Annotated in this window: 104 protein-coding genes, 1 tRNA gene, 2 pseudogenes and 3 riboswitches (2 of these 110 only partly in view); of the genes and pseudogenes, 55 read left to right on the top strand and 52 right to left on the bottom strand. The window is 67.0% G+C overall.

All coding sequences use genetic code 11. The annotated features are described in order from the left end of the window. The 4 genes from RCH21_RS05010 to pabB (RCH21_RS04995) all read left to right on the top strand — a co-directional run. A protein-coding gene (locus tag RCH21_RS05010) for a GcvT family protein (protein ID WP_326963450.1) crosses the window boundary here: on the top strand, positions 1-117 show its final stretch. The gene continues 2,376 nt to the left of window position 1, outside the view; only the last 117 of its 2,493 coding nucleotides appear in the window; the start codon falls outside the window, past its left edge; the stop codon is at positions 115-117. A gap of 139 nt (positions 118-256) precedes the next feature. Continuing rightward, entirely contained in the window at positions 257-883 is a 627-nt protein-coding gene (locus tag RCH21_RS05005) for a cyclodeaminase/cyclohydrolase family protein (RefSeq protein ID WP_326963449.1), read from the top strand. Further along, positions 880-1,755, top strand: coding sequence for a bifunctional 5,10-methylenetetrahydrofolate dehydrogenase/5,10-methenyltetrahydrofolate cyclohydrolase (locus tag RCH21_RS05000; protein WP_326963448.1), 876 nt, complete (start codon positions 880-882; stop codon positions 1,753-1,755). The genes RCH21_RS05005 and RCH21_RS05000 overlap by 4 nt, the downstream gene beginning before the upstream one ends. A gap of 89 nt (positions 1,756-1,844) precedes the next feature. Then, positions 1,845-3,617, top strand: a complete 1,773-nt coding sequence (pabB, locus tag RCH21_RS04995; protein WP_326963447.1) for an aminodeoxychorismate synthase component I — start codon at positions 1,845-1,847, stop codon at positions 3,615-3,617. Here the strand turns inward: pabB (RCH21_RS04995) and RCH21_RS04990 are convergent. Further along, a complete protein-coding gene (locus RCH21_RS04990; protein ID WP_326963446.1) occupies positions 3,601-4,296 on the bottom strand; it encodes a GntR family transcriptional regulator in 696 nt (231 codons plus the stop codon). The genes pabB (RCH21_RS04995) and RCH21_RS04990 overlap by 17 nt on opposite strands. Before the next feature lie 404 nt (positions 4,297-4,700). On the opposite strand from RCH21_RS04990, the gene RCH21_RS04985 reads away from it, so the two are divergent. After that, the gene (locus tag RCH21_RS04985) at positions 4,701-6,722 is read left to right on the top strand and encodes a BCCT family transporter (RefSeq protein ID WP_326963445.1); all 2,022 of its coding nucleotides are present in this window, start codon (positions 4,701-4,703) and stop codon (positions 6,720-6,722) included. 144 nt (positions 6,723-6,866) lie between these two features. On the opposite strand, the gene RCH21_RS04980 is transcribed toward RCH21_RS04985, so the two are convergent. Continuing rightward, positions 6,867-7,799, bottom strand: coding sequence for a LysR family transcriptional regulator (locus RCH21_RS04980; RefSeq protein ID WP_326963782.1), 933 nt, complete (start codon positions 7,797-7,799; stop codon positions 6,867-6,869). Between the two features lie 159 nt (positions 7,800-7,958). Between RCH21_RS04980 and RCH21_RS04975 the strand changes: the two genes are divergently transcribed. Continuing rightward, positions 7,959-9,263, top strand: coding sequence for an aromatic ring-hydroxylating oxygenase subunit alpha (locus RCH21_RS04975; protein ID WP_326963444.1), 1,305 nt, complete (start codon positions 7,959-7,961; stop codon positions 9,261-9,263). Continuing rightward, on the top strand, positions 9,260-10,678 hold the full coding sequence (locus tag RCH21_RS04970; protein ID WP_326963443.1) for a ferredoxin reductase: 1,419 nt from the start codon (positions 9,260-9,262) through the stop codon (positions 10,676-10,678). The genes RCH21_RS04975 and RCH21_RS04970 overlap by 4 nt, the downstream gene beginning before the upstream one ends. Positions 10,679-11,422: 744 nt before the next feature. On the opposite strand, the gene RCH21_RS04965 is transcribed toward RCH21_RS04970, so the two are convergent. Then, complete coding sequence (locus RCH21_RS04965; RefSeq protein ID WP_326963442.1) at positions 11,423-13,603, bottom strand: acyltransferase family protein; 2,181 nt, start codon at positions 13,601-13,603, stop codon at positions 11,423-11,425. A gap of 334 nt (positions 13,604-13,937) precedes the next feature. Between RCH21_RS04965 and RCH21_RS04960 the strand changes: the two are divergent. From RCH21_RS04960 to RCH21_RS04950, 3 genes and pseudogenes are all read left to right on the top strand, one after another. Next, positions 13,938-15,584 (top strand): annotated as a pseudogene (locus tag RCH21_RS04960) (FAD-dependent oxidoreductase); the annotation flags it as partial. A gap of 169 nt (positions 15,585-15,753) precedes the next feature. Beyond that, complete coding sequence (locus tag RCH21_RS04955) at positions 15,754-17,727, top strand: penicillin-binding transpeptidase domain-containing protein (protein WP_326963441.1); 1,974 nt, start codon at positions 15,754-15,756, stop codon at positions 17,725-17,727. A gap of 134 nt (positions 17,728-17,861) precedes the next feature. Next, positions 17,862-19,352, top strand: coding sequence for a flotillin family protein (locus RCH21_RS04950; RefSeq protein ID WP_326963440.1), 1,491 nt, complete (start codon positions 17,862-17,864; stop codon positions 19,350-19,352). Positions 19,353-19,422: 70 nt separating this feature from the next. Here the strand turns inward: RCH21_RS04950 and RCH21_RS04945 are convergent, their stop codons facing one another. From RCH21_RS04945 to RCH21_RS04935, 3 genes are all read right to left on the bottom strand, one after another. Continuing rightward, entirely contained in the window at positions 19,423-19,824 is a 402-nt protein-coding gene (locus tag RCH21_RS04945) for a YccF domain-containing protein (RefSeq protein ID WP_120147372.1), read from the bottom strand. Between the two features lie 105 nt (positions 19,825-19,929). Further along, complete coding sequence (locus RCH21_RS04940; RefSeq protein ID WP_326963439.1) at positions 19,930-21,606, bottom strand: DEAD/DEAH box helicase; 1,677 nt, start codon at positions 21,604-21,606, stop codon at positions 19,930-19,932. 229 nt (positions 21,607-21,835) lie between these two features. Beyond that, positions 21,836-22,858, bottom strand: a complete 1,023-nt coding sequence (locus tag RCH21_RS04935; RefSeq protein ID WP_326963438.1) for a LacI family DNA-binding transcriptional regulator — start codon at positions 22,856-22,858, stop codon at positions 21,836-21,838. A 226-nt stretch (positions 22,859-23,084) separates the two neighbouring features. Between RCH21_RS04935 and RCH21_RS04930 the strand changes: the two genes are divergently transcribed. From RCH21_RS04930 to RCH21_RS04895, 8 genes are all read left to right on the top strand, one after another. After that, positions 23,085-24,062 carry an ABC transporter substrate-binding protein gene (locus RCH21_RS04930; RefSeq protein WP_326963437.1) on the top strand — a complete coding sequence of 326 codons (978 nt, stop codon included), beginning with the start codon at positions 23,085-23,087 and terminating at the stop codon, positions 24,060-24,062. Between the two features lie 104 nt (positions 24,063-24,166). Continuing rightward, entirely contained in the window at positions 24,167-25,690 is a 1,524-nt protein-coding gene (locus RCH21_RS04925) for a sugar ABC transporter ATP-binding protein (protein ID WP_326963436.1), read from the top strand. Next, positions 25,687-26,718 (top strand): ABC transporter permease, encoded by a 1,032-nt coding sequence (locus tag RCH21_RS04920; RefSeq protein ID WP_326963435.1) that lies wholly within the window; start codon positions 25,687-25,689, stop codon positions 26,716-26,718. Before RCH21_RS04925 ends, RCH21_RS04920 begins: the two co-directional genes overlap by 4 nt. After that, positions 26,718-27,731, top strand: coding sequence for a galactofuranose ABC transporter, permease protein YjfF (gene yjfF, locus RCH21_RS04915; protein ID WP_120147378.1), 1,014 nt, complete (start codon positions 26,718-26,720; stop codon positions 27,729-27,731). The genes RCH21_RS04920 and yjfF overlap by 1 nt, the downstream gene beginning before the upstream one ends. Positions 27,732-27,822: 91 nt before the next feature. Then, on the top strand, positions 27,823-29,073 hold the full coding sequence (locus RCH21_RS04910) for a M20 metallopeptidase family protein (protein WP_442784666.1): 1,251 nt from the start codon (positions 27,823-27,825) through the stop codon (positions 29,071-29,073). Positions 29,074-29,099: 26 nt separating this feature from the next. Further along, the gene (gene trmB / locus RCH21_RS04905; RefSeq protein ID WP_326963780.1) at positions 29,100-29,978 is read left to right on the top strand and encodes a tRNA (guanosine(46)-N7)-methyltransferase TrmB; all 879 of its coding nucleotides are present in this window, start codon (positions 29,100-29,102) and stop codon (positions 29,976-29,978) included. A 48-nt stretch (positions 29,979-30,026) separates the two neighbouring features. Then, positions 30,027-31,247 (top strand): MFS transporter, encoded by a 1,221-nt coding sequence (locus tag RCH21_RS04900; RefSeq protein ID WP_326963434.1) that lies wholly within the window; start codon positions 30,027-30,029, stop codon positions 31,245-31,247. Positions 31,248-31,359: 112 nt separating this feature from the next. Further along, complete coding sequence (locus RCH21_RS04895) at positions 31,360-32,427, top strand: DUF695 domain-containing protein (protein WP_326963433.1); 1,068 nt, start codon at positions 31,360-31,362, stop codon at positions 32,425-32,427. Positions 32,428-32,487: 60 nt separating this feature from the next. Here RCH21_RS04895 and RCH21_RS04890 read toward each other — a convergent pair whose 3' ends face one another. After that, complete coding sequence (locus RCH21_RS04890; RefSeq protein ID WP_326963432.1) at positions 32,488-33,084, bottom strand: TetR/AcrR family transcriptional regulator; 597 nt, start codon at positions 33,082-33,084, stop codon at positions 32,488-32,490. A gap of 26 nt (positions 33,085-33,110) precedes the next feature. Between RCH21_RS04890 and RCH21_RS04885 the strand changes: the two genes are divergently transcribed. Beyond that, positions 33,111-34,274, top strand: a complete 1,164-nt coding sequence (locus RCH21_RS04885; protein WP_326963431.1) for an MFS transporter — start codon at positions 33,111-33,113, stop codon at positions 34,272-34,274. Here the strand turns inward: RCH21_RS04885 and RCH21_RS04880 are convergent. Then, a complete protein-coding gene (locus RCH21_RS04880) occupies positions 34,271-34,954 on the bottom strand; it encodes an SDR family NAD(P)-dependent oxidoreductase (RefSeq protein ID WP_326963430.1) in 684 nt (227 codons plus the stop codon). The two genes, RCH21_RS04885 and RCH21_RS04880, sit on opposite strands and share 4 nt — an antisense overlap. A 92-nt stretch (positions 34,955-35,046) precedes the next feature. On the opposite strand from RCH21_RS04880, the gene RCH21_RS04875 reads away from it, so the two are divergent. After that, positions 35,047-35,628: a DUF5655 domain-containing protein gene (locus RCH21_RS04875; RefSeq protein WP_326963429.1), complete on the top strand. Its 582-nt coding sequence runs from the start codon at positions 35,047-35,049 to the stop codon at positions 35,626-35,628. Here RCH21_RS04875 and RCH21_RS04870 read toward each other — a convergent pair. Further along, positions 35,585-36,286 carry a PspA/IM30 family protein gene (locus RCH21_RS04870; RefSeq protein WP_326963428.1) on the bottom strand — a complete coding sequence of 234 codons (702 nt, stop codon included), beginning with the start codon at positions 36,284-36,286 and terminating at the stop codon, positions 35,585-35,587. The genes RCH21_RS04875 and RCH21_RS04870 overlap by 44 nt on opposite strands. 56 nt (positions 36,287-36,342) lie before the next feature. Further along, complete coding sequence (locus tag RCH21_RS04865) at positions 36,343-36,900, bottom strand: hypothetical protein (protein WP_326963427.1); 558 nt, start codon at positions 36,898-36,900, stop codon at positions 36,343-36,345. Between the two features lie 227 nt (positions 36,901-37,127). On the opposite strand from RCH21_RS04865, the gene RCH21_RS04860 reads away from it, so the two are divergent. Beyond that, positions 37,128-38,867 carry a glycoside hydrolase family 13 protein gene (locus tag RCH21_RS04860; RefSeq protein WP_326963426.1) on the top strand — a complete coding sequence of 580 codons (1,740 nt, stop codon included), beginning with the start codon at positions 37,128-37,130 and terminating at the stop codon, positions 38,865-38,867. A 118-nt stretch (positions 38,868-38,985) separates the two neighbouring features. Here the strand turns inward: RCH21_RS04860 and RCH21_RS04855 are convergent, their stop codons facing one another. The 8 genes from RCH21_RS04855 to RCH21_RS04820 all read right to left on the bottom strand — a co-directional run bounded on the left by RCH21_RS04855 (position 38,986) and on the right by RCH21_RS04820 (position 46,500). Continuing rightward, positions 38,986-39,417, bottom strand: coding sequence for a heat shock protein transcriptional repressor HspR (locus RCH21_RS04855; RefSeq protein WP_326963425.1), 432 nt, complete (start codon positions 39,415-39,417; stop codon positions 38,986-38,988). A gap of 51 nt (positions 39,418-39,468) precedes the next feature. Then, positions 39,469-40,482, bottom strand: coding sequence for a DnaJ C-terminal domain-containing protein (locus tag RCH21_RS04850; protein ID WP_120147391.1), 1,014 nt, complete (start codon positions 40,480-40,482; stop codon positions 39,469-39,471). A 95-nt stretch (positions 40,483-40,577) separates the two neighbouring features. Beyond that, positions 40,578-41,237: a nucleotide exchange factor GrpE gene (locus RCH21_RS04845; RefSeq protein WP_326963424.1), complete on the bottom strand. Its 660-nt coding sequence runs from the start codon at positions 41,235-41,237 to the stop codon at positions 40,578-40,580. Between the two features lie 2 nt (positions 41,238-41,239). Further along, positions 41,240-43,111, bottom strand: coding sequence for a molecular chaperone DnaK (gene dnaK, locus RCH21_RS04840; protein ID WP_120147393.1), 1,872 nt, complete (start codon positions 43,109-43,111; stop codon positions 41,240-41,242). Positions 43,112-43,250: 139 nt separating this feature from the next. Further along, the gene (locus RCH21_RS04835) at positions 43,251-44,564 is read right to left on the bottom strand and encodes a DUF2252 domain-containing protein (protein ID WP_326963423.1); all 1,314 of its coding nucleotides are present in this window, start codon (positions 44,562-44,564) and stop codon (positions 43,251-43,253) included. Between the two features lie 73 nt (positions 44,565-44,637). Further along, a complete protein-coding gene (locus RCH21_RS04830; protein WP_326963422.1) occupies positions 44,638-45,510 on the bottom strand; it encodes an esterase/lipase family protein in 873 nt (290 codons plus the stop codon). Positions 45,511-45,680: 170 nt separating this feature from the next. Then, positions 45,681-46,019 (bottom strand): DUF7793 family protein, encoded by a 339-nt coding sequence (locus tag RCH21_RS04825; protein WP_326963421.1) that lies wholly within the window; start codon positions 46,017-46,019, stop codon positions 45,681-45,683. Positions 46,020-46,125: 106 nt separating this feature from the next. Beyond that, positions 46,126-46,500, bottom strand: a complete 375-nt coding sequence (locus tag RCH21_RS04820) for a DUF7793 family protein (RefSeq protein ID WP_326963420.1) — start codon at positions 46,498-46,500, stop codon at positions 46,126-46,128. Positions 46,501-46,775: 275 nt separating this feature from the next. Between RCH21_RS04820 and RCH21_RS04815 the strand changes: the two genes are divergently transcribed. Continuing rightward, entirely contained in the window at positions 46,776-47,882 is a 1,107-nt protein-coding gene (locus tag RCH21_RS04815; protein WP_326963419.1) for an SDR family oxidoreductase, read from the top strand. Here the strand turns inward: RCH21_RS04815 and arsB are convergent. Next, complete coding sequence (gene arsB, locus RCH21_RS04810) at positions 47,863-48,963, bottom strand: ACR3 family arsenite efflux transporter (RefSeq protein WP_326963779.1); 1,101 nt, start codon at positions 48,961-48,963, stop codon at positions 47,863-47,865. The genes RCH21_RS04815 and arsB overlap by 20 nt on opposite strands. A 127-nt stretch (positions 48,964-49,090) precedes the next feature. Between arsB and RCH21_RS04805 the strand changes: the two genes are divergently transcribed. The 3 genes from RCH21_RS04805 to RCH21_RS04795 all read left to right on the top strand — a co-directional run bounded on the left by RCH21_RS04805 (position 49,091) and on the right by RCH21_RS04795 (position 51,373). Beyond that, the gene (locus RCH21_RS04805; RefSeq protein WP_442784665.1) at positions 49,091-49,480 is read left to right on the top strand and encodes an ArsR/SmtB family transcription factor; all 390 of its coding nucleotides are present in this window, start codon (positions 49,091-49,093) and stop codon (positions 49,478-49,480) included. Then, complete coding sequence (locus RCH21_RS04800) at positions 49,477-50,151, top strand: arsenate-mycothiol transferase ArsC (protein ID WP_326963418.1); 675 nt, start codon at positions 49,477-49,479, stop codon at positions 50,149-50,151. The genes RCH21_RS04805 and RCH21_RS04800 overlap by 4 nt, the downstream gene beginning before the upstream one ends. Before the next feature lie 203 nt (positions 50,152-50,354). Then, a riboswitch (cyclic di-GMP riboswitch) is annotated at positions 50,355-50,429 on the top strand. 122 nt (positions 50,430-50,551) lie between these two features. Further along, entirely contained in the window at positions 50,552-51,373 is an 822-nt protein-coding gene (locus RCH21_RS04795) for a response regulator transcription factor (RefSeq protein WP_326963417.1), read from the top strand. Here RCH21_RS04795 and RCH21_RS04790 read toward each other — a convergent pair. The 5 genes from RCH21_RS04790 to RCH21_RS04770 all read right to left on the bottom strand — a co-directional run bounded on the left by RCH21_RS04790 (position 51,356) and on the right by RCH21_RS04770 (position 54,927). Next, positions 51,356-51,826, bottom strand: coding sequence for an Hpt domain-containing protein (locus tag RCH21_RS04790; RefSeq protein ID WP_326963416.1), 471 nt, complete (start codon positions 51,824-51,826; stop codon positions 51,356-51,358). The genes RCH21_RS04795 and RCH21_RS04790 overlap by 18 nt on opposite strands. A gap of 109 nt (positions 51,827-51,935) precedes the next feature. After that, positions 51,936-52,196: a DUF6221 family protein gene (locus RCH21_RS04785; RefSeq protein WP_326963415.1), complete on the bottom strand. Its 261-nt coding sequence runs from the start codon at positions 52,194-52,196 to the stop codon at positions 51,936-51,938. A gap of 63 nt (positions 52,197-52,259) precedes the next feature. Beyond that, a complete protein-coding gene (locus RCH21_RS04780; protein WP_326963414.1) occupies positions 52,260-53,798 on the bottom strand; it encodes a sensor histidine kinase in 1,539 nt (512 codons plus the stop codon). Further along, entirely contained in the window at positions 53,795-54,544 is a 750-nt protein-coding gene (locus RCH21_RS04775) for a response regulator transcription factor (protein WP_326963777.1), read from the bottom strand. Before RCH21_RS04775 ends, RCH21_RS04780 begins: the two co-directional genes overlap by 4 nt. 122 nt (positions 54,545-54,666) lie before the next feature. After that, complete coding sequence (locus RCH21_RS04770) at positions 54,667-54,927, bottom strand: hypothetical protein (RefSeq protein WP_326963413.1); 261 nt, start codon at positions 54,925-54,927, stop codon at positions 54,667-54,669. 375 nt (positions 54,928-55,302) lie between these two features. On the opposite strand from RCH21_RS04770, the gene RCH21_RS04765 reads away from it, so the two are divergent. After that, on the top strand, positions 55,303-56,085 hold the full coding sequence (locus RCH21_RS04765) for a hypothetical protein (protein ID WP_326963412.1): 783 nt from the start codon (positions 55,303-55,305) through the stop codon (positions 56,083-56,085). A 95-nt stretch (positions 56,086-56,180) separates the two neighbouring features. Here the strand turns inward: RCH21_RS04765 and RCH21_RS04760 are convergent, their stop codons facing one another. Continuing rightward, positions 56,181-58,331: an MMPL family transporter gene (locus tag RCH21_RS04760; RefSeq protein ID WP_326963411.1), complete on the bottom strand. Its 2,151-nt coding sequence runs from the start codon at positions 58,329-58,331 to the stop codon at positions 56,181-56,183. Between the two features lie 99 nt (positions 58,332-58,430). Here RCH21_RS04760 and RCH21_RS04755 point away from each other — a divergent pair, with 99 nt between their 5' ends. The 6 genes from RCH21_RS04755 (at position 58,431) to RCH21_RS04730 (ending at position 63,368) form a co-directional block, all read left to right on the top strand. Next, complete coding sequence (locus RCH21_RS04755; RefSeq protein ID WP_326963410.1) at positions 58,431-58,919, top strand: MarR family winged helix-turn-helix transcriptional regulator; 489 nt, start codon at positions 58,431-58,433, stop codon at positions 58,917-58,919. Positions 58,920-58,928: 9 nt separating this feature from the next. Further along, entirely contained in the window at positions 58,929-59,726 is a 798-nt protein-coding gene (locus RCH21_RS04750) for a methyltransferase domain-containing protein (RefSeq protein WP_326963409.1), read from the top strand. A 26-nt stretch (positions 59,727-59,752) separates the two neighbouring features. Then, positions 59,753-60,262 (top strand): low molecular weight protein-tyrosine-phosphatase, encoded by a 510-nt coding sequence (locus tag RCH21_RS04745; RefSeq protein ID WP_326963408.1) that lies wholly within the window; start codon positions 59,753-59,755, stop codon positions 60,260-60,262. A gap of 3 nt (positions 60,263-60,265) precedes the next feature. Continuing rightward, a complete protein-coding gene (gene pabB, locus RCH21_RS04740; RefSeq protein WP_326963407.1) occupies positions 60,266-62,332 on the top strand; it encodes an aminodeoxychorismate synthase component I in 2,067 nt (688 codons plus the stop codon). A 124-nt stretch (positions 62,333-62,456) separates the two neighbouring features. After that, positions 62,457-62,681: a hypothetical protein gene (locus tag RCH21_RS04735; protein WP_326963406.1), complete on the top strand. Its 225-nt coding sequence runs from the start codon at positions 62,457-62,459 to the stop codon at positions 62,679-62,681. A 78-nt stretch (positions 62,682-62,759) separates the two neighbouring features. Then, entirely contained in the window at positions 62,760-63,368 is a 609-nt protein-coding gene (locus RCH21_RS04730) for a GNAT family N-acetyltransferase (RefSeq protein ID WP_326963405.1), read from the top strand. 67 nt (positions 63,369-63,435) lie between these two features. Here RCH21_RS04730 and RCH21_RS04725 read toward each other — a convergent pair whose 3' ends face one another. Together RCH21_RS04725 and RCH21_RS04720 are read right to left on the bottom strand one after the other, a co-directional pair. After that, positions 63,436-64,473, bottom strand: a complete 1,038-nt coding sequence (locus tag RCH21_RS04725; RefSeq protein ID WP_326963404.1) for a nitronate monooxygenase — start codon at positions 64,471-64,473, stop codon at positions 63,436-63,438. 200 nt (positions 64,474-64,673) lie between these two features. Continuing rightward, positions 64,674-64,946 (bottom strand): annotated as a pseudogene (locus tag RCH21_RS04720) (tetratricopeptide repeat protein); the annotation flags it as partial. A 253-nt stretch (positions 64,947-65,199) separates the two neighbouring features. On the opposite strand from RCH21_RS04720, the gene RCH21_RS04715 reads away from it, so the two are divergent. The 4 genes from RCH21_RS04715 to RCH21_RS04700 all read left to right on the top strand — a co-directional run bounded on the left by RCH21_RS04715 (position 65,200) and on the right by RCH21_RS04700 (position 68,902). Next, complete coding sequence (locus tag RCH21_RS04715) at positions 65,200-66,078, top strand: aminodeoxychorismate lyase (protein ID WP_326963403.1); 879 nt, start codon at positions 65,200-65,202, stop codon at positions 66,076-66,078. A gap of 107 nt (positions 66,079-66,185) precedes the next feature. After that, positions 66,186-66,303, top strand: a riboswitch (SAM riboswitch). Positions 66,304-66,475: 172 nt separating this feature from the next. Continuing rightward, on the top strand, positions 66,476-67,393 hold the full coding sequence (locus RCH21_RS04710) for an ABC transporter substrate-binding protein (RefSeq protein WP_120147414.1): 918 nt from the start codon (positions 66,476-66,478) through the stop codon (positions 67,391-67,393). Between the two features lie 10 nt (positions 67,394-67,403). Continuing rightward, positions 67,404-68,168, top strand: a complete 765-nt coding sequence (locus RCH21_RS04705; protein WP_120147415.1) for an amino acid ABC transporter permease — start codon at positions 67,404-67,406, stop codon at positions 68,166-68,168. Further along, positions 68,165-68,902: an amino acid ABC transporter ATP-binding protein gene (locus tag RCH21_RS04700; RefSeq protein WP_120147416.1), complete on the top strand. Its 738-nt coding sequence runs from the start codon at positions 68,165-68,167 to the stop codon at positions 68,900-68,902. The genes RCH21_RS04705 and RCH21_RS04700 overlap by 4 nt, the downstream gene beginning before the upstream one ends. Before the next feature lie 131 nt (positions 68,903-69,033). Here RCH21_RS04700 and RCH21_RS04695 read toward each other — a convergent pair whose 3' ends face one another. From RCH21_RS04695 to RCH21_RS04685, 3 genes are read right to left on the bottom strand one after another with little or no spacing between them, the layout of a single operon-like run. Next, positions 69,034-69,831 (bottom strand): energy-coupling factor transporter transmembrane component T family protein, encoded by a 798-nt coding sequence (locus tag RCH21_RS04695; RefSeq protein WP_326963402.1) that lies wholly within the window; start codon positions 69,829-69,831, stop codon positions 69,034-69,036. Beyond that, the gene (locus tag RCH21_RS04690) at positions 69,828-71,318 is read right to left on the bottom strand and encodes an ABC transporter ATP-binding protein (protein WP_326963401.1); all 1,491 of its coding nucleotides are present in this window, start codon (positions 71,316-71,318) and stop codon (positions 69,828-69,830) included. Before RCH21_RS04690 ends, RCH21_RS04695 begins: the two co-directional genes overlap by 4 nt. Next, complete coding sequence (locus RCH21_RS04685; protein ID WP_120147419.1) at positions 71,315-71,923, bottom strand: ECF transporter S component; 609 nt, start codon at positions 71,921-71,923, stop codon at positions 71,315-71,317. The genes RCH21_RS04690 and RCH21_RS04685 overlap by 4 nt, the downstream gene beginning before the upstream one ends. Positions 71,924-71,984: 61 nt before the next feature. Further along, positions 71,985-72,109, bottom strand: a riboswitch (TPP riboswitch). Between the two features lie 117 nt (positions 72,110-72,226). Here RCH21_RS04685 and RCH21_RS04680 point away from each other — a divergent pair. Beyond that, positions 72,227-72,487 carry a DUF4235 domain-containing protein gene (locus RCH21_RS04680; protein ID WP_120147420.1) on the top strand — a complete coding sequence of 87 codons (261 nt, stop codon included), beginning with the start codon at positions 72,227-72,229 and terminating at the stop codon, positions 72,485-72,487. Positions 72,488-72,615: 128 nt separating this feature from the next. Here the strand turns inward: RCH21_RS04680 and cycA are convergent, their stop codons facing one another. Next, positions 72,616-74,100: a D-serine/D-alanine/glycine transporter gene (cycA, locus tag RCH21_RS04675; protein ID WP_326963400.1), complete on the bottom strand. Its 1,485-nt coding sequence runs from the start codon at positions 74,098-74,100 to the stop codon at positions 72,616-72,618. Between the two features lie 188 nt (positions 74,101-74,288). Here cycA and RCH21_RS04670 point away from each other — a divergent pair, with 188 nt between their 5' ends. The 7 genes from RCH21_RS04670 (at position 74,289) to RCH21_RS04640 (ending at position 82,869) form a co-directional block, all read left to right on the top strand. Next, positions 74,289-74,936 (top strand): 4a-hydroxytetrahydrobiopterin dehydratase, encoded by a 648-nt coding sequence (locus RCH21_RS04670; protein ID WP_326963399.1) that lies wholly within the window; start codon positions 74,289-74,291, stop codon positions 74,934-74,936. Positions 74,937-74,938: 2 nt separating this feature from the next. Beyond that, on the top strand, positions 74,939-76,534 hold the full coding sequence (locus tag RCH21_RS04665) for an FAD-dependent monooxygenase (RefSeq protein ID WP_326963398.1): 1,596 nt from the start codon (positions 74,939-74,941) through the stop codon (positions 76,532-76,534). Between the two features lie 229 nt (positions 76,535-76,763). Further along, complete coding sequence (locus RCH21_RS04660; protein ID WP_326963397.1) at positions 76,764-77,936, top strand: carboxylate-amine ligase; 1,173 nt, start codon at positions 76,764-76,766, stop codon at positions 77,934-77,936. 122 nt (positions 77,937-78,058) lie between these two features. Continuing rightward, a complete protein-coding gene (locus RCH21_RS04655) occupies positions 78,059-79,843 on the top strand; it encodes an N-acetylglutaminylglutamine amidotransferase (RefSeq protein ID WP_326963776.1) in 1,785 nt (594 codons plus the stop codon). A 154-nt stretch (positions 79,844-79,997) separates the two neighbouring features. Then, positions 79,998-80,738 carry a GAF and ANTAR domain-containing protein gene (locus tag RCH21_RS04650; RefSeq protein ID WP_326963396.1) on the top strand — a complete coding sequence of 247 codons (741 nt, stop codon included), beginning with the start codon at positions 79,998-80,000 and terminating at the stop codon, positions 80,736-80,738. Between the two features lie 212 nt (positions 80,739-80,950). Then, entirely contained in the window at positions 80,951-82,648 is a 1,698-nt protein-coding gene (ctaD, locus tag RCH21_RS04645; RefSeq protein WP_442784681.1) for an aa3-type cytochrome oxidase subunit I, read from the top strand. After that, entirely contained in the window at positions 82,645-82,869 is a 225-nt protein-coding gene (locus tag RCH21_RS04640) for a hypothetical protein (protein ID WP_326963394.1), read from the top strand. Before ctaD ends, RCH21_RS04640 begins: the two co-directional genes overlap by 4 nt. 69 nt (positions 82,870-82,938) lie before the next feature. Here the strand turns inward: RCH21_RS04640 and RCH21_RS04635 are convergent, their stop codons facing one another. The 9 genes from RCH21_RS04635 to RCH21_RS04595 form a co-directional block, all read right to left on the bottom strand. Beyond that, positions 82,939-83,316 (bottom strand): response regulator transcription factor, encoded by a 378-nt coding sequence (locus RCH21_RS04635; protein WP_326963393.1) that lies wholly within the window; start codon positions 83,314-83,316, stop codon positions 82,939-82,941. 82 nt (positions 83,317-83,398) lie between these two features. Next, positions 83,399-84,292, bottom strand: coding sequence for a polysaccharide deacetylase family protein (locus tag RCH21_RS04630; RefSeq protein WP_326963392.1), 894 nt, complete (start codon positions 84,290-84,292; stop codon positions 83,399-83,401). Between the two features lie 33 nt (positions 84,293-84,325). Further along, positions 84,326-85,885: a YcaO-like family protein gene (locus tag RCH21_RS04625; protein WP_326963391.1), complete on the bottom strand. Its 1,560-nt coding sequence runs from the start codon at positions 85,883-85,885 to the stop codon at positions 84,326-84,328. A gap of 88 nt (positions 85,886-85,973) precedes the next feature. Beyond that, positions 85,974-86,405 carry a monovalent cation/H(+) antiporter subunit G gene (mnhG, locus tag RCH21_RS04620; RefSeq protein WP_326963390.1) on the bottom strand — a complete coding sequence of 144 codons (432 nt, stop codon included), beginning with the start codon at positions 86,403-86,405 and terminating at the stop codon, positions 85,974-85,976. A 4-nt stretch (positions 86,406-86,409) separates the two neighbouring features. Further along, positions 86,410-86,661, bottom strand: coding sequence for a monovalent cation/H+ antiporter complex subunit F (locus tag RCH21_RS04615; RefSeq protein WP_442784680.1), 252 nt, complete (start codon positions 86,659-86,661; stop codon positions 86,410-86,412). Positions 86,662-86,663: 2 nt separating this feature from the next. Then, positions 86,664-87,212: a Na+/H+ antiporter subunit E gene (locus tag RCH21_RS04610; protein ID WP_326963388.1), complete on the bottom strand. Its 549-nt coding sequence runs from the start codon at positions 87,210-87,212 to the stop codon at positions 86,664-86,666. Continuing rightward, positions 87,209-88,819 (bottom strand): Na+/H+ antiporter subunit D, encoded by a 1,611-nt coding sequence (locus RCH21_RS04605; RefSeq protein ID WP_326963387.1) that lies wholly within the window; start codon positions 88,817-88,819, stop codon positions 87,209-87,211. Before RCH21_RS04605 ends, RCH21_RS04610 begins: the two co-directional genes overlap by 4 nt. Beyond that, the gene (locus RCH21_RS04600; RefSeq protein ID WP_120147434.1) at positions 88,816-89,247 is read right to left on the bottom strand and encodes a Na(+)/H(+) antiporter subunit C; all 432 of its coding nucleotides are present in this window, start codon (positions 89,245-89,247) and stop codon (positions 88,816-88,818) included. Before RCH21_RS04600 ends, RCH21_RS04605 begins: the two co-directional genes overlap by 4 nt. After that, entirely contained in the window at positions 89,244-92,240 is a 2,997-nt protein-coding gene (locus RCH21_RS04595; protein ID WP_326963386.1) for a Na+/H+ antiporter subunit A, read from the bottom strand. Before RCH21_RS04595 ends, RCH21_RS04600 begins: the two co-directional genes overlap by 4 nt. 152 nt (positions 92,241-92,392) lie before the next feature. Between RCH21_RS04595 and RCH21_RS04590 the strand changes: the two genes are divergently transcribed. After that, the gene (locus tag RCH21_RS04590) at positions 92,393-93,781 is read left to right on the top strand and encodes an MFS transporter (protein WP_120147436.1); all 1,389 of its coding nucleotides are present in this window, start codon (positions 92,393-92,395) and stop codon (positions 93,779-93,781) included. Positions 93,782-93,800: 19 nt separating this feature from the next. Here the strand turns inward: RCH21_RS04590 and dcd are convergent, their stop codons facing one another. Both dcd and kynA read right to left on the bottom strand, forming a co-directional pair. After that, positions 93,801-94,376 (bottom strand): dCTP deaminase, encoded by a 576-nt coding sequence (dcd, locus tag RCH21_RS04585; protein ID WP_120147437.1) that lies wholly within the window; start codon positions 94,374-94,376, stop codon positions 93,801-93,803. Between the two features lie 32 nt (positions 94,377-94,408). Further along, entirely contained in the window at positions 94,409-95,263 is an 855-nt protein-coding gene (gene kynA / locus RCH21_RS04580) for a tryptophan 2,3-dioxygenase (RefSeq protein WP_326963385.1), read from the bottom strand. 80 nt (positions 95,264-95,343) lie between these two features. On the opposite strand from kynA, the gene RCH21_RS04575 reads away from it, so the two are divergent. The 10 genes from RCH21_RS04575 (at position 95,344) to RCH21_RS04530 (ending at position 103,888) form a co-directional block, all read left to right on the top strand. Further along, a complete protein-coding gene (locus tag RCH21_RS04575) occupies positions 95,344-96,393 on the top strand; it encodes a M4 family metallopeptidase (protein ID WP_326963775.1) in 1,050 nt (349 codons plus the stop codon). Then, positions 96,390-96,824: a protealysin inhibitor emfourin gene (locus tag RCH21_RS04570; RefSeq protein WP_326963384.1), complete on the top strand. Its 435-nt coding sequence runs from the start codon at positions 96,390-96,392 to the stop codon at positions 96,822-96,824. Before RCH21_RS04575 ends, RCH21_RS04570 begins: the two co-directional genes overlap by 4 nt. Positions 96,825-96,850: 26 nt before the next feature. Next, positions 96,851-96,921 (top strand) — tRNA-Gly (locus tag RCH21_RS04565). Positions 96,922-97,021: 100 nt separating this feature from the next. Continuing rightward, positions 97,022-97,453, top strand: coding sequence for an aspartate 1-decarboxylase (gene panD / locus RCH21_RS04560; protein ID WP_326963383.1), 432 nt, complete (start codon positions 97,022-97,024; stop codon positions 97,451-97,453). Positions 97,454-97,687: 234 nt separating this feature from the next. Continuing rightward, on the top strand, positions 97,688-98,977 hold the full coding sequence (locus RCH21_RS04555; RefSeq protein ID WP_326963382.1) for a sugar ABC transporter substrate-binding protein: 1,290 nt from the start codon (positions 97,688-97,690) through the stop codon (positions 98,975-98,977). Next, positions 98,974-99,987, top strand: a complete 1,014-nt coding sequence (locus RCH21_RS04550; RefSeq protein ID WP_235830502.1) for a carbohydrate ABC transporter permease — start codon at positions 98,974-98,976, stop codon at positions 99,985-99,987. Before RCH21_RS04555 ends, RCH21_RS04550 begins: the two co-directional genes overlap by 4 nt. Continuing rightward, the gene (locus RCH21_RS04545) at positions 99,987-100,835 is read left to right on the top strand and encodes a carbohydrate ABC transporter permease (protein ID WP_326963381.1); all 849 of its coding nucleotides are present in this window, start codon (positions 99,987-99,989) and stop codon (positions 100,833-100,835) included. Before RCH21_RS04550 ends, RCH21_RS04545 begins: the two co-directional genes overlap by 1 nt. A 30-nt stretch (positions 100,836-100,865) precedes the next feature. Continuing rightward, positions 100,866-102,227 (top strand): ABC transporter ATP-binding protein, encoded by a 1,362-nt coding sequence (locus tag RCH21_RS04540; protein ID WP_326963380.1) that lies wholly within the window; start codon positions 100,866-100,868, stop codon positions 102,225-102,227. A 234-nt stretch (positions 102,228-102,461) separates the two neighbouring features. Continuing rightward, positions 102,462-102,875 carry a hypothetical protein gene (locus RCH21_RS04535; RefSeq protein WP_326963379.1) on the top strand — a complete coding sequence of 138 codons (414 nt, stop codon included), beginning with the start codon at positions 102,462-102,464 and terminating at the stop codon, positions 102,873-102,875. A gap of 26 nt (positions 102,876-102,901) precedes the next feature. Next, on the top strand, positions 102,902-103,888 hold the full coding sequence (locus RCH21_RS04530; protein WP_326963378.1) for a hypothetical protein: 987 nt from the start codon (positions 102,902-102,904) through the stop codon (positions 103,886-103,888). Positions 103,889-103,974: 86 nt separating this feature from the next. Here RCH21_RS04530 and RCH21_RS04525 read toward each other — a convergent pair whose 3' ends face one another. From RCH21_RS04525 to RCH21_RS04480, 10 genes are all read right to left on the bottom strand, one after another. After that, the gene (locus tag RCH21_RS04525) at positions 103,975-105,072 is read right to left on the bottom strand and encodes an SDR family oxidoreductase (protein ID WP_326963377.1); all 1,098 of its coding nucleotides are present in this window, start codon (positions 105,070-105,072) and stop codon (positions 103,975-103,977) included. A gap of 115 nt (positions 105,073-105,187) precedes the next feature. Continuing rightward, the gene (locus tag RCH21_RS04520) at positions 105,188-107,170 is read right to left on the bottom strand and encodes an NHL domain-containing thioredoxin family protein (protein WP_326963376.1); all 1,983 of its coding nucleotides are present in this window, start codon (positions 107,168-107,170) and stop codon (positions 105,188-105,190) included. Then, positions 107,167-109,302 carry a cytochrome c oxidase assembly protein gene (locus RCH21_RS04515; RefSeq protein WP_442784664.1) on the bottom strand — a complete coding sequence of 712 codons (2,136 nt, stop codon included), beginning with the start codon at positions 109,300-109,302 and terminating at the stop codon, positions 107,167-107,169. The genes RCH21_RS04520 and RCH21_RS04515 overlap by 4 nt, the downstream gene beginning before the upstream one ends. Positions 109,303-109,454: 152 nt before the next feature. Next, on the bottom strand, positions 109,455-109,733 hold the full coding sequence (locus RCH21_RS04510; protein WP_104181350.1) for an HU family DNA-binding protein: 279 nt from the start codon (positions 109,731-109,733) through the stop codon (positions 109,455-109,457). A gap of 271 nt (positions 109,734-110,004) precedes the next feature. Next, the gene (gene rpsN / locus RCH21_RS04505) at positions 110,005-110,310 is read right to left on the bottom strand and encodes a 30S ribosomal protein S14 (RefSeq protein WP_104116235.1); all 306 of its coding nucleotides are present in this window, start codon (positions 110,308-110,310) and stop codon (positions 110,005-110,007) included. A gap of 2 nt (positions 110,311-110,312) precedes the next feature. Beyond that, the gene (gene rpmG, locus RCH21_RS04500; RefSeq protein WP_019481734.1) at positions 110,313-110,480 is read right to left on the bottom strand and encodes a 50S ribosomal protein L33; all 168 of its coding nucleotides are present in this window, start codon (positions 110,478-110,480) and stop codon (positions 110,313-110,315) included. Further along, positions 110,480-110,716 carry a 50S ribosomal protein L28 gene (rpmB, locus tag RCH21_RS04495; RefSeq protein ID WP_120147448.1) on the bottom strand — a complete coding sequence of 79 codons (237 nt, stop codon included), beginning with the start codon at positions 110,714-110,716 and terminating at the stop codon, positions 110,480-110,482. Before rpmB ends, rpmG begins: the two co-directional genes overlap by 1 nt. A gap of 307 nt (positions 110,717-111,023) precedes the next feature. Continuing rightward, positions 111,024-112,166, bottom strand: coding sequence for a glucose-1-phosphate adenylyltransferase family protein (locus RCH21_RS04490; protein ID WP_326963375.1), 1,143 nt, complete (start codon positions 112,164-112,166; stop codon positions 111,024-111,026). A gap of 40 nt (positions 112,167-112,206) precedes the next feature. Continuing rightward, a complete protein-coding gene (locus RCH21_RS04485) occupies positions 112,207-112,827 on the bottom strand; it encodes a MarR family winged helix-turn-helix transcriptional regulator (RefSeq protein ID WP_326963374.1) in 621 nt (206 codons plus the stop codon). Positions 112,828-112,924: 97 nt separating this feature from the next. Then, positions 112,925-113,699: the 3' portion of an SGNH/GDSL hydrolase family protein gene (locus RCH21_RS04480; RefSeq protein WP_120147596.1), read on the bottom strand. 8 nt of this gene lie beyond the right edge of the window; only the last 775 of its 783 coding nucleotides appear in the window; its start codon lies beyond the right edge, outside the window — the gene reads right to left on this strand; the stop codon is at positions 112,925-112,927.

The following is a 113,699-nucleotide window of genomic DNA, read 5'->3' as shown; positions in this document are numbered from 1 at the left end:
CCTGCCGCTGTGAGCATCGGGGATTCGGTGGAGATCGAGTACTTCGGACGGCGCATCCAGGCCACCGTCACCGCTGATCCGCTCTACGACCCCACGATGACCAGGCTCCGCGGCTGACCCACCCGCCGAACCATCCAGGAGCACGGCCCGGACCCGTCGCCCCGCAAGCGACGTCCGGGTCGCTGCTCTTCCACGGCGTCTCGACCCCTGCCCAGTCGGCCCAAGCTCCAGCCCAAGCTCCAGCCCAGGAGAATCCATGATCAGTTCAGAAACGATCGACGCCTACCTCGCAAGGCTTGCCTCACGCGAACCAACCCCGGGCGGCGGCGCAGCCGCGGCGCTCCACGCCGCCCAGGGGGCAGCGCTCGTCGCCATGGTGGCCAGATACACCACCGGCGTGAAATACGAGCAGCACGACGAGCTCGTCAGGAGGATTATCAGCGCCGCCGACGGGCTGGTAGCCGAAGCCCTGCGCCTAGCGGATGCCGACGAACAAGCGTTCCAGGGCGTCATGAAGTCGTACAAGCTTCCGTCCGGAACGGAAGAGCTCAAAGCCGCACGGACGGCATCGCTCCAGGAAGCGCTCATCCTGGCGGCGCAAACGCCTGCACAGCTCATCGGGCTCGCCAGCACCGTCGTGGAACTGGCGACGGAGCTCTTCGAGGTTGCGAATACCACTGTGATCAGCGACATCGCTGCTGCTGCCGACGCAGCCCGCGCAGCCGCGACCACCGCCCGGGTGAACATCGACATCAACGTGGTGGCCATTAAGGACGCCGCGGCCCGTTCGCGCTTGGCTGACCAGACCGACGGCCTCGAAGAGAAGGTTGTCCTGGCGGCGGACGCCCTCGTGGGGCGCGTGCGGAACAGGATTCTCGGTTGAGTGCAGTACTGCTCTCGGGGAAGGAACTGGCAAGGACCATCAAGCAGAAGGCCCACCAGGAGGCGCGGGACCTCGAAGCCGACGGGTTCCACCCCATACTCGCAGTGGTCGTTGCCACCGATGACGGCTCCACGCACTGGTATGTCAGGTCCATCGAACGTGCTGCCGAGAGTACCGGCATCAGTTGCCGGATCGTGGACCTCGGCCCCGATGCCACCGAGCAGGTCCTGGTCTCCGTCCTGAAGGATCTCAGCGAGGATCCGTCCGTTCACGGCATCATCCTCCAGACGCCTCTGCCTCCCGGCGTCGCGGCGGATAAGCTGGTCGGGCACATCACCCCCGAGAAGGACGTCGATGGGGCGAACCCGTCGAGTCTTGGCCGCCTTGCTGTGGGCCTGCCCTCGTTCGCACCTGCCACCGCCCGCGCCGTGATCGAGATCCTCGACCACTTCGACATCACGCTGGCGGGCCGGAACGTGGTCGTCATCGGTCGTTCCGCCGTGGTGGGAAAACCGCTATCCCTGCTGCTGCTCGAGCGCGACGCCGCGGTGACTGTCTGCCACTCCAGATCAGGCCCCCTGGAGAGATACACCAGGAGCGCCGACGTCGTAGTCGTCGCAGCCGGGCGTACGGGACTGTTGAACGGCAGCCATCTTTCGTCCGGGGCCGTAGTGATAGATGTCGGCACCAACGTCCTCCCTGACGGCTCCCTCGTCGGCGACGTCGACGAGGACAGCGTGCGGGGCGTCGCCGCGGCCCTGACTCCTGTTCCGGGCGGCGTCGGCTCCGTCACCACGTCCCTGCTTCTTCTGCACACGACCGAAGCCGCGCGGGAACGATCACGTGCCCTGGTCCGGGGATCGGCCGGATGATCCACCCCGGGCACACCTGTAATCCCGTGGAACCCGTTGTCGTATCCGTCGAACATATGGAAACACGTGAAGGGCAAGCCTTTGTGTCCATGCTCGTGCAGGTACTGAATTCGGTGTGTACGGCGCGGACCCACACCGATTGGGATGCCGACAGGGATTTGCCGCACGCGCCCGGCGAATGCCCCGACGTCGTTCTCATCACCGGCCGAGGCACCTCCGGGCATTGCATGCTCCGGGTTCTCCCCGGGCCACAGGACTCCCGGTTCGGGGCTCCGACGGAGATCTCAGTCCTGGACCTTTCGCACCCGGAGGCGCCGCTACACGCCGCCGATGCTCTGGCCCAGCTTCCGGCCCTCGCCGCAGTTCGCGGGTTCGGGCAACTGTCCGCTCCCCCGTCCCTTTCCCGTGTCTCGCTTGAGGCCTATCCGGATCCGGAAGCGGTTTTCCACGAATTCTATGGACTGTCCAGCCACCGCGTCTGGCTGGACAGCTCCAACTCGGCCACGGATCCCGTGGCGGGACGCAATCGCTACAGCATCATGGCTGACGATTCGGGCACCCGCGGAATGAGGGCACAGCATGCGAACGGCGTGACCACCGTGGAATCGAAGCTGGTGGTCACCCGAATTTCCGGTCCCTTCTTCAGCTGGCTGGAAAGGAACTGGTACAGCAACCCGGCACCGGATCCGGATCTTCCCTCCGGGCTGGGGTTCGCCCTCGGCTGGCTGGGCTACCTAGGTTACGAGCTCAAGCGGGAGTGTGGCGGGAACGCAGTGGAATCACCGCTGCCAGATGCCTCGTTGATCCACTGCAGCCGGGCCGTGGTTTTCGATCATGAGGCGCGGTGCGTGTTTCTTCTGGCCGAGGCCGGTGCGGAAGGCAGGCGATGGTGCAGTGACGCTGCACTGCGAATCGGGCGCCTGCCCTCCGCGGCCCGCCGACTCAGCAGCGGGTTGCCGGTCGTACAGTTCAGCGGAGCGGACTCCGGCCAGTCCTACCTGCGCAAGATCGCTGCCTGCCAGGACGAGATCGTGCAGGGGAATTCCTACGAGGTGTGCCTCACCACTCAGATCTCCGACGACCTCCACGAGAGCCTGGATCCGTGGGACTTCTATCGCAGACTCCGCCGGGCCAGCCCGGCGCCGTTCGCGAGCTTCGTCCAGCTGGGCACCGTGGCGATCGCGAGCTCCTCGCCGGAGCGGTTCCTCAGTATCACTGCGGACGGTCAGGTCCGTGCCGAACCCATCAAGGGAACCCGCCGGCGGGACGCGTCACCAGAGGCGGACAGGCAGCTGAAGCATGAGCTCAGGACCTCGACGAAGGACAGGGCGGAGAACATCATGATCGTGGACCTGATGCGGAACGACCTCTCCCGCCATGCCCAGCCGGGAACAGTCTCGGTCACACGGCTCTGCGACGTCGAGACGTACACGACGGCGCACCAACTGGTGAGCACGATCGAAGCCGAGATTGCCCGGGACCGGTCAAGGGCGGCTGTTGTCGCGGCTGCCTATCCCCCGGGTTCGATGACAGGGGCTCCCAAAATCAGCAGCATGGACATCCTCGACCGATTGGAATCCCGACCACGCGGGCCTTATTCAGGTGTGGTCGGCTACTTCTCGCCCACCGGCGCCGCCGACCTGGCGGTCACTATTCGTAGCGCCGTATTCTCCACTCATCCCACGGACGGCCAGCGGCTGTCCGTGGGTATCGGCGGGGCCATCACGGCCGACTCCGACCCTGACGATGAACTGGCAGAGATCCACACCAAGGCCACTGCCATCCTCAGGGTATTCGGGGCACCGTTTCCTATATCCGCTCATGCGGGGCAGGTACGGGCTCGCGCTACAGTACCGCCCTGATGAGGTTCTCGAAGTCGGTGACGTGCTGGGTGGTCAACCGCGCAGCAGCTTCGGAGTCCCCCGCCGCGATGCACTCGAGTAGCTCGATATGCTGGGCGATGTGCTCGGATACCGGCGGGAGCTTTTCGAGCACCAGGCTCCAGATCCGCGTCGCAAGGTTGTCGTATCGGACCAGAATGTCTTCAAGGTGCCGACTGCCAGTGGCCCGGTAAATCGTCCGATGAACCCGCATGTCCAGGCGCATGAGATCTTGCTGTGAGTGCATCCCTGGTAACAGCTGCCCGACCTCCGACGCGAACTCCCGGAGCTCCTGCCGGAGTTGTGGCGAAGCGATCCGCGCGGCCCGTGCGGCTGCCGCAGGCTCCAGGAGCTGTCGGATCTCGGAGATCTCAGCCAGGTCCTTAATATCCACGCCAGCGGCGAATGTTCCGCGCCGAGGGTAGGCCACCACCAGATGGTCACTCTCAAGCCGCTTCATGGCTTCGCGGATCGGCGTCCTGCCGACGCCGAGTCGCCGGGAGATCGCCTCATCATTGAGAGGTTCACCCGGCTTGATGTCCAGAACGATCAATTCGTCACACAACATCCTGTAGGCGAAGTCGGCGAAGGATTCGTCGTCCTGCCTAAGCGGCGCCAACGAACTGCCTGCTTCCACCGGTAATCCGCCAGCGTGCGCCATGTCCGAGCCTCCTCCTGAGGTACGTCCGAGCCTTGACGCCCCGACTCCTACTACTCAGTATTCTGATATATCAATATTCAACCATGAGAATGACAGGCCCGGCATTTGCAGGGATCTCCGCCTACCAATAGCCCCGACGGATGCACTCCGCCTGCTATGTAGTCCTCGAGAACTATAGACATGTCCCCCGACCTGCCCTACAGTAGCCCTGATATATCTGAATGCTAATCAGAACATATCAGTGATTCGGGGTTTGACCCTGAGAAGTGCCCCACGAGATCCATATCGTCGACGGCAACAACATGATTATCGAATCGGACGAAGCCCAAGCCTTCCGCCCGGTCTGACTCCAGAGGGCCCTGCGCAATCGCAGGCCCATGCCGCACCGAGCAAAGGACCCGCTCATGGCTTTCAATAGTGACTTGAAGTCCCAATCACCCGAGGAGCCGCCCGCTGACAGCGGGGTGGCAGAGGGTTCACGCCGCGAAGAACTCGGAAGCAGGGAGAGAAGCTCAGCAGTCAGCAGTGCCTCCGGCGGAGGAGACAGGAATGCTGCTGCCCTCGAAACCGAGGAAGGAGGCGAGCCTTCTCTGCCGGACGCCGAGTACGACGAGATCCTCGAAGAGCTGCGTCATGCCAAGACCGAGCAGGCGGTCGCGGATAGGCGGAGCCACAAGCTCGTACTCGACAAGACTATTTTCGGGATCACAGGCGCCATCGCCATCGCCTTCGTCATCTGGGGCTTCACGGGGCGCGACAGTCTGTCCAGCACGTCCACGGGTGCCCTCAACTGGGTCATGGAGTACACCGGATGGTTCTTCATGTTCACGGCATCGCTCTTCGTGATCTTCGTCCTGTGGCTGGCCCTGGGCAAGTTCGGTGACATCCCGCTGGGCAAGGACGGTGAAAAGCCCGAATTCCGTACTGTCTCCTGGGTCTCGATGATGTTCGCCGCCGGCATGGGTATCGGGCTGATGTTCTACGGCGTGGCCGAGCCGCTCTACCACTACGTCTCCCCACCGCCTGGAACAGTGGATGGAAGGACACCTGCAGCGATCCAGACGGCGATGGCTACCTCGATCTTCCACTGGACCCTGCACCCGTGGGCCATGTACGCCGTTGTGGGTATCGCCATGGCCTACGGGACCTACCGCCTGGGTCGCCGGCAACTGATCTCCGTCGCCTTCACGTCGCTCTTCGGCGTCAGGACGGTCGAGGGTCCGATCGGGAAATTCATCAACATCCTGGCCATCTTCGCCACCCTGTTCGGCACCGCTGCATCATTGGGCCTGGGCGCCCTGCAGATCGGCAGCGGCATGACCTCCAACGGTTGGTTCGGCGAGATCGGCACCCCCGTACTCGTGGTGATCGTCGCCGTCCTAACCGCCTGTTTCGTCGCTTCAGCCGTCTCCGGCATCAGCCGCGGCATCCAGTGGCTCTCCAACATCAACATGGTCCTGGCCGTCGTTCTCGCGCTGATCGTCTTCGTCGTCGGCCCCACCCTTTTCATCCTCAACCTGATCCCCTCCGCGGTCGGCGACTACGCCCGCGATCTGGCCGAGATGTCGTCTCGGACCGAAGCGGTCGGAGATGAGTCACTGCGTAGCTGGATGTCCGGCTGGACCATCTTCTACTGGGCCTGGTGGGTGTCCTGGACGCCTTTCGTAGGCCTCTTCATCGCCCGCATCAGCCGCGGCCGCACCATCCGCCAGTTCGTCACCGGTGTGTTGCTGGTGCCCAGCATCGTCAGCGTGATCTGGTTCGCGATCTTCGGAGGCGCCGCCTTCCAGGTCCAGCAGGAAGCCGATGCGGCCAACCTACCCGGCCTGGTCACCATGGTGGACGGGACACCGTCCGTCAACTTCGACGGAGCACTCTTCGACCTGATCAAGAACCTGAGCATGCCTGGCTGGGCTACCACTGCCGTCATCGTGCTGGCCATGGTTCTGGTAGCCATCTTCTTCATCACCGGCGCCGATGCTGCCTCCATCGTGATGGGATCGCTCAGCTCCAACGGTGCCGAGCACCCCCGTCGTGGAGTGGTCATCTTCTGGGGCTGCCTCACCGGCGCCGTAGCGGCGGTCATGCTGCTGGCCGGCGGCGATGAACCATCGGAAGCCCTGGATGGCCTGCGGCGAATCACCATCGTGGCAGCGCTACCGTTCGTGCTCGTCATGATGTTGCTCTGCTTCGCCCTCACAAAGGACCTGCGTCGCGATCCCCTCTCCCTGCGGCGTCGCCTGGCCACATCCGTGGTGGAACGGGCCATACGCACTGGCGTGGAACAACACGGCGGCGTGCAGTTCGACCTCGTGACGAAACACGAATGCGCGGAGAAGTGCGTCAATTCGGATTGCCCGGCAGAAACTCCTACGGCGAGGATCCCGACCCTGGAGCCCCGGCATCCAGGCCCGGAAAGTAAATAACCGAGCACCTTGAGTAGCAACGGTCTCGGCGGCACAGGCTTATTCCAGCCCGTGCTGCCGAGGCCCACCCACCTCCGAGGCATCGTGAAAGTCCCGGATGGGCGGGACGTCTCCGGTGCCTACCGCGTCCGCGGTTGGGCGATGTTAAAGATCGTCTTCGGGTCGGGCAGTAAGGATCCGATGAGCGCTTACCTGCAGGATGCCGAGCGACTCCTGGATTAGGGGCGATGTGATGCTGCCCCTGCGCACCGCAGCGACAATGCGGCGCGCGGGTTTCCCCTTGCCGGTGATGCGCAGTCGAACCACGTTCTCGCCACTATGCAGGGGCGCCAGTCGCGGGAGCAGACCCACGCCCAGCCCCGCACCGACGAAGGCGATCTGGGTTTCCCATTCAACGGCCTCATGGGCAATCCGCGGTGTCACCCCGACTGCCGTGAACGCCGCGGTGAACAGGGAATGGTAGGCGGAACCGGCGGTCTCGGTGATCCAGGGTTCCGACGCCAGCTCTTCGAGCGTCACCGTTTCCCGCGATGCCAACGGGTGGTCGGAGGGAATGATCACGTCCAGGGGGTCGTCGAGTAAAACGGTCTGCTCGAAGCGCGGATCGTCCTCGACAAAGGCGTAGGACTGCATGGCGACGATCACCGCGAGGTCGATTCGCTCGGCAACCAACAAGTCGAAGCAGCGGGCCGGATTGGCCTCGAGTACCTGCACCTCCAGCAGGGGGCGTGTCGAGCGCAGGGTGGCGGCCAGCGGAGCGAGTAACTGGGCGGCCGCCGTGGAGAATCCGCCGAGGCCAAAATGGGACTGCACCTGGTCGCCGGCCTTCAATGCCGCGGCGCGAAGGCTCTCCCATTCCGCGATGAGGGTGTCCGAGCCTGCCACGAGAAAGCGGCCCGTGGCTGTCAACCGCACACCCCGGCCGTCCTTCGTCAGCAGCTGCATTCCAAGCACGCGCTGGAGCTCGCGCAACTGCGCGGAGACGGCGGAGGGGGAGTAACCCGTGAGCTCCGCGGTTGCGCCAACGGTGCCGCATCCCGCGAACACCCGAAGGGTGATAAGCCGTGGATCGATCATGCACCTATTGTGCACGGCTATCTCCCAAATCTTGCGCTTTTCGTGCAGATCCATTGTGACTAATCTCATGACTACACGCTTTAGACAACGCCGGTTGCACCTACGAGCCCGGGGTCTTTACGAATCGCATCCTGACCCACCCCTCCCGGGAGGAAACACATGTCTGCTCCAGTGAACGTACCCCTCAACTCACGCGGAAAACTTGCTTCATCCTTGCCTGCCGAGCAGCTGGCGGAGATCTCCGAGTTGTTCGCTTTCCGGCGCGTGGGATATTGCCTCGATGCCCCCTTCTACACCGATCCGACGATCTTCACCATCGACATGCAGGCCATTTTCGGTCAGCACTGGATTTTTGCCGCGAGCATGGCCGAGCTCCCGGAGCCGGGCGACTACGTCACCGTCGACTACGGGCCCTACTCCCTGATCGTGCTGCACAACGACGACGGCGGCGTGAACGTCCTGCACAACGTGTGCCGCCACCGCGGCGCCCGCGTCATGACCGAACCCGCGGGGACAACGGGAAACCTGGTATGCGGCTATCACTCCTGGACCTACTCCCCGAACGGCAATCTGATCCATGCCTCGGCACCGGGGGAAACGAAGTTCGACAAGGGCTGCTTCGGCCTCAAGCGCGCCCACAGCCGCGTGGTCGCCGGACTCATCTTCGTCTGCGTTGCGGACGAACCACCGACGGATTTCGACGAAACCGCAAAGATCTTCGAACCTTACGTCGCACCTCACGAGCTGTCGAAGACGAAAATCGCCTACCAGCAGAACATCGTCGAGGAGGGCAACTGGAAGCTCGTCATGGAAAACAACCGTGAGTGCTACCACTGCGACGGCCACCCGGAACTCGCCTGTTCCCTCTTTCCCACTTGGGGACTGACGGAGGGACTGATCCCGCCCCATCTCGAGGAGGCGTGGGACCGCCACAAAGATGCACAGTCCTCGCTCGAGGACCGTTGCCGCCGTTATGGTCTTCCCTATGAGATCGTCGAGGAGCTCGACACCCGCGTAGCGGGTATCCGCATCTTACGGGAGTCGCTCGACGGGGTCGGCGAATCGTTCTCGCCCGATGGCCGCAGGCTGTCCAAGAAGCTGCTCGGCGACCTGCGGGACTTCCGCCTCGGCGCTTGCTCGATGCACCTACAGCCCAACAGCTGGTTCCATCTCCTGGGAGACCACGTCATCACGTTCGCCGTCTTCCCCGTCAACGAACACCAGACACTGGTACGCACCACCTGGTTGGTGGCCGACGACGCCGAGGAAGGCGTCGATTACGACCTGGAGAAACTCACCCACACCTGGAAGCAGACCAATCTGCAGGACAAGGCGTTCGTGGAGCTGTGCCAGAAGGGCGCCGGCAGCCCCGCTTATGAGCCAGGCCCGTACATGAAGAGCGAATACCAGGTCGAGGCGTTCATCAACTGGTACGTGCAGCGTGTGCAGGAGCACTTGGCATGATCGAACTCCACAGCGACACGACAATTCAGGAACCACGGCGCATTCGTGGTCTTGAGATGCCGTGGAACAGGGTGATGAGCAGTACCGAGGGACCCGCCGGTGCTGCCCGGGCGTTGGGTCCCTGGTATCCGCAGGAGTTCATGGCCGAATGTGTCGAGATCGTTCCCGAGGTGGGCGGCATGAAGACTTTCGTGTTCCGCCGCTCCGACGGTGCGCCCCTGGCGTTCCGTTCAGGCCAGTACGTGAACGTCGCCTTTCCCGTGAACGGCGAGGACCAGGACGCGGTGGACCGAAGCTACTCACTGTCCAGTTCACCCACCCGGCCGTGGACCTTCGACATCACCGTCAAACGCCACCCCACGGGACTGGTCTCACCGTGGGTGCACGAAAACGTCAAACCCGGCACCGTCCTCGAGATGCTCGGGCCGGTCGGGGCATTCCACCTGCCCGACGCCGACCGGCGCGCACGGTACCTCCTGCTGGCCGCCGGCGCAGGCATCACCCCCATCATGTCGATGTTGCGGACCATCCACTCCCTGCCCGGCCAGGCCGATGTCGTGGTGCTCTATCATGGGGCGGCAGCCGGAGGCTTTGCGTTCCACCAGGAGCTGGCCTACATCGCCTCCGTGGACACACGCGTCAAGATCTTCTACTCCCTGGGGGAGCGCACCAAGGAACCCGAGGGATGGGAATGGCTTACCGGAAGGCTCACGGCGGCCATGCTCGAGGAGGTGGCTCCCGATGCCAACGGCCGCCTGGTCTATGCCTGCGGCCCCGAGGCTTACCTGAACACCGCCGCCGAGCTTCTCGAGAAACTCGGCGTCGACGACACCTCCATCCACATGGAATTCTTCTCTGGGAACCGCCAGACGCTCCTTGAATACCAGGTAGAGCTCGCCCATGCAGTGGACATCGCTGAGGAAATCGCCGAGGAAATTGCTGATTCCGCCGAGGACTACTACGAAAGCCAGCCCACCGCATTCGGGCTCTACGAGCCCGGCTACGACGCCGAGGGAACCCTAGAAGCCACTGGACTGCCGCTAGAAACAGCCGACCCGGATGCGCCCGGTCCCCAAGCCCCCGACGCTAGCCCGGACGCGGAGCAGGAAGCGGCGCCCCCCGATGTCTCGAGCTTTGACACGGTCGGAACGGGAAGCCTCACTCTGTCCTTTCTGCGCACCGGGGTCAATGTGCGCATCGACCCCACTGAACACATCCTGGGGGTGGCCCAGCGTGCGGGCGTCAGGATCGGCGCGAACTGCAAGGAAGGCATGTGCGGCTCCTGCAAGGTCGTCAAGCTTTCCGGGGAAATCGAGATGAACCACCAGGGCGGGATCCGAGCACGGGAAATCGATGCAGGCAAGTTCCTGCCCTGCTGCTCCACCGCGCGGACCGATCTGGTGATCGATGCCTAGCCGCTTCCAGTTAATGTCGGCCGGACAGCATCAGGAATTGTTTCCGCGACGCCGTTACTTGTCGGGCAGTCCCACAGAGGTTTTCGTGCTGCTTGTCCTGCAGCGCCACGGTGTTGCCTGAGGGCGCTCATTGACCGCTAAAACGAGCAGGTAGCCAGCTGGCAGGTCCTTGTCGCCATTCTCGACTTACGCCTTCCCCGACCTAGCCCGGAGGACGAACACCGCCGCAGCTCGTTCGACTGGCTCCTACAACTCCGCATCGCAGATTGAGGTACTGGTCGGCGTGGTTACGACATCCACCGTAGGCGTGGCCCAACTGGGCACCGAGAGCGTTGCCAGGTCCGACGACGGCGGTGATGTAGTCGGCTCAAATCTTGCGGACGCTGCCTGCCCAGTCACTCGTATCGACAAATGTTCGACAAGATGCATTGAACGCGGAGTTCAGACGTGCTGGCTCACCGCGGTATCCGTGTGAAGCGGTTCGGTAGCAGAGCGGCAGTAATCCAGTCACAGAGTAGTAGAGCTGGGACGAGGCATCAAAAGTAGACATAACGATCGGTTATCGGCGGATTGCCGGCGGAGCTTCAAAAGGAGTCGACAATCGGACTGCTGTTCCACCTGCCCGGGCGTATTCCCACGGTATGAGTGGGCGATATGAGAGTGAGCCAGTGGTGGGTCGGTCTCATGCTCTCTTGACGCAGTGTGGGTGGTCGTATGTGGAGCGGGGGCCGCTGTTGTGGTTGGTCACCGATTTTCTGGGGAGGACTGTCGGGATCGGAGGATGCCCCGGTCCAGGAGTTCGCTGCGCAGTGCGGGCGCGATCTCGAGCTGGTAGGAGGGCGTCATGTGGACGAGATCCCGCATCACCGGGGTGCTCCCCACAAAGCTCGGGCACCAGCCCTCCGCACAGAACCACAGTTCCGGGGAGATGAAGGAGCCGTTGAGCTCGCCAGCGAGCTCCTGCTCCGCAGTGGCGAACGTGCGCCACTGCTGGCGGACCTGCCCCGCGCAGAAGGATGGTTCGGCGATCTTCGAGTAGCACTTTTGGATGTCTGTGGTGAGGGGTGGGGGTGAGAGGAAGACGACGGAACCCACGGAATCGCTGAAGCGGGAGACGATGCTCGCCGTGCTGTCCTTCCACTCCTCGGTGGTCAGGGATTCATCCCGGCCCATGGGGAAGCGGGGTTCGTAGGTGTTGGCGATGATCACCACGTCCGGCCGGAGATCATTGATCGCCTCCACCACCTGCTCCTTACGCCCCTCGCACGCCCGGAGCAGCCTTGCCGACGGGTTCCGGATCAGGAGCTCGGTGAAGGTGCACCCCGATGTCCCGAGTCCGGTGACCGCCCAGCCGTCGGTGGAGCCCACGGCCTCCCGTAGGGCTGACGTCCACGAGATGGCGATGGAATCACCGACCACCACCACCCGCCGGGTGGCATCGGGGTCACCCCAGGTGCAGGCGCTGACGGTGATGGGCCCCGTGCCGCCGCAGGCAGTGATGTCCGCGGGAGCTAACTGGCCGTTCATGGCCTCGTCAATGGTCGGGTCCAGCTCGGGCCAGTCACTGCTGCGGAGGGCCGTGCGAATCTGCTCCTGCAGTGCCGCGGTCTCCTCCGAGACATCGACGGCGGGTGTGTTTGACAGCTGGATACTCCGCGAATGCGCGGGGATGTGGGGGATGCTCACAGCGCATACCACCGCCGTGAGTGCGGTCGCTGCTGCGGCCCGCCGGAAGCCGGCGCCCCGCGCCGTTCTCCTGTCCGCCGTCGTCGTACCCCCGGCCCTCGCTTTCCAGCCGGAGAGCCAGGTGGACCTGCGGACGGGATCCTCGATGAGGTGGTAGGAGAACACCGCGAGGAGGAGCATCGCGGCAGCGCATCCCAGGTAGAACAGGGGAGTGCGGTTGAGGAACACGGCGCCGCCGAGAATGACCACCGGGAAGTGCCAGAGGTACAGCGAGTAGGAGATGTTGCCGAGGTACCCGCTCACGGGATTGGTCAGGGGCAGCAGGAACGCGTGGTGCTCCGCACCCGTACCGGCCAGGATCACGAGGACCGCGCCGAGGACCGGGAGGAGAGCCCACGGCGCAGGGAAGGCCGAGGACGAGTCGATGAGGAACAGCGCGGCCAGCATCAGTCCCATGCCCAGCCAGGCGAGCAACGGGCGTACCCGTGGTGCGAGCCGTGAGCACAGCGGCGCGGCACAGGCCAGCGCTGCTCCGGCACCGAGTTCCCAGGCACGGGAGAACGTGGAGAAGTACGCCTGCGTAGGCGAGGACTGGGTTTCCCAGAGAGCCCACGCGAACGATGCCGCGGAGATCAGGCCGATCATCAGGCCCGCGCCGACCCTGGCCCGGGAACGGCCGCCGCTCGGGTGTCTCGCCACCAGTGCCAGCACCAGGAGCATGACGGCGGGCCACACGAAGTAGAACTGCTCCTCGACGGACAAGGACCAGAAGTGCTGCAGGGGAGAGACCGGGACGCCAGCACGGAAGTAGTCGGTGCCATCGGCTGCGAAACGCCAGTTGGCGCCGAACAGCGCCGCTGCCCCGCCGTCCTGCGCCGTCTCGAGGAAGCGGGAGGGCCCGAAGATCGCGAAGGCCGCGAGGAGGGTGGCCACGATCGCGGCGAGCGACGCCGGAATAATGCGCTTGATGCGCCGGCGGTAGAAGTCACCGAAGGAGATGCGCCCGGTCTTCTCGTACTTCCGGAGGAGAAGGCCAGTGATGAGGAAGCCGGAGATGACGAAGAAGATGTCCACGCCGATGAAGCCGCCGCTCGGCCACCCGATCAGATGATCCAGCACCACCACCACGACCGCCAGGGCTCGCAGGCCCTGAATGTCCGGCCGGACACGCGTCCTCTCGGACGCTGCCTCTCGACGGGACCCCGCGCGAGCGGGACCGGAGGGGGACGCGATGTGCATGGGAGCCTTCGGATAGCGTGCAGACGGGCCCCCTCAACGATTTTACGACACGCTGGCATGTGGGCTTTGTATGAACCACCAGCGGGACGGACTGTCGCACTGTTCGGCGCTTGTTCGGTCCGCGGTCCATCGAGTGCAAGTCGTAGAACTGCCAAGGCTGTGCTTTTCGTTGTCTTAGCGGCAACAGATCGTCTAGATCGGCGTCCGACCATTGCCGTGATGATAAGACTAGAGGAGACGTCTCAGACTCGAAGTGGACGTATGACCGCTGGGGCTGCCCATGGTCTGACTCGCGCGGCGATCTCTTTAGGCGGCGAGTGAGTGCTCCACCTCGGCGGCCCGCGCCGTACAGCTGCTGATCAGCCGCACCCGTGAAGCAGGGGTGGCCTACCTCGGCTCCACCACGGTCACCGGTGTCACGCAGTCGGCAGGCAGGGTGACAGGCGTCGAGACCTCCGCCGGAGTGATCCCCGCCGACATCGTGGTGTCGTGCGCCGGATTCTGGGGACGTGAGCTGGGGAAGCTCGCAGGCCTCGATGTGCCGCTGCTGCCGCTGGCTCATCAGTATGTCAGGACCACGCCGCTGAACGGACTGCGCGGTGCCGATACCCTGCCGAACGGGGCCAGCAAGCCCATCCTGCGCTACCAGGATCGCGACCTCTACTTCCGCGAGCACGGCGACAGGATCGGCATCGGCAGCTACGCCCACAAGCCCATGCCCGTGGATATGGGCAACCTGCCCGCAGTCGACGCCGAGCACATGTCCGACCACCGCATGCCCTCCCGCCTGGACTTCACGCCGGAGGACTTCGCCTCCTCCTGGGAGGACTCCCAGGATCTGCTGCCGGCCCTCCGCGCAGCCCGGATCGACGACGGTTTCAACGGAATCTTCTCCTTCACGCCCGACGGCGGCCCGCTGATGGGGGAAGCCCCCGACGTCGAAGGCCTGTTCGTCGCCGAGGCCGTTTGGGTGACCCACTCTGCCGGCGTCGCGAAAGCAATGGCGGAGCTGCTGATCGAGGGCCAGTCCCGCACGGACCTGCACGGCTGCGAACTGACGCGCTTCGAGGAATTCCAGACCAGTGACGCCTACGTCCGCGAGACGGCCCAGCAGAACTTCGTGGAGATCTACGACATCCTGCACCCGATACAGCCCAGGATGTAGCCCCGGGACCTACGCGTCAGTCCGTTCAACGTCCGCCAGAAGGAGCTCGGCGCGTTCTTCCTCGAGTCCGCAGGATGTGAGCGCCCACACTGGTTCGAAGCCAATCGCGGACTGCTCGAAGCCCTTCCGGCGGAGTGGCAGGCGCCGGACCGCGACGAGTGGTCCGCCCGGTTCTCCTCCCCCATCTCCGCAGCAGAAGCGTGGAGGACGCGTACCGCGGCAGCCCTGTACGACATGACGCCGCTGAAACGGTTGTCCGTGACCGGTCCGGGCGCACTGACCCTGCTGCAGCGACTCAGTACGGGCAATATCGCCAAGAAGCCGGGCGCTGTGACCTACTGCCTGCTGCTCAATGACGACGCCGGCATCCGCAGCGACGTGACAGTCGCACGGCTGGAAGAGGAACTGTTCCAACTGGGCGTGAACAGCAACGTGGACTTCGACTACCTCCGGGTCCACGCCCGGAAGCAGTCGGCCGCGGACCCCGCCCAGTGGGTACACGTCTCGGACATCACCGGCAGCACCTGCTGCATCGGGTTGTGGGGGCCGCTTGCCCGGGAAGTCATCGGCAAGGTCAGCAGTGACGACCTCAGCAACGAGGGGCTGAAGTATTTCCGGACCAAGCGGATCTCGGTCGGCGGCATCCCGGTCACCGCCATGCGGCTCTCGTATGTGGGCGAACTCGGCTGGGAGCTCTACACCACCGCCGACCACGGACTGAAGCTCTGGGATCTCCTGTTCGACGCCGGGCAGGAGCACGGCATCATTGCAGCCGGGCGCGGCGCCTTCAACAGCCTGCGGCTGGAAAAGGGATACAGCCGCCACCGCCTGATCCGACCGGCACAGGATACCGCCTGCACCGGTGGACCAGGCGGCCGACCGGTGCAGGTGAACCACCTGCGCCGGTCGGCCCGCTCGACGCTCCCGGCGTGGCGTACGGTTGCTCCAGCCGGGGCCTTTCCTGTTCTCGGTCATAATGGGCCCTATGGGGAACCTTCATCGCGCGACCTCCGTCCTGACCGCTGCCGTCCTTGCCCTCACGCTCGCGGCCTGCACCGACAACCGTCCGACGGCCGAGGACGCCGCCCGGACGCTTGCCGAGGGACTGGCCCGGCTCGACGTCGCGCAGTCGGCCTTCACCGCCGCGCAGCCGGCCGAGGTGACCGGCCAGCTCGCCGCGATCACCGAGGGCTTCGTGCCGCCTGCTCCGACGGTCACCGTCGCAGGAGTCGAGGAGACCGGGGAGGACAGCGCGACGGCGACCCTCGACTACGTGTGGGACCTCGACGACACCGACCAGGACTGGACCTACAGCACGACGGCGGACTTCACGCGCGTCGAGGACGTCTGGCAGGCCGAGTGGGCACCTGAACTGTTCGTCCCGAATCTCCTCCCGGACGAGAAGCTGGTCCTGACGAGCGTCCCCGGGGACCGCGGGGACATCACCGGTGCGGGCGGCGAGGTTATCGTCACCCAGCGGCCCGTCCTCCGCGTCGGCATCGACAAGACGCAGGTCCCCGAGGTGGAACAGGCGGCGTCGGCGCGCGCGCTCGCGACCCTGCTCGAGCTCGACCCTGCCGCCTATGAGCAGCAGGTCGCGGAGGCGGGGGCTGAGGCGTTCGTCGTGGCCGTCGTCCTGCGCGACGACGCCGCGCGAACCGTCACCGACGCACAGATCGATGCCATCCCGGGCGCCTTCCGCGAGTCGGACACGCTCGAACTCGCACCCACCCGCACGTTCGCCCGGGAGCTGCTCGGCAGCGTGGGCGCGGCCACCGAGGAACTCGTGGAGCAGTCCGACGGCGCCATCCGCGCCGGGGACGTCACGGGACTCGGCGGGCTGCAGCTGCAGCACAATGACCGGCTCGGAGGAACGCCGGGACTTGCAGTCGACGCCGCCCCCGTCGAGGCGCCCGACACTCCGTCGCAACGCCTGTTCGAAAAGCCCGCGGTCGACGGCCAGGATCTGGCAACGACGCTCGATCCGCGTCTGCAGGCCCTCGGCGAGGACGTTCTCTCCGACGAGCCCTCGGCGTCGTCGATCGTGGCCATCCGACCGAGCACGGGTGAGATACTTGCTGCCGCCAACGGGCCCGGCAGCGAAGGGCTGCAGACCGCCCTCCTCGGCCAGTACCCGCCGGGATCCACGTTCAAGATCGCCACGAGCCTCGCGCTTCTCAGGCAGGGGTTCACGCCGGAGACCCCCACCGAGTGCACCGAGGAGGTGACGGTGGACGGCCGGACCTTCAACAACGCGAGCACGTTCCCTGCGCAGTTCCTCGGCACCATCCCGCTCCTGGAAACCTTCGCGCAGTCCTGTAACACCGGCTTCATCTCCGCTCGGGACGACATCAGCCAGGATGAGCTCGCGAACGCGGCTACGGACCTCGGCATCGGCGTCACGGCGAGCATCGGCACGCCGGCCTTCTTCGGCTCCGTGCCTACCGAGGCCGAGGGGACGGCGCACGCCGCAGCCATGATCGGCCAGGGCGAGGTCCTGGTCTCACCGCTCTCCCTCGCGACGATGGCAGCGTCCGTCGGTGTGGGCTCGCGCGTCACGCCGACCCTCCTCGCATCCGGGGAGCAGGCGGAACCGGAGCCGGGCACCGAGAGCGCCGCAGCCTCCGAAGCGCCCCAGGGATCCGCATCCCCGGCGCCCACCGACGAAGCAGAGCCGAGTGCATTCACCGCGGCTGAATCCGCGACGCTCAAGACCCTCATGACCGCCGTCGTCGCCCAGGGCGGGGCACAACTGCTGCAGGACGTTCCGGGTGAACCCGTGCTGGCCAAGACCGGGACCGCCGAATTCGGCAGTGAGACTCCCCCTCGGACGCATGCGTGGGTCGTTGCATTGCAGGGAGACCTCGCCGTCGCCGTCTTCGTCGAGGAGGGCGAACTCGGCTCGACCTCCGGCGGGCCCCTGATGCAGGCGTTCCTGACGGGCGTCGCAGCCGGCTGACCATCCAACGACCAGAAACATCTACTTCGACGACATGGGGGTCGGATCACAGCAGGGCAGGCAGTAGCTTGACCATCCTCCGGCGTGCAGATGCTGCGCCGGAGGCAATTCGAAAGACCGTTGAAAGGGTCGCAGTGGATTTCTCGTTCGTACCGATCGTCATCGGAGCCATCCTCCTCGTTGTCGTCCTCATCGTTGTGGCGATCCTCGCGAGGATGGCTCTCCATATCGCCAGTCCCGACCAGGCCCTGATCATCTCGTCCAAGGACAGCAAGGGCCAGCCCGACGTCGACAGCCAGCGCGTCGTCTTCGGCCGCGTCTTCATCAATCCGTTCACGCAGCGGGCCTACCCGCTGTCCCTCGCCTCGCGGCAGGTCTCGCTCCGGATCGAGGGCATCTCGCTCAACGGGATCAAGCTGCATCTCACCGGCGTGGCCCAGGTCAAGGTCGGCGGGGACGCGGACGCCGTCCGCAAGGCGGCTCAGCGATTCCTCAACCAGCAGGACGCCATCGACCACTACACGCAGGAGACGCTCTCCGGCTCGCTGCGCTCCATCGTCGGCACCCTGACCGTCGAGTCGATCATCCGGGATCGTGCCACCTTCGCCAAGAGCGTCAAGGAGGAGGCCGAGCACTCCATGCACAACCAGGGCCTGGAGATCGACACCTTCCAGATCCAGTCGGTCGATGACGATTCGGGCTACCTGAAGAACCTCGGGCGCCCGGAAGCGGCGTCGGCGGAGCGCAACGCGAAGATCGCTGAGGCGCGATCGGTGCAGGAATCGGAGCAGGCCCGCGCCATCTCGGACGAGCAGGTGGCGCTGGCGCAGCAGCAGCTCACGATCCGGCGCGCCGAGCTCAAGGAAGAGGCCGACGCACGGCAGGCCCGTGCCGACGCCGCAGGACCGTTGGCGCAGGCGGAGCAGAACGAGCAGGTCATCATCCGCGAGCAGCAGGTTGCCCTGCGCCGTGCGGAACTGCGTGAGCGCGAGCTCGATACCGAGGTCCGCAAGCCCGCCGACGCCGAGAAGTACCGACTGATCCAGCAGGCGGAAGCGAAGCTCGAGGAGCGTCGTAGGGCATCCGCGGCCACCGAGATCGAAGCCCGGGTGGATCTCGCGAAGCGGAAGCTCGTCGCCGAAGGCGACCGGGTGGCAGCTGAAGCCGACGCCGCGGCGAACACCGCACGGGGTACCGCGGAAGCAGCGATCAACACGGCCAAGGGACGTGCGGAAGCAACGGTCATAGCCTCACGCGGCAACGCGGAGGCGGAGTCGACCGAAGCCCGGGGAAAGGCGGAAGCAGCCGCTATCGCTGCACAGGCCGAGGCCTACCAGAAGTTCAACCAGGCCGCCATCCTGTCCAAGGTCCTGGAGGTCCTTCCGGCCATGGCCCGTGAGATCGCAGCACCGATGGGCGCGATCGACACCATGACGGTCATCTCCAACGATGGCGCGAGCCAGCTCAGCAGGAATGTCTCAACAGGTGTCCAGCAGACCACCCAGATGGTCAAGGACACCACGGGACTCGACATCATCGCGCTACTCGGCGACCTGCTGAAGAACGCGGACAGGCCCGGTTCGAAGGGCACCGGCGGGTCGACCGTCGTCGGGGGTTCGGACTAGCACCCACGAAAAGGGCCGCCGCGATCGGATGATGCGGCGGCCCTTTTTGCTGTCCCGGCGGTCCCGCGCGTCAGCGGTAGGTCTGCAGGTACGGTCCCGACGACGGGACGATGACCTTGCCGAGCGGCGCCAGCGACACCGGGATCAGCTTCAGGTTGGCGATACCGAGCGGGATGCCGATGATGCTGACGAACATCGGGATGGCTGTGAGCACGTGGCCGATGGCGATCCAGATTCCGGCGACCAGCAACCAGATGACGTTCCCGACCGCGGAGAACGCGCCCGTGCGCGCGCCCCGGTTCACCACCGTCTGGCCGAAGGGCCACAGGGCGTACACCCCGATCCTGAACGAGGCGATGCCGAACGGGATGGTCACGATCAGCGCGCAACAGATGATCCCTGCCGCGAAGTAGCCGAGAGCCAGCCAGATGCCGCCGAACAGGAGCCAGATGACGTTCAGGAGTGCGTTCATTTCTCCATTGTTCCGCACGCCGCCTGCTGCTGCACCCTCCTTCGACGCAGAAAGGTCCCTACCCGTGCGGGTAGGGACCTTCAGCATGCGTGCGGCTCGCTGGTACTAGCGCGTGCGGCGGTCATTCGACGCCGGCGCATTTGCCCGGCGGGAGCCACCGGGACGGCGGGCACCCTCGGCGCGCGGTGCCGACGACGGCGCGTGGCTGCGCTGCCCGCCGGCGGCAGGAGCAGCAGCGGCGGGGCGGCGGACGGCGTCGCCCACGCGCTGTCCGGATGCCGGACGACGGCTGCGCGTCGTCGTCTCCGACGTCGTGCGGGGCTCCTCGGAGCGGCGGCGTGATCCACCGGTCTTGGCAGCAGCACCGGTGTCGGTGCCGAAGCGAGGCGCCTGCGGCTGGTCCTTGCGGCGCTCGGCGCGGTTGCCCTGGGCGGACTGCGGGTCGGCGGAGACACGTCCGCGTCCACCACGTCCTCCGCGTCCTCCTGCTGCGGGAGCTGCGGCTCCACGGCGTGCGCGCTTCCGCTCGGCGTTGGCACCCGTCGACGTCCCATCACCGCGGCTCGTCTCGCGCTGGGCGAGAAGGGCTGCGCGGGTGCGGGGGTCGATCTTGTCCGCCACGTCGCCGATGAGCGACAGGACCAGCGGAGAGGTGGCCTTGACGTTCTGGAAGGCGACATCGACGCCGGCCGCCTTCATCAGCTTCTGTACCTCGGACTTCTCCTCGGGCAGCGTGATCGTGACCACCTTGCCCGACGAACCCGCGCGGGCCGTACGGCCGGAGCGGTGCAGGTATGCCTTGTGCTCGGTCGGCGGATCCACGTGGACCACGAGTTCGACGTCGTCCACGTGAACGCCGCGCGCGGCGACGTCTGTCGCGACGAGCACCCGTACGTCGCCCGTGGAGAACTCGGCGAGGTTCCGGTCGCGGGCATTCTGCGACAGGTTGCCGTGCAGGTCGACGGCGGGGATACCGGCATCGGTGAGGGTCTTGGCGAGCTTGCGTGCGTGGTGCTTCGTTCGCATGAACAGCAGGCGGCGTCCGGTACCCGATGCGAGCTGGACGATCAGCTGCTTCTTCTGCGTCTGGTCACCGATGAGCAGCACATGGTGCTCCATGGTAGTGACCGCTGCCTGCGGATCATCGACCGAGTGGGTGACCGGCTTGGTCATGTACCGGTTGACGACCTTGTCCACGCCGTTGTCGAGCGTGGCCGAGAACAACAGGCGCTGGCCGTCGGCCGGCGTCGTGTCGAGCAGCTTCTTGACGACGGGAAGGAACCCGAGGTCGGCCATGTGGTCGGCCTCATCGAGGATGGTGATCTCCACCGATTCGAGGCTGATGAGCCTCTGGCGCATCAGATCCTCGAGGCGTCCCGGGCAGGCGATGACGATATCGACGCCCGCTCGCAGTGCCTTCTCCTGGCGCTGCTGGGAAACGCCGCCGTAGATCACGGTGGTATTCAGGCCGAGCTCGTTGGCCAGGGGTTCCACCGTCGCGTTGATCTGGGTGGCGAGCTCACGGGTCGGGGCGAGCACGAGGGCCAGGGGACGCCCCGGCTTGCGGCGGTAGGCCGCTTCCTGCTCGGCAAGGCGCGCGACCATGGGAAGCGCGAAGGCGAGGGTCTTGCCCGAGCCGGTGCGGCCGCGACCGAGAACGTCGCGTCCGGCCAGCGAATCGGGAAGGGACTTCACCTGGATGGGGAATGGTTCGGTGATCCCCTGCGCGGCGAGGTTCTCGACCAGCGCTTTGGGCACACCAAGGGCAGCAAAAGTAGTCATGTGAAGTACACGAACTTTCTTCTCATCTTCCCCGGCATCGGTTGACGCAGGGGTTCGCCGAAGAAAAGTCAGACAGTGTCTACCGCGCTCACGATCCTGGGAGCTAAATGCGGGACAAAAGAATGCGCTCATCGACGCAGGCCGCGCTGTGAACCGACGGAGATATCCGACGTGCGCAGGCCAGTAGGTCCAGTTTATCAGGAGAGGCCCCGTATGCCCGCATCGTGTGCTAGCCGGGGGCGCCGCGCCCCCTCGCCGGGGCCGTACTCGAGCGCACCACCAGCCGGGGGCTTGATGCATCTGCTGCGGAGGACGCCGGCTCCAGACCGATCAGCTCTTCGATGCAGAGACGCCCGAGGTCATGGAACTCCTGGCGGAGAGTGGTGAGGGACGGCTCGTAGTACTCCGCCTCCGGGACGTCGTCGAACCCGATGACGCTGATGTCCGCCGGAACCCGGCACCCGCGTTCCTTCAGAGCCTTCAGCAACCCGAGTGCCATCTGGTCGTTGCTCACGAAGATGGCGGTGGGTCCGCCCGACACATCGACGGCGCGCCCGGCCTCGTAGCCCGACCGCGCGCTCCAGTCGCCCTGATAGACGGGGCCCTCGGCCAGCTGATGGTCCTTCAGGGCCGAGCGCCAGCCCTCCAGCCGGCGCCGGGCGTCCACCCAGTCGAGCGGACCGGCGAGATGGGCGATCCGCTCGTGCCCGAGGGCCACGAGGTGGTCGACGGCGTCGGCCGCAGCGCTCTCCTGGTCCAGCGCGATGTCACCGAGCCGATGGTGGCCGCCGCCGACGGTAAGCATCGGGATGCCCGTCTGCACCGTCGCGAGCACCTCGAGGGCCGATACGTGGGGGGTGATAGCGATGACACCCTCCACGCCGTGGTTCAGCAGGTCGCTGAGGGCCTCATCGATCGTGGGCACGGAATAGTCCTTGAGTGTCACCACTGTCAGGAAGTAGCCGGCCCTCCGGGCTGCGTCCTGGATGCCCATGAGGACGCTCGAGGGGCCGTACTGAGCCAGTTCGCCTGCGAGGATTCCGATGGAGTGGGTCCTCCCGGTTGCGAGCCAGCGTGCGGCGGCGTTCGGGCGGTAGTCGAGTTCGAGGATGGCAGCGCGTACTTTGCGCCGCGTCGCCTCGCTGACATTCGGCCTGCGATTGACCACGCGGGAGACGGTCTGGTGCGAAACTCCAGCCAGGGAAGCCACGTCGGTCAGGCTGGGATTCCGGGGGGTGGTCACGTCAGTCACACTTCCACCCCTTCCTCAGCGAATCCAGGCGGACCGCCGCACCCAACCGCTGCCGATCCCCCTGCTTCGATGGAAACATCCGCTGTCAAGGAGTGTGGCCGAGTTGTGTCTCAAATCACTTGACCGGCAAATTGTTAGCGTTCACAATGCTCGGAGGGCATGAAGCCCACGCAGCAACGACGGTGCACTCGCTCCTTGCTGTGGTTCCCACATCCAGGAGGCAGCAGTGTTCAAGAAAACTTTAGTAACGGTCATCGCGGCCACGACCCTCGCCCTCACCGCGTGCGGTGGAGGAGCCGGGACCGGCGGCGGCGGAGGCTCCGAGGACGGGATCACCATGGGCTTCGCCCAGGTCGGCGCAGAGAGCGGCTGGCGCACGGCGAACACCAAATCGGTGCAGGAGTCCGCCAAGGAGGCCGGCGTGGACCTGAAGTTCTCCGACGCCCAGCAGAAGCAGGAGAACCAGATCAAGGCCATCCGGTCCTATATCCAGCAGCAGGTGGACGTGATTGCCTTCTCGCCCGTCGTCGAGTCGGGGTGGGACACCGTACTGAAGGAAGCGAAGGACGCCGACATCCCCGTCATCCTCACCGATCGCTCAGTCGACTCCGCGGACACATCCCTCTACAAGACGTTCCTCGGCTCCGACTTCGTCGAGGAGGGCAAGAAGGCGGGCGACTGGCTCGTGGAGGACTCTGCGTCGACGGAGGGCCCCGTGAACATCGTCGAGCTGCAGGGCACCACCGGAGCCGCTCCCGCCATCGACCGGAAGGAAGGTTTCGAGGCAGCGATCGCCGCGGATCCGGACCTGAAGATCGTCGAGTCGCAGACCGGCGACTTCACGCGAAGCGGCGGCAAGCAGGTCATGGAGGCCTTCCTCAAGAACACGCCGGACATCGACGTCGTCTACGCGCACAACGACGACATGGGACTCGGTGCGATCGAAGCCATCGAGGCCGCGGGCAAGGTTCCCGGCAAGGACATCAAGATCATCACGGTCGACGCCGTGAAGGACGGCATGACGGCGCTCGCCGAGGGCAAGATCAACTACATCGTGGAGTGCAACCCTCTCCTCGGCGACCAGCTCATGGACCTGGCCGCCAAGGTAGTCGCAGGCGAGGAGGTCCCGGCCCGCGTGGTCACCGAGGAATCTGCCTTCACGCCGGAGCAGGCCAAGGAAGTACTCGCGAGCCGCGAGTACTAGGACCACTGACCGGACCCGGACGCGGCGCAGCCCGAGGACGGGTCCATGGCCTGTGGGATGCGGTGGGCTCCCACCCACCGCATCCCGCGCAGGAAGACACAGACATGAACGAGATCGTCCCCGTAGTCGACATGAACAACATCTCCATCGAGTTCCCGGGGGTCAAGGCCCTCGACGGCGTCAGCCTCAGGTTGTTCCAGGGCGAAGTGCACGCACTCATGGGCGAGAACGGAGCCGGGAAGTCCACCCTCATCAAGGCACTCACCGGCGTCTACGCCATCGACGGCGGCACCATCACCGTCATGGGCGTCCAGCACAGCTTCTCCACCCCTGCCGAAGCCCAGGCCGCACGGATCAGCACGGTCTACCAGGAGGTCAATCTCTGCCCCAACCTCTCGGTCGAGGAGAACATCCTGCTCGGCCGGGAGCCCCGCCGCCGGGGAGGCATCCACTGGCGCGAGGTCCGGCGGAAGGCGAAGGACGTCCTCGAGCAGTTGCAACTGGGACACATCGACCCCGGGTCGATCCTGTCCTCCCACTCGATCGCCATCCAGCAGCTGGTCGCGATCGCGCGGTCCGTCCAGGTCGACGCCAAGGTGCTGATCCTCGACGAACCCACGTCCAGCCTCGACTCCGAAGAGGTGCAGCAGCTGTTCACGGTCATCCGGACCCTTCGGGACCGCGGGGTCGCCATCCTGTTCGTCTCACACTTCCTGGAACAGGTCTACGACATCTCCGACCGCATGACCGTCCTGCGGAACGGGAAGCTGGTGGGTGAGTTCATGACCCGGGACCTGCCGCGCATGGGGCTCATCTCGAAGATGATCGGCAAGGAGATGGACGCCCTCGCCGAACTGGAGGAGGCGGAAAGCCGCAGGGAACCGGACAGGTCGGAACGGGTGCCGTTCGTACAGGCGGAGAACCTGGGGCGGAAGGGATCGGTCCAGGATGTGACGGTCGCCATCCACGCCGGAGAGATCCTGGGACTTGCCGGACTCCTCGGCTCGGGCCGCACCGAGACCGCCCGGCTGCTGTTCGGCGCGGATCGTGCGGACCAGGGGCAGCTGCGGATCGGCGGTACGGCCCGGACCCTGCGCACCCCGCGCTCCGCGATCGATCAGGGCGTCGCCTTCTCCTCCGAGAACCGGAAGGAGGAGGGCCTGATCAGCGACCTCTCGGTGCGCGACAACCTGGTTTTGGCCATGCAGGCCAGCAAGGGCTGGCTGCGGAGGGTCCCCGGCCACACCCAGGACCAGTTGGCGGAGAAATTCATCAGGGCCCTCGACATCCGCCCGGCCAACAAGGACGCGCTGATCCAGAATCTCAGTGGCGGCAATCAGCAGAAGGTGCTGCTCGCCCGCTGGCTCATCACCAACCCCAAGCTGCTCATCCTCGACGAACCTACGCGCGGCATCGACATCGGAGCGAAGACGCAGATCCAGAAGCTCATCAGCAGCCTCGCGTCCGACGGCATGTCGATCATCTTCATCTCCGCCGAACTCGAGGAAGTACTGCGCCTGAGTGACCACATCGCCATCCTCAAGGACCGCAGGATGGTCGCCGACATACCCAACGACGGAGTCACCATGGAAGACGTCATGACGATCATCGCGGGATCCAACGCATGAACGCCCTGCTAAAGCATCGCCTCACCTGGCCCGTACTCGCCCTGGTGCTCCTGCTCGTGCTGAACCAGTTGTTCCGCTCGGACTTCCTGTCCGTCCGTGTCCAGGACGGCCACCTGTACGGCAGCCTGATCGACATCCTCCGCAACGGGGCGCCGACCATCCTCATCGCACTCGGAATGACACTCGTCATCGCTTCACGCGGCATCGATCTCTCCGTCGGGGCAGTGGCCGCCATCGCCGGTGCAGTGTCCTGCACCTACATCTACAACTCGCCCGATCCCACCTCGTTGCGGACCGCTGCCATCGGTGTGTCCATCGCCGTGGTCGCGGGTCTGGCGCTCGGGCTGTGGAACGGTTTCCTCGTTGCCGTCATCGGCATCCAGCCCATCATCGCGACCCTCGTGCTCATGACAGCAGGCCGGGGCCTGGCCCAGTTGGTCACGGGCGGTCAGATCATCTCCGTCTCCAACGACCCCTACCAGGCGATCGGCGCCGGCTTCTTCCTCGGCCTTCCCATCTCGATCCTCATAGCGGTAGCAGCCTTCGCAGTCGCCGGGCTGCTCACGCGGCGGACCGCCCTCGGTACCCTCATCGAAGCGGTCGGCATCAATCCTGTTGCCAGCCGCCTCGCCGGGCTCAATGCGCGCACCATCACCTGGACGGTCTACGTCTTCAGCGGCCTCTGTGCGGCCATCGCCGGTCTCATGATCAGCTCCAACGTCACGGCCGCCGATGCGAACAACGCCGGACTCTACATCGAGATGGACGCCATCCTCGCCGTCGTGATCGGCGGGACGTCCCTGGCCGGGGGGCGGTACAGCCTCGTGGGGACTCTCGTCGGGGCACTCATCATCCAGACCCTCACCACGACCGTCTACACCCTGGGCATCCCGCCCGAGGTCACCCTCGTCTTCAAGGCGCTCGTCGTCATCATCGTCTGCCTCCTGCAGTCCAGCAAGGCGCGGACCCTCCTCGGGAAACGCAAACGTCCGCTGACGGAACAAGCCGAAGTGAAGGTGGCAGTCTGATGTCGGTCCTCACCCGTACCCCTGCCCCGCAGGGCCGCACCCGTATCAGCAGGCTGCAGGGCAAGGCCCGCTACGCGCCCACCCTGGCCACCGTCGGGTTGTTCCTGGCCATGTTCGCCGCGGGAGCGATCATGTACCCGGGCTTCCTGTCGGGCCAGGTCTTCCTCAACCTCCTCATCGACAACACGTTCCTGATCGTGCTGGCCGTCGGGATGACCTTCGTGATCCTCACCGGCGGTATCGACCTCTCGGTCGGTTCCGTCGTCGCCCTGTCCATGATGATCGCAGCGGCACTCCTGCAGGCCGGCTGGAACCCGATAGCCGTCATCGCCCTCGTCCTGCTGACCGGCGCCACGTTCGGACTGCTGATGGGACTGGTCATCCAGGTGTTCGAGATCCAGCCGTTCATCGTCACCCTCGCCGGGCTGTTCCTCGCCAGAGGACTGTGCTACGTGATCAGCGTCGACTCGATCACCGTCACCGATCCCTTCTTCACCGCCATGGCACAGGCCCGGATCCCCCTGACGGGGAACCTGTTCATCGCGCCCGGCGTCGTGATCGCGCTCGTCGTCGTCGCCATCGCCTTCTACGTCCTGCATCAGACGCGCTTCGGTCGCACGGTGTACGCCATCGGCGGCGGGGAGTCCTCCGCGCTCCTCATGGGGCTGGCCGTCCCGCGCACCAAGGTCCTCGTCTACGGGATCAGCGGTCTGTGCTCAGCAATCGCAGGCATCCTCTTCTCCTTCTACAGCCTCTCCGGGTACAGCCTTGCAGCGACAGGCCTCGAGCTGGATGCCATCGCCGCAGTGGTGGTGGGCGGGACGCTGCTCACCGGAGGGTACGGCTACGTCCTCGGATCCCTCGCCGGAGTGCTCATCCTCGGGATCGTCCAGACCTTCATCTCCTATGAGGGAACCCTCAGCTCATGGTGGACGCGCATCGTGATCGGTGCCCTGCTGCTCGCCTTCATCCTCCTGCAGAAGCTTTTCTCCCGGAAGGTGAAACTCACCTGAAAGGCCGTGCCAGAACTCCGCCCCGCACCCCCGACCCTTCCGTCTGGGAGAGTGGGAGGACCAGCGCCGAAGCTTCGCCAGGAGGAGATCCATGACCCTGTCCCCAGCCGCCCTTCTCGAGGACGCACGGTCCATGGCGGGTGACATCGCCGACCTGCGCCATCGCCTGCACCGCGAGCCGGAGCTCGGCCTGCAGCTGCCGCGCACGCAGGAGAAGGTATTGCAGGCGCTCGACGGCCTCCCCTACGAGATCACGCTCGGCTCGGATACGACGTCGGTCACCGCCGTCCTGCGAGGAGGCGCGGCATCCCGCGAACGGGGAGTCACTCCTGTGGTGCTGCTCCGTGGCGACATGGACGCGTTGCCCGTCCAGGAAGCCACGGGTGTTCCCTACACCTCCACGATCGACGGCGTGATGCATGCCTGCGGGCACGATCTCCACACCTCGATGCTCGCGGGAGCCGCCACGCTGCTCGCCGAGCGCCGGGCAGAGCTGCAGGGCGACGTCGTCCTCATGTTCCAACCGGGCGAGGAGGGCCACGACGGCGCGGGGTTCATGATCCGCGAGGGCGTCCTGGACGCGGCGGGCAGGGCGCCCGATGCGGCCTACGGGCTCCACGTGGTGTCATCGCTGCTACCCACCGGGGTGTTCGCCAGCCGCGGTGGTCCGCTCATGTCGGCGTCGGACGGACTCATGGTCACAGTGCGCGGAGCGGGCGGTCACGGATCCTCGCCCCACTCCGCCAAGGACCCGGTCACCGTGGCTGCGGAGATCGTCACGCAGCTGCAGGTCATGATCACCCGGCAGTTCGACATGTTCGATCCCGTGGTCCTGTCCGTGGGCGTGCTGCACGCGGGCACCCAGCGCAACATCATCCCGGAGACGGCACGGATCGAGGCGACCGTCAGGACGTACTCGACCGCGAACAGGAACAGGATGACCGAGGCGGCACCCCGCCTGGTGCGGCACCTCGCCGCCGCGCACGGGCTCGAGGCGGACATCGAGTACATCCACGAGTACCCCGTGACCATCACCGACCACGACGAGACCGCGCACGCAGAGGCGCAGGTCGCTGAACTCCTCGGCGCCGGCCGGTACGTCACGATGCCGCAGCCCATGAGCGGATCGGAGGACTTCTCGCGCATCCTCGAGGCCGTCCCCGGGACGTTCCTGTTCCTCTCGGCAGTGACTCCCGGCGTGGAACCGGGTACATCCCCCTTCAACCATTCGCCGTACGCGGTCTTCGACGACAGCATCCTCGCCGACGGTGCCGCGCTCTACGCGCAGCTCGCCATCTCACGGATGGCCGCCGGGACGGGCCCGCTGACCGCAGCCCGCTGACGCGCTGCCGGTAGCCTTTGGAGGTGATGGAGCCTCAAGAACAGACCCCCGACCAGCCGTACCGCACCCAGCCCGTGTCCTTCGTTCGGCGGGGATCCCGCCTCCAGGGCCGACGTCGCGAGGCGTGGGACGAACTCGCCGAGGCATTCCTCATCGACGTTCCGCGCATCGAGACCGCCGACACGTCGGTAGCTCCCGGCTTCGTGCTCGACGTCGACGCCGCATTCGGCCGTTCGGCACCCCTCGTCATCGAGGTGGGCTCGGGACTCGGCGAGGCGATCACCCATGCTGCGGAGTTCGACCCGGACCGCGACTACCTCGCCCTCGAGGTCTACCGGCCGGGCCTGGCCCAGACCATGCTGCGCATCAGCCAGAAGGAGCTCACCAACGTGCGCACCGCACAGGTGAATGCGGCCGAGGCCTTCGCGGGCATGATCCCGGCGTCGTCCGTCGCGGAGCTGTGGACGTTCTTCCCGGACCCCTGGCACAAGGTCCGCCACCACAAGCGCCGGCTCGTGAAGGCGGACTACGTGGAACGTGCCGCGCGGATCCTCGAGCCCGGCGGCATCTTCCGTCTCGCCACCGACTGGTCCAGCTACGCGGTGCAGATGCGCGCCGTCCTCGACGCCAGCGAGCACTTCGAGAACCTGCACGACGGCGAGCGCACCGGTGCCGCGAGCCCCCTCACCCAGGTGTGGGAGAGCGGCGTCGAATCGGTCGTGGGCGGCGCACCCGTCCGGGAAGGCAAGGACCCGGTGAGCACCGGGAACACCGGCGTCAACGAGGGGATCGACGAGCGCGGCGGCTGGGCACCTCGTTTTGAGGGCCGGACGCTCACAAGTTTCGAGAACAAGGCGATCACGGCCGGACGGATGGTCTTCGACCTCGCCTACCGCCGCCGCTGAGCGGTCGGTGCTGATGACCCTCCGACGCCTCGCGCCCGAAGCCCACGCATGAGCGGCGCTTGGCCGGGCCACGCGAAGGACTCGCCCGCCTACCGGAAGATCCTGCTGGCCCTGCTCTTCGCCGGGCTCGCGACCTTCGCGCAGCTGTACTCCCTGCAGGGTGTCCTGACCGGCGTCGCCTCCGAGTTCGGTGTCTCCCCCGCGGATGCCGCACTGTCGGTGTCCGCGGCGACGCTGGGCCTGGCCCTCGCCGTCATCCCGTGGTCCGCCGTGGCAGATCGGGTGGGACGCAGGAGGACGATGACGTGGGCTATCGCGGCCGCCGTCGTCCTCGGCTTCCTGGCCGCTCTCGCGCCGACATTCGAACTGCTGATCGTCCTCCGCTTCCTCGAGGGAACGGCCCTGGGAGGAGTTCCCGCGACGGCGCTCGTCTACCTGCACGAAGAGGTGCAGAAGCTCCACGCCGCGGTTGCGGCGGGGACCTACATCGCGGGGACGACGCTCGGCGGCCTGGCGGGGCGCCTCGTGGCAGGACCCGTCGGAGAACTGCTCGGGTGGCGCGCGGGTGTGCTGGCGGTCAGCGTCATGGCGGGTGCCGCTGCCATCGCCTTCATCCTGCTCTCCCCCCGTCCCCGCGGCTTCCTCCCGGTCCTGCACGGGCAGGGGCCTTCCTTGGCGAGCCGCATCGGCGCCAATCTCCGGTCACCGCGGCTGCTGGTGGTCTACGCGCAGGGATTCCTCCTCATGGGCGGTTTCGTCGCGGTCTACAACTACCTGGGTTTCCGGCTCGAGGCCCCGCCGTTCCTGCTGCCCGCCTCCCTCGTCAGCCTGCTGTTCCTCGCCTACCTGTCGGGGACGGTGACATCGCGCCTGGCGGGGGACCTCAGCGGGCGGTTCGGGCGACTCCCGGTGCTCCTCGCGGCTGTGCCGGTCATCCTGGCCGGCCTCGCCATCACCCTGACGGGCTGGCTCCCCCTCGTCGTCGTCGGTCTCGTCATCTTCACGGGCGGCTTCTTCGCCGCCCACTCCGTGGCGTCCGGGTGGACGTCCGTGCTTGCAACCACGGGACGCGCGCAGGCGTCCGGCCTCTACAACTTCGCGTACTACGCCGGATCGAGCAGCCTGGGCTGGGTGGGCGGGCTCTTCTTCGGGCACTACGGCTGGATCGGTGTCGCAGGGTTCACCTCGGCCCTGGCGATCACAGCGGGACTCCTCGCCGTTCTCGTGCTCCGCGGTGCGCCCGGCGCATCCGGGCGCAGGACGCGCTGACCCCGGCGGCCCGTCGATATTCGCCGGCCACGTCCGACGGCGGTCGACACGCCGCATCCGCCTCACAGGCGGCGCTCCTGACGGGTAGATTCGCTGGAGTCGGAGCAGCCGGATGATCCCGGATGCCAACCAGTGGAACGCAGGGGACATGGGTATTTTCAGCCGCCGGAAGAGCTCCGGCCGGGGCACCGGAACGGACCCGATCGCCGAGTTCTGGCAGTGGTGGGCCGACGAGGGCGAGGACCTGCTGACCACCGCCACACGCGCCGGGGACTTCGATGCCTACGTAGGCGTGATGACGCGCCGCGTGCAGGCTATCTGCCGCGGACTCGAGTGGGAGACCCGGACGGGCACCGACGCGGAGCACACCCTGTGCGTCTCGAGTGGCGGGGACGCGTCACTGCGTCCCGTGGCCGAGCGGTGGTACCGGGCGTCGCCGCCGTCGAACAGGCGCTGGGAGTTCGTTCCGGCGCGAAGCGCCAAACCGGACATGCTGGACTCCACCATCACCTACCGCGGCAGGACCTTCGACCTTCGCCGCACACGCGTCCACGCGGCCGTGACGCGAGCAGGTGACGGATTCATCGTGTCCGTCCACAACCCTGCTTTCACGGGTCAATGGGACGACGAGCATGGCCTCTGCGTCCTGCTGCTCGAGTGGCTACTGGGCGAGGACGACGTCCAGCGGTGGGTACGCCGCGTCGACTGCATCGTGGACGACGTCGTGGACAGCATCCCGGCTGTCGGGCTACCCACTCTGGTCACCGACCTCGCACGGACCCTCCCCGCGCCGGGCTGGATCACCATGCAGGGCACCCTCGGGACCGGCGAGCCGATCCTCGTCCGCGTCCTGCGTCCTCTGCGCTGGATCGACCATCCCCGCTTCGACCTCCATACGGCGCTGCGGGTCAAGTTCGACGCCGACGAGCAGGGGCTCCCCCGACCGGAGTCCCTCGACCGGCTGGACGACTTCGAGAACTCACTCGTGCGATCGGTCGGGATCCGCGGCATGCTGGTCGCGGCCGAGACCTCGAAAGGTGTGCAGACCTTCCACTTCTACTCGGATTCCGAGGATCAGAACGGGAGGGACGTCCTCGACACCGCAGCCCGGGAACATCGATCCGCCGCTATCAGGCACGCGATCGATCCCGGCTGGAAGAAAGTGCAGGATTTTGCATGACGGGTCCGACGACGTGCTGGACGCCTGCCACCCAGCCGCACAAGGAGCGACGGGCCGCCCTCAGGGCAGGTGGGATTCCGATGGACTGGTACAGGACCGAACGGCCAGGGCGGCGATTCGGCGGCCCTCGGCGGTGGCGGTCTCCACCTCCGCCCCACGCAGGATCATCCCGAGGACTCCCGTGTAGATCAGGATGACCTGGCGAGCGAGCATCCGTGCCTGCCCGTCCTCCACCAGCGCGGTTGCCAGGTACTCGAGCCGGTGGGTCAGCAAATCCGTGTCCGCCGCCAGGGTGTCCGCCAGGTCCTGGCCCGGTCGAGGTGTTTCAGCGGCGACGCCCAGGAACACGCACCACCGCGACGGCGTGAGGGAGCGCCTGTGCCGGGAGAGCGCGGAAAAAAGAGCAAGAAACTTCTCCTCGGGCGTGCCCGCCTCGTCGACGCACTCCTGCCAGGTGGTGTCCCATCGAGCCAGCCTGCGCCGAAGGGCCTCGGTGATGAGTCCCTCCTTATTGCCGAAGTGCGCGTAGAGCGTCGCCGGCGAGACCTGCGCCCGGTCGAGGATCACGTCCACGGGCGTGGTTGTCACACCCTGGGTGGCGGCGAGACCCTCCGCCGCATCAAGTAACCGCTCACGTGCCGGGGGTTGTGGTGCCATGCAGCAAGACTATAACGTTCGTTCTAATGAAACGATCGTTATACATCTCCTTCGCCGGCTCGGCCGTCACCCTGATCGGAGCCACCTATGGTCTGGCCCGGCTCGGATACGGACTGTTCCTGCCTGCGTTCTCCAGATCCTTCGAACTGACGCCCGCCCTCGGCGGGCTACTCTCCTCCGGCGCCTCGCTGCTCTACTGCGTCGCGGCCGCCGTCGGCTTCCGCCATGCCGGGAACAGTCCGAGGACGGTCACGGTCCTCGCCGGACTCGCGGCGGCCGGAGGAAGCACGGGGATTGCCCTCGCCCCCGGCACCGGGACCTTCGCCGCAGCGGTGCTTCTGGCCGGCATGGGCGCGGGCTTCGCCTCACCCGCACTGGTCGAACTGGTGAGGCGGAATTCGGAGCAGTCACGTCAGGCCCGACTGCAATCGGTGGTGAACTCGGGCACGGGTTTCGGCGTGATCCTGGCGGGGATCCTGTCCCTCGTACTGGGGGACGCCTGGCGGATCGCCTGGATCCTCGCGGCAGTGATCGCCGCTGCATCGACGCTCGCGGTCCTGCACTTCGACCGAGGCACTGATACACGCCTCGCGACGCCGTGCGCGGTCGCCTCCACATCCTTCTCGAGATCGAGCCTACGGGGTCTCTCCCGTCCGCTCGTGGGAGCCTTTGCCTTCGGCGTCGGCTGTGCCGCGGTGTGGGTCTACGGCAGAGCGATACTCGAGCAGGCCGGCGGCATGAGTGGCGGGGTGTCTGCGGGCGCCTGGATAGCCCTGGGCGCAGGAGGCGCCGGGGCACTACTGCTGGCGCCGTGGCTCGCAGCCCACTCGATCCCCACGACGTGGTCCACGTCCACCCTTGTCACGGCCGGTGCGACGGCCGTCGTCGGCGCGGCCCCCGGCAATACCCTCCTGGCCTATCTCGCCGCAGGCCTGTTCGGCCTCGCATACACGGCGGCGACGTCCGTGCTGATCCTGTGGGCCGCGACCGCCTCGGCTCCGGGTGGGCAATCCGGGGCGGGGGCAACGTCCCTGCTGTTCACAGCCCTGGTTCTCGGCCAGGCGGCAGGCGCACCCCTCGCGGGCTTCATGGTGCAGGCAGGAAGCCCGATTCTCGCCTTCTCCGTCGCTGCCCTGGTCTGCGCAGCGAGTGCAACAGCTGCAGGACCACGTCGGACGAGGAGGTACTAGAACGCCGAGGACGGCAGGTCCCGCTCACCCTCCCGGATGGCGGTGACGATCCGCTCGGCGACGGCCTTCGGGTCCTTCCCCTGCGGCAGCTTCGGAGCTGCCCCGGCAATGGGCCTCGAAGCCAACCCGGTCTCCGTGTGCGGCGGACGCGCATCGAGGACGCGCACACCCTGCCGACGCAGTTCCAGTGTCAGGGCTTTCCCGTAGGCGCTGAGACCCGCCTTCGTCGCGGAGTACGCGGCCATTCCAGCCGTCGGGCTCTCGGCGACGACCGCGCTGATCTGCGCTATGAAGGAGTCCTTCCCGAGCCTGGGCGCCACCTCGCGCATGAGCCGCATGTAGCCGAGCAGGTTCACTAGCATGAGTTCGTCCAGGGTGTCGTCATCCACCTCGACGGCGGGGCCGAAGGCCACGACACCGGAGGCGAAGACCACACCGTTGAGTTCGCGACCGTACACGGCGGCGGCGATATCCGCCGGCCCCGTGGGCTTTCCCAGGTCCGCGGCAATCTGGCCGACGACGGCGTCCCCGAGTTCGGCGGCGAGCGCGGACAGTTTCTCCTTCGAGCGCCCCGAGACGGTGATCTGGGCGCCCTGTGTCACGAGTTGGCGGGACAGCTCCGCACCGAGAACGCCCGTGGCGCCGACGACGAGGACGTGCGAACCGCTCAGATCAGTCATGGGGCGAGTGTAGCAACGCACCCCGACGCCCCTCCCGGCGCCCGGGCACGCGCGCTGGTGCCCTCCTGTTGGTCCCCTACTACAGTGTCGGCATGAGCGAGATGCAGAGCTGGCAGTCGATGGTCGAGGCGAACGCGGCCCGGCTGATCCGAACCACCGGCAGGACACCGGCGGACTGGGCCGTAGAGGCACGGACGGCGGGTGTCGGCACCCGCGACGAGCTGTCTCTGTGGCTCAAGGGCCAAGGGGTCACCGGCTACAACCTGATGAGCATCGACTGGGAGGTCTTCGGGCTTCCCGAGTTCTTCCTGCGCTCGGCCGACGAGCTCTACGACGGGCAATACGCGGACCGATCGGCGCTCAGGCCGATCTCCGACCGGATCCTCCTGTGGGCCTCGGAGACGCCGGGAGTGATCATCCAGATGCGGAAGACCTACGTGTCGCTGCAGACCTCCCGGCGGAAGTTCGCCCAGCTCTCACCGTCCACCAAGACGGCGGTCGATCTGTACTTCCGCCTGGAAATACCCGGGCTACCCGGGCTCGAACCGGTACGCGCCGCCCAGGACCCTTTCGCCTGGCGCGTGCGGCTGCGGCACGCGGACGACGTCGACGACGCCGTGCTGCGCTCCCTCAGTACTGCGCTGGCGGATAGCCTCGCGATCCCCTCCGCTTGAGCTCCTCGAGTTCCTGCTGAGCAGCTGCTTCCGCCTCGAGCTCCTCGAAGGCCTGCTGCAGTCGCGGCGAGGACGGGTCCGACCAGGACAGCTCCTCGCGCGCCTGGGCCTGGGCTTCGAAGCGCCGCACCTCGAGTTCGGCGTTGCGACGCGCAGCGTCGATCGCGGCGGCCTCCCGTGAGGAGGATGCGAGTGCATCGTGAACGCCGATCGCCGCCTGGGCCGCCGCGCGGCGGGCCAGCAGGGCGTCGTACTCCATCGCGTTCTGCTGCACGCGGTGTTCGAGCCTCTGCACGTCGTCGTGGAGCCTGCGGGCCTGCTGCTCCGCCTCCCGGAGCTGACCCGTCAGTGTCTCGAGGCGTCGTCGCGCTGTCATGGATTCGCGGATCGCCGCTCGTGCGGCGTCGTCATCCCCGCGCTGTACGGCGAGGGAAGCTGCAGCCTCGACGCGGTTGAGGTAGGCGGCGGCCTCATTGGCAGCGAGCCCCACGCGGTGGTGGTGCGCTGCGACGTCGGCCGCACCCCGCCGCGCCTGATCGAGCAGGGTGCGCTGCGCCGTCTGGGCATTCTGCGCCTGGACCCGCGGATCCTGCTTCGCCTCCAGGTCGGCATTGCGGTTGGCCTTCACGATGCGCGTGATGCGGCGTTTGATCGACACGTTGGACCCCTGGGGTTGCTGGTTGGAATGGCTACCTGTCGAACCGGCTACCAGGCCTACCGGTTCCCGTAGCTGTCCCGCCATATTGTCATGGCGGAGATCTCGGTGCGGAGACGGTTCGTAGCCTGCTCCAGCTGGCGGGTATCGATGGACCGTGAGGTCTGCAGGAGGCAACGGCGCAGATCGGCCGACAGTTCGTCGAGTGCTCCCGCCTGCGCGGCCAGGTCCGCGGTCCATTCCTGCTTGAGTGCCCGATTCGGCTCGCGGTCCGCGGCCCGCAGCAGGTTGCCCAGGGACGCTGCCGCCTGGTCGATCTCCGCGGCAGCCCGGGGCAGGTCTCCAACCGGGCGGCCCTGCGCCGTGGCCTCGGAGAGTGCGAGGTGGGTAGCGCGCGAGGACCGGTTGAGGTCGCCGATCAGGCGGGCGGGCTCGCGGGTGAGGCGGTCCGGCGCATACGCCCGTGCGGCCAGCATGCCGCGGTCCCTGGTGCGCTCGATGATCCGTGAGCGCCGGACCTTACGGACCACGAGCCAACCCGCGATACCTGTCCCCGCGCCCAGGGTGGCCAGCACCCCGGCACCGATGGCCAGGGCCTCGACGAAGAGCTCAAACATGGTGCGATCCGGGAGTGGCTTCCATCCCTCCAGTCTGCCCGCGTCTCCTGACAAATTCCACCCATGAGTCCCGCGCGGGCCATGCCTGACGACCGGCTGAGGACCGTGGGCCGGGCGGAACGAAGGACGCGGATTCCTGATCACGGTCGCCGCGGGGGAACCGACGGGGACACGGTGGCCTTGCAAGCGCTTACAACTCCGGCCCCGCGCGCCTTACAATAGTCCGCATGCCTGAAATCGCCCCCGTCCTCCACGGCGACAAACTGACCTCGACCGACTCCTTCCATCCCCCGCTGCACGCCCCGTCCGACGGCGACCAGTGGTGGCGCTCATCCGTCATCTATCAGGTGTACCCGCGTTCCTTCCGCGATTCCAACGGTGACGGCATGGGAGACCTCCCGGGCGTCACATCGGAGCTGGGCCATCTCGCCGAGCTCAGCATCGACGCCGTCTGGCTCTCGCCGTTCTACACCTCACCGCAGCGCGACGGCGGTTACGACGTCGCCGACTACTGCGACGTCGATCCGCTGTTCGGTACGCTGACGGACTTCGACGCGCTCGTCGAGCGGGCGGACCAGCTCGGGATCCGCGTGATCGTCGACCTCGTGCCCAACCACTGCTCCAGCGAGCACGCGCTCTTCCAGGCAGCCCTCGCCGCTCCGGCAGGTTCCGCCGAGCGCGCCATGTTCGTCTTCCGGAACGGACGCGGGGACGGCAGCGAGCCGCCGAACAACTGGCAGTCGCATTTCGGCGGGCCCGCCTGGACGCGGATCACGGATGCCGATGGCGCCGCGGGCCAGTGGTACCTGCACCTGTTCGATTCCTCGCAGCCCGACTTCAATTGGGACAATACGGATGTCCGTGCCGAGTTCGAACGGATCCTGCGCTTCTGGCTGGATCGCGGCGTCGGTGGTTTCCGCGTCGACGTCGCACATGCCCTCGTCAAGGCCGAGGGCCTGCCGGACTGGCACGGCCGCGCGGACGGCGGGTCCTCGGAGGGCTACCCGGGCTGGGAAGCGCCGATGTTCGGCCAGGAGGAAGTGCACACGATCTATCGCCGGTGGCGCAGCATCCTCGCAGAGTACGACGGCGAGCGCATCCTCTGCGCGGAAGCCTCGATCGATCCCCTGCCCCGGCTCTCGAGCTGGGTCCGACCGGACGAGATGCACCAGGCGTTCAACTTCGCCTACCTGCACCACCCCTGGAGCGCGCATTGCCTCCGCGACGTCGTCTCCTCGTCGCTCCTGGCCTTCGACGCGGTGGGTGCCCCGACCACCTGGGTCCTGAGCAATCACGACGTCGTCCGCCACACCAGCCGCTTCGGCCTCACAGCCGGAGCGCCGCGAGGCGGAGACGGAATCGGTCAGGCCGACGCGCAGCCCGACATCCGGACGGGCCTCGCCCGCGCCCGCGCGGCATCGCTCGCCATGTTCGCGCTTCCCGGTGGTATTTACCTCTACCAGGGAGAGGAGCTCGGGCTTCCTGACCACACTGCAATGCCCGACGACGCCCGGCAGGACCCGACCTTCACCCGCACCGGTGGCGAGCGCCTGGGCCGGGACGGCTGCCGTGTGCCCCTCCCTTGGCGGGCGGATGCGCCGTCGTTCGGTTTCGTGGAGGCCGAGGGAGCGCCGGCACCATGGCTCCCCCAGCCGGAGCAATGGGCCGAGTATGCGCGGGACGTCCAGTCGGCGGATGCAGATTCGACCCTGTCGCTGTATCGCACGGCCCTTCAGCTCCGTCGCGACCTGCGCCTCGGGGCGGGTTCGCTCAGCTGGTCGCGCGACCTTGAGCAGACCGACGTCGTGGCCTTCCTGAACGGTGAGGTCCTCGTCCTGCTGAACATGGGTGAGTTCGCCGTTCCCCTGCCATCGGGCTCGGTCATCGCAGCGAGCACTCCGGATGCCGCGGTGGACGGATTCCTCGCCCCTGACGCGTGCGTCTGGATCATGACGCGCAGCGATTAGCAGGGTGGAGCCCGGAATTCGCACGGGCATGCGCCATCCGGTGGCGCGGGAAGGCAGCGTCGAGGCGCTGCCGCCCGTGCCGCTCGAGCGGCACGGGCCGGGCCACACGCGGTACCGGCTACTGTGCGGGGGCCCTGACCGTATCGGGACGCCACACCATGAGCGCCTGGCTGCGGGGGCGGGGGCGCTGTCCGCGAGCCAGCGTGACGACGTCGCCCGCGAGCCCTGCGGCGAAGATGCGGCTGGATTCGGATAGCACCCGGCGGGACGCCAGCTCAGCGGACAACTCGGTAATGCGTGACTGTAGAGCGGTGACCTGGTTCTCGAGCTCGAGGATGCGCCGTATGCCTTCGAGAGAGACACCCTCCTGCGAAAGCCTCTGAATCTCGCGCAGGGTCCCGACGTCCTTCTGCGAGTAGCGCCGCGCCCGGCCGGGCGCCCGGCTGGGCGTCACGAGGCCCAGCCGGTCGTACTGGCGCAGCGTCTGCGGGTGCATGTCGGCGAGCTCAGCGGCTACGGAGATGACGTAGATGGGCATCGTGTAATCCATGACTGGCCTCCTTCCGTTGCAGGTGCTCTCGGCTATCGCTCGAACGTACTGCTACAGGCGCGCCTTCGCGGCCAGACCCGCTCGCAGATCGGCGTCCTTGGTGGCGGCCTGGAATGCCTCGACGGCTGCCTCCGCTTCCTTCGACAGGTTCTGGGGCACGCTCACCTCGACGGTGACGAGCAGGTCACCCGTGCCCTTGGACGTCGTCACTCCCCTGCCTTTGAGCCGCAGGGTCCTGCCCGACGGCGTCCCGGCGGGAATGCGCATCTTCACCATTTCCCCGGTCAGGGTCGGCACCTCGATCTGGGCGCCGAGGGCGGCCTCCGGGAAGCTGACGGGGACGTGCACGCGAATGTTGTCGCCGTCGCGTTTGAACAGCGGATGCTCCTTGACCGAGACCGTGACCATCAGGTCTCCGGGCCCCGCCTGGCCGGGCTGTCCCTTGCCCTTCACGCGCACTTTCTGTCCGTCCCGGATGCCGGCAGGGATACGCACGTCGATCTGCTCACCCGAGGGTTCGCGCAGGCCGATCGTGGTCCCGTTGATGGCTCCCGCGAAGGAGATCGATGTGCTGGCCGTGCGGTCGGCGCCCTTCTGGGGACGGGCGGTCTGGAATCCGCCGGGGAAGCCACCGCCGCCCATGCCCCCGCCGCCGAACAGGTCGGCGAATTCGGGAGGCAGGTCGCTGTTCGAGAAGCCGGTGCGCTGACGCGGCCCCGCGCCCTGGCGCGCCCCCGCACCCTGGCCGAAGAGGTTCCCGAAAATGTCCTCGAACCCGGCGTTGCCGCCGGCTCCACCGCCCGCGCCACCGGCAGAGAAGCGGGCTCCGCCTCCCATCGCACGGATGGCGTCGTACTGCTGGCGCTGCTCGGCATCGGACAGCACCGAGTAAGCCTCCGATACGTCCTTGAACGTCCGCTCGGATCCTGCGTCACCCTGGTTCTGGTCGGGGTGGTGCTTGCGGGCGAGCTTCCGGTAGGCCTTCTTGATGTCGACGTCGGACGCATCTTTGGAGACACCGAGGATCTTGTAGAAATCCTTGTCGACCCAATCCTGACTAGCCAATTGGCGTCTCCTTTCCTAGGAACGATTAAGAAGTGTGGTCGGGTTGCGTGATCCCGAAGGACCACGCAACCCGGGACCGTAGAGCGGCGAACAACCTACTCCGGAACCGCCACGATGACCTGCGCAGCCCGGAGGACGCGTTCGCCCTTGCGGTAACCGGCACGGAGGATCTGGCTGACGCTATCAGCCTGGACGTCCGCGCTCGGCTGCTGCATGAGCGCCTCATGGATGTTTGGGTCGAATGCGACGCCGACCTCGTCGATGCGGTTGAGTTCGTACGCCTTCAGGACGTTCTCGAGCTTGCCCGCGATCGCCGCGAAGGGACCCTCGGCGAGATCACCGTGCTGACGCGCCGCATCGATGTCGTCGAGGACCGGCATCAGCGAGTTCAGGACACCGATGACCGCCTGGTCACGAGCGACATCGCGATCTCGCTCGACGCGGCGACGGTAGTTGACGTACTCCGCTTGCAGGCGGAGCAGATCGTCGCGGAGTTCCGCGACGACGTCCACCGCGGGGTCGGAACCCTCGGCACCGGCCTCGTTCAGGATCGCCTCGGCCTGCGCCAAGGCATCCCCCTCGGAGGAGTCGTCTGCGGGAGCAACCGGGCTACCGGCCGCGGATTCCTCCGCGGCCGGAGCGCCGGCGTCGTTCTGCTGCCCACGGACTTCGCCCGTCTCGGGGTCGATCGTCCGGTTGTCGGATGAGCTCACCGGCTCTGACTGGTGCTCTTCTTCATTTCCGTGGTGCGGCATGACTACTTCTTCTCGTTGGCATCTTCGTCAACCACTTCGGCGTCGACGATGTCCTCGTCGGTGCCTGCGGAGGCTGACTGATCATCGGCGGGTGCGCTGCCGGCCTGGCCCGCATCCTGCTGGGCGGAGGCGTAGATCGCTTCGCCGAGCTTCGACTGGGAGGCCTGCAGCTTGTCGAACGCTGTCTTCACCTCGGCGTCGTTGTCCTGCGACTCCAGTGCCTTCTTGAGGGCGTCGACGTCGGCCTGGACTTCGGTCCTGACCTCCTCGGGCAGCTTGTCCGAGTTGTCGGAGATCAGCTTGTCCACCGAGTAGGCGAGCTGCTCGGCACCGTTGCGGGTATCGGCTGCTTCGCGGCGCGTCTTGTCCTCGGCTGCGTGCTCCTCGGCCTCGCGGACCATGCGGTCGATGTCTTCCTTCGACAGCGCGGTTCCACCGGTGATGGTCATCGACTGCTCCGCGCCGGTGCCCTTGTCCTTGGCGGACACGTGCACGATGCCGTTGGCATCGAGGTCGAAGGTCACCTCGACCTGGGGGACGCCGCGGGGGGCCGGCGCGATACCGGTCAGTTCGAAGGTCCCCAGGGGCTTGTTGTCCCGGGTGAACTCGCGCTCACCCTGGAAGACCTGGATGGCAACGGACGGCTGGTTGTCGTCGGCCGTCGTGAAGGTCTCGCTGCGCTTGGTGGGGATGGCCGTGTTGCGCTCGATGAGCTTGGTCATCATGCCACCCTTGGTCTCGATACCGAGGGACAGCGGGGTCACGTCGATCAGGAGGACGTCCTTGCGCTCGCCCTTCAGGACACCGGCCTGCAGTGCGGCGCCGACGGCGACGACCTCATCGGGGTTGACGCCCTTGTTGGGCTCCTTGCCGCCTGCGAGTTCCCTCACGAGCTCGACGACTGCGGGCATGCGGGTCGAGCCGCCGACGAGGACGATGTGGTCGATGTCGGACACCTTGATGCCGGCCTCGGCGATGACGTCGTGGAACGGCTTCTTGGTGCGGTCCAGCAGGTCCTTGGTCAGGTCCTGGAACTTGGCGCGCGACAGGTGCTCGTCGAGGTGGACGGGCCCGTCCGCCGTGACGGACAGGTACTGGAGCGAGATGTTGGTGGACGTCGCCGAGGACAGTTCCTTCTTGGCCTGCTCGGCTGCTTCCTTGAGTCGCTGGAGGGCGATCTTGTCCTTCGACAGGTCGGCACCCTTGGCCTTGGCCTGCGAGAGCAGGTAGTCGACCACGCGCTGGTCCCAATCGTCGCCGCCGAGGCGGTTGTCGCCGGCTGTGGAGCGGACCTGGATGGTTGAGAAGGCGTCCTCGTCCTTGCCGACTTCGAGCAGGGACACATCGAACGTTCCACCGCCGAGGTCGAAGACGAGGATGAGCTCGTCCTCCTTGCCCTTGTCGAGGCCGTAGGCGAGAGCAGCCGCGGTGGGCTCGTTGACGATGCGCAGCACCTTGAGGCCTGCGATCTCGCCGGCCTCCTTGGTGGCCTGGCGCTCGGCGTCGTTGAAGTAGGCCGGAACGGTGATGACGGCGTCGGTGACCTTCTCGCCGAGGTAGCTCTCGGCGTCGGTCTTGAGCTTCTGCAGCGTGCGCGCGGAAATCTCCTGCGGGGTGTACTTCTTGCCGTCGATGTCGACGTTCCAGTCCGTACCCATGTGGCGCTTGACCGACGCGATGGTGCGGTCGATGTTGTTGACGGCCTGGCGCTTGGCGATCTCGCCGACCAGGACCTCGCCGGACTTGGAGAAAGCGACGATCGACGGCGTGGTGCGTGCGCCCTCGGCGTTCGCGATGACGGTGGGCTCGCCGCCTTCGAGGACCGAGACGACCGAGTTGGTGGTTCCGAGGTCAATACCTACTGCACGTGACATGCAATTTCCTTTCGACTGCCCGGGATTTGCAAGGCGCTCATCCGCCGGGCGCGTGGATTGAGCGTTCTGCACTCAACTATAGGTGCCGGGCGCCGGAGGTCAAAATCAAGTTGAGCCGGTTCGACTCAAGTCCTTCCGTTCACGCCGCCGGGACAGCGGTGATGAGGCCTTCCCGGAAAGCGTCGACGAACAGCGCGTGGTCCTTCCGCACGGTATCGGCGTAGGCCTCGCCGAACCCGATGATGTCCTCGATGAAATCGTTGCGGGAGGGGTCGACGACGGCAAGAATCGCCGTCTCGGTGCGGAACGGCACGAGGTCGTGGTCGCTGTCCTCGTCGGTGGAGCAGTGGATCTTGGCCGTTGCCTGGCCGAGGGCCTCGAGCACGGGCACCATCTGGTCCGGCTCCGTGATGTCTTCCCAGGAGAGGTCCCGCTTGTAGGGCGAGAGCTCCGAGACCACGTACGAGACCCCGCGGATGGTCGTGTATCCCAGGAAAGGGTCCGTGTGCGACTGCAGGGACCGCTGGCTTATGACAGCGCGGTGCCCGTCATCCTCGAAGTAGCCGCTGACGCGCTCGTCGTGGATGATCCGGCTCGGGGCGGCGATATTCGACTGCTTCATGGTCAGGATGATGTCGTTCTCCTGAGCCTCGTCGAATCCCTCGATCAGCACGTTGTAGGTCGGCAACCCTGCACTTCCGATCCCGAAGCCCTTCTTCCCCACGATGCCCTTGACGCGGTAGAAGACACGGCGCCGCGAGCGCTCGCTGTCCGGGATGGTCGAGAGATAGTGTTCGAACGCTTCCTCCACCTCGGCGTGCTCGTCCTCGTCGAGCACGCGGATCGAGCCGTCGTCGCGGAACTTGCGTTCGTAGTCCTCGATGAGTGTCAGCGAGTCGAGCAGGCGTGTCCGCCGCGCGGCTCGTGCCTGCTGCAATACCCGGTAGATGGTGCCCCCGGTATTCTCGAGCCCGAACGCGAAGGCGGATTTCTCGTCGTCGACGTAATCCTCGACACGCCCCAGGTACGCCTCGAGATAGGTGCGCGCCAGGTCCCGCACCGCCTGCGACGGCAGGGCCTTCTGCCAGCACAGCAGCGTCAGCGAGGCGACGAAGCGACGCAGGTCCCACGAGAAGTGGCCCACATACGCCTCGTCGAAGTCGTTGACGTCGAAGGTGAGGCGCCCCTCATTGCTCATGTAGGTGCCGAAATTCTCGGCGTGCAGATCTCCGTGAATCCAGACGCGACTCGTCCGCTCGTCCGCCCAGGCGTCGTCGAGCTTCTCCATGTCCGTGTAGAACAGGGAGGCGCTGCCGCGGTAGAAAGCGTAGGGGTCTGCCGCCATCTTGCGGAACCTCGCGCGGAATGCGAGTGGATCGACGCCCATGAGGGCCTGATGCGCCTCGACGAGCGTGCTGACGATGTGCTGCTGACGGGGATCGGTGGCTGCCATCAGGCCACGGTACCCGCGTTCGCCGTGCGGGCGGTCGGAGACTCACCACGTGGGAGGACCCTCGGGGTAGCGCCTACAGGCAGCGCGGTCGATAGGCGGGATCTGCGGGCGCTGCTGTCCTGCCGAGTGCGTGCAGGACCAGCTGGTGGACGGCAGGATCATTCGGCAACTGATCATGCTCGAAGGGATCCAGGGGGCACACGTCCTGCAGGGTGATGTTGGTGACGCGCTTCGCCGGACCTGCAAGGAACTGGCTGGGGTAGGGCGTGACCACCTCGTCGTAGCGGGTGGAAATGACCGTGTAGACCGGGCCGTTGACGATGTCGCCGATCGAGTTGAGCTCCTGCATGAACGGCGAACCAGCCGCCTGGTCGTCACAGGCCTGACATAACGCGCTCGCATCTCCGCCGGCGGTCAGATCCCCGGTCGCCGGGCTGATGACGCCCTGCGTTCCGTGATTCGACGGCGCCAGCCCCACCAGGTGGTCCACCTTCTTCGCTCCCCCGAGGAATCCGAGATAGTAGCGCGGCATCATGCCACCCTGGCTGTGGCCCACGAGATCGGCCTTGCGCGCGCCGGTGGCGGCGAGGACGTCGTCGACGAAGTGCCCGAGTTCCGCGGCGGACGCACGGATGGGACCGGTGGCCGGGACGCCGTTGGTCGTGCCGTAGTCGAGGGCGAAGACGCAATACCCCGCCTGCTTGAGGACGGGAGAGAGCGTAGACCAGTTCTTCGCCATGCTCTCGAAGGTGCCTGGGACGAGGATGACGGGTTCGGGATGGGCAGCAGAGGGCTTGCAGGCCCAGTCATTGGCGCCGGGAGGGGACACCGACGGGACCGCGACGATCGGCTCGGTCGTGGTTGCGGCGCTCGCGGACGGCGCGGCGGCGAAGGCGCCGAGCACGACGGCGGCGATGGCGAACAGGGACGGGATGCGGGACTTCAAGGGTGGTACTCCTTTGTATCGACCGATTTCCCCCGAGGTTCACGAGAGTAGGAGATGTGCGCACAGCAGCACAAGCGGGCTGATCAAATGTGCAGGCGTGTCGCCACCGCTCCGGACTGCTTCCGCGACCTATCGCCGTTGCGGGGCCGGTCAGGAACCGCACCCCTGGTTCAGATGCTGTGCGGGTGATCGGTCAGCCAGGCAATCGCCTGACGGGAGTCGCCGAAGTGACAGGTGGGATACGGCGGGTGGTGGACCCGACTGAAGAAGTCACTCAGCATGCGGTCGACTGCCGACGGTCCCACCAGCGCCATCGCCGCGATGTTCAGCCCGGTGGCGAAGTGGTGCAGGGCTCCTCGGGTCAGCGTCACCATGCCGTTGAGTTCCACGAGCATCGGCGGGCACACGGTCGGACACACCTGGTTGGCTCGCTCGATCAGCGCCACGGCCATCGCATCACTGACCGTCACGCTACGGCCCCACTCCACCCAGAGGATGGAGTCCCTCATACCGGCAGTGAAGGTCCCCACGTCCGTTGCATCCGACACACTGTCCACGCTGTCCCCCTGCGACCACACCGTCCTTCGGTGCCAGGCACACTACCGTCAGCGGGCCTCACGCTTCCTGAAGATGCTCAAGAAGCCAGGTGATGGCTTCCGACTCCGACAGGAAGAACCGGGTAGGGTGCCGGGCCAGTTCCGATCCTGCCGCGAGCACCCTATCCATGGGCCCGGACCCGAGGAAGGCTGCAGCAAGCACTCTCGGATCGCCTCCGAACACATAGCGGGCGTCGATGCTGAGGCTGCGGAGCTCGCGCATGTTGACGAGGATCGCATATGGAGCATCGTCCACGAGCATGTTGCTACACCTGATGACATCGCGTGCATCCTTCCCGGAGACCTCCGTACCCGGTAACCAGGTCAGGCGGATCAGGGCGCGACCGAGCTTGCTGATGCATGCTTTCCCGCCGGCTGCAGCAACTCTTTGCATCGGTCATCCACCCCGTGTCCCCTCCAGAATCCCCTTCCCGAGATCCTAAGGCTTCCAGGGAGTGCGACCGGCAATAAACCGAGGCAGATCGTCGAACCCGTGGCAGATTTCTGATCGTCAAGGGCTCGTCCCGGCGGGCAAAGCCATCGGCACGCCACATTCCTCCCTGCGGTGAGTCCTTCCGTATGGATATCGTGGGGACGTCCAACCATCGAAGCGGGCATCCGGCAGCGGCTACCGCCGGCATCGATCGCCCACCACCGCAGGAGCCCGCCGTGACCCGCACCGACATCGAACCGGCTACCGCTGTGCCGTCAGCGGCAGCGGACCAGACGCGCGTGGTAGCCGTTGCCGGGGCCGGCGGTGTCATTGGCCGGCATGTAGCGGACGAATACGCCAGTCGGGGGGTAGCCGTGCGGGGGTTGAGCCGCCGTCCGGTCAGCGGCGCCCAGTGGGAGCACCTGCCCGTGGACCTGCTCGATCGGGAAGCAGCCCGGACCGGGTTGGAAGGTGCCCGGGACACCACCCACCTGGTTTTCGCGGCCTACGTCGAGCGGCCTACCACCAGCGAACAGATCCAGGTCAATGCCGCCCTGCTGACCAACACCCTGCGGGGACTGGAACAAGCGGGTGCTCCGCTGCGTCACGTCACCCTGTATCAGGGCGGAAAGGCGTACGGCGCGCACCTGGGTTACTTCAACACTCCCGCCAAGGAACGTGATCCGCGGCTGATCCAGCCCAACTTCTACTACGAGCAGGAGGACATCCTCCGCGCCGCCGCAGCCGCGCACGGCTTCCAGGCAACCATGCTGCGCCCCGAAGGGGTTGTGGGATATGCCGTGGGCAACCCCATGAACATCCTGATGGTTATCGCCGTGTACGCCAGTATCTGCCGGGAACTAGGTCAGCCCCTCCGGTTTCCGGGAACCCATGCCGCCTACGACGCCCTGTACCAGGTGACCGACGCGTCCCTGCTGGCCCGTGCAACCGTCTGGGCCGGTTCGGAAGCCCGCGCCGCCGGAGAGGTCTACAACATCACCAACGGGGATCAGATCCGGTGGCGTCACCTGTGGCCGGCGTTCGCCAGGCACTTCCAGATGGACTACGCCGAACCGCAACCCGTACCGCTGACTGAAGCGATGCCCCACCATGAGGATCTCTGGCACCGGATGATGATCAAGTACAACCTCGTGCCCACCCCCTTCGAGGACCTCGTCGGCTGGTCCTTCGGTGACTTCCTTTTCCGCTCGGGCTTCGACAACGTCACCTCGACCATCAAGGCCCGCCACCATGGATTTGCCGACTGCCTCGACACCGAGGACAGGTTCATCGAGCTCTTCCACGAGCTGGTCACCAGGAGAATCATTCCGCCTCCGGCGTGACACGCGCCGGCGGTCGAGCATCGGGAAAGAACCGGCGCCGCGACCACAGAGCCGCGTAGACCAGGGCGACAAGGACGGGAACCTCGATCAGGGGCCCGACGACGCCTGCCAGCACCTGGCCCGACGAGACCCCGAAGGTGCCGATGGCGACGGCTATGGCGAGTTCGAAGTTGTTGCCGGCGGCGGTGAAAGCGAGGGTCGCTGTGCGGGCATAACCGAGCCCGATCAACCGCCCGATGATCATCCCTGCGGCGAAGACCACCAGGAAATACGCGAGCAGCGGCAGCGCTATGCGGGCGACGTCCCAGGGGTTGGACGTGATCTCTTCGCCCTGCAGGGCGAAGAGCGGGGCGATGGTGAACAGCAGTCCATAGAGGGCCCACGGGCCGAGCCTCGGGAGGAAGCGCTCCTCGTACCAGGCGCGGCCCTTCGCCTTCTCGCCGATGACGCGCGTCAGGAATCCGGCGAGCAGCGGGATTCCGAGGAAGACCAGGACACTTGCGGTGATGGCCTGGAAGGAGAACCCCGCACTGGTGGTGGGAAGGCCCAGTCGATCGGGCAACCACTGGAGATAGAACCAGCCGAGCGCCCCGAACGCGAGCACCTGGAACACCGAATTGAGAAGTACGAGGACTGCTGCCGCTTCCCGATCTCCGCAGGCGAGGTCATTCCAGATCATGACCATGGCGATGCAGCGCGCGAGCCCGACGATGATCAGCCCCGTCCTGTACTCGGGCAGGTCCGGAAGGAAGACCCATGCCAGGACGAACATCAAGGCCGGGGCGGCGAGCCAGTTCAGCAGAAGCGAGGTGACCATGAGTCTGCGGTCGCGCAGCACCGTGCCGGTTTCGCCGTAGCGGACCTTGGCGAGGACCGGGTACATCATGACCAGCAGGCCCAAGGCTATCGGCAGCGATATGTTCGCGACTTCTGCGGCGTCGAGCACGCCCGCGATACCGGGGACGAAGCGACCCAGCAGCAGACCGACCAGCATCGCGGCAAGGATCCACAGCGGGAGGAATCTGTCGAGCGTGGAGAGCCTGCCGCGTACGGTGTCGTCGGACGGGTCGGGCCGCCGCACTGCCTGGACTTCGGTACGCACTGTGCTCCTCCTCGGGTCGGGAAGGACCCACGCCGCAAGCATCGATGGTCATCGATGCTTGTCGGACTTTACATCGATGAGCATCGATGTCCTGCATACTGAAGTCATGTCCACTGCTACCGATCCCCGCGCCGCCATCGTCGGGGGAAGCGAACCTGTCGAAACAGCGCCGTGCTGCGTGCCGTCCGGCTCGGCTCCCATGGACGCGGCCCGCGCCGTCTCCCTGTCGCGGCAGTTCAAGGCGATCGCCGATCCCAATCGGCTCCGACTGGTATCCCTGGTCAGCGCGAGTCCCGGAAGCGAGGCGTGCGTCTGCGACCTGACCGAACCGCTGGACCTCGGTCAGCCGACGGTGTCCCACCATCTCAAGATCCTCGTCGACGCCGGGATCCTCCGTCGCGAGAAGCGTGGGGTCTGGGCGTACTACTCCCTCGTCCCGGGCGCACTCGACGCCCTGGCAGACGTCCTGATGACCAGGACGGGAACCGGTCGATGACCTTCAAGGCAGCCAGGCCCACCGTCCTGTTCGTCTGCGCCAGGAACGGCGGGAAGTCCCAGATGGCAGCGGGCCTCATGGATCATCATGCCGATGGCAGGATCACCGTCATGTCGGCGGGCACCGCACCCGGCACCTCGATCAACGCGCTGTCCGCCGAATCGCTCGCGGAGCTGGGCATCGACATCAGCGGCGGAACCCCGAAGCCGGTGACGGACGACGCCCAGCACGCGGCCGACGTCGTCGTGATCCTCGGACGTGAGGCCCGGATCCAGGAGGTAGCAGGCACACGCTACGAGCGCTGGGAGACCGACGAGCCGAGCACGCGCGGAATCGAGGGCATGGAGCGCATGCGCCTGGTCCGCGACGACATCGACGTGCGCGTACACCATCTCCTGGACCGCCTCCTCCCCTGGCCCCACGCCGGGGAATCGGGGGATACTGCGGGCATGGATCTCGAACAGTGGTGGCCGGCCGTCCTTCCAGGTACACGGGACTGGCTCATCAACAACAACGGTGATGCCCTGACACCTGAAGTCGCCGCCGATATCAGTCGCGCGGGCGGCCTGATCGCCTCGGACCCCTGGTGGATCGGCGAGCGCGGGCCCGACGGCATCTTCCTCTCCGATGCGGCGACCGACTGGATCGAAGCGCGGGCCAACGGGGAGTAGTCCGGCGGAGACCCCAAGGGGTCAGCGTCCGGCGTGCAGCGGTGTTGCTCCGCCAACCGACCTCACGGGCAGCGGGCGCATGAGGGCACAGGAGCCGCAGGAGGCACGCGAGCACCGCCACGGTGCCGCCGCCACCGCTGAAAAATTGCTCGGTTCCGGCGATGTCTCCGCAAGTTGCTAACATCAGGGGGCGGGCAGCTGCCCGTCGACAAAGGCAAACCCGGCGCGAGCCGGGGACGCAAAGCCACGGGACCCACGCGGTCAGCCGGGCCGCCGAAGAGAACAGGATCACGGAACATGTCTCGGACATCCGTCGTCATTGAAGTACCCGCATTCACCCGGCGTCCTGCACGTGGGTCGATAGCTGCCCCGATCCCGCACCGGTACGGGGCCACGCGCCATGAATAATCCTCCATCCGGTGATCGCCGGGCAGCTGTCGTGATCGAGGACGATCTCGACATCCGCAACCTCCTGTGTGCCATCCTCGAGCAGGGCGGCTTCCATGTCAGCGGGGCGGCAACGGGCCGGGATGGCGTCGACGCCGTCCGGCAGCAACATCCGGCCATCGTGACCCTGGACATCGGGTTGCCCGACATCGACGGGTACGAGGTGCTGCGACGCATCCGCTCGACGACGGACTGCTACGTGATCGTCCTGAGCGGACGCACGGACGAGATGGACATCCTCACCGCCCTGCAGGCGGGCGCCGACGACTACGTCTCGAAGCCGTTCCGACCGCGGGAGTTGAGGGCACGCATCGACGCGATGCTCCGCCGTCCGCGCGTGGGCCACGATGCGGCTCACCCGCCCACGGTCCCCGCCACTCCGGCCGCCGCCCCATCCGACGACGACGCAGTGGACGAGGCGGGCAACCTCCTTCGCCATGGCAACCTCATCGTGGACAGCGAAGCGCGCATCGCGACCTGCTCCGGCGTCGAACTACCGCTCACCAAGACCGAGTTCAACCTGCTCCAGGAACTGTTGCGCAGCAACGGTGCCGTACGGACCAAGGAGGAACTGGTTCGCATCTCCCGTGGCCGTGATTATCGCGGCTACAACTTCGTCAGCCGGACCGATGAGCGAGCCATCGAGGTGCATATCGCCAATCTCCGCCAGAAGCTCGCGCTCACCTCCGGGGACCCGGAGCTGATCACCACGGTGCGCGGTGTCGGCTTCCGCATCATGCCGTCACGCAACCTCCCGCTAGGGCGTCGCAGCTGAGCGCGCTTCGGGAACGGCTCGCCTGATCCCGGCGACGGTGTCCGTCGCGCAGGCACGCAGCAGCGCCAACGAGTGTCGGGCGTCATCGGGCTTGTCCTCTGCCATGAGCCGCTGAATTCCGAGCGCAACCTGTGTCAGGCGCACCGCCCCCACCATCGCCGCCGACGTGGAGACGCTGACGACCCCATCCACGGCTCCGGTCGTGTCACCGGCCTGCATGCGTCGCTCGAGCCGATCGATCTTCCCTTCGAGCGAAGCACAGAAGTCACGCGCAAATTGTCCGACGACGGCGGAGTCCGAGAAATCGGCCCTCATGTCGTCGAGGACCGACGGGTCGAACAGAGGCGCCGCTTTTCCGGGCGCGCCGGTAACCTGGGCGGCATCGCTGGGAGGGAGTGCCACGCCGTCGGCCTGGTGCTGGCCAGGTCCCACGGGAGTCGAATGGATAGGCACACTTCAAGGGTAACGACGGCGGGCAGCCGTGTTGGATTATCAACAGCTTCTTGCGCAAAGCTTGCGGAAGGACGACGGAACCCCCTTCCCTGCCCCGGGGAATGCGCTCCTAGGTCCTCCACTCCTGCCGGTAATCGGTACGGGCCGACCACGGCAGCGCGAGGAGTTTCAGCACATCGAAGCCATGCGACTCGTCGAGTTGCGTGGTGGCATACAGCACGAGCCTCCGCTTGGTCCGGCACTCGGACAGCACGAGCTCCGGGTCGTGCCAGCCGCGGGCACCCCACACCTCCTCGGGCAGATCGCCCGTACGAGCAGCCTTCTCGTCCTCGGTGAGGCGGGCCTCGAGGAAGGCAGTGAGTTCGTCCATGGGCTGAACTCTATCGAGCGGAGGATCGACCCGGCGAAGTCCCGCACCCACGGCAAGCGGACGCTAGGAGATTCCCCAGCCGGACCTATGGCCGGCTCCCGTCAGGGGCTGTGCGACGGGCAGGTCCACGCGGAACTCGGTCCGTCCGGGCTCGCTGTCGACGCTGATGGTGCCGCCGTTGGCTTCGACGAGGGCCTGCACGATAGCAAGCCCCAGCCCCGTGCTGCCGGCATTCGCGGATCGCGCGGCGTCGCCCCGGCTGAATCTCGTGAAGATGGTGTCCAGGAACACCGGGGCGATGCCCGGGCCGTTATCGGTGACAGAAATGCTCGCGAGCCCCTCCCCCACTGTCAGGGCCGTGGCGATGGCGGTGCCGGGCGGGGTGTGCTTGTGTGCGTTGGAGAGCAGGTTGATGAGCACCTGACGGATCTCGGCTTCCACGGCCCGGACCTCGACGGGTTCATCCGGCAGATCGAGGCTCCAGGAGTACCCAGGGGCGGAAACCTGGGCATCGCTCGTAGTCTCGATGATCAGCTCGGTCAGGTCGACGTCGGAGGGATCCCCGCGCTGGCCCTCGTCGAGGCGCGCGAGCAGGAGGAGATCCTCCACGAGGGAGGACATGCGCTTTGACTCGCTGTCCACGCGCTCGAGCGCCGACCGTCCGGACGGGCTCACCGTCTCGCTCATCAGGATCAGCTCGGTGTACCCGCGGATCGAGGTGAGGGGAGTGCGGAGCTCGTGGCTGGCGTCGGCGACGAACTGCCGGACCTTCATCTCGCTCGCATGGCGGGCCCGCAGTGCGCCGGTGACGTGGTCGATCATCTCGCTCAGGGCCAACCCGACCGTGCCGACCTCCGTGCCGGGCTGCGCGGCGGCGGGCGGTACGCGCACGGGGATGGCCACCTCGCCCGAGGACAGGGGGAGCTGGGAGACGGAGGTCGCGACGGCGGACAGTTCTTCCAGCGGGCGCAGCGACCGGCGGATGATCACCGTTCCGGCGAGTCCGGTCAGGACCAGGCCTGCGAGGGACAGCCCGGCGACCGTGAGGTCGAGGGACAGGAGAGTGCTGTCCCTCTCCGCGGTGGGAAGTCCGGTGACGAGGACCGCTCCCTCGGACGTGAACTCGACAGGCAGCGTCGCGGCGTCGACCCGGTAGCGCCCACTCGACAGCACGAGCTCGTCGGGTCCCTCGGACGCGTCGATGGCGGCGAGCAGGTCCAGGTCGTCGTCGGTGAGTGGTTCGGTGCTGCCATCGTCCTTGACGAGGGCGGAGCTCCGCGCCGCGCCGTCGTCGCCGAACACGGCGTTGAGGGTGCCGGGCCGCTGCCCGGCAGCGTTCCCAGGATCAAGATCACGGAAGGAGCGTTGATCATCCTCATCAGGCCCGCCTCGACCGCCAGGAAGGCCGGCGCGACCTGCGGCGGGACTGAGGGCTTCGTCGAGTTGACCCGTGAGGTAGCTGCTCATGGCCAGATGGCTGAACACGCCGATCGCGACGCAGATCGTGGTGAGCAGGGCGAGGGTCGCCAGGATCAGCTTCGTGCGCAGATGGAGCGGGTGATGCCCTGGAAGTGCGTGGAGGGCGTCGTCGCGCTGGGTCACGGAGCGGCGGGCTTGAGGACGTAGCCGGCGCCGCGGATGGTGTGGATCATGGCCGGGCGTCCGACGTCGATCTTCTTGCGCAGGTAGGAGATGTACAGCTCGACGATGTTCGCCTGACCGCCGAAATCGTACTTCCACACGTTGTCCAGGATCTGTGACTTGCTCACCACACGGCGCGGGTTCTCCATGAGGTAGCGCAGCAATTCCCACTGCGTGGGGGTCAAGGCGATGTCCTCCCCGCCACGGGTCACCTCGCGGGTGTCGACGTTCATCACGAGGTCCCCGACCACCAGTTCGGCGGAGTCCGACGCCGCGACCCCCGAGCGCTGGACGAGCCGGTGCAGGCGCAGCATGAGTTCCTCCATGCTGAAGGGCTTGGTCACGTAGTCGTCGCCACCGGCGGAAAGGCCTGAGATGCGGTCCTGCACGGCGTCCTTCGCGGTGAGGAACAGGGCAGGGACGTTCGGGGCGAAGGTACGGATCTTCTTCAGCGCCTCGATACCATCGACGCCGGGCATCATCACGTCGAGCACCAGGACATCGGGGCGGAAGTCCCGCGCGGCAGACACCGCGGTGAGGCCGTCACTGGCCGTCGTCACGCTCCAGCCGGCCATCCTCAGGCCCATGCTGACCAGTTCCGCCAGGCTCGTCTCGTCGTCCACGACGAGCGCCCGGATGGGGCTGCCATCCGGGTGCGCGAGACGGGGAAGGTTGTCGGTCAGCGAGTGGTGCGAGGCGTCAGCCATCGTGGTGTCCTTGGTGTCCTGCTCGTGTCGCTTGGTGTCCTGCGTGGTGTCCTGCTCGCGTACCTGTCCAGTATTCCGCACGGGCCCTGCCAGGTGAGGGACTTCGACGGGACACTGCCGTCTCAGGCGGTCGAGGGTCCGGCTGCAGCACCCTGCTCCAGCGAGCCGCCCGTGTCCTGCCGCCGGATGACCGCCTGCTCTACGGGCACCGTGGTCCCGACGACGACGGCGGTCCGCGCATCGGCGACCGGTGCCGTTGCCTCGGCCCCGATGGGAGCGAAGGCCGTGGTGCCGAGCACGGCGGCCAGCGCCATCGCGCTGATCGCGGCTCGGAAGCCCTTACGTCCGGTGGTGAGCTCGGGGGTAGGTCGGTAGCTGATCACGGTGTTCTCCTGGTGCGTCGTCGTTGTTCCTCCACTCTCGCGCCCGGACCTAGCGCTCCGCTTTTCCGAAGCTGTGCGATTGCTGTGCAGGAAACTCCCGGCGTCGTGAGTCGCAACGCTGAATGGCGCCGTTTTCGCCGCGGTAAGGGGTGAGTCCTACTTCGTGTTCAGCTCCTGTGACCGGCGGTAGAAGATTGCGCGGGACATGCCGAGGTTCGGGGGAATGCATGAGTCGAGACTGATCTCCGTACAACTGTTCATTGTTACGGCTTCTGTGCCGGAGGAGACTTAGGGCGACGGCATCCCATCCCCTGCCGCCCGCGAGGCCAACCGGCTGCGGGGCCTCACAGCACCCAATAGCGGCTTGGTGGATCGATGAGTTCCCTGACGCCCCTCGAAAAGGCCGCCCAGCGGTCGCGCCATCTCTTGCCCTTGGTGGCTATCGCACTGATCGGAGGTCTCAGCGGGTGCGAGTCTGCGCCCGACGACGCCTCCCTCCCGTCCGCCAGTTCTCCGACCACGGAGGCCGGCACGGTTCCAGCGCAGCCGGACGGCGGCGACGCTGGCGCAGTCCCACCGCTGCCGGACAGCGGCGACATCGACGCCGGCACATACCTCGTCACCAGCTACACGGAGCCTTTCGAGATCACCGTCCCGGACGGCTGGTTGAGCGACGGTGGTGACGTCCTGGCCAAGGACGACCCGGATCATCCGGATGAAGGGGCCGTCGTCGTGGGGTGGTGGCCCGCGACATTTGTGCCGACGGACTCCTGCGCGTGGCAGGGCGCTCTCGCCGAGGTCGATCCCTCGGCTGAGGCCTTCGTCGACGCCATGACGGCGCAGACGTCAACGGCCAGCACCCAGCCCGTCGAGGTCGTGGTGGGCGATTACTCCGGCTTCGAGTTCGACCACTCCATCGAGGGCGATGTGGACATCACAGCCTGCGACCGCGACAAGTTCTGCATCCACTCAGAATTCTCCAACGAATGCACCCGCTGGTACTCGACCCAGGAGGAACGCGAAACCTACCGGGTGATCGACCTGAACGGCCAGCGTGCGCTGACCTGGGTGACCCAATTCCACGAATCGATCAATCCGGAGCTGACGAGAGAGGCACGCGCCGTCTTCGACTCGATCGTGTTCACGTCCGACAACTGACCAGCTGATGCGACAGGCGATCCCGCCCGCGAACGTCGGACATTTTGCGCTGCGATCCACATTCCGGCGTCGTCCACGGAACTCCTGCCTGGCGGCTACCGCGGGGACGGGACCCCAGCCGCCTTCGACGGCCACCAGATTCTCGGGCCGATGTCGTAGGCGAGAGCCGGGATGAGCAGCGAGCGCACCAGCACGGTGTCCAGCAGGACGCCGAACGCCACCACGAACGCGATCTGCGCGAGGAACAGGATCGGGATCACACCCAGCGCGGCGAAGGTCGCCGCCAGGACCACGCCGGCGGACGTGATCACGCCACCCGTGACCCCGAGTCCCCGAAGAATCCCGGGCCTTGTGCCGATCCGCAGTGACTCCTCGCGCACCCTCGTCATGAGGAAGATGTTGTAGTCCACGCCGAGCGCCACCAGGAAGACGAAGGCGAAGAGCGGCACCGAGGCGTCCGCGCCCTCGAACCCGAAGACGTTGTTGAACACCAGGGCCGAGACCCCCAGCGCCGTCGCGTTCGAGAGCGCCACGCTCGCCACGAGGAGCACCGGCGCCAGCACGGAGCGAAGCAGGATGATCAGCACCACGAGGATCACCGCCAGCACGATCGGGATGATCTTCACGAGGTCCGCGAGGGCCGTGTCATTGGTGTCGATCGCCACCGCCGTGACCCCGCCGACCAGCGCGTCGGGACTGGCGTCGTCGAGCGTGGTCCGCAGGCTGCGCACCACGTCCTCCGCGCGTTCCGAATCGGCCTGGTACTCGAGCGTCCCGTTGATGAGCACGCGCCCGTCCTCCACGACGGCGGCGCCGGTCGGGTCCGCGGTCAGGGTCGCCTCGGAGATACCCTCCTGGGCAGAGACGACCTCGAGGGCGGCGTCCTGGTCCGCCTCGGGCGCGACGACGTAGACCGGGCTCCCGGATCCGGCGTCGAAGTGGCGGCCGAGCGCTTCCTGGCCGTCGACCGCGTTGGACGGTGCGAGGATCAGGGCGGACTGCGGCACGCCGCTGGCCTGCAGTTGGGTGAGCCCGAGTGCGCCGGCCACGAGGATGAGCAGCGAGACGATCCACAGGGTGCGTGGGCGGCGGGCCACCTGCAGTGCCACGTGTCTCCAGAGGCCGTTGAGCCGCTCGAGACCGGTTTCCGGGCCGCCTTCCGTGGGCGCAGCGTGCCTGCCGTGGTGCGGTGCGACGGCGGTGGCCAGTCCGGGGTCGTAGCGCGGGCGCAACGGCCAGAAAGCCGACCTGCCGAAGAGGAGCAGCAACGCGGGAAGGAAGGTCAGTGCTGCCGCGAGCGAGAACACGATGCCGATGGCGGCGATCGGGCCGAGGCTCCTGTTCGAGTTGAGATCCGAGAACAGCAGGCACAGCAGTCCGAGGATCACGGTGGCGCCGGAGGCAAGGATCGGCTCGAACGACCCGCGGTAGGCCACCCGCATGGCGTCCCATGTCGTCTGGTTCTCGGCCAGGGCCTCCCGGAACCGGGCGACGAGAAGCAGCGCGTAATCGGTGGCTGCGCCGATCACGAGGATCGACAGGATCCCCTGGCTCTGGCCACTGAGCTGGATCCAGCCGAGTTGTGCGAAGCCGAAGACCAGCAGGATGGACGTCGCCAGCGCGAACACGGACGTCAGGAGCACGAGGAACGGCAGCACGATCGAGCGGTAGACGGCGAGGAGGATGATGAACACCGCCCCGAGTGCCACGCCGAGGAGAATTCCATCGATGCCGCCGAAGGCTTCGACGAGGTCGTTGGTGAAACCTGCGGGCCCGGTGACGTAACCGGTCACTCCGTCGGGCAGTTCATCCGCGAGCACCGCGCGGAGTTCCGTCACGACGTCGGCGAGCTCTGCATCCGATGAGACGAACGCGATGTACTGCACCGCGAGCCCGTCCTCAGCGGGGATGGGGCCGGTGACGGCGGGAGCGCCATCGGCAGGCGATACGAGCCCCTCGACCTCGCCGAGCCTCCTCCCGAGCTCCTCGTATGCACCGAGATCACGCGGAGCGATCGTGCCGGCCGACTCGGCAACGACGACGGCCGGGATGGCGTCTGAGTCATTGAACTGCTGCTGCAGTTCGCCCGCCGCCGTGGACTCGGCGCTCGCAGGGAGGAAGGACGCCTGGTCGTTGCTCGAGACCTCCTCCAGCCGGCCGAAGGTGGGTCCGCCCACTGCGGCCCCGGCCAGCCAGATCAACACGACGACGACGGGGAGCAGCACCCTCAACCATGTACTTCTCATGAATGTCCAAGCCTTCCTCGAGGTATCTCCACAGACAAGTATATCCACAATGGAGATATGTACGCCCGCCTAAACTGGACGAAAAGAAGGCGAGGAATCATGGCCACGAGGGAACAGCTCATGGCTCTCATGAGGCAGTTCACCGTCGAGACGGACCGGTATGTCGACGTCGCAAGTGAGCGCGACAGTCTCTACCGCACCGATCTTCATGCCCTGAGCATCATGATGGGGGCGGCGCGGGCGGGCCTGACGGTGACACCCGGCCTGCTGCGTGAGGAACTCAACCTGAGTTCACCGGCCACCACGGCGTTGGTGGACCGCCTCGACTCCGCAGGCCACGTCACGCGGCGGCGGAGCGACGTCGACCGGCGACAGGTGCACCTCCACCTGACGGACAAGGCGCGCACCACAGGCGCCCTGCTGTTCGCGCCCCTCGCACGCCACATCAACGACGTCTTCGACCAGTATTCGGAGGAGCAGTTGGCCCTGCTGCACGACATGATGCAGAAGATAACGGATGCGACGGTCGCAGCGAAGAATGAAGCGCGGAACGGCGCGACGCTGACTGACAGCCCTTCGTCGGGTTAGTCTCCAAGGATGGAAGACGAGGTCTACTCCCACGGACACCACCCCAGCGTGACCGCGGCGCATGCTGCGCGCACCGTTGCATCGTCGGCCGCCTACCTCGAGCCGTTTCTCGAAGCAGGGATGGACCTGCTGGACATCGGTTGCGGCCCCGGAAGCATCACGGCGGGGTTCGCGGACATCGTCGCCCCCGGCTCGGTGGTGGGCATCGACAGCTCGGCGGACGTGGTTGCGCAGGCCTCCGGCGCCTACGCCGACGTCATGAACCTCAGCTTCCGTGAGGGCAACGTCTACGACCTCGACGCAACCGACGAGTCCTTCGACGTGATCCATGCGCATCAGGTCCTCCAGCACCTCGCCGACCCGGTGGCCGCGCTCCGCGAGATGCGACGCGTGGTCCGGTCCGACGGGATCGTGGCCGTGCGCGAGGCGGATTTCGGCGCCATGACCTGGTATCCGGCGGTCGAGGAGCTCGACGAATGGCGGGAACTCTACGGACGGCTGGCCCGAGGCAACCGCGGCGAGCCCGACGCTGGCCGACGCCTCGGGTCCTGGGCATCCTCAGCCGGGTTCGCGCACGTCGAGGTGTCGTCGTCGAACTGGACGTACGCCTCCGGCGAGGACCGCCGGTTCCTGGCGGATTCGTGGGCCGAGCGCGTGCTCCACTCCGCCTTCGCCGAACAGACGCTGGAGCGCGGCCTCGCCGACCAGGACACCCTTCAACGGCTGGCGGAGGGATGGCGCAGGTGGGCGCGCAAGGACGACGGCCTGTTCCTGATGCCGAGCGTCGAGATACTAGCGCGGGGATGACGTCCGCGCCTGCGTAGGCTGGGAGCATGTACCGCATCGTCACCGTCTGCACCGGCAACATCTGCCGCTCCCCCATGGCCGAGCTCATGTTGACCCATGCCTTCGGGAGGGCCGGAATGGCGAACGACGTCGTCGTCGATTCCGCCGGGACCACCGGAGGGGAGGTCGGCAGGCCCATCGACGAGCGCGCGGCGACGAAGCTGACCGAGCTCGGCATAGAGAGCCACCTGCACCGCGCCCGCCAGTTCGAACCGGGCTGGTACCGGGAGCGTGACCTCATCCTCGCCCTCGACCTGGACCACTACCGCGTGCTCCGCGCGGGAGCGCCGGACGACGAATCCCGCGACAGGATCCACCTCCTGCGCGAATTCGATCCCTCGACGACGGATACCGATCTCGAAGAACTCGGTATCTACGATCCCTGGTACGGCGACGCCCGCGACTTCGACGCCACGTGGCGGATGGTCGACGGCGCTGTCGAAGGCGTGGTCCGATACGTGCGGCACGAGCTCGACGGCGGGGAGCCGGACGCCTGAGCCATGTCCTCGCTCATGCCCCTCCTCATCGCCGTCGACGGCCGGTCCGGTGCAGGCAAGACGACCCTCGCCCTCGAACTCGCCGCCCTCCTCCGCGAGCACCACAGCGTCACCGTCTTCCACCTCGAGGACATCTATCCGGGCTGGGACGGGCTCGACGACGGTATCGCCCGCTATGTGGAGCGTGTCCTCCTCCCCCTCCGATCAGGCCGCCCGGCACGGTGGAACGCCTGGGACTGGGAGGAGGGACGGGACGGGCCGGAGCGCACGACGGCGACCGCGGAGATCGTCCTGCTGGAAGGCGTGGGGTCGGCAGCTGCTGCGGCACGGGTCCATCTCGACGCCGTGATCTGGGTCGAGGCCGATGCCGAGGTGCGGCACCGCACGGCCATCGGCCGCGACGGAGAGACGTACGCGCCCTTCTGGCAGCGCTGGGCCGACCAGGAAAGCCGGTGGCTGGCGGGTGACGATCCCCGTGAGGCCGCCGACGTCGTCGTGCAGGGCCACCTGAACGCGCCATCGCCACGATCCGTACGCCTCGCCCTCACAGCCCTTCCCGCCTGTGCCGTGCTCCTGGCTCCGGAACGGGCCGGGCGGCGCGGGTTGACGCTGGACTGCGAGCGCATCGATGCGGACCCGGAACCCGCAGCACTGTTCCGCGCGCTGTACGCAGGGTCCGCCGCGTCGGCCTGGCTCGACAGTTCCGATGCCGCAGGCGCCCCGAAAGGCACCGGTGCCGAGCCCGGGCGGAACCGCTTCAGCATCATGGCGGATGCAGGTGGGGCCTTCGGTCAGCAGGCCATCCACAGGGATGGCATCACCGAGATCAGTGCCGGTGCCGTGACCACCCGCATCCGGGAGCCCTTCTTCCGGTGGCTCGACGACGTATGGGGGCGTCGCGCGGTCCGGGTACCGGAGGGCCTCGCGTGCGAGTTCGGCCTGGGGTGGCTCGGGTACCTCGGCTACGAGCTGAAGCGGGAGACCGGCGGCAACTCCTCCCCGCCTGCTGCTGACGCCCTTCCTGACTCCGCGCTCATCTTCGCCGGAAGGGCCGTCGTCATCGATCACGCCGAAGGCACCCTGTTCCTCCTGACGCTCACCGACGGGCGACCCGATGCGGAGCGCGAGGCCTGGCTGGCACAGGCGCGGCAAGCCGTTGCCGCACCCGGACCCGCACCCGGACCCGTGCCGGCGTCGGCTCCCCTGCCCGTCCCCTCCTTCGCAGGACGGGATACCCGCGAGGAATACCTCGCAAAGATCCGGCGGGCGCAGGCCGAGATCGCCGACGGCAACACCTACGAGGTATGCCTGACGACCTCACTCTCCGCGGTCGTGCAACAATTCGATCCGCTGCAGGCATATCTCCGCCTCCGCACCGTCAGCCCGGCCCCCTTCGCCCACTACCTCCGCTTCCCGGGATTCGCCGTCGCGAGCACGTCCCCGGAGCGGTTCCTCAGGCTGACGTCCGACGGTGCGATGCGGGCCGAACCGATCAAGGGAACCCGCGGCCGCTCCTCGGACGGCACGGAGGACGCGGCGCTGCTCGAGGACCTGAGGACGTCGACGAAGGACCGCGCCGAGAACATCATGATCGTGGATCTCCTCCGCAACGACCTCTCACACCACGCGGTGCCCGGCTCGGTCACGGTCAGCAGGCTGTGCGACGTCGAGACCTACGCCACCGTGCACCAGATGGTCAGCACCATCGATGCGCGTCTCCGGCCGGGCAGCACCCGCGCCGGCGTCGTCGCCTCGGCGTTCCCTGCCGGTTCGATGACGGGTGCGCCCAAGATCAGCACCATGGCCATCCTCGACGGCCTCGAGCAGGTGCCGCGCGGACCCTACTCGGGGGCGGCGGGGTACTTCAGCCTCACGGGCGCCACGGACCTCGCCGTCGTCATCCGCACGCTCGTGCTCAGGGAGGACGACGGCGGCACGCATCTCACGCTCGGTGTGGGCGGGGCAATCACCGCCGACTCCGACCCCGAGGACGAGTGGAACGAGGTGCGGACCAAGGCTCGCGGCGTCCTGTCGGCGCTGGGGGCAGACTTTCCGGCGGCGTCCGACTGACCTGTGCGCCTGCCCGTCCGTCCACACCAGGGGCCGCAGGGCAAGACCTCGCAGGTGCCGTCCCGTTTCTTCCCAGCTTGATGACCCAGAGTGAAACTGAATGCATCGACGTAGAGGAGACATCATGAGTTCGAGCCATCTTGAACGGGTCGTCGCCGCGGCGCGCTCGAGCACTTCCACCGAGGGGCTGCACCCCGCAGCAGATCCCTTCCCCGTGACAGAACTCCAGGTAGCCGTCGCGTCGGCCGTCAGCAGCGGTGAGCCCCTCGCCGTGGTCGCAGCGATGGCGGACCTGCCGTCGCTCGCGGTCCTCGACGCGGTCGACGCCCTGCAGCCAGGTCTCACGTGATCGCCGAAGGCCGGGCCGTTCCAGTTCCAGTTCCAGGTCAACCCTCGGGCGACGGCGAGCCCGAACTACTGTCGGTACATGACTGATCTCAAGCCGACCACCCTCCACGGCACCCGCGTGGTCCTCGAACCCCTCGCTCGCGAACATCACGACGGGCTCGTCGAGGCCGCCAGGGATGGTGAGCTCTGGAACCTCTGGTACACCTCGGTGCCGACCCCTGAAGGCATGCAGCAGGAGATCGACCGTCGTCTCACCCTGCAGGACAGGGGCTCCATGCTCCCCTTCACCGCCCGATCAGCCGACGAGGCTACAGGAGCGCCCGGCAGGATCATCGGCATGACCACCTACATGAACATCGACCAGGACACCCCGCGCGTCGAGATCGGCTCCACCTGGAACGCCGCCTCGGCCCAGCGGACCGGCACCAACACGGAGTCGAAATACCTGCTGTTGCGACATGCCTTCGAGGTGTTCCGGTGTCCGGCCGTCGAGTTCCGGACACACTGGCTGAACCACCAGTCGCGCGAGGCGATCGCCCGGCTCGGCGCGAAGCAGGACGGCGTCCTTCGGAGCCACACCCGAGCCCGGAACGGCGAACTGCGCGACACCGTCGTCTACTCGATCCTCGTCCACGAGTGGCCCATGGTGCGCGACGGACTCCTCCACAGGATGACGCGCCATGCCTGATCCGTCGGCTCCTTCTGCCCGTCCCAGGCGGGACCGACCGCAGCCATCCACCGTGAGCACCGAGCTCTCAGGGCCGCAGTGACGCGAGGATGGCTTCCGCGCTGCCGGTCATGGTCCTGCCGAAGTTCATGCCCGCCCAGAGATTGAGGCGGTGTGCGTCCCCGACTGCCGCCGCTGCCGCCCGGAGGGGCGTGGTGAGGTGGTGCACTTCGGGATAGCCGAAGGGCGCATCATGATCGTGGTCACGCATGAATCCGTTCGCGAGCCCACGCGCGTAGCGGCCTGAGAACGCCTTCGTGACCGACGTCGAGATGAACTCACCGGACATCAGCGCTGCCCGGTGCGCCGTCTTCGTCCCCGCTTCGTCGGCCCGGAGGAACGCGGTCCCCGCCTGCACGGCGGCCGCTCCGCGCGACAGGACGACGCGCGTGTCCTCGCCCGTCACGACACCGCCGGCGGCGATGAGCGGCACGGGTACATCCCGGAGCTCCTCGATCAACTGGAGGAGCGGCGTCACCTCCGGTTCCGACGTCGGGTCGAAGGTCCCGCGGTGCCCGCCGGCCTCCGGACCCTGCACGCACAGGGCACGGGCTCCCGATTCGACAGCCCGATACGCTTCGGCGCGGGACGTGACGGTCAGGACGACGGCGACACCCGCCGTCGTCAGCGCCTCCATCACTCCGGACACCGGGATGTCGAAGGTGAAGGACACGACGTCCGGAGCGAGCTCGAGCAGCACGTCGATCTTATTCGCCCAGTCGTCGTCGTCGTATCGTGCGCGCCCGAGCGTCGTCGTCAGTGCGGCGGCATCTGCCCGCAGCGACTCCGCGTAGTCCGCGACGGCCGTCGAATCGGCGACGGAAGGCTGCGGGACGAACACGTTCACCCCGAACGGGGCTCCGGTGAGCGAGCGGGTGGCAAGGATCTCGGCCCGTACCGCGTCGGCCGACTTGTACCCCGCGGCGAGGAAACCGAGCCCTCCGGAAGTACTGACGGCGGCGGCCAACCTCGGAGTGGAGGGCCCGCCCGCCATCGGCGCCTGCACGACGGGCACGGTGAGCACGTCAAGGGAGAAGTGCCGGCCGTGCACGGTTCCTGCTGCCATCCCGTTCCACCTCTCCCGAGAACCGGCCGCACCTCACGTCCTGCCCATGCTCCGAAGATAGTCCGCGTTCGCCCGCAGTGCAGCCTTGTAGTGGTCGATATCGGGTGCATGAACCGCGTCGGCGAACGCATCGAGCAGGGCGCGAAAGCACGATCGGGCAGACCTGCCGCGTGCAGCGAGAGAGCTTCGAAGGCAGCCAGCGACGGCGAAGCAGGGAAGGCACGGCGCGCACGGTCGAAGACCTCCAGTGCCCGGTCATGCTGTCCGAGGTTGCGGAGCGTCGAGCCGTACTGGAGGTAGCAGCGGCGGAGCAGGTCCCCGGAGAGTCCTGCCGCGAGGGCGCGCTCGTAGAACGAGCAGGCGAGGATTTCCTCCCCTGCCGTGTCGTAGGCTCCACCGACCTCGTACAGTACCCGGGCCTGATGCGGATGCACCTCGAGGAGGGGCAGCAGGGCGGCGATGGTGGGTCGCATGTCGGAGCGGTCGCGAACCCGGAAGATGCGGTCGAGCTCGTCGTCGAGGGTCATCGTCCCAGTCTGTCCGACGACAGCGACGGCGCCCACCCGGAGCTGACGGCGATCGCCTCGGGACAGAGAAGGTCCTTCGGACCTTATGCGATCAGCGCCGCGAGGACGAGGATGTTGCGGTAGACGAAGGCCGGGACGCGGCTCGAGGCATCCGCTGGGGGCCTGCGGCACCGTGCGCCCTGCCGCTACGCTGTCAGCCATGACTGTTCTCGTGTTCCTTGACCCGGCCTACGACGACGGGAAGGTCGTCGATGCCTCGCAACCGCAGCTCATGGCCACCGATCTCGGCGCCACCCGCGGCGACGGGATCTTCGAATCGATGCTGGCCGTCGACGGCTCCCCGCGCAAGGAACAGGCCCACCTGAGCCGGCTTGCGTCGTCGGCCGCGGCCCTCGACCTGGACGTGCCCGACGCCAACGCCTGGAGCCGCGCGATCCGCACCGGCCTGCGCGAGTTCGCCGCCGCGGAACCGGATCAGGGCGATGCCGTCGTGAAGCTCATCGCCACCCGCGGAGTCGAAGGTGCCGGACGGGCGACGGCGTGGGTGCAGGTGGCACCCGTTCCCGCATCGACGCTGGCGCAGCGAAAGGCGGGCCTGAAGGTCCTCTTCCTCGAGCGGGGCTACGACAGCACCATCGCCCAGCGCGCACCGTGGCTGCTGATGGGCGCCAAGACCCTCTCCTACGCCGTCAATATGGCAGCCGTCCGCCACGCGAGGGCCAATGGAGCAGACGACGTCATCTTCACCTCCTCCGACGGCAAGGTGCTGGAGGGCCCGACGTCGACGGTCCTTCTGGCCTACGACCGGGATGGGCAGAAGACGCTCCTCACTCCGCAGCTCGAGAGCGGCATCCTGGCGGGCACATCCCAGAGTGCGCTCTTCGCGGCCGCCAAGGAGCAGGGCTGGGAGCTCGGCTACGGCCCGCTCGAACCCGACGACCTCCTCGACGCCGACGCCGTCTGGCTCATCTCGAGCATCCGGCTCCTCGTGCCCGTCCTGGTCCTCGACGGCCAGGAGCTCCGTACCTCCGCAGCCCTGACCGCCGAACTCACCGAGCTTGTCGATCGTTTCGTGTAATCCTCACCACAAAATGACGCTGAATGACCCTTTTCCTACGTCAAACGCTGGTTTCGCCGGTCCCGCGTTTTGACCGGGACCTCCGTGCTGCCATAGCGTTTTCATGAAATCAAGAGTTCCAGCCATCGGCCCTGGCCGGCTGGACAGCAACCCTCTCCCGTAGTGGGGTGCTCCAGGTGAAGATTCGGCCGCCGGGCCAAGTCCCCCGGTAGGCAAGTACGGCGTCGTGCGGCCCCTGTTCCGGATCCATCGGGACCTACGGCCCGCTACTACGCGCACAGCCCAGAACAGCGAGCGTGTCACCCAGCAACCAGCAGCGTTCCCCCTGCCGCCATGCGGCATCCCGGAAGAACCCGATCCATCGCCCGTACCCGGGCCAGCACCGAACAAGGACATCATGAACATCTCCCGCAAGGTCCTCGCGGCACTCGCCGTCCCCCTCCTCGCCCTGACGGTTTCCTGCGGCAACAGCAGCAGCAGCGAACCCGCCGAGACCACCGACGCCCTGGCCGGCAGCGACCAGCAGTCGCTGGACAAGTACACCACCGAGACCACCACCCCGGTCGAGGAGATCGACACGGCGGAACTCGGCCTCATCACCGACGGCACGCTGCGCGTCGGGACGCTGTCGGACGCGCCGCCGAACATCTTCCTGGAGGACGGCGTCTTCACCGGCTACGACAACGAGCTGCTGCGCGCCATCGGCGACAAGCTCGGCCTCGAGGTGGAGTTCGCCTCCACCGACTTCTCCGCGCTCCTCGCCCAGGTGCAGAACAAGCAGTACGACGTCGGATCGTCGTCGATCTCCACGACCGAGGCACGCCGCGAGAACGTCGGCTTCACCAACGGCTACGACTTCGGCTACATGGCCGTCGTCGCCAAGAACGGCTCCCCGGTCACCGGCTTCGATTCCCTGTCCGAGGGCACCCGCATCGGTGTGGTCCAGGGCACCGTCCAGGACGACTACGTCTCCAACACCCTGGGCCTCGAGCCCGTGCGCTTCCCGGACTACAACACCGTGTATGCCAACGTGAAGAACGGCCAGGTGGACGCGTGGGTAGCGCCGTCGCAGCAGGCCACCGGACAGGTGAAGGAAGGCGACGACACCACGATCGCCGAGACGATCATCAACACGGAGAACTTCACCGCGTATGCCGTGAACAGCGAGAACCAGCCGCTCATCGATGCCCTCAACGCGGGCCTCGACGCCGTCGTCGCCGACGGCACCTGGACGGAACTCACCAAGGAGTGGTACCCGGACCGCGAGATGCCCTCCGACTGGAAGCCCGGCAGCAAAGCCGTGGAAGTAAAGTAGCGGTCCCTGCATGGACGCCCTGGAACAGCTCGGCAAGACCTTCTTCGACTGGGAGGCGATGGCCGCCGTCCTGCCCGACCTCCTGACCGTCGGCCTGCCGAACACGCTCATGCTCGCCCTGGCCTCGGGGATCATCGGCACGGTCGTCGGCATGGTCCTCGCGATCATGGGGATCTCACGGAACCGGGTGCTGCGATGGATCGCACGCATCTATACGGACATCTTCCGCGGACTGCCCGCCGTCGTGATCATCCTGCTCATCGGTCTGGGGCTCGGTCCGATCCTCCGGCAGATCACGGGCAGCACCAGCCCGTACCCCCTGGGCATCCTCGCCCTGTCGCTGATTGCTTCGGCCTACATCGGGGAGATCTTCCGTTCCGGCATCCAGAGCGTGGAGAAGGGTCAGTTGGAGGCCTCGCGTGCCCTGGGCTTCAGTTACAGCTCGTCCATGCAGCTCGTCGTGGTCCCCCAGGGCGTGCGGCGCGTGCTGCCCGCCCTGGTGAACCAGTTCATCTCGCTCATCAAGGAGTCGTCGCTGATCTACTTCATCGGTCTCGTCGCCAGTGAGCGCGAGCTCTTCCGGGTCGGTAACGACGCCGCCAGCAACACCGGCAACCTGTCGCCGCTCATCGCGGCCGGCGTGTTGTACCTGTGCCTGACCATTCCGCTGACCCACCTGGTCAACTTCATCGACAACCGACTCCGCGTGGGCAAGAAGCAGAAGCCCGAACCGGATGAACTGGCCGCGAGGATCGGCGAAGGAGCAAAGGCGTGACGACCATCGAATCGGGAACCCTGACGGGGCAGAACCTGCACCTGTCCTTCGGCACCAACCATGTGCTGCGAGGTATCGACCTGCACGTGGAGCAGGGGACGACGGCGTCCGTCATCGGCCCGTCCGGCTCCGGGAAGTCGACGCTCCTGCGCGTCCTGAACCGACTGATCGAACCGGACGAGGGGGACATCCTGCTCGACGGACGGTCCGTCCTCAAGGACAACCCGGACGAGCTGCGTCGGCGTATTGGGATGGTGTTCCAGCAGTTCAACCTCTTCCCGCACAAGACGGTGCTGGAGAACGTCTCGCTGGCCCTCCGGAAGCTCCGCCGGATGTCCGCCGGCGAGGCGCGGGAGAAGGCCCTCGCCCAGCTGGACCTCGTGGGCCTGAGGCACAAGGCCGATGTCCGTCCGGGCAACCTGTCCGGTGGACAGCAGCAGCGCGTCGCGATCGCCCGGGCCCTGGCCATGGATCCCGAGGTGATGTTCTTCGACGAAGCGACCTCCGCCCTGGACCCGGAGCTCGTCAAGGGCGTCCTGGCCCTGATGGCGGATCTCGCTACGGCTGGCATGACCATGGTCGTCGTCACGCACGAGATGGGCTTTTCCCGCAACGTCTCCGACACCGTGACCTTCATGGATGGCGGCGTGGTCGTCGAATCCGGCCCCCCGGCCGCAATCTTCGACGATGCGCAGACGCCGCGCCTGCGCTCGTTCCTCTCGGACGTGCTCTAGCAGCACCGGAGTCACCCGACGGCCGCGACAGGCGAACCTGTCGCGGCCGTTCCGCGTCCGGCGACTTCTCCGTGTCCGGCCACTTCTCTGCGTCCGGCCACTTCTCTGCGTCCGACCGGTCCCCGAGCCGGTCAGGACAGGATGAAGTTCCATGTCCCGGCGAGGACGGCCGCCGTCACGGCGCCCACTGCGATCAGGAGTCCGACGACGGCGACGACGGCGTCGAGGCCCGAGAACGTACTCTCACGCGCCCACGTGCGCGTATCGCCCCCGAAACCGCGAGCCTCCATCGCCGTCGCCAGCCGGGTGGCTCGACGGATGGCCTGCACGATCAGACCGAAGGACTGCCCCAGCAGGTTGCGGGTCCGCGCGACCAGCGATCCGTCCGAGCCGATTCCCCGTGCATGCCGCGCGAGCCCCAGCGATTGCCACTGCTCCACGAGCAGCCCCACGAGCCGCAGGGACGCCAGCCCGCCGAGGACGAACCGGTGCGGCAGGTGCAGCTTCTGTGCGAGGGCGTCGGCGAGGTCCGTGGGGTCCGTGGTCAGCAGGACGAAGATGCCGGGAAGCGCGAGCGCCAGGCTCCGCAGCCCGACGGCGATGCCCGATGCGACGGAGCCCTCGGTGAAGAGGAACGGCCCGGCATCGACCAGGACACCGCCGCTCTTCTCGGCGAGCAGCGCGGTTCCGTAGGCGCCGACCGCAGCGGCGATGAGGAGTGGCCAGATCCGCCGGGCGAGTCCCCACAGACTGATGCCCAGGAGCGGCATGAGCGCGAGCTCGCAGGCCAGGACAACCGCGGCGCTCACCCAGTCGATACTCACGAGCAGGGCGAGGGTGATGGCGACGGCGGCGAACAGCTTCGACAGGGGATTCGCCCGCAGGAGCGTCCTGCCGGTGAGGACCGGAGTCAGGTAGTCGGTGCTCACGGGGACACCAGCCGTCCCGCTCCACCGGAGACGTGCAGGGTGGCACCCCCCAGGGCCTCGATGAACTCGGCGTCATGGGTCACCGACAGGACGGCCACTCCGTCGTCGATCAGTTCCCGTAGCAGGGTCACGAGCTCCGCCCAGGTCAGGGCATCCTGTCCGAACGTCGGCTCGTCGAGGATGAGGATCCGCGGAGCGGTAGCGAGCATCGTCGCCACGGACAGGCGCCGCTTCTCCCCGCCGGAGAGGGTGAAGGGATTGGCTCCCAGCAGGTGGGTGAGGCGGAGCCGTTCGGCGAGTTCGGCGGTCCGCCCCGGATTCACGGCAGCACCGACCCTCTGCGGGCCGAACTCGAGTTCAGCCAAGACGCTCGCGGTGAGGAACTGGTGCTCGGGCTCCTGGAACACCGTGCCGATGCGCTGCACGAGCTGCGACGAGCGCCAGCGGAACGGATCCGCGCCCGCCGATCCTGCCAGGCTCGGCGACGCCTCCACGCCTCCGGCCCGCGGGCGCAGCAGGCCCCCGAGCGTCAGTGCCGCCGTCGACTTCCCGGCACCATTGGGCCCGGTGATGCTGAGGGCGTGTGCCGCATGGACCGTGAGATCGAGGGGCCCGACGGCAGTGGGACCACGCTTCGTGCGGGCAACGGTGATGTCCGTGGCGGACAGCAGCACTTCGCCGCCTGCGCCCGGCGTGGTCCCACCGACAGCGGGCTGCCAGTCCGGCACCCACACGCCCGCTTCCGCGAGCCGTGTCCGCGTCGCCTCCTGTACCAGCACCGTGGCCGGTGCGCCGTCCGCGAGCACTCCTCCCCCGGCGTCGAGCACGATCACCCGGTCGACGACGTCGGCCCACACCGCAACGCGGTGCTCGACGACGACGAGCGTGGCCCCGGTGCGCTCGAGGACGCGGACGACGGCGTCACGAACCTCGAGGACGCCGTCCGGGTCAAGGTTGGCGGTGGGCTCGTCGAGCAGGAGCAACCCCGGTTCCATGGCAAGGACGGCCGCGAGCGCGAGCCGCTGCTTCTGGCCACCCGACAGTGCGGTGGTCGGATGATCGAGCGGAAGGTCCAGCCCGACGTCGTCGAGCGCCCGTTCCACGCGCTGCCAGATCTCATCCCGGGGTACGGCGAGGTTCTCGGCCGCGAAAGCCACCTCGTCGCCCACCCGTGCGAGGACTACCTGCGTCTCCGGGTCCTGCAGGACGAGGCCTGCGCGGCCCCTCACGGTGGCGGGGTGCGCGCCGTCGAGCAGGAGTTCGCCCTCCTGCTCACCTTCGTCGCTGGACCCGAGTACCCCTGCCAGCGCGTGCAGCACCGTCGACTTCCCTGCACCGGACGCGCCGAGGAGCAGCACGCGCTCGCCCGCCTGGATGTCCAGGTCGAGGTGGCGCGCAGCGAAGGCCTTCCGGCCGGCGTGGCGCCAGCCCCAGCCCCGCGCGCTGACGTGCACGGCTGCCGGGTCCGGTGTGTGGGCTGGTGTCACACGTCCGCCGTACGGCCGGCCGCGAAGGAGGACAGGACGCCGGTTTTGGCAAGCCCGCGCATCGCCAGCCAGGACAGCAGACCAGCGATGACGATGCCCGAGATGGCGGCGAAGACCGTGTACAGGACCTTGAACTCGATGGTCCAGAGTGCGTTGTACATGATGTTCTCGCTGATGGCGAGGGCGAGACCTGCGACGAGGCCGGCGAGCAGCGCCACGGGCAGGTTCCACTTCCGGTACAGGAACAGCAGGAAGACCAGTTCGGCGCCGAGTCCCTGGATGAGCCCGGACACGAGGACGAGGATGCCGAACTGGGTGCCGATGAGGGCCGATACGGCTGCCGCGAGGACCTCGCAGTAGACGGCCGCGCCGGGCTTGCGGATGATCAGACCGCCGAGTACGCCGGCGATGAGCCAGCCGCCGGAGTAGAGACCGGCGAGCGGCGGGAAGGCCGCTGTGAGCAGGCTGATGCCGGAGTAGCCGGCAGACCAGGCGAAGAACAGGACGCCGACGGCGACGGCGATGACCGAGGCCACCACGATGTCGACGACCCGCCACTGGTTGGTCTGCGCAAAGGTGCCCTTGAGTGCGGTAGATGATGCCATGGTGTTTCCTCCTGAGGTACAGGAGGGGATAGTGCCGGCCGCTGCCGAAGCAGCACCCTCGCACTCTGAGAACTCGACTCCCTTCGCCGGTACTAGCCGGATCAGGTTCGAGGGTCTGCGGCGGTCCGCACTCTCAGCGCCCGATCCGGCAGCATGCTGCGGGTCGGCGCTCCCCTGTCGTAAGTTGGTTGAGCGATCCCGATCCTACACCTGTGGCTACCGGCGCCGTGCGCTTCCTCCCTGCGGAGGCCCGTGCTTCGAGGCTAGGGTAGGAGCAGGACTATCGGAGGAGAAGGAGAAACCATGAACGTAGTGTTCAAGCTGCTCGGTGTGGGTATGAGCGTGGGTGCGGGCTTCGTCGGCACCAAGCTCGTCGACTTCCTGTGGCAGAGGATCACGGGCGAGGCGCCGCCGAAGAGCAAGGACGGACTGGAGAACACCCTGCGTTCGGCACTGGTGTTCGCCATCATCTCGGGAGCGGTCAGCACCACCATCCAGGTGCTCACCAACCGCTCCACGCAGAAGGCGATCGACCGCTTTTCGAAAACACGCGACCTCACCTGAGCCGTAGTACCTCGAGGAGGAGCACCCCTGAGGGTGCTCCTCCTTTTTCATGCGCCCGTCGCACTGTTCATGCCGGCGGGCCGCCGGAGGACGGCCCACACAGGGCTGTCCTCCGGCATCCGGCATTGCTAGTGCTGCGCCACCGTCTGCGCGCGCTCGGCCCGCAGGGAGGCGCGGTGCCCTTCGATGCGTGCCTGCTGGAGCGGAGTCCGGCGATTGACGAGCCATGCAGCTCCGAGCAGGACGAACCAGATGGGTGCCACGAACAGTGCGAGTCGCGTGTCATCCGCCTGCGCGAGCGCTACGAGCATGAACAGGAAGAACGCAAGGACCACGTAGGGCATGAACGAGGAGCCGGGCATCTTGAAGGAGGACTGCTCGTGCAATTCCGGCCGGCGACGGCGGAACGCCAGGTAGCTGATCAGGATCATGGACCAGACGAACATCGTCAGGACCGAGGCGACGGACGTGACCACGGTGAAGGCGCCGATCAGGGAGTCGCCCGAATACAGCAGGACCAGGCCGGCCAGCAGGAAGATGCACGAGAAGAGCAGCGCGTTCTGTGGAACTTTGCGCGAGCTCAGTTTGCCGAAGGAGTCCGGTGCGTTGCCGTCCTGGGCGAGCCCGTACACCATGCGCGACGTCGAGTAGATGCCGGAGTTGGCGCTGGAGGCGGCCGAGGTGAGCACGACGAGGTTCACGACGACGGCGGCGATGCCGAGACCGGCGAGCGCGAACATGCCGATGAAGGGACTGTTCGCAGGATCGATGGTGCGCCACGGGTTCACCGCCATGATGACGGTGAGGGCTCCCACGTAGAAGAGGAGGACACGGACGGGAATCGAGTTGATGGCACGCGGCAGCGTCTTCTCCGGATCCTTCGTCTCGGCGGCGGCGGTGCCGACGAGTTCGATGCCCGCGAACGCGAAGATCGCGATCTGGAAGCCGAGGATGAAGCCGAACAGTCCGTGGGGGAACATGCCGCCGTCGTTCCAGATGTTTGCGATGTCGGCGACCGCGCCACCTGGCGAGGTGAAGCGCGTGGCGATCATGACGATGCCCGTGACGATCAGCGCCAAGATGGCGACGACCTTGATGATGGCGAACCAGAACTCGGCCTCGCCGAATGCCTTGACGGTGGGCAGGTTCAGGAGCAGGAGCACCACGGGGGTGGCGAGGGCCGGGATCCAGAGCGGCGTGCCGGGAGCGAGGAGGTCCACGTAGCCGGCGATGGCCACGATATCGGCGACGCCGGTCACGACCCAGAAGAACCAGTAGGACCAGCCTGTGAAGAAGCCGGCCCATGGCCCGAGCAGGTCTCCCGCGAAGTCGCTGAAGGACTTGTACTCGAGGTTCGAGAGCAGGATCTCCCCCATGGCCCGCATGACGAAGAACAGCATGAAGCCGATGATCATGTACACGAAGATGACCGACGGACCGGCGAGCGAGATGGTCTTCCCGGAGCCCATGAAGAGGCCGGTCCCGATCGCTCCGCCGATGGCGAGCAGTTGGATGTGGCGGTTGCTCAGCGCCCGGGTGAGGTGCGGCGACCGATGGGACTCACCGGCGGCGCGGTCCGTCGTGGACGGCGCCTTTGATGCGGATTCAGGCATGGGGAATGGGTTCCTTCAGCGCGCGCAGGAAGGTAGTCGGGCGCGGGCGCGTGGGTTGGAGGACTAGGACAGACCTAAAACCCTGAACGATGGGTCAACGCGAGTCAAATCACAGCTGGGGGCGCGGGAACCACATCCGCCTCCCCTGTGGCCTTTGCACCAGGCCGACGCCGGACGATACTGGCGGCATGAGCATCCTCAGCACCCAGCAGATCCTCGACGCCGGGCTCGGCGACTGGCGCAGGCTCGCCCAGGCACTGCACGCCCGCTTCCTCACACGGGACTTCACCACGGGCCTCGCGCTCGTCTCGGCCATCGGCGAACTCGCCGAGGACGCGAACCACCACCCCGACATCTCCCTGACCTACCCTCATGTGGACGTGAAGCTCCTCAGCCACGATGCCTCGGGGGTGACACAGCGCGACGTCGATCTCGCCCGGCGTATCAGCAACCTCGCCGCCGAGCGCGGCATCACCTCGGACCCGGCGGCACCCGCCGTCGTCGAGCTCGCGCTGGATACCGCGGATGTGGCGGGTATCGGACCGTTCTGGGCAGCATTGCTGACGGGTGACGCGAGCGCGGTCGACGGCGATGATGTCGCGGATCCCACGGGTCGCGTCCCACTCCTGTGGTTCCAGCACACCGATGCACACGAGACGCCGCGACAGCGCTTCCACCTCGATGTCTGGCTTCCCCACGATGCTGCGGACGCGCGCATCGCCGCCGCCGTCGCTGCCGGGGGAACCGTGGTCGACGACGCCGAGGCGCCGTCATTCACGGTCCTCGCCGATGCAGAGGGCAACCGCGCGTGTGTGTGCACCATCCTTGAACGCTGACCATGGAACCGGCAACGAGACCCGCGACGAAGCAGGACGAACGGCATGACGCCGGAAGCATCGACGTCCTGGTGGTAGGAGCCGGCCCCACCGGCCTGATGCTCGCGAACTGGCTGGTGAAGTTGGGCGTCCGGGTAGCGCTGATCGACGGCAAGGACGGCCCAACGGTGGAGTCCCGCGCTCTGGGCGTGCACTCGCGGTCCATGGAGATCTACGACCAGCTCGGCGTCGCGGAGCGGGTGCTGGCCGAGTCCGTGCACGCCGACTCCGTGCGGCCGGGTTTCGGGCGCAGGGCCTTCGCACCGGTCCCGCTGGGCGAGCTCGGCAGGGGGCTGTCCCCCTACCCCGGCATACACATGCTGGAGCAGAGCGCCAATGAGCGGCTCCTCGTCGACAATCTGCTGGCGCTCGGCGGTTCGGTCCGGTGGGGCCACCGGCTCCTATCCCTGGATCAGGATCAGGCGGACGACGGCGTGCTCGCGCACCTCGATGGTCCAGCCGGGCCGTCCTCACTCCGCGCGCGGTTCGTAGTCGGTTGCGACGGCGCGTCGTCGCTTGTCCGGGCCCAGTGCGGCACCGCCTTCGAGGGCACCACGAGCAGGCAGACGTTCTACCTCGTCGACGCGGTGGGAGTGACCGGGCTTCCTCCCGCCTCCGTCAACATCCGCCAGGAAGCGACGGAGTTCCTCCTCGCCTTTCCCATGCGGCCCGACGACGCGGGCAGGAACGGCCAGCGGCTCATCGGTACCGCGGGCGACGACGACACCCCGTCGGTCACCGAGGACTTCGCGCGGCGCCGGATGACCGAGGCGTTCGGCGTCACCTACGAGGACTACCGCTGGTTCTCCAGCTACCGCATCCACCACCGGATCGCCGCGCACTTCCGGATCGGGTCCGTGTTCCTCGCCGGGGACGCCGCGCACGTCCATTCGCCGGTCGGCGCCCAGGGCATGAACACGGGTCTGCAGGACGCCCACAACCTCGCATTCAAGCTCGCCGACGTCGTCGCCGGGCACGCACCCGAGACCCTCCTCAACCGTTACGAGGCGGAACGACGGCCCGTAGCCGTGCGCCTGCTCACGACGACGGACATGGTGTTCCGCGGCCTGACATCCTCTTCCAGGGTCGTGATGGCCGTGCGCAGGTACGTGCCCCGGGTCGTGCTGCCGGTCGCCGTCGCCCTTTTCCCCCGTCTGCCGGTCGGACGGCGCCTCGCCGGGTATCTGGGCCAGGTTCGCATCCACTACTGGATGGACGGTCCGGCCCACGGACGACGCCGGGGTGCCGTCGTCGGGCGCCGCCTGCCGTGGACCGGCGACAATTTCGAGGTGCTCCGTCCTGCGATCTGGCAGGTGCACGTGTACGCCGCGGATCCTGCTGTCCTGGAGAGATCGGAGACGGCAGCGGGGAGTCTCGAACTCCCCTTCCACGCCTTCCCCACCACAGGTGCCACCCGGCTCCGGTCGGGAATGCTGTACCTCGTGCGGCCCGACGGGTTCGTGGCGGCGGCAGCACTGCCCGGGGACGCGGCACAGGTCTTCCGGACCACGCTGGAGCACCAGGCACCCCATCTCCTTCGGGAAGGACGACAACCCTGATTTAGATCGGTACCAGCGCAGGATGCTCCGACCCGGGATCCGCCACCCTTGCCACGGGTGCATTTTGGCGTTGCCCGAAGGTAATCAGCGTGCTTATGGTTGCCGGACGACATCAGGTTCAGCAGCGGCCTGTCGCCAGCCTCAATGAGGAGCCACCGATGGTCACTCTTGTCCACTACATGGCCTGCACAGCATCCCGTCCGTTCTCCCCCGACCAGAAGGCCTCGCGATGAGGACTTTCGGAGTGGAGGAGGAGTTCCTCCTGGTCGATGCGGCGGATGGCGCTCCCCTCCCCCTCGGCCAGGCGGTGTTCGACCTGGGGCTGGACAGCCGCATCACCCGCGAGATCAAGCAGGAGCAGATCGAGACCGGCACCCGACCGCACGACAACGTCCACGACCTCGCCGTCGATGTGGTCCGCTGCAGGGCGATGGCCGACGATGCGGCGGTGCGCGCGGGAGCACGGGCAGCGGCGCTCGCAACCTCGCCACTGCCCGCCCTGCCCGCCTGCACGAACGGCGCGCGCTACGAGGAGATGGACCACCGGTTCGCCATCACCTCGAAGGAACAGCTGACCTGCGGGTGCCACGTGCACGTCAGCGTGGACAACGATGACGAGGCTGTGGCAGTCCTCGACAGGATCCGGGTGTGGCTGCCGGTGCTGATCGCCCTGTCCAGCAACTCTCCGTTCTGGAACGGAACGGACACCGGCTACGCCAGCTACCGGTGGCAGGCATGGAGCCGGTGGCCCATGGCAGGACCATCGGAGATCTTCGGCACGGCGGAGAACTACCATGCGCTGGTCGAGGGTCTCCTCGAGTGCGGCGTTCCGGTCGACCTCGGCCAGATCTACTTCGACGCGCGGCTGAGCCACCATCATCCGACCGTCGAGATACGCGTCGGTGACGTGTGCCTCTATTCCGACGACGCCGTCCTCCTGGCACTGCTGACACGCGGGTTGGTCGAGACGGCCGCGCGTGAGTGGCGGCAGGGCATCCCGCCGCGGCCCATGCCCGCAGCGGTGTTGCGGCTGACATACTGGCGGGCCAGCCGGTTCGGCATGGACGGCAACCTCCTGCATCCGATCAGTGGTCAGCCGCAGGATGCGTCCGCCGTTGCACTCGCGCTCCTCCAGTACGTGCGCCCTGCACTCAGGGACACGGGAGACGCAGAGATCGCCGAGTCACTGCTGCGCCAGCTTCTTGCGCGTGGAACAGGATGCCGTAGGCAGCGGGCCTCCCTGCTGATGCGGGGCAGCCTCAGCGATGTCGTCAGCGACGCCGTGCGCATCACGAACCTGTCCGGAGGAGGCATCGCGGAACGCCATGAAGCAGCGCCGAGGGATGTCCGGCAGCACGCCATGGCCGGTACCGTCGGCTTCGGCCGCAGCAACCGGTCCTGACGTATGGACCAGCATCAGGTGCTCGACCGCTACGGGTCCGGACGGACGGCAGCAGGCATGCAGGCACAGTGCATGCAGTCGCTGGTGGGGACCATCGCACCCAGAGGAAGGATGTGGATCAGATGTGTGGAATTGCCGGAGAGATAGCCTTTCGCAGGCACGCCGCCGATCAGGGCCCCGTCGCGCGGATGGTCGAGGTGATGGACGTCCGCGGACCGGACGGGGAGGGCAGCTGGACGAACGGCTGGGTGGCGCTCGGTCACCGCCGCTTGACGGTGATCGACCTCTCGGACGCAGGTGCGCAGCCCATGCATGATCCGCACCTCGGCCTCACGATCGTCTTCAACGGCTGTATCTACAACTATCCGCAGCTGCGTGCAGAGCTGGGCGGGGAATTCACCTTCTCCTCGACCAGTGACACAGAGGTGATCCTGAAGGCCTACGCACGCTGGGGCGAGGATTTCGTGGACCACCTGGTCGGGATGTTCGCCGTCGCCATCGTCGATGAGCGGCGCAGCTGCGTCGTCCTGGCCCGCGACAGGCTCGGCATCAAACCCCTGTACGTCGCCGAGCTGCCCGGCCGGCTGCGGTTCGCTTCGACCCTGCCGGCCCTCGTCGCCGGTGGCGGGATCGACACCACCATCGACGAGGTGGCCCTTCACCACTATCTGAGCTGGCACTCGATCGTGCCGGCTCCCCGCACCATCCTGCGCGGCGTACGCAAGGTACCGCCGGCGACCGTGAGCGTCATCCACTCCGACGGCAGCCGGTATGACCGGGTGTTCTGGAAACCCGACTACGTGCGCACGGCCGCCACCGAACGGTGGACGGCGGAGGAATGGCAGGATGCCATCCATGCAGCGCTCCGGACCGCGGTCCAGCGACGGCTCGTGTCCGACGTCCCGGTCGGGGTGCTGCTATCGGGCGGCGTCGACTCGAGCCTCATCGTGGCGCTGCTGGCCGAACTCGGCCAGCAGCCTGTGAGTACGTTCAGTATCGGCTTCGACAGTGCCGGCGGGGAGCAGGGCGACGAATTCCAGTATTCAGACCTCGTTGCCTCAACCTACGGAACAGATCACCACCGCATCCGCATCGATAGCAATGAGATCGTGCCCGCAGTGGGCGACACGATTAGTGCCATGACGGAACCGATGGGCACCCAGGATGTGACCGGCTTCTATCTGCTCTCGAAAACGGTGTCCGAACACATCAAGGTGGTGCAGTCGGGCCAGGGCGCCGCCGAAGTCTTCGCCGGGTATGCCTACCATCAGCCAGCCGGTTCCGCCTCCCGCGCGTCCGCACTGGAAACGTTCCGCGGCGCCTTCCTGGACCGTACGCACGACCGGATGTCCGACGTCGTCGAGCCCGAATGGCTGTGTCCTACCGACGTCAGCCGAGAGCTGCTGGAAACCCACCTCGACGCCCCGGGAGCCGAAACGGCACTCGATGCCGTGCTGAGGCTCGATACGCACTTGTTGCTGGTCGATGATCCCGTGAAACGGGTGGACAGCATGACCATGGCCTGGGGGCTCGAAGCCCGCGTGCCGTTCCTCGACCAGGACGTCGTCGAGCTCGCCGCGCACTGTCCCCCGGAGCTGAAAGCCACGCAGGGAGGAAAAGGCATCCTCAAGGATGTCGCCCGGAAGGTCCTGCCGTCCTCGATCATCGACCGCCCCAAAGGGTACTTCCCGGTCCCGCCCCTCAAGTACCTCGGCGAACCGCTGCTGTCGGAGGTCAGCGATGCGCTCCACGCCCCCGAAGCCAAGCAACGCGGGCTTTTCCGCCCTGACTATGTCGAGGAGCTGCTCGCGGCGCCCAACGCGAACTTCAGCCCCGGCGGGAACAACCTCCTCTGGCAACTCGGCGTCCTCGAGATGTGGCTGCAGCGCCACCGCATCCCGGCTTGAGATCCACCTCTGCCTCTCATGAGTCAGCCCCGGAACTTTCATGTGATCCAGGCTCTCCTCCACGGGAGGTCGGGCATCCCCCTACCGTCGGTGCGTTGCTCATGCCGTCCGCCGGTCGGACACGTCGAAGGGCAACCGACAGGAGGGAACGCGCATGATCGCTGGAACTGCCGATGATGAAGTGCGCCAGCCCGCACAACTTCAGGATCTGGTCCTGGAGAGCACCGACCTCGAACGCTTCGTGACCAAACTGGCCGAACGTGCCGCGCAGACCTTCTCCTCGGAGATCGAGGAGGTGCTGTGCAGTGTTACCGTGCTGCGGCCGAGGACCAAGGCCGTCATGGCCAGCAGCAGCGACCGGGCAAAAGTCGTGGACGAGGTCCAGCTTTCCTTCGACGACGGGCCCTGCCTGCGGGCTGCCCGCGAAGGACGACTCTACGTTGTGCAGGATTTCACGACCGAGGACCGGTTCGGGAAATACTCCCGCACGATGATCGGCCACGGGATCCACTCAGCACTGGGCATCCCCATCGGGTTGGACGGCAACGCCGCCGCCGCTCTCGACCTGTACGCGACTGCCCCGGACGTTTTCGGTAGCGAGATCATCGCCGCAGCCGAAGCCCTGGCGACGGAGGCCTCGCATCTGTTGCGTGTGGCTGTCCATATCGCTCAACTCTCCACGACCAACCACCACCTCAAGCAGGCGATAAGCTCACGTACCACCATCGACGTCGCCGCGGGGATCATCATGGCCCAGAACCGGTGCAGCCATGACGCGGCGATGACGATTCTCAGCGCCGCCGCCAGTGGCCGGAGCATGAAGCTCCGTGACGTCGCGGCCACCGTCGTGGAATTCGTAGGGCAGGAAGTACCGGCAACACCTGTCGAACCCTGAACGAGCCGATACGACACACCGAGCGCCCTCGCGGAGAAACTGTCAAGGACGATTCCGTCCCCTTCCCACTCACTACTCCTCCTAATCTGGAGAGAACCTGGGTGACCGGGAATGGGGGGCGCTCGCCGGAGATGCTCCCTGCCCCGCCCTGATCCAGACGATGACACCGCACGGCAGGAGCGACAGTGACCGCTGAATATGCAGATCCGACCCTGGCAGCGAAGTCCGCAGCCGCGCCGGGCACCCGGGTGCGGGGAAGTGTCGTCGTGGACTGGCTCACGACGACGGACCACAAGAAGATCGGTTACCTGTACATCATCACGTCCTTCGTGTGGTTCTGCCTGAGCGGAGTCGAGGCGCTCCTGATCCGGACGGAGCTGTTCGCACCCGGAATGCAGATCCTGCAGACCAAGGAGCAGTACAACCAGCTGTTCACCATGCACGGAACCATCATGCTGCTCCTCTTCGCGACGCCGCTGTTCGCGGGCTTCGCGAACGTCATCATGCCGCTGCAGATCGGCGCACCCGACGTCGCCTTCCCCCGGCTGAACGGGCTGGCGTACTGGTTCTACCTCTTCGGCGGCGTCATCGCCGGTCTCGGCATCTTCACCCCCCAGGGCAGTGCCTCCTTCGGCTGGACCTCCTATCCACCTCTTGCGAACGTCGCCTTCTCGCCCAGCATCGGCGGGGACCTATGGGTCTTCGGCCTGGCGCTGGCAGGGTTCGGGACCATCCTCGGCTCCGTCAACTTCGTCACGACGATCATCTGCATGCGCGCCCCCGGCATGACGATGTGGCGCATGCCCGTCTTCACCTGGAACACGCTCGTCACCTCGATCCTCGTCCTGATGGCGTTCCCGGTCCTCGCAGCAGCCCTGTTCGCCCTCGGCGCGGATCGCCGCTTCGGCGCACACATCTTCGATCCGGAGAACGGCGGCGCCATCATGTGGCAACACCTCTTCTGGTTCTTCGGGCACCCCGAGGTGTACATCATCGCGTTGCCGTTCTTCGGGATCGTCACGGAGATCTTCCCTGTCTTCAGCCGGAAGCCGGTCTTCGGTTACAAGGGCATCGTGTTCGCGACCATCGCGATCGCCGCCCTCTCCGTGACGGTCTGGGCACACCACATGTACGTCACCGGCGCGGTCCTGCTGCCGTTCTTCGCCTTCATGACCATGCTGATCGCGGTGCCGACCGGTGTGAAGTTCTTCAACTGGATCGGCACCATGTGGCGCGGATCCCTCACATTCGAGACGCCGATGCTGTGGAGCATCGGCTTCCTCGTGACCTTCCTCTTCGGCGGTCTCACCGGCATCATCCTGGCCTCCCCGCCACTCGATTTCCACGTCTCCGACACCTACTTCGTCGTGGCGCACTTCCACTACGTGGTCTTCGGGACCGTGGTCTTCGCGATGTTCGCCGGCTTCTACTTCTGGTGGCCGAAGTTCACCGGGACCATGCTGAACGAGCGGTGGGGGAAGATCCACTTCTGGATGCTCTTCCTCGGCTTCCATGCCACGTTCCTCGTCCAGCACTGGCTCGGCGTCGAAAGCATGCCCCGGCGATACGCCGACTACCTGCCCGAGGACGGCTTCACAGCCATGCACCAGTTCTCCACCATCGGCTCCTACCTCCTGGGAGCCTCGATGATCCCGTTCTTCTGGAACGTCTACATCACCTGGCGGCGAGGCAAGAAGGTCGACGTCGATGACCCGTGGGGCTTCGGCGCGTCGCTGGAATGGGCAACATCCTGCCCTCCTCCCCGCCACAACTTCACCTCGCTGCCCCGTATCCGCTCCGAACGGCCCGCCCTGGACCTGCACCACCCCGAGCTGCAGCAGGTACACACACCCGATGACAGCCCTGCCGGTTTCATGGGTGCGGCCGACCGGAAGGACGCGAAGGAATGAGGGAAGCAACCGTACGCCCGACCGCACACCCGATCATCCGCCCGGCCGCCGTCGTCCTCGCCTGCACGGTCCTCGCCCTCACCACCGCCGGGCTCGGGATGATGGTCACCTTCCGCGGCCTCGCGCCGTGGAACGGCATGGCCGTCTGCCTGATCAGCCTGGCCGTCGCGACGGGTTGCAGCGGAGTGACCTACCTGCGCCGGCACCACGGCCACCACTAGGACCAGGCAAGGGGGCCTGCTTCACGCCCGGCCTCGGAAGTCCTGAACGACCTCGATGCTGGTCCTGGGCTACGCAGCGCCGGGGCTGGGGAAGACACCGTCCACATAGGCGCCGAGCACGCGGGGACTGAAGGGCTTCGCGATGAAGTGGTCGGACCCGACCGCGAGGCACTGCTCTGCGGTGAGCTGCGAGGGCCGCGCGGAGATGGTGACGATGTGTGAGTCCGAGGTGGCCCGGAGCTTCGGGCAGAGGTCCATGCCGTCCATATCCGGCAGGTTGAGGTCGAGAGTGACGAGTTGGGGTGCAACCTCGTCCACGAGTCGCCGGCCCTCCGTGCCGGTGGCGGCCTCGTGCACCGTGAAACCTCGCGAGGACAGCACGATGACGAGCAGCTGGCGGATGTCGGCGTCATCCTCGATCACCACGGCATCCCGCCGCCCGTTCATGCCCGCACTCTGCCCATTGTCCTACCCCTTGATCAGCAGCAACCCTACCGTCCTCCGCCCTCACCACTTCAGGGCTAAACCGTCATGAATGGTCCGGGAGGGCCCGGAGTCCGTTATGGTCCGCATACTCCCCGACCAGGTGGGACACCCCGTCCCTTCCTGCTCCGTCCTGGATCGACTCCCAGGACCAGTTGGAGATGAGGTCGGCCACCCCGAGCTCACGCAGTCGTCGGTTCCCGAGGAGTCGGTCATCGAAGCGTGCGCCGCCGCACCACGCACCGACGCGGGGTGTGCGACCGGCAAGACCGGTGAGCCGGTGCACGACGTCGGTCACCTCGGCGGTCACCGTCGTGGGTGTGACCTGGTCCGCCGCGCGATGGGTGAGCGTGTGGAAACCCAGAGCGTGCCTGCGGGCCAACCGGGTCAACTCGTCATCGCTCAGGGTGCCGGCACGGTCGTCCTCGACTTCGAGAGCGATGGGCAGGATCACGACCTGGAGTCCGAGCCGTTCGCAGATCGGCACGACCATTTCTGCCGCGTCCCTGTACCCGTCGAACAGGAGGACGACGACCCGGGGGTGGAGCTCCCCGTTCCCCCCGTCCGCCAGGAGGTCACGAAGCCTTGCGAGCTTGGTCAGCCGTCTGTCCGCCACCTCGAGGTGTTCGGGCGACACGTCGTGGAAGTTCAGGGCCACTCGCGGAATTGCCTCGAGCTCCGCCTGGGACCAACCGGCGCCTACACTCTCGAGCAGGAATTCCCCGAGGACGCTCTGCAGGACGTAGGCCTCGTACGTGAACGGCTCGGGTTGTCGGAGCAGCTCCGGGAGCGGGTCCATGATGCCCGGGACCAACAGGGACGGGTCTGCTCCGGCAGCTACGGCGGCGTCGTCGAGCAGCACCACCGGTGTTCCCCCGGGTTGCTCACCCTGGTCGAGGACGTATCTCTCGAACTCGTCGGCACTCTGTTTCGCCGTCATTGCAGTTTCGTCCTCATCACACCGTCCCGGCCGTCACTGGTACTGATGCTCACCGAGGACGAGCCGAGCGGCATGCCGGCCGGGCTCACGGTACAGCGGCAGCAGCCCGGTCGCGAGGGCGTCGACGGCGTCCCGGTCCAGCCACGCCGGCCCGCCGAGCCGCTCGACGGCCTCGGGCGTCAGGATCACCTCGCGCCACCCGTCGCCCTCGGGCCGCCGGCCCACGCGCGAGAGGTCGTCCCGTCCATCGTCGAGCAGTCTCCGCACACCTGCCTCACCGATCCGGGCATAGGCGACCGTCTCCACCTCGGTTCCGGGCACCACGACCTTGACTGCCCGTGCGGCTCCGTCGCCGGTGGATTCCGGTGGCGTCAGATCGGCGACGAGAACCTCGAGACCGTGCTCGGCCATGATCACCGCCGGATCGGCGGTGGGGCTGGTCGGCAGGTCCCCGAACCGCACCGTGGACCGGCGGGAGAACACCGTGGCGTCCAGGCGAGCCCGCACCGCTGCCTCCTGCTCCGGACCGGAGGTCAACCAGCCCACGGTTGCTTCGAGGACACGCGGTTCCTCAGCGGCCGGATCCACGACCGCCAGCGCGTCATCCAGGTAGTCCCGCGGCGCGACACTCCGGACCGCGGCCAGGGGACCGTGCATGAACGCCTTGCGCGCCCTGGCGGAAGCGAACTCCAGCACCGCCTTGCGCAGCGCCACATCCCGATCGGGATGAGCCGCCTCGCCGCAGGCTGTGGCGATGACGAGATCATCACCGGGCGCGTGCCCGACCACGTAGAGGTTGGGTACCCCGCGGTCGGTCGAGGCGATCTTCACCATCACGTCCACGCCGGCCGCGCGGAGGGCTTCGAGCGCCTGGCGGGTCTCGGCATCCCCGTCATCGGGGCCCAGCTTCACGACGGCACCCCGATCGAGCGCCCGGAAGGTAAGACCGTTGCCGTCGCGCTGAAGGATCTCGAGCACGCCGTGGACGACGGCCTGCCGCAGGCTCGTCCCCGCGCCCATCCCGTTCGCGACAGGCATCAGCAGCCGCTCGCCCGTATCCTGGCCATCGAGCTCCGAGGGGCTGCTCGCAACGAGATCGACCGGTACGAGCACGGCCTCCCCGTCGAGTTCGAGGTTCGGCACGCCTCTCGGATCCGAGCTGCCCGCGCCCTGCGTGACGCGGGCACGACGCATCGGCAGCCAGGTCAGGACCATGTCGTCGTGATAGGACGAGCCCGCCGGCAGCCCCAGGGTCCGCGGGTCGGCGACCCCCGCCGCGCCGCGACGACGGCGGAGTTCCCGGTACGACGCCGTCGTCCGCTCGAAGCGCGCGAGCGCCATGAGGGAGAAGGCGTTCTCGACCGTCTCGCCCAGGGCGCCTACGCGCGCCTGCGCCGCTGACGGACCGTACCCGACGCCGCCCAGAGCCGCGCCTGAACCCCGCCACCACGTCGCCCACGTCGGTACGCCGGTGCGGTCGAGGCCGTCGATGGCAAACTGCGCCCGCAACCCTGGCAGTGCCACCTCATAGGCTTCCGCGGCCGCCGTCAGGGCGCCCTCCGCCGGCTGCGAAGTCCTGCTCCTGTCCACCATGCCCCCAGTAGAGCACACCGGTTCGGACGTCTGCGCGCGGATCCGCCGAGCCGTTCCGTTTCGATGCGTGGCCCGGCAACCGAGCCCGTCAGGCTTCCGGGACGCCGGAATTCCCCCGCGGTACCGCCCTGCCCGGGTGCCCGCCCTGCCTGGGCGGTCGGCGATCCTCCGGAGCACCTTCGCCCGCCGCCCGCGCCACGACGTCGTCGAGCTCGTCCAGGGTGAGGAGATCCCGACGGAGGTGTCGCGTGCGGTAGCCCGCACGGCCCACCATGTGGGCGGACACCGGACTGGTGAGCAGCTGGAAGACCCAGCACAGCACGAGCAGGGGCACGAGCAGCCAGGTGCCGTTCTCGACGGCCAATGCGAGCAGGAACAGCAGGAGCCCGAGGACCTGCGGCTTCGTCGCGGCGTGCATCCGCGAGAGCAGGTCGGGGAAGCGGACGAGGCCTACTCCGGCCGCGAGTGACATGAGCGCTCCGGCGATGAGGAGGACGGACACGACGACGTCCTGAAGCATGGCCCTACTTCCTGTCCGTGACGAACCGGGCCACGGTGACCGAGCCGATGAATCCGATGAGGGAAATCGCGACGAGCAGGATCAGGTTGTCCAGGTGCCGGTTCGCCACCATGGAGACGACGAGCCCCGCACCGATGATCGCGAGGACGACGTCGAGCGCAAGGACCCGGTCCAGGATGGACGGCCCACGGACGGCCCGGTAAAGCGCCAGGACCGCGGCAACCGCCAGTATTCCTCCGACGGTATAGATCACGATTGTCACGGGAGAGCCTCCTCTGCCCGGAGCGCGGCGAAGTCCGCCCTGGTTCCCATGATCCGTATCAGCCACGCCTCCGTGGCCCGGACGTCACGTCGGATCGCCTCGGCGTCCTCCTCGGACGCGACGTTCAGGCAGTGGAGGTACAGCGTCGACGTCGAACGGTCCACCTCGAGCACGAGGGAGCCGGGGATGAGTGAGAGGGCATGCCCCGTCGCGGTCACGAGAAAGTCGGAGTGGCTGCGGAGCTTCACGGCGACGACGGCGTTCCGCAGCTTCGGACCCTTGCTCACCGCCAGCCAGAACACCTCGACGCTCGCTGTCACCAGCTGGAGGAGGAACCTGCCGAGGAACGGCACCACCCAGAGCACGTTGAAGCGTCCCGTCAGCTCGACGGGCGGGAGGTAGAAGAAGTTCACGACGGCGTAGGCTATGACCGCCCCGAAGACGAGATTGCCGGGACCGAAGTCCTGCCAGAGCGCACCCCAAACGATGACGAGCCAGATGACGAGTGGAAGCTCCGTGATGAGGGGTATGTGCTGCCGGCTCATTCGTCCGCCCCCGCTCCGAGCACTGCCTCGATGTACGGGGTGCGGTCGAGCATCTCCTGGGCGGCGTCGTCACTCAGCGCGAAGAGGGGGCCGGCGAGCACCGTCAGCGCCAGCCCGAGTGCCACGAGGCCGATCGTGGGACCCGTCATGGAACCGGGCAGCAGCCTGACCGGGTCCTTACCGGCGAACCGGCCGGTGTCCTCCTCCGTCACGTGCCGCGACGTGCCCAGGCTGGAGCCGTCCGCCTTGCTGGCGAGCAGGATGGGATCCGGGTTCTCGGCGTCGGCCGGGCTGCGCCAGAACGCACGGTTCCAGACGCGTGCCATGACCAGGAGCGTGAGCAGGCTGGTCACCACTCCCCCGGCCACGAGGACGTAGGACAGCGGCGTACCGAGCTCGACACCGGCCTGGATCAGCCCCAGTTTGCCGAGGAAGCCGGAGAACGGCGGGATGCCCGCCAGGTTCATGGCCGGCAGGAAGAACAGGATCCCGAGCAGCGGCGACAGCCTGGCGAGGCCGCCGAGGCGGTCCACGTTCGCCGTGCCTCCGCGGCGCTCGATCAGGCCTGTGACGAGGAACAGGCTTGTCTGCACGGTGATGTGGTGCACCACGTAGTACACGGCCGCACCCAGCCCCAGCCGCGTGGAGATCGCGAGTCCGAAGACCATGTACCCGATATGGCTGACGAGGGTGAAGGACAGCAGCCTCTTGATGTCCGACTGCGCCAGAGCGCCCAGGATTCCCACCAGCATCGTGAGGAGGGCCACCACCATCAGGAGGGAGTTGATGCGGTCGCCGGGAAAGAGCAGGGTTTCCACCCTCACCATCGCGTACACGCCCACCTTGGTGAGCAGTCCGGCGAACACCGCGGTCACGGGCGCCGGTGCCGTGGGGTAGGAGTCCGGGAGCCAGAAGGAGAGCGGGAAGACGGCGGCCTTGATGCCGAATGCCACGAGCAGCATGAGGTGGAGCACCAACTGCGTCGCGGGATCCACCGTTTCGAGCTTCACGGCGAGGTCGGCCATGTTGATGGTCCCGGTGGCTCCGTAGATCATGGCGATCGCGATGAGGAACAGCATGGAGGACACCACGCTCACGACGACGTATGTCACGCCCGCGCGGATGCGCGGTGCCGTGCCACCCAGGGTCATGAGGACGTAGCTCGCGGTGAGGAGGATCTCGAACCCCACGTACAGGTTGAAGAGGTCACCCGTGAGGAAGGCATTCGACACCCCGGCCACGAGGATCAGGTAGGTCGGGTGGAAGATCGAGACCGGCCCGTCCTCGTCGCCGTCCGCCATGCCCTGGCCCGCAGCATAGATCAGCACCGAGAGGCTGACGGCGGAGGAGACCACGAGCATGAGCGCTGAGAACTGATCCACCACGACCACGATGCCGAAGGGTGGCTCCCACCCGCCGAGGCGCACCGCGTGCGTCCCGGCGGCAGGCGCGGCAAGCAGCATCACCACCTCGATCAGCAGCGTCACGCTCAGTGTGGTGATGCTCACCGCGCGCTGCGCCCGGGAGTGGCGGATGAGGATGAAGGTGACGGCTGCTCCGAGGAACGGCAGGACGACGGCGAGCGGCGCGAGATCGGCGGCGATCATCGTGGTTCCCCCTCGTCGGCGAATTCGGTCGTGTCGGCGATGATGTCGGCGTCGTCCTCGTAGTCGTAGCTGTCCTGGTCGGCGACGCGGCGGTCCTCGGGATCGTCCTGGACATCGTCCTCGCGGCCGAGCACCCAGGATCTGTAGATGATGCCGAGCATGAAGGCGGTAACGGCGAAGGTGATGACGATCGCCGTCAGGATCAGGGCCTGCGGCAGGCTGTCGGTGTAGTCCTCGGCCGCGGTGCCCGAGACGTAGAGCGGTGACTTCCCGCCCTCACCGCTCGTGGCGAGGATCAGGATGTTCGCCCCGTTGCCCATGAGGATCAGTCCGAGGAGCACGCGCGTCAGGCTGCGCTCGAGCAGGAGGTAGATCCCGGCGGCGAAGAACACCGCCATGAGCACGATCAGGGTGATGTTGACCGTCATCGCCGCGCTCCCTCGGTGGCGGGCGGAACGAGGGCGTCCGTGTCGGCGTCCTCCTCGACCGGGTCGTCGGTCTCGCTCCGCTCGTCGATCTCCGACCCGAGGCTCCGCAGTACGTCGAGGACCAGCCCGATGACGATGATGTAGACGCCGACGTCGAAGATGGTCGACGTCACGAACTTCACGTCGCCGAAGACCGGTACCCAGAACTCCAGGATGTAGCTCTCGAGCACAGCGCCGCCGAAGAACAGGGGCGCCGCCGCTGTCAGCGAGACGATCGCGAGGCCGACGCCGAGGAGGGTACCGGCACTGACCGGGCTGGCTTCCGCAAGCTCGAAGCGACCGCCCGCCAGGTAGCGGATGGCGAGTGCCAGGCCCGCGGTGAGCCCTCCTGCGAATCCGCCACCCGGCAGGTTGTGCCCGGCGAAGAGGAGGTAGATCGAGAGCACGATGATGGTGTGGAAGAGCAGCCGCGTGATGACCTCGAAGATGATGGACTGCCGCTCGGGAGCCAGGGTCCGCCCCGCAACCAGCCAGGGGTCACGGGAGACGTCCGCGAAGCGCGCGGCGAGGGTCCGCGCCGCACCCGCCCTGCCTCCTGCGTCCAGCGGCTCCTGGCCCCGGTCAACGGATCCGTCCTCGACGCCGTCGGCCCGGCGCCGTCGATCTCCGCGCCCACGGATGAAGATGAGGCTCGCGATGCCCGTCGCTGCTATGGCCAGGACAGTGATCTCGCCCAGCGTGTCCCAGGCGCGGATATCCACGAGCAGCACGTTGACGGCGTTGGCACCACCGCCCTCGTCATAGGCCATCTCGGGATAGGCGAGCGAGATGGGCGCCGCGTTCCTCGAGGCCATGGAGGACATCGCGATGACGGCCATGATGCCGCCGAAGGCTATCCCGAGCCCCGCGCGCAGGAGTCGGTGCCGGCTCTCGGCTCTCGTCCAGAGACGGGCCGGCAGCGAGCGCAGGGCGAGGACGAAGGCCACCAGCACGATCGTCTCTACGAGCAACTGCGTCAGGGCGAGGTCCGGTGCCCCGTGCAGGGCATAGATGACAGCCATGCCGTAGCCCGTGATACCGACCATGAGCACGGCCATGAAGCGCTTCGTAGCCCGCAGCGCGGCGACGATGCCCACGAGGATCGCGGCCGCGGCCACGACCTGCGCCGGTGACTGCGCGATCCGGAAGCTGGTGGGCATCGGCGCGTCGAAGATGATCAGGGCGGTGAGGGGCGTGACGACGGCAGTGGACAGGATGACGAAGAGGTAGAACGCGAGCGAACCACGCTGGGTCCGTCCCGTGATCCATACCGCGACGTCGTCCAGGACACCGACGGCGGACCGGTAGAGGACCTCGGCCTCGCGGACGGCGGGCAGCCGCCCCTGCACCCTCTCGAACGGTGCCCGGAGAAGGTACAGCGCCGCTCCCGCAGCGAGGGTGACGGCCGAGAGCAGGAGCGGCAGGTTGGCGCCGTGCCAGAGTGCTAGGTGCGAGGAAGCGCCATCGGACGGGAACAGGTCGGCATACGGCTGGATGGCGGTGTCCAGCGGAGCGGGCCAGAGACCGAACAGCACGGACGCTGCGGCGAGCACGGTGGGAGCCAGCAGGAAGGAAGCTCTTACGCGCCCGAAGTCGGTCTGAGGCGTCCCGTGCTTGAGGGCGAATGCGCCCCAGACGAATCGGGCGCTGTAGGCGAAGGTGAGGACGGACCCGAGCACGATCCCGCCCAGCAGGAGCGTCCCGGCCGCACCGTCGCCGGCCCGGTGCACGAAGGCTTCGTAGACGGATTCCTTCGCGACGAAGCCCAGCAGCGGCGGTACCCCCGCCATCGATGCGGCGGCGACGAGGGCGACGGCGAACAGGGCGGGGGACGTCGCTCCCACCCCGGACAGGATGCGGAGGTCCCGTGTCCCGGAGTGGTGGTCGATGATGCCCACCACCAGGAAGAGGGTCGCCTTGAAGAAACCGTGGGCAAGGAGGAGGCCGAGGCCGGCCACCGCGCCGTCGCGCCCTCCGAGTCCCACCACCATCGTCAGGAAGCCGAGCTGGCTCACCGTTCCGTACGCCAGGACGAGCTTGAGGTCGAACTGGCGCAGGGCACGCCAGCCGCCGAGCAGCATCGTCGCCATGCCGAGCACGAAGATGACCGGATGCCAGAGCGCCGTCTCGCTGAAGCCGGGAGCGAAGCGCGCCACGAGGAACACGCCGGCCTTCACCATGGCCGCGGCATGGAGGTAGGCGCTGACGGGGGTCGGCGCCGCCATGGCGCCGGGAAGCCAGAAGTGGAAGGGCACGAGCGCCGACTTGGTGATGGCACCGACCAGCACGAGGGCGACGGCGACGTCGATCAGCGGACCGCGTGCCACGAGCGCCTCCGCCCCGGCGAGGATCTCCGAGATGCGGTACGTCCCGGCCTCCTGGCCGATCATGACGAGTCCCACGAGCATCGCCAGGCCGCCGAGGGTCGTGATGATGAGGGCCTGGAGGGCGGAACGCCGGGCGGAGAGGCGGTGCCGTGAGTACCCGATGAGCAGGTAGGACAGGATCGTCGTCAGTTCCCAGAAGATGAACATGAGGATCAGGTCATCGGCCAGGACCAGTCCGAACATCGATGCGGCGAACGCGAGCAGTTGCGCACCGAAGGCGCCGATGTCCGGGTCGTCGCTCTCGAAGTAGCGGGCGCAATAGACCAGCACGAGGGCCCCGACCCCGAGGATCAGGATGCAGAGCACGGCTGCGAGGGCATCGAGGCGGAAGGCCAGCTCGAGCTGGAGGCTGGGGATCCAGGGGACGGTGACCGAGGGCGGGGCGCTCGGCCGGCCGGTCGGCGCGCCCTGATCGGAGGACAGGACCCGCGGTAGCTGCACGAGGAGCCAGGCGAAGCCGGCTGCAGGAGCGGCGGCGAGGAGGAGGAAGGCCGACCTGCCGAGCCGGGGAAAGAGAACGGGCGCCACGAGTGCCAACGCGAACATCGCGATCAGCACGGTGAGCATGGGGTCTCGATCTTCCACTGGGGGTCGGTCGGGCTGGTTCCAGTCTATCCAGCCGGGCAGCCGGACCTGACATCGCAGCCGGGGCGGCACTCCCACTCGACACCCCGGCGGTCCAGGCGTGACAGGGATCATACGGCGTTAGCATTCACCCTATGAGTACGCACCAGCAGGTTCCGCAGCCCGCGGAAGCCCCCGCCCTCGTCCCCTCCGTGGGTTCCGGCCGCATCTTCAGCAAGCCCGTCCTGGCCTGGGCGTCCTGGGACTGGGGCTCGGCCGCCTTCAACGCCGTCATGACCACCTTCGTGTTCACCGTGTACCTCACGTCGGAGGCTTTCGGCGGGGAGGAACGCGCATCCCAGGTACTCGGATGGGGGCTCGCCGGAGCCGGACTGCTGATCGCCCTGCTCGCGCCCGTCACCGGTCAGCGCTCCGACAGCGGGGGCCGCCGGAAGCTATGGCTCGGCGTGAACACCCTGATCGTCGCCGTCCTGACGGCGCTCTGCTTCTTCGTGTTCCCCAGCCCCGAGATGCTCATCCTCGGCGTCGCCCTCATCGCTGCAGCCAATATCTTCTTCGAGTTCGCCGGCGTCAATTACAACGCGATGCTGACCCAGATCTCGACGCCCGCCACCGTGGGCCGGGTCAGCGGTTTCGGCTGGGCGATGGGCTACGTGGGAGGAATCGTCGCGCTGGTGGTGGTCCTCGTCGTCTTCATCCAGCCGGTGGTGGACTGGGCCGGCGCGTCGGGCGAGAACGGGCTGAACATCCGCCTGGTGGCCGTGTTCTCCGCGCTGTGGTTCGCCGCGTTCGCCCTGCCCGTGATGTTCGCTGTGCCGGAGGTCCCGCGCAGGAGCAAGGCGGCCCAGCTCGGATTCCTCGCCTCGTACGGGCTCCTCGTGCGGCGCGTGAAGGCGATCTACCGCGAGAGCCCGCACACCATCTTCTTCCTGCTCGCGAGCGCCATCTTCCGGGACGGACTCGCTGCGGTCTTCACGTTCGGCGGCATCCTCGCTGCGGGGGCCTTCGGCTTCTCCGCCAGCATGGTGATCGTCTTCGCCATCGCCGCGAACGTCATCGCCGCGATCGGCGCCGTGGTCGGAGGCTTCCTCGACGACCGTATCGGCCCGAAGCGCGTCATCATCGGCGCCCTGATCGGTCTCCTGGTGGCGGGGACCGCGATCCTCCTGCTGGGCACCGAAACACATTCCTTCTTCGGCATGCAATGGACCTCGGACACGACGTTCTGGGTCTTCGGGCTGCTGCTGACCCTCTTCGTGGGACCGGCGCAGGCGTCGTCGCGCGCCTACCTCGCCCGCCTGGCTCCGGTGGGCGACGAGGCCGAACTGTTCGGCCTGTACGCGACGACGGGACGGGCTGTGAGCTTCCTTGCGCCCACGCTCTTCGCCCTCTGTATCGGGATCTTCGGCTCCCAGCTCTACGGCGTCATCGGCATCCTCGTGGTCCTGCTCGCGGGGCTCCTCGTCCTGCTGCCGGTCAAACCGCCCGCGCAGGTCACCCGCGCCGTCGTTCCCGAGGCGTAGGCCCCGTACCTCCGCGCGCTCAGATGTCCGTGCGGTGGAAGTTGAGGTGGCTGCGGGATGCCGTCGGGCCGCGCTGACCCTGGTAGCGGTTGCCGTACTCACCCGAGCCGTACGGGTGCTCGGCCGGGGACGTCAGCTTGAAGAAGCACAACTGGCCGATCTTGGAGCCCGGCCAGAGCTTGATCGGCAGGGTGGCCATGTTGGACAGCTCGAGGGTCACGTGTCCCGAGAAGCCCGGATCGATGAATCCCGCGGTCGAGTGCGTCAGGAGCCCGAGACGGCCCAGTGAGGACTTGCCTTCGAGGCGCGCTGCGATGTCGTCGGGCAGCGTGACGGTCTCGTAGGTGGACCCCAGGACGAACTCCCCGGGGTGCAGGATGAACGGCTCGTCCGGCGACACCTCGACGAGCCGCGTGAGGTCCGGCTGGTCCTCGGCCGGGTCGATGTGCGCGTATTTGTGGTTGTCGAAGAGCCGGAAGTAGCGGTCGATCCGGACGTCGACGCTGGAGGGCTGCACCATCGTGGCATCATGCGGTTCGAGGACGATCCGGCGGGCGGCAATCTCTGCTTTGATGTCGCGGTCTGAAATCAGCACCGTTCAAAACTACCAGCCCGGATCAGGCGTCCTCAGCGGCCGATCTCGGTGCGCACAGCGAAGAGTTCCGGGAAGAACGTGAGCTCGAGCGCCCGCTGGAGGAACCCGACGCCCGAGGAGCCGCCGGTTCCCGTCTTGAAGCCGATCGTGCGCGCCACCGTCTTCAGGTGGCGGAACCGCCAGAGCTGGAAGTTGTCCTCGAGGTCCACGAGTTCCTCGCACGCCTCGTAGATGTCCCAGTGTCCTGCCGCGTCCTCGTACACCGTCTTGTAGACAGCAACGAGCGCGGGCGTGAACTCGTGGGCCACGCTGACGTCCCGGGTGAGCAGGTCCTCGGGGATGTCGTACCCGCGTCTGGCCAGCAGGGCGATGAACTCGTCGTAGATGCTGCTCTGCCCGAGCAGTTCCGTCAGCAGGGCCTGGGCGGCCGGGTCGGCCTCGAAGACCTGGATCATGGCGGCATTCTTGTTGCCGAGCAGGAACTCGACGGCCCGGTACTGGTAGGACTGGAAGCCGCTCGCGGACCCGAGGTCACCGCGGAACTCCGCGTACTCCGACGGCGTGAGCGTCGCCAGGACGGACCACTGCTCCGTCAGTGAGCGCTGGATGTGCTTGATGCGGGCGATGCCCTTCATCGCGGCCCGCAGGTCGTCCGCCTGCAGGTACACACGCACGGCCCGGAGTTCGTGCAGCACGAGCTTCAGCCAGAGCTCGGACGTCTGGTGCTGGATGATGAACAGCATCTCGTCGTGGTGTTCCGGCGAGCTCACCGGATGCTGGGCGTCGAGCAGCCTGTCCAGCTCCAGGTAGGCGCCGTAGCTCATCTTGTCGGAAAAATCCCGCTCGATGCTCTGCTCGAGGTCCCGGGTGTTCCGTTCCACACTCATGCCGCAAGACTACGTCCCGCGGACGAGGATCCGAGTGTCGGTCCGCGGGTCTACGTTGGGACCAATCCAAGGGAGCCACCATCAGAAGAGTCCACTGCGGCATCGTTCCACCCCACCTCCTCACCCGTCTCGCGGCCCTGCAGGATCCGCGTCTCTCGGTCGCAGCCAGGGCTGCGCGGCATGCACTGCTCGAGCTCGACCCCTTGGTGCACGAGCGGTCGGAAGCACTTCGTGCTCCTGTGCGCCGCGGGTCCGCCGTGGTCGGGACCCTGAGGCGGCGCATCCACGACGCCGGCGGAAGGGAGGAACTCCCGGGGAACCTCGTTCGCGCCGAGGGCGCACCCCTGACCGGTGATGCAGCCACGGACGAGGCCTACGACGGCCTCGGCTCCACGTATCGGCTGTTCAGCGAGGAGTACGGGCGGTCCTCGATCGACGGCGCGGGAAAGCCCCTCGACGCGACGGTCCACTACGGTTCCAACTACGACAATGCCTTCTGGGACGGCGAGCGGATGGTCTTCGGCGACGGCGACGGCGAGATCTTCGGCCGTTTCACCGCCTCCCTCACCGTCATCAGCCACGAACTGACGCACGGCTTCACCCAGTACTCCACCAACCTCCAGTACCAGGGCCAGTCGGGTGCCCTCAACGAGTCGCTCTCGGACGTCTTCGGCGTCCTCGTGGAACAGCGCGAGCTCGGCCAGGACGCAGGGGCGGCGTCGTGGCTCGTGGGAGCGGGGATCTTCACCCCGGCCGTCGAGGGACAGGCGCTGCGTTCGCTCAAGTCACCGGGCACGGCCTACGACGACGACGTCCTCGGCAAGGACCCGCAGCCCGCCACCATGGCCGACTTCGTCGACACCACGTCAGACAACGGCGGAGTCCACATCAACTCCGGCATCCCCAACCAAGCGTTCTACCTGGCGGCCGTGGCTCTCGGCGGGAAGGCGTGGAAGGGGGTGGGTCGCATCTGGTACGACGCCGTGCTCAGCGGCAGCCTTCCGGCGGACTGCGACTTCCCCACCTTCGCACGGGCCACGAACGACGCCGCGGGCGAGCGGTACGGAGCCGGGAGCCGAGAAGCCGAAGCCGTTGCGGAAGCATGGTCGAAGGTGGGCGTACCGGCATGAAGATCGAGATCACGCGCTCGGGCGGCTTCGGTGGCATCACGCGCAGCTGGAGCCTCGAGGTCAGCGCGACGGAGGCGGAGCAGCGGTGGCTCCCCCTGGCAAGAGCCGAGGGCGGCATCGACCACGCCGACGCCCCGCGCGGCACCCGCGAACAGCGCGACCGATTCACGTACCGCATCGCCATCGGCTATACCGAGGTCTACGTCTTCGAGGGCCGGCCCGACGGTCCGTGGCGGGAATTGATCGACAGGGCACGGTCAGCGACGGCCGCCCCGTCCACGCCATCCGCAGCAACGCCACCAGCCGCGGCTCCACCCCCGGCACCCTCACCCGCGGACCACCACCGGACCACGGGTGATGCGACCCCGGAGGAGGCGGCCCCGGAGGAGGCGCGCGATGCCGGTCCAGGTAAGCCCCGAGAACTGTTGTAAGGTGATGGAGCGGTTTCAACTGCCGCGCGGGCGTAGCTCAATGGTAGAGCGCTAGCTTCCCAAGCTCGATACGCGGGTTCGATTCCCGTCGCCCGCTCTTTCCTCTTCCTCAGAGGCTGCCCCCACACCCCTCGGTGTGCCGAAGGACACCTACCGTAGCCGCCACCGGGCTCCGGCATGAGCAGTATCCTTGAGCGGTGAATCGCACCATGTTCAAATCGAAGATCCACCGCGCCACGGTCACCCACGCCGATCTCCACTACGTCGGATCCGTCACCGTGGACCTGGACCTTCTCGACGCCGCGGACATCCTCCCCGGCGAGCTCGTCTCGATCGTGGACATCACCAACGGTGCCCGCCTCGAGACGTACACGATCGCCGGCGAGCGTGGATCCGGGGTCATCGGCATCAACGGAGCGGCCGCGCACCTGGTGGAACCGGGCGACCTCGTCATCCTCATCACCTACGCGCAGCTGACGACCGAGGAAGCAAGCACCTTCGTCCCCACCGTCGTCCACGTGGATGCGGACAACCGGATCATCAAGCTCGGATCCGATCCGGCTGAAGCCCTGACCGACGACGTCGAGCGCCCTCCCTTCGCCCTGGACAACTCGGCACTACCCGCCTGAGGGCCGGGCTCAAGGCGCTCCCCCGACGGGGGCCGCATCCTACTGCCTTCCAGCGTGACCATTCCCCCGATATGTAATAGTAAGCTGGCTGTCTAGCGGTTTCGGTCGTCTAGGAATAAGGTCGAAAAAGCAAGCATGCTTAGGCTGTCGATTCGATTGAACCGCCAGCCGGGTTGTCTACGAGGATGTGGAGGCTCGGTACGAATGCCGACAAGTCGAACAACACGCAGCATCATGAAAAGCCGTCCGAAGGCCGCCGTCCTGGCAGGCCTCGTGATCGGCACACTGTCCATGAGCGGTTGTGGCCCTGCGGGGTCAGATAACTCCCTGACCTGGTACATCAATCCGGACGCAGGTGGCCAGGCCGCGATCGCGCAGAAATGCAGCGACGACTCCGGCGGTCGCTACAGCATCGAGACCTCACTCCTGCCGAGCGACGCCGCATCCCAGCGCGAACAGCTTGCGCGCCGCCTGGCGGCGGGAGACTCCTCGCTCGACATCATGAGCCTCGATCCTCCCTTCATCCCCGAGCTCGCGGAACCGGGCTTCCTTGCACCGGTTCCCGAGGACATCGCGCAGAGCACGTCCGAGAACGTCGTCGAGGGCGCCCTCGTCGGCGCGACCTGGAAGGACGAACTGGTGACGGTTCCGTTCTGGGCCAACACGCAGATCCTCTGGTACCGCAAATCGGTTGCCGAGGCGGCGGGGCTCGACATGTCCAAGCCCGTCACCTGGGACCAGATCATGGAAGCCGCCGCGAGCCAGGAGAAAACCCTGGGAGTGCAGGGCGCTCAGGCGGAATCGATGACGGTGTGGGTCAACGCGCTCGTCGAATCGGCGGGTGGCTCGATCATCGTCGATCCCGAGGCCACCGCCGATACGATCGAACTCGGTCTCGATTCGGAAGCCGGCGTCGCAGCCGCCGAGGTGATCTCGACGATCGGCAAGGAAGGTCTCGGGGGTCCCGGTCTGCCGACGCAGAACGAGAACGCATCACTCACCGCGTTCCAGGGCGACTCGGGATCCTTCATGGTCAACTACCCGTTCGTCTGGCCGGCCACGACGGCCGCGGTGGAAGCGGGCACGCTCGACCAGGCCGTCATCGACGATCTCGGCTGGGGGATCTTCCCGCGGATGTCCGCCGACCAGGAGTCGGCTCCGCCGCTCGGAGGTATCAACCTCGGCGTCGGTGCCGAGAGCGACAACCCCGAGCTCGCCTACGAGGCGATCCAGTGCATCGTCTCGGTCGAGAACCAGTCGGAGTACTTCGTGACCAACGGCAACCCGCCGTCCAACACCGAGGCCTACGAGGACCCGCGGATCGAGGAGTCCTTCCCGATGGCCGAGACCATCAGGGACTCCCTGCAGGTAGCAGCACCCCGTCCGCAGACACCGTTCTACAACGAGGTCTCCACCGGTATCCAGCAACGCTGGGCACCACCCGCCGACGTCGATCCCGACAGCACTCCGGAAACGTCGAGCGACTTCATCACTTCGGTCCTCAGAGGGGAGCAACTCCTGTGACTTCCGCCATCCCAGCGAAGACGACGACGGCGTCGTCGACCGACCCCGGTCCGCGCCTCGACACGGGCACCAGCACGACGAACGGCAAGACCCGGAAAGCGCCGAAACAGTACAGCGACCGCGTCCGCGCGGAGCGACGGCTCGGCTGGATCCTCGCCGGGCCGGCCTTCGTCATCATGCTGCTCGTCACCCTGTACCCGATCCTGCAGGCCATCTTCGAATCTCTCTTCCAGTTCCGGCTGACAGCCCCCGGAGAGCGTGAGTTCATCGGCCTCGGGAACTACGCGGTGATCCTCTCGGACCCCGTCTGGTGGTCCGGCCTCTGGACGACGGTCCTCATCACGATCATCACCGTCGCCGTGGAGCTCGTGCTCGGGTTCGCCCTCGCTCTCGTCATGCACAAGGCCCTGAAATCGGTACGCGGCCTGCTCCGGACCGCGATACTCGTGCCCTACGGCATCATCACCGTCGTCTCGGCGTTCGCGTGGTTCTACGCGTTCGACATCAATTCGGGCTACATCAACAACTGGTTCGGCTGGCTGCCGGGCATCGACGAGAACCTCAACTGGTTCGCACAGGGCCCCACTGCGCTGTTCGTCATCATGGCGTCGGAGATCTGGAAGACCACTCCGTTCATCTCGCTCCTCCTCCTCGCCGGGCTCGCCCAGGTGCCGGACGAGCTCAGCGAGGCCGCCAAGGTCGACGGTGCCACCTGGTGGGAGCAGATGCGCAAGGTGATCATCCCCAACATGAAGGCCGCGATCATGGTGGCCGTCCTGTTCAGGGCCCTCGATGCCTTCCGCATCTTCGACAACGTCTTCATCATGACCAATGGTGCCTATGGCACCGAAGTGCTGTCCCTCCTCGCCTACCGGCAATCGATCAGCAGGCTCGAGATCGGTCTCGGCTCCGCCGTCTCCGTCCTCCTGTTCCTCTGTGTACTGCTGATCTGTTTCGTGGCGATCAAGCTCTTCAAGGTCGATCTCGCCGGATCACAGGGAGGAAAGTAATGACGAACACCAGTACCAGGAACAAGGTCCTCTGGGCGATCGTCACGGTTCTCGTCCTCGTCTACGCGCTGTTTCCCGTGATCTCGATCCTCGCCACGTCGTTCAAGTCACCGAGCGACCTCACGAGTGGGAAGTTCCTGCCGTCGTCCGGCACGGCCACCACCAGCAACTACGAGCAGATCCTCGTAGGGGACGCCCAGGGCCTCTTCCTCTCGGCGCTGCGCAACTCGATCGGCATCACGCTGATCGCGACGTTCATCGCCGTCGTCCTCGCCACCCTGTGCGCCTACGCGATCGCCCGGCTCGATTTCCCGGGCAAGAAGCTCGTCCTGACCACCGCACTGGCGGTCTCGATCTTCCCCGTCATCTCGATCGTGACGCCCCTGTTCAACCTGTGGCGCACCATCGGTCTCTACGACACCTGGCTCGGGCTCATCATCCCGTACCTGTCTCTGACGCTCCCGATCTCCATCTGGACCCTGACCGCGTTCTTCCGGCAGATCCCCTGGGAACTGGAGCAGGCGGCGCAGGTCGACGGCGCGACGACGTGGCAGGCGTTCCGGAAGGCGATCGTTCCGCTGGCCGCACCGGGTGTGTTCACGACGGCCATCATCGCCTTCTTCATCGCCTGGAACGACTTCGTCTACGGGATCTCGCTGACGTCCACGGAGGCAGCGCGCCCCGTGCCCGCAGCACTCGCATTCTTCACCGGAGCCTCACAGTTCGAGGAACCGACCGGGGCCATCTCGGCGGCCGCGATCATCGTCACCATCCCGATCGTCCTGCTGGTCCTGCTCTTCCAACGCCAGATTGTTTCAGGCCTGACCTCGGGCGCCGTCAAGGGCTAACGCCCCCGGTTCAAGTAAAGGATTCGCACCATGGCTTCAATCACTCTCAACCACCTGGTCAAGAAATACGGTGACGGCTTCCCTGCCGTCAATGACGTCAGCATCGATATCGCCGACGGGGAATTCATCATCCTCGTAGGCCCGTCCGGCTGCGGCAAGTCCACCTTGCTGCGCATGATCGTGGGACTCGAGGACATCACCGACGGGGACCTCCTGATCGACGGCAAGCGCGTCAATGACAAGGCGCCCCGTGATCGCAACCTCGCGATGGTGTTCCAGAACTACGCCCTGTACCCGCACCTCACGGTGTACGAGAACATCGCGTTCCCGCTGCGCCTGGCCAAGGGTAAGCACTCCGAGGAGCAGGTGGACAAGCTCGTCACCGAGGCCGCCTCAACGCTCGAGCTCACGGACCACCTGCAGCGCAAGCCCGCGAACCTCTCCGGCGGCCAGCGGCAGCGCGTCGCGATGGGTCGCGCCATCGTTCGTCAGGCGGACGCCTTCCTCTTCGACGAGCCGCTCTCCAACCTGGACGCGAAGCTCCGCGGCCAGATGCGATCGGAGATCTCCCAGATGCAACGGCGCCTCGGCGTCACCTCCGTCTACGTCACCCACGACCAGACGGAAGCCATGACCCTCGGTGACCGCGTGGCCGTGCTGAAGAAGGGCGAGCTGCAGCAGATCGCCTCACCGCGCGAGCTGTACGAGCAGCCCGTCAACCTCTTCGTCGCCGGGTTCATCGGTTCGCCGTCCATGAACTTCCTGCCCGCCACCGTCGAGGGCAATGTCCTGAAGACCGCCCTCGGAGACCTCGACCTTCCCGCCGAGAAGGCCCGGAAGGCCGCAGGCAAGAAGGTGGTCCTCGTCGGCGTCCGGCCCGAGTTCTTCGAGGATGCCAAGCTCGTGGAGGACCACAAGCGGTCCAACGGCTCCACCTTCAAGGCGACACTCACGCATACCGAGTGGCTCGGGAACGAGCAGTACGGCTACATCAACTTCGATCCGGCCCCGGAGATGCGCGAACTGCTCAACAACCTCGCGCGGGATATGGACGCCGACGAGTTGCGCCCACAGGTGGTCGTGACGTTGGATGCCGCCAGCCGGATCCGTGGCGGCCGCGAGGCGGAGATCTGGCTGGACACGCGCAAGCTCCACCTGTTCGACGCCGAGAGCGGCGAGAACCTGACACGCGATGCGGAGGCCGGTGCCGAACTCACGCGCGAGGCGGGCGAGGAACGGGCGGAGGAGATCGCAACAGCGCAGCAGGCGGACGGGCAGGCCGCCGGCGGAGGTTTCGGCACGTCCACGCACGGGAACGGGAACGGGAACGGCACCACCGTCGATGCCGGTGCGGGTCGCTCGGGCGGCGCGACGGCGGCCCGAGGCAAGTAGTCCGGAGGCTGACAGAGCCGGAAACGAGCACGTCCTCGCGAGCTGTGCAGACAGGACCGGCACCCGGCAGGGCGCCGGTCCTGTCTGTGTAGTCTGGCCCTATGGTCGAACACGACGGCGCCGAGCAGGCCGCCGACCCCACCCCCGGACACGTCGTCGAGGGTCCAACCCTGCACCTCGGGGCAGCCGGCACCAGGGTTTGCAAGCGGAAATGGTGCTGAGGAACCGTCGCCCGTGTCTGGTGCGCCTGGACGCACGCCGGTGATCGCCCTCGAGATCGTCAGCTCCACGCTCGTGGCGCTGGGCCTGGGGCTCCTGATAGCCGCGCTCACCATCCGGCTGATCTACGGCTCGTGGACCAAGACGCAGGCCATCACCTTCGAGCACGAGGGCCATCCCTACCTCCGCTGGCACGACCACCGGTATCGCATCGTCGAGGCCCTGTGGTCCAGCGGCACGCCACGGCGCGGTAGGGGTTCAGCGGCGCCTCAGCCCTGGACGCCGGGCGAGGACGTCACGATCTACTACCACGCGCGCCAGCCGACCCACTGGTCCTTCGACGAGCCGTATCGCGGCACCCGGGTCATCGCCGTCGTCGGGCTCGCCTGCGCCATCTCCGGAGCACTGCTCGGCTTCCTTCCCGCCTGACGCAGCTCAGCCGGTACCGTGGTGGGGTGCAGACAACCCCGGTCGTGAAAGTCCTCGCAGCCTGGCTGCTGGGACTCATGCTCGTCGGCGCCGCGTTCTTCGCCACCGTCTCCGTGATGAATGGAAAGCTTTACAGCCCGGAGCATCAGGTCGGGCTGTACCTCGATGCGCTGCGCGACGGTGACGGCGGCAAGGCGCTCGGGCTGCTGAACGCCTCCGTACCGGAAGGCTCCAACCCCACGCTGCTCGACGGTGATGCCCTCCGCAGGGCGAGCGAACCCCTCGAGGACCTGGAGGTGGGCGACGCGCGCCGGACAGCGAACGACCGCGTGGAGGTACCCGTGACCTACACCCTCGAGGGAGCCGAGGCCACGAGCGTCTTCGCCCTCGAGCGCACGGGCACCGAATGGGGATTGTTCAACGTGTGGGAGTTCGAGCAGACGGTCCTGCCGACCGTCGAGGTCACGGCACTGAACAGTGTGGAGGCGGCGGTGAACGGGGTCGACGTCGGCCTCCCCGACGGTAGCGCGGCCCTCGCCGCCTTCTACCCGACTTCCGTCACCGCGCAGTACGAGGGCAAGTATTTCTCCGCACCGGAGCGTCATGCGACGGTGACGAGCCGGGAGACACCGCCGCCGCCCCTCGCGCTCGCCACGGAGGCGACGCCCGAACTGATCCGGGCCGTCGACGACCAGCTTCACGCCTTCCTCGACGGCTGCGCCGAACAGACCGTCTTCCAGCCGACGAACTGCCCGTTCAACTACCCCACCAACGAGCGGCTGGCCGGCGACATCGCCTGGACCATCGAGGAGTATCCGGCCGCCTCCGTCACCCCGAACGACGGCGCCTGGCTGCTCGCCCCCCTCCGCGGGAGTGCCCGCATCGAGACGCAGCTCAGGGACTTCTTCTCGGGCGAGGTCCGGGACGTCTCGGAATCCGTCCCGTTCGAGTTCACCGCCGATCTCACGGTGAGCGAGGATGCCATCACCGTCACGCCCGTGGTCCGCTACTAGCCGGTTGCCGGGCCGCTACCGGGTCTCTACCGGGTCTCGTCGGCCCAGCGGCTTCCGGCACTGGTCAGGGAAGCTTCCGGCACTGGTCAGGGGATGAGATGCTCGGCTCGATAGCGCTCGAAGAGGCCGATGAACGCGTCGACGGTCCTCCGGTACCCGGTGAAGCCGGCCACACGGCTCTTGCCCATGTCCGTGACCACCTCGATGTCGCGGCCCAGGTCGCCGTCCGTGTGCCACCAGGATGCCACCCGATCCAGTGCAGGCTCCACGAGTCCATGGCGCTCTGCCAGTTCCGCCCACTGCGCTTCCCGTCCGGCCATGGCCTGCTCGAGCGGGCGCGGCGCCTGATCGAAGCCCTCCCAGCTGACACCGAAGTAGTCGGCAAGCTGCGGCCACATCCAGCGCCACCGGAACACGTCCCCGTTGACGATGTTGAAGGCCTCATCGGCGGCGGCACCGGTGGTCGACGCCCAGACCATGTGCTCGGCGAGGAGCCCGGCGTCCGTCATGTCGGTGAGGCCGTTCCACTGCGTCTCCGAGCCGGGGAACACGAAGGGCTCACCCGACTCACGGCACAGTGACGCCTGCACGGCGAGGGTCAGTCCCATGTTCATGGCGTTGCCGACCGCGTGCCCGATCACGGTGTGCGCGCGATGCACCGACCAGGTGAAGCCCTGCTCGGCCGCTGCGGCGAAGAGCTCGTCCTCCTGCGCGTAGTAGAAGTTCCGGACGGGCAGGCGCGGCTCCTCCTCGTGGAACGGTGTGTCCGCCATCTCGCCGGCCGCATAGGCCTCGAAGGGGCCGAGGTAGTGCTTCAGTCCCGTCATGAGGGCCACGTGGGCGATCCCCTTTCCGCGGAGGGCGAGGAGCAGGTCCCGGACCATCCCGGCGTTGACGCTGATGTTCTCCTCCTCGGTGTCCTGCCGGGACCAGGCGGTGAAGAAGACGTGCGTCGGGTGCTCAGGGGCGAGGGCGGCAGCCACCGCTTCAGCCGACGTCAGGTCCGCCGGGAGCCAGCGGACGCCGTCGCGCGCGGCACCAGGCCTCCGGGACAGGGCGAGGACGGGCCAGCCGTCCGCGGTGAGCTTCTCGACGAGCGCCGAGCCGGCGATGCCCGTGGCTCCGACCACGAGTGCCGTGCGTGGTCCGTCGTGTGCTGTTGCGGGTGCGGTGTCGATGGTCATGCGCTCCTTCTGTGCTGCCGATCAGTCGTCGGCGGGATTTCTGCAGGCGCCACAGGGCCCTGTCGCGGTTCCTGCTTCCACCGTCGGCTACGCAGGGAGTGGACCACGGAACCGATCAGTCGAGGCCGCGCAGGTCCAGGGTCAGCTCGGTGCCGCCGTCGGCCGTGACAGTGACCGGGATGCCCCAGTCCTGCTGGTAGAGGTGGCAGGCGGCGTGGTCGGGGATGTCGCCGCCGGGCTCGCCGTCGCAGGAGGCCGCCCGTGCGGTGATGTGCAGGACGCCGTCGCCCGCGTCCGGGGAGAGTACGAGCTCCCGCGTCAGGCCCGTGGACGTGCCGCCCCCGGATACCAGGAGGGTCTCCGGGGACGAGCTGATCTTCAGCTGGGTAGGATCCCCCCAGCGGTCGTCCAGCTTCTGTCCCCTGGGCGCGCTGAAACGAACGGTCAGGGCCACGGGTTTCGCGGACATCGGTGTCGTGGGTCGCTGGGTCTGCGACGCACCCTCGTCGACGGCGAGCGCCTCCCTGGGCAGCGGCACGCGGATGAGCTGGTGCCGGTTGGTCTCGACGACGATGAGCAGCGGGTCTCCGCCATCGGCCACGGGTGTCATGTCCACCAGCACATCGGACGGTTCGGAGAGTCCCCGGAGCAGCGTGGACACCTGTCGCGTGGCGGGGTCGTAGCGACGGACGGCGCCGTTGTAGGTGTCCGCGATGGCGATGGAGCCGTCGGGCAGTGCGGTCACGCCGAGTGGGTGCTGCAGGCGGGCCTGGTCGGCATCGCCGTCGCGGAAGCCGAAGTCGAAGAGCCCCGTGCCGACGGCTGTCTGCACCTGGATCCGGTTGCGTCCGTTGACTTCGATGAAGGACAGGAGGCGCACGGAGGACGTCTCGGAGTCGGCGATCCAGATGGTGCCGTTGGCATCCTCGGCGAGGCCGGAGGACTGGGCGAACCAGGCTGCGGAGGCATCGCCGTCCAGCAGTCCCTCGAGCCCGGTGCCGGCGAGGACCTCGACGGAGTGCGTGCGGGGGTCGTAGGTGAAGATCTGGTGCGTGCCGGCCATGGCGATGACGACCCTGTCCAGCACGGACGAGTAGAGGACGTCCCAGGGTGACGACAGCGAGACGTGCAGTGCGTCCGTGCCGAGCTGGGTCTCCGTCAGGCGCGGAGTCACGCTCTCGGCGCCGACCTCGAACGCGTTCTCCTGCCGGCCCGTCTTCGTGTGGTTCCCGGCGTCGAGCAGGCGCTGTATGCCGTTGCCGGCGAGCGTACGCACCTCACCCGTGGCGAGGGTGACCCCGCGGAGGCGGTGGTTCACGGAGTCGGCCACGACGACGTCGTACCCGACCTCGGCGGCCAGCCCGGCCGGCAGCAGCGCGACGCCCTGCGGCTCGTTGAACTGCGCTTCCGCGGCGCTTCCATCCAGGAAGCCCTTGGTGCCGGAGCCGATGGTCCGGCGCACGGTGACGAGGTCCGCTTCGAGCTCGACGAGCCGGTGGTGGCCGGTATCGCCCGCGAGGAACGTGCCACTCGCGGGCAGCGCGAGGAGTTTGCCCGGGAACTTGAGGTCCCCCGCCGCACTCTCGGTGGGGACGTAGGGGCCATCGCCACGGTGGAGCGTGCCTTTCGCCTCGTGCTCGGTGACGAGCTCCTCGACGAGGGACGTGAGTCCCGCGGCGTGCCCCTCGCCGGAGAGGTGCGCCACGATGTAGCCCTCGGGATCGATCACCACGAGCGTGGGCCAGGCACGGGCCGTGTAGGCCTGCCAGGTGGTCAGCTCCGGGTCGTCGAGGACGGGGTGGTGGATCTCGTAGCGCTCGACGGCGGCAGCGAGGGCTGCCGGATCGGCCTCGTGCTCGAACTTCGGCGAGTGCACGCCGACGGTGACGAGGACGTCCGAGTACTGCTCCTCCAGGGGCCGCAGCTCGTCGAGGACGTGCAGGCAGTTGATGCAGCAGAACGTCCAGAAATCGAGGACGACGATCTTTCCTCGCAGGTCCTCGAGCTGGAGCTGCTTCCCGCCTGTGTTGAGCCAGTTACGGCCGGTCAGCGCTGAGCCGCGCACGCGGTAGCCGGTGCGCACGGTGGTCTCGGTCATTCATCGTCTCCTGCGGTGGTGGTCGTCCGCGCCGAGGGTTGCTGCGCAGGAGGCCGGGGTCCGGCGTCGCGCACGGCGAGGTCGGCGAACATGCTGTTGTAAGCCGTGAGGTCGGCGTCGTTATTCCTGTCCGCCGCACGGTCCTTGCGTTTCGTCTCCCTCGCGTCGGAACGGGACCATACGACGGCCACCCCGATCGCGAGCAGGAGCGTGGGGATCTCGCCGACCCCCCAGGTGACAGCGCCACCCACCTGTTGGTCGGCGAGGGCGGAGGCGCCCCACTCGCGGCCCATGTTGCCGAACCAGGAGGCTTCGAGGAGTGAGGTGGATCCCATGAGCGTGACGCCGAAGAAGGCGTGGAACGCCATGGTCGCGAAGAGGAGCAGGATCCGCATCGGGTAGGGAGCCCGGAACGGCACCGGGTCCGAGCCGATCATCGAGAGCACGAAGATGTAGCCCGTGATGAGGAAGTGGGTGATCATCAGCTCGTGTCCGACGTGCTCACGCAGGGCGAACCCGAACAGCGGCGAGTAGTAGAACACGATGATCGACGCGACGAAGTTGCCCGCTGCGAACAGCGGATGGGTGATGATCCTCGACGGCCAGGAATGCACGATCACGAGGATCCACTCCCGGAGGCCGCGGGTACCGTCACGGCGCGCACCGAGCGCCTTGAGGGCAAGGGTCACGGGGGCGCCGAGGACGAGGAACAGCGGCACCACCATCGTCAGCGCCATGTGGTCGACCATGTGTGCGCTGAAGAGGACCATCCCGTAGACGGCGGGGGGCCCGGAGGTGAAGTATGTCAGGAGAGCCAGGCCCACGAGCCAGCTGAGGAGCTTCACGACGGACCAGGAATCACCGCGGCGGTGGAGCTTGACCATCCCGAGGACGTAGGCGACGCCGAAGGTCAGCGCGACGGTGATCCACAGCCAGTCGGGCCGCCACTCCGTCAGCCAGCGGGCCATGGTCGGCTCCGGCGGGAGATCGTACCCGGTGAGGATCCGGGCCGGGCCCGCCTCCGTCGGCAGCACCTCGGAGCGGGGCGGGGCCGTGCGGCCGAGGGCTCCTGCGACGCCGGACACAGCACCCATGATGACCAGCTCGACGGCGATGAGCTGCCACAGCACCCTGCGTGCCGAGAGCTTCGACGCGGCAGTGCCGGATGAAGCCTCGAGCTGCGGGATGATCCACTGCCGGTGCATCCAGCCGATCCCGCCGAGCAGCAGGGTGGCGACGGTCTTGAAGGTGACGAGCAGGCCCCACTCGGAACTGAGCTGTGCGAGGTCGGTGATCCGGAGGCTCGCATTCACCACGCCGGACGCCACCACGAGGATGAACGCGAAGCCGGCGAGGGCGGAGAACCGCTTGAGGACAGGCAGTGCCTGGTTCCCCAGCGTGCCGCTCACCACGGCCAGGGAGATGATGCCGCCGACCCAGAGGCAGACGCCCACGAGGTGGAGTGCGATCGAGTTGACGGCCGCGTTGTGGTCATCGCCACTGGCGGAGTGCCCGACCAGGGCAACGGGCAGCAGGTTCAGCAACGCCAGCACCAGGGTCAGTGCCAGCCCGGTCTGTGAACGCACCCCGAACAGGATGGTCGCGAGGACGGCGGAGGCTATCGACGTCACGAGCCACGCACGACCGGTGGAGAAGTCGGTGATGAAGGCCGCGAGGCCCTGCGTATAGGCGGGGTCGGTGCTGAGCGGCAGTCCCGCGGCGTCGGAGTAGGTGAAGACCATGACTCCGAGCGCGCCGATGGTCCAGGCCACCGCGGAGACGGAAGCCAGGATCAGGACGCGGGAGAACGCGGGATGCTCGGCTGCGGTCTCCTTCGGCTTGCGTCCGCCCGTGCCTACCGTGCGAGGCAGCATGACGACGGCGAAGACGAGGGCGCCGATGGTTCCTGCGGCCGCCGTGTTGTTCAGGACCTTGGCGACGGGCAGGCCCCACCGGGTCAGGGCGCCGGGATCTCCGAGCTGCCGGGCTGCTGCTGCACCCGAGTAGAACAGGGCGACGACGAGCGCGGCAAGCATGACGACGCCCGCGAGGACCAGCCAGCCCGTCGCGACGGCGCGCTCCGAAGAGGCGGTGGCGAGGGTTTCGCGCGGTTGCTTCGCAGTAGTCGACACGTACACCATTCTCTACCCGGAGTAGAAATAGGGCCAATCTCCTGGTGGTTCCCATCGTGGGGTCCCACCGCGTGCCCGACACGTCCGATCATGACGAAGGGCCGCCGCCGTCATGGCAGCGACCCTCCCGTCATGCGGAATGTTCCTGCGAATTACTTGGCGGAAGCCTTCAGCTTCGAGCCTGCGGTCAGCTTGACGCTGTGGCCCGCGGCGATCTGGATGGTCTCACCGGTCTGGGGATTGCGGCCGGTGCGTGCTGCACGGCTGGTGCGCTCGACGGCGAGCCATCCGGGAATGGTGATCTTCTCATCCTTGGCGATGGACTCGGCGAAGACGTCAAACAGGGCGTCGAGGACGCCATTGACGGCGGCCTGGCTGGTGTCGGCCTTCGCCGCTACCTCGGCAACAAGTTCACTACGGTTTTTAGCCAATTTAGGTCCTCCTGGACGTCACTCTTCGGAACGAGCTTTTCACGGTATTCGAAAAGCCTCTGTCCGAAAACCTATCAGCTTGGGCGCCCTCTTCCGCGTGTTTACGCGGCTTTTCAGCATAAACCCGCCGTTTCCAGGGGTGTTTTACGCCTCGGCCGACCGCCGTCGTCGTCGAAACGCAGGAAGCCGGCAACCCGGAGGTTGCCGGCTTCCCGGTGTCACCGCTCGAAGCGGATGGAGGTACTGCAAGGGCATGATACCCCGGCGGCTGCTACCAGCTCGACTTGGTCACGCCGGGCAGTTCGCCACGGTGGGCCATGTCGCGGAACCGGATGCGAGAGATACCGAACTTCTGGATGGTTCCACGGGGACGACCATCGATCTGGTCGCGGTTGCGCAGGCGCACCGGTGAAGCGTTGCGGGGAAGCTTCTGCAGGCCGAGGCGTGCCGCTTCGCGTGCTTCGTCGGTGGCGTTCTCGTCGACGAGGGTCTTCTTAAGCTCGAGGCGCTTGGCCGCGTAGCGCTCGACGATGACCTTGCGCTGCTCGTTACGAGCAATCTTTGACTTCTTGGCCATGGTTAGCGCTCCTCTCGGAATTCGACGTGCTTGCGGATCTTGGGGTCGTACTTCATCAGGACCATGCGGTCCGGGTCGTTACGACGGTTCTTGCGCGTCACGTAGGTGTAGCCCGTCCCGGCGGTGGACTTCAGCTTGATGATCGGACGTACGTCCTTGTCCTTTGCCATTAGAGCTTCACACCCCTCGCGAGGATCGATGCAACGACTGCCTCGATGCCGCGGACGTCGATCGTCTTGATGCCGCGGACGGAGACCTGCAGCGTCACATTGCGGCGCAGGGAAGGCACGTAGTAGCGCTTCTTCTGAATGTTGGGGTCGAACCGGCGCTTGTTGCGGCGGTGCGAGTGCGAAATGCTGTGTCCAAAGCCGGGCTCGGCTCCGGTCACTTGGCAGTGGGCTGCCATAACTCTCCTCCAGATTAGATGAACGTGACGGAATCACTTGTTGAGCGTCCCGCCACCAGTAATGACACCGCTATTACTGCAGCTTTCCGGAGGTTGACCCGGCAGGGTGAGAACCTGCCAGAGTGCCTCGCCGCGGGGAAGACGGTGAAGATTAGGCGGCGCACGGCCTTGCGGCCGGCACAGCCTTAAATTCTAGGTAGTCACGGGTAGCCGGGCAAATCCCATCCTGTCCAGGGAACAGGGCGGCACCCGCCGTAGCCAAACGCCTTACCATACTACCGACAGGATCTGGCTTGACCAAAACGGATCAGTCGCTCGTCCTGCCGTGGCGGTCCACGACGGCGGGCGTGTCCGGACCGGCGCCGATGCGCTCCCCGGACACGACGGCGTCCGAATCGACGATCGCCCACTTCACGACCGCCCCTTCCTCGACCCGCACTCCGCCCAGCAGCACCGAGTCCTCCACGACCGCCCCGGCTGCGACGGAGGCCCCCGACCCGATCACGCTCCTGCGGACGGTGCCATGCACGGCGGCCCCCGGCGAGATCAGCGAGGTCACGATCACGGCGCCGTCCCCGACGAACGCCGGTACCAGCTGCGGCGGCTCGGTGAGGATCGGCCAGTCCGCTGCTCCGAGGTCGAGGCCCTTGCCCTCCACGAGGTCGAGGTGCGCCCGGAGATAGTTGGCCGGCGTCCCGAGGTCCCGCCAGTAACCCTGGAGCCGGTGCTCGACGACCGCGTGCTGCTCCACGAAGTGCGGTACCAGGTGGTGTCCGTAGTCCCCGAGGCCGTCGTTCTTCCCGCTCAGGTGGTCGAGTGCATCGAGCAGCGCCGCCGTCGAGTAGAGGAAGATCTCCGCTGCCACGATGCTCGTCCGCGGCTCCTCCGGCTTGTAGGCGAAATCGGTCACGCCGCCGTCGTCGTCGACCGACACCAAGCCGTGCTGGGAGGCATCGCCATCGAAATCGACGGTGACCATGGTGAGGGAGGCGCCCGCCCGGAGGTGGGTGTCGACGACGTCGCGGTAGTCGAGGCGGTACAGGTGGTCCGAGCTGAGCACCAGGACGAGGTCGGGCGCGAAGTCGCGGATGAACGCCGACTGCCGCAGCAGTCCGTCCGCGTTGCCCTCGGCGAACCCCTCCCCCTCGTGCCCGCTGAAGGGAGGCAGGACGAGCAGGCCGCCCCGCGTGCGGTCGAGGTCCCAGGGCCTGCCGTTCCGGAGGTGATCATTGATGGTCTTCGGCTGGTACTGCTCCATGATCCACACGTCGGAGATGCCGCTGTGGTGCAGGTTGGACAGGGGGATGTCGATGAGCCGGAAGCTGCCACCCAGCGGCATCGCCGGTTTGGCGCGGTGGTCCGTCAGGACCCCGAGCCGTCCCCCGGCGCCGCCCGCCAGCACGATCGCGAGGACGCGGGGCTGGTGCCGGAACTGTACCTGCTGGTCCATCTGCTGTCCTGTCCTGGGGTCTCGGCGCACCGCTGGCGGCCTACTGGCCGCTGCCGCGAAGCTGCGGTTGGGCGGATCCGCCATTCCGACCCGTGGCGGAGCCGTCCTCTGCTCCCCCGGCATCCGCGGCATCACCCAGAGGGGGCTCCGTGGAACCGCCGGCCACCGCTGCTTCCGCGGCGGCCTCGCCGTCGGAGAGGATCCAGTGCGCACTGTCCATTCCCCGGAGTATCTTGCGCCCCACCCGCTCGAGGTCGGCGACGTCCTGCCGGTCGAGGGCGTCGAACACGGTGGAGCGGACCTGGGCGACGTGCGATACGGCGAGATCCGTGAGCATCCCGAGTCCTGCGGGGGTCAGCGTCGCGGTGGTCACCCGTCCGTCGGAGGAGGACGGCAGCCGGAGGACCCAGCCTCGCGCCTCCAGCTTCTTGACCACGTGGCTGAGCCTCGAGAGCGACGCCGCCGAACGTCCCGCCAGTTCACTCATGGGGAGGCTCGTGTCCTCGGACTCGGAGAGCATCGCGAGGACGTGGTAGTCGAAAAGGGTGATACGCGCTTCCCGGAACAGATGGGCATCGAGGCTCGAGGGGAGGAGCGACGTCAGCGCATAGAGTGCCAGCCACGCCCGCCGCTCGTCGGGTGTGAGCCAGTGCGCCGCCATCTGGTCATTCTGGCACATCGGCTCCAAGGCCGGCTGCGGGCTCCCACGCCGCCCTGCAGGGGTTGCAGGGCGTTCCGGTGAATGCTCCGGGCCGCCCTCAGGCCGTGATCGATGCCCAGTGCGGGTGGACCGGCGTCGGATATTTGGGCAGGAGGTCATCGCCCGAGGAGGCCCCACGGAGGCGCCGTCCGACCCATGGCGTCAGGTACTCCCGCGCCCACTGCGCGTCCGCTCGGAGCTGCTCCGCGCGCTTCAGCGCGGGCCGGGCCTCGAGCTCGGGCAGGTCGATCCGATGCGATGCCTTCAGCGCCTCGAGCACGCGGGCGGCCATGAGCGTGTGACCGGCGGTAGACATGTGCATGCGGTCGACATCCCAGTAGCCCCAGTCCTGGAACTCGCGCAGGCGCCAGTAGTCGACGATCGTGGCGCCTCGCGTGTCGGCGATCTCGCGCACCCACTCGTTGTAGACGGCCGTGCGCCCCCGGGTCTTGCCGAAAACGGCGGACCCCGAGGCATCGAACCCCGTGAACAGCACGACGTCGGTGCCCGCCTCGCGAAGGCGGCCCACGCCGTCGTCGTACTCGGCCATCAGGGCATCGATGTCGACGCGCGGCCTCAGGATGTCATTGGCGCCGGCGTAGATCGTGACGAGCGTCGGCTGGAGCGCCAGAGCGGCGTCGATCTGCTCCCCGAGGATCTGGCGCATCTTCTTGCCGCGGATGGCCAGGTTGGCATAGAACCAGGACGGATCGGCCAGGATGAGCTGCTCTGCCACGCGGTCCGCCCAGCCACGGACGCCGTTGGGTGACGCCGGGTCCCAGTCGCCAACCCCTTCCGTGAAGGAATCGCCGAGGGCCACGTAGCGCGAGGTG

This window comes from Arthrobacter sp. PL16, from assembly GCF_035985055.1.
GTDB classification, from domain to species: domain Bacteria; phylum Actinomycetota; class Actinomycetes; order Actinomycetales; family Micrococcaceae; genus Arthrobacter_D; species Arthrobacter_D cheniae.
The sequence above is the reverse complement of the archived record's forward strand: the minus strand, read 5'-3'. Positions and strand labels throughout refer to the sequence as shown.

Excerpts from the sequence above, each read along its gene's own strand:
- RCH21_RS05005 (WP_326963449.1), top strand. The coding sequence starts at position 257 with ATGATCAGTTCAGAAACGATCGACGCCTACCTCGCAAGGCTTGCCTCA.
- pabB (WP_326963447.1), top strand. The coding sequence starts at position 1,845 with ATGCTCGTGCAGGTACTGAATTCGGTGTGTACGGCGCGGACCCACACC.
- RCH21_RS04990 (WP_326963446.1), bottom strand. The coding sequence starts at position 4,296 with ATGGCGCACGCTGGCGGATTACCGGTGGAAGCAGGCAGTTCGTTGGCG.
- RCH21_RS04985 (WP_326963445.1), top strand. The coding sequence starts at position 4,701 with ATGGCTTTCAATAGTGACTTGAAGTCCCAATCACCCGAGGAGCCGCCC.
- RCH21_RS04980 (WP_326963782.1), bottom strand. The coding sequence starts at position 7,799 with ATGATCGATCCACGGCTTATCACCCTTCGGGTGTTCGCGGGATGCGGC.
- RCH21_RS04975 (WP_326963444.1), top strand. The coding sequence starts at position 7,959 with ATGTCTGCTCCAGTGAACGTACCCCTCAACTCACGCGGAAAACTTGCT.
- RCH21_RS04970 (WP_326963443.1), top strand. The coding sequence starts at position 9,260 with ATGATCGAACTCCACAGCGACACGACAATTCAGGAACCACGGCGCATT.
- RCH21_RS04965 (WP_326963442.1), bottom strand. The coding sequence starts at position 13,603 with ATGCACATCGCGTCCCCCTCCGGTCCCGCTCGCGCGGGGTCCCGTCGA.
- RCH21_RS04955 (WP_326963441.1), top strand. The coding sequence starts at position 15,754 with ATGGGGAACCTTCATCGCGCGACCTCCGTCCTGACCGCTGCCGTCCTT.
- RCH21_RS04945 (WP_120147372.1), bottom strand. The coding sequence starts at position 19,824 with ATGAACGCACTCCTGAACGTCATCTGGCTCCTGTTCGGCGGCATCTGG.
- RCH21_RS04940 (WP_326963439.1), bottom strand. The coding sequence starts at position 21,606 with ATGACTACTTTTGCTGCCCTTGGTGTGCCCAAAGCGCTGGTCGAGAAC.
- RCH21_RS04925 (WP_326963436.1), top strand. The coding sequence starts at position 24,167 with ATGAACGAGATCGTCCCCGTAGTCGACATGAACAACATCTCCATCGAG.
- RCH21_RS04920 (WP_326963435.1), top strand. The coding sequence starts at position 25,687 with ATGAACGCCCTGCTAAAGCATCGCCTCACCTGGCCCGTACTCGCCCTG.
- yjfF (WP_120147378.1), top strand. The coding sequence starts at position 26,718 with ATGTCGGTCCTCACCCGTACCCCTGCCCCGCAGGGCCGCACCCGTATC.
- RCH21_RS04910 (WP_442784666.1), top strand. The coding sequence starts at position 27,823 with ATGACCCTGTCCCCAGCCGCCCTTCTCGAGGACGCACGGTCCATGGCG.
- trmB (WP_326963780.1), top strand. The coding sequence starts at position 29,100 with ATGGAGCCTCAAGAACAGACCCCCGACCAGCCGTACCGCACCCAGCCC.
- RCH21_RS04900 (WP_326963434.1), top strand. The coding sequence starts at position 30,027 with ATGAGCGGCGCTTGGCCGGGCCACGCGAAGGACTCGCCCGCCTACCGG.
- RCH21_RS04895 (WP_326963433.1), top strand. The coding sequence starts at position 31,360 with ATGATCCCGGATGCCAACCAGTGGAACGCAGGGGACATGGGTATTTTC.
- RCH21_RS04890 (WP_326963432.1), bottom strand. The coding sequence starts at position 33,084 with ATGGCACCACAACCCCCGGCACGTGAGCGGTTACTTGATGCGGCGGAG.
- RCH21_RS04885 (WP_326963431.1), top strand. The coding sequence starts at position 33,111 with ATGAAACGATCGTTATACATCTCCTTCGCCGGCTCGGCCGTCACCCTG.
- RCH21_RS04880 (WP_326963430.1), bottom strand. The coding sequence starts at position 34,954 with ATGACTGATCTGAGCGGTTCGCACGTCCTCGTCGTCGGCGCCACGGGC.
- RCH21_RS04875 (WP_326963429.1), top strand. The coding sequence starts at position 35,047 with ATGAGCGAGATGCAGAGCTGGCAGTCGATGGTCGAGGCGAACGCGGCC.
- RCH21_RS04865 (WP_326963427.1), bottom strand. The coding sequence starts at position 36,900 with ATGTTTGAGCTCTTCGTCGAGGCCCTGGCCATCGGTGCCGGGGTGCTG.
- RCH21_RS04860 (WP_326963426.1), top strand. The coding sequence starts at position 37,128 with ATGCCTGAAATCGCCCCCGTCCTCCACGGCGACAAACTGACCTCGACC.
- RCH21_RS04855 (WP_326963425.1), bottom strand. The coding sequence starts at position 39,417 with ATGGATTACACGATGCCCATCTACGTCATCTCCGTAGCCGCTGAGCTC.
- RCH21_RS04845 (WP_326963424.1), bottom strand. The coding sequence starts at position 41,237 with ATGCCGCACCACGGAAATGAAGAAGAGCACCAGTCAGAGCCGGTGAGC.
- dnaK (WP_120147393.1), bottom strand. The coding sequence starts at position 43,111 with ATGTCACGTGCAGTAGGTATTGACCTCGGAACCACCAACTCGGTCGTC.
- RCH21_RS04835 (WP_326963423.1), bottom strand. The coding sequence starts at position 44,564 with ATGGCAGCCACCGATCCCCGTCAGCAGCACATCGTCAGCACGCTCGTC.
- RCH21_RS04825 (WP_326963421.1), bottom strand. The coding sequence starts at position 46,019 with ATGAGGGACTCCATCCTCTGGGTGGAGTGGGGCCGTAGCGTGACGGTC.
- RCH21_RS04820 (WP_326963420.1), bottom strand. The coding sequence starts at position 46,500 with ATGCAAAGAGTTGCTGCAGCCGGCGGGAAAGCATGCATCAGCAAGCTC.
- RCH21_RS04805 (WP_442784665.1), top strand. The coding sequence starts at position 49,091 with ATGTCCACTGCTACCGATCCCCGCGCCGCCATCGTCGGGGGAAGCGAA.
- RCH21_RS04800 (WP_326963418.1), top strand. The coding sequence starts at position 49,477 with ATGACCTTCAAGGCAGCCAGGCCCACCGTCCTGTTCGTCTGCGCCAGG.
- RCH21_RS04795 (WP_326963417.1), top strand. The coding sequence starts at position 50,552 with ATGAATAATCCTCCATCCGGTGATCGCCGGGCAGCTGTCGTGATCGAG.
- RCH21_RS04785 (WP_326963415.1), bottom strand. The coding sequence starts at position 52,196 with ATGGACGAACTCACTGCCTTCCTCGAGGCCCGCCTCACCGAGGACGAG.
- RCH21_RS04775 (WP_326963777.1), bottom strand. The coding sequence starts at position 54,544 with ATGGCTGACGCCTCGCACCACTCGCTGACCGACAACCTTCCCCGTCTC.
- RCH21_RS04765 (WP_326963412.1), top strand. The coding sequence starts at position 55,303 with ATGAGTTCCCTGACGCCCCTCGAAAAGGCCGCCCAGCGGTCGCGCCAT.
- RCH21_RS04760 (WP_326963411.1), bottom strand. The coding sequence starts at position 58,331 with ATGAGAAGTACATGGTTGAGGGTGCTGCTCCCCGTCGTCGTCGTGTTG.
- RCH21_RS04755 (WP_326963410.1), top strand. The coding sequence starts at position 58,431 with ATGGCCACGAGGGAACAGCTCATGGCTCTCATGAGGCAGTTCACCGTC.
- RCH21_RS04750 (WP_326963409.1), top strand. The coding sequence starts at position 58,929 with ATGGAAGACGAGGTCTACTCCCACGGACACCACCCCAGCGTGACCGCG.
- RCH21_RS04745 (WP_326963408.1), top strand. The coding sequence starts at position 59,753 with ATGTACCGCATCGTCACCGTCTGCACCGGCAACATCTGCCGCTCCCCC.
- pabB (WP_326963407.1), top strand. The coding sequence starts at position 60,266 with ATGTCCTCGCTCATGCCCCTCCTCATCGCCGTCGACGGCCGGTCCGGT.
- RCH21_RS04735 (WP_326963406.1), top strand. The coding sequence starts at position 62,457 with ATGAGTTCGAGCCATCTTGAACGGGTCGTCGCCGCGGCGCGCTCGAGC.
- RCH21_RS04730 (WP_326963405.1), top strand. The coding sequence starts at position 62,760 with ATGACTGATCTCAAGCCGACCACCCTCCACGGCACCCGCGTGGTCCTC.
- RCH21_RS04725 (WP_326963404.1), bottom strand. The coding sequence starts at position 64,473 with ATGGCAGCAGGAACCGTGCACGGCCGGCACTTCTCCCTTGACGTGCTC.
- RCH21_RS04715 (WP_326963403.1), top strand. The coding sequence starts at position 65,200 with ATGACTGTTCTCGTGTTCCTTGACCCGGCCTACGACGACGGGAAGGTC.
- RCH21_RS04710 (WP_120147414.1), top strand. The coding sequence starts at position 66,476 with ATGAACATCTCCCGCAAGGTCCTCGCGGCACTCGCCGTCCCCCTCCTC.
- RCH21_RS04705 (WP_120147415.1), top strand. The coding sequence starts at position 67,404 with ATGGACGCCCTGGAACAGCTCGGCAAGACCTTCTTCGACTGGGAGGCG.
- RCH21_RS04685 (WP_120147419.1), bottom strand. The coding sequence starts at position 71,923 with ATGGCATCATCTACCGCACTCAAGGGCACCTTTGCGCAGACCAACCAG.
- RCH21_RS04680 (WP_120147420.1), top strand. The coding sequence starts at position 72,227 with ATGAACGTAGTGTTCAAGCTGCTCGGTGTGGGTATGAGCGTGGGTGCG.
- cycA (WP_326963400.1), bottom strand. The coding sequence starts at position 74,100 with ATGCCTGAATCCGCATCAAAGGCGCCGTCCACGACGGACCGCGCCGCC.
- RCH21_RS04670 (WP_326963399.1), top strand. The coding sequence starts at position 74,289 with ATGAGCATCCTCAGCACCCAGCAGATCCTCGACGCCGGGCTCGGCGAC.
- RCH21_RS04665 (WP_326963398.1), top strand. The coding sequence starts at position 74,939 with ATGGAACCGGCAACGAGACCCGCGACGAAGCAGGACGAACGGCATGAC.
- RCH21_RS04660 (WP_326963397.1), top strand. The coding sequence starts at position 76,764 with ATGAGGACTTTCGGAGTGGAGGAGGAGTTCCTCCTGGTCGATGCGGCG.
- RCH21_RS04655 (WP_326963776.1), top strand. The coding sequence starts at position 78,059 with ATGTGTGGAATTGCCGGAGAGATAGCCTTTCGCAGGCACGCCGCCGAT.
- RCH21_RS04650 (WP_326963396.1), top strand. The coding sequence starts at position 79,998 with ATGATCGCTGGAACTGCCGATGATGAAGTGCGCCAGCCCGCACAACTT.
- RCH21_RS04640 (WP_326963394.1), top strand. The coding sequence starts at position 82,645 with ATGAGGGAAGCAACCGTACGCCCGACCGCACACCCGATCATCCGCCCG.
- RCH21_RS04635 (WP_326963393.1), bottom strand. The coding sequence starts at position 83,316 with ATGAACGGGCGGCGGGATGCCGTGGTGATCGAGGATGACGCCGACATC.
- RCH21_RS04630 (WP_326963392.1), bottom strand. The coding sequence starts at position 84,292 with ATGACGGCGAAACAGAGTGCCGACGAGTTCGAGAGATACGTCCTCGAC.
- RCH21_RS04625 (WP_326963391.1), bottom strand. The coding sequence starts at position 85,885 with ATGGTGGACAGGAGCAGGACTTCGCAGCCGGCGGAGGGCGCCCTGACG.
- mnhG (WP_326963390.1), bottom strand. The coding sequence starts at position 86,405 with ATGCTTCAGGACGTCGTCGTGTCCGTCCTCCTCATCGCCGGAGCGCTC.
- RCH21_RS04610 (WP_326963388.1), bottom strand. The coding sequence starts at position 87,212 with ATGAGCCGGCAGCACATACCCCTCATCACGGAGCTTCCACTCGTCATC.
- RCH21_RS04605 (WP_326963387.1), bottom strand. The coding sequence starts at position 88,819 with ATGATCGCCGCCGATCTCGCGCCGCTCGCCGTCGTCCTGCCGTTCCTC.
- RCH21_RS04600 (WP_120147434.1), bottom strand. The coding sequence starts at position 89,247 with ATGACGGTCAACATCACCCTGATCGTGCTCATGGCGGTGTTCTTCGCC.
- RCH21_RS04595 (WP_326963386.1), bottom strand. The coding sequence starts at position 92,240 with ATGCTCACCGTGCTGATCGCGATGTTCGCGTTGGCACTCGTGGCGCCC.
- RCH21_RS04590 (WP_120147436.1), top strand. The coding sequence starts at position 92,393 with ATGAGTACGCACCAGCAGGTTCCGCAGCCCGCGGAAGCCCCCGCCCTC.
- kynA (WP_326963385.1), bottom strand. The coding sequence starts at position 95,263 with ATGAGTGTGGAACGGAACACCCGGGACCTCGAGCAGAGCATCGAGCGG.
- RCH21_RS04570 (WP_326963384.1), top strand. The coding sequence starts at position 96,390 with ATGAAGATCGAGATCACGCGCTCGGGCGGCTTCGGTGGCATCACGCGC.
- RCH21_RS04555 (WP_326963382.1), top strand. The coding sequence starts at position 97,688 with ATGAAAAGCCGTCCGAAGGCCGCCGTCCTGGCAGGCCTCGTGATCGGC.
- RCH21_RS04545 (WP_326963381.1), top strand. The coding sequence starts at position 99,987 with ATGACGAACACCAGTACCAGGAACAAGGTCCTCTGGGCGATCGTCACG.
- RCH21_RS04540 (WP_326963380.1), top strand. The coding sequence starts at position 100,866 with ATGGCTTCAATCACTCTCAACCACCTGGTCAAGAAATACGGTGACGGC.
- RCH21_RS04525 (WP_326963377.1), bottom strand. The coding sequence starts at position 105,072 with ATGACCATCGACACCGCACCCGCAACAGCACACGACGGACCACGCACG.
- RCH21_RS04520 (WP_326963376.1), bottom strand. The coding sequence starts at position 107,170 with ATGACCGAGACCACCGTGCGCACCGGCTACCGCGTGCGCGGCTCAGCG.
- rpsN (WP_104116235.1), bottom strand. The coding sequence starts at position 110,310 with ATGGCCAAGAAGTCAAAGATTGCTCGTAACGAGCAGCGCAAGGTCATC.
- rpmG (WP_019481734.1), bottom strand. The coding sequence starts at position 110,480 with ATGGCAAAGGACAAGGACGTACGTCCGATCATCAAGCTGAAGTCCACC.
- rpmB (WP_120147448.1), bottom strand. The coding sequence starts at position 110,716 with ATGGCAGCCCACTGCCAAGTGACCGGAGCCGAGCCCGGCTTTGGACAC.
- RCH21_RS04490 (WP_326963375.1), bottom strand. The coding sequence starts at position 112,166 with ATGGACCAGCAGGTACAGTTCCGGCACCAGCCCCGCGTCCTCGCGATC.
- RCH21_RS04485 (WP_326963374.1), bottom strand. The coding sequence starts at position 112,827 with ATGGCGGCGCACTGGCTCACACCCGACGAGCGGCGGGCGTGGCTGGCA.